100 protein-coding genes, 2 tRNA genes and 2 rRNA genes (2 of these 104 running past the window's edge) are annotated in these 114,784 nt (G+C 67.5%); 43 read left to right on the plus strand and 61 right to left on the minus strand.

All coding sequences use genetic code 11. From position 1 onward, the window contains the following. From TS85_RS21205 to TS85_RS21250, 10 genes are all read left to right on the plus strand, one after another. Window positions 1-2,461, plus strand: a 23S ribosomal RNA gene (locus tag TS85_RS21205); it begins 338 nt to the left of the window's first position. Window positions 2,462-2,584: 123 nt separating this feature from the next. After that, window positions 2,585-2,699: ribosomal RNA gene (gene rrf, locus TS85_RS21210) — 5S ribosomal RNA — on the plus strand. Between the two features lie 134 nt (window positions 2,700-2,833). Further along, a tRNA-Met gene (locus tag TS85_RS21215) sits at window positions 2,834-2,910 on the plus strand. Between the two features lie 245 nt (window positions 2,911-3,155). Further along, window positions 3,156-5,390: a TonB-dependent receptor gene (locus TS85_RS21220; RefSeq protein WP_044334871.1), complete on the plus strand. Its 2,235-nt coding sequence runs from the start codon at window positions 3,156-3,158 to the stop codon at window positions 5,388-5,390. A 17-nt stretch (window positions 5,391-5,407) separates the two neighbouring features. Continuing rightward, window positions 5,408-8,020 (plus strand): glycoside hydrolase family 3 C-terminal domain-containing protein, encoded by a 2,613-nt coding sequence (locus TS85_RS21225; protein ID WP_077228742.1) that lies wholly within the window; start codon window positions 5,408-5,410, stop codon window positions 8,018-8,020. Window positions 8,021-8,088: 68 nt separating this feature from the next. Further along, complete coding sequence (locus TS85_RS21230; RefSeq protein WP_044334873.1) at window positions 8,089-8,910, plus strand: glutaminyl-peptide cyclotransferase; 822 nt, start codon at window positions 8,089-8,091, stop codon at window positions 8,908-8,910. 146 nt (window positions 8,911-9,056) lie between these two features. Continuing rightward, entirely contained in the window at window positions 9,057-10,055 is a 999-nt protein-coding gene (locus TS85_RS21235; protein WP_044334875.1) for an alpha/beta hydrolase, read from the plus strand. A gap of 152 nt (window positions 10,056-10,207) precedes the next feature. Then, window positions 10,208-10,654: a preQ(1) synthase gene (gene queF, locus TS85_RS21240; RefSeq protein ID WP_044334877.1), complete on the plus strand. Its 447-nt coding sequence runs from the start codon at window positions 10,208-10,210 to the stop codon at window positions 10,652-10,654. 145 nt (window positions 10,655-10,799) lie between these two features. Then, on the plus strand, window positions 10,800-13,064 hold the full coding sequence (locus TS85_RS21245) for a glycosyltransferase family 4 protein (protein ID WP_044334878.1): 2,265 nt from the start codon (window positions 10,800-10,802) through the stop codon (window positions 13,062-13,064). A gap of 46 nt (window positions 13,065-13,110) precedes the next feature. Continuing rightward, window positions 13,111-14,397 carry a glycoside hydrolase family 130 protein gene (locus TS85_RS21250; protein WP_044334879.1) on the plus strand — a complete coding sequence of 429 codons (1,287 nt, stop codon included), beginning with the start codon at window positions 13,111-13,113 and terminating at the stop codon, window positions 14,395-14,397. 13 nt (window positions 14,398-14,410) lie between these two features. Here the strand turns inward: TS85_RS21250 and TS85_RS21255 are convergent, their stop codons facing one another. From TS85_RS21255 to hflK, 8 genes are all read right to left on the minus strand, one after another. Then, a complete protein-coding gene (locus TS85_RS21255; RefSeq protein ID WP_044334881.1) occupies window positions 14,411-16,438 on the minus strand; it encodes an OPT family oligopeptide transporter in 2,028 nt (675 codons plus the stop codon). A 191-nt stretch (window positions 16,439-16,629) separates the two neighbouring features. Continuing rightward, window positions 16,630-17,646 carry an AI-2E family transporter gene (locus tag TS85_RS21260; protein ID WP_052508048.1) on the minus strand — a complete coding sequence of 339 codons (1,017 nt, stop codon included), beginning with the start codon at window positions 17,644-17,646 and terminating at the stop codon, window positions 16,630-16,632. Then, window positions 17,643-18,908 carry a PQQ-dependent sugar dehydrogenase gene (locus TS85_RS21265; RefSeq protein WP_044334883.1) on the minus strand — a complete coding sequence of 422 codons (1,266 nt, stop codon included), beginning with the start codon at window positions 18,906-18,908 and terminating at the stop codon, window positions 17,643-17,645. Before TS85_RS21265 ends, TS85_RS21260 begins: the two co-directional genes overlap by 4 nt. A 370-nt stretch (window positions 18,909-19,278) precedes the next feature. Beyond that, window positions 19,279-21,138 (minus strand): AsmA family protein, encoded by a 1,860-nt coding sequence (locus tag TS85_RS21270; protein ID WP_044334885.1) that lies wholly within the window; start codon window positions 21,136-21,138, stop codon window positions 19,279-19,281. Between the two features lie 47 nt (window positions 21,139-21,185). Further along, window positions 21,186-22,790 carry a helicase HerA-like domain-containing protein gene (locus TS85_RS21275; RefSeq protein WP_044334887.1) on the minus strand — a complete coding sequence of 535 codons (1,605 nt, stop codon included), beginning with the start codon at window positions 22,788-22,790 and terminating at the stop codon, window positions 21,186-21,188. Window positions 22,791-22,857: 67 nt separating this feature from the next. Further along, entirely contained in the window at window positions 22,858-24,360 is a 1,503-nt protein-coding gene (locus TS85_RS21280; RefSeq protein ID WP_044334889.1) for a Do family serine endopeptidase, read from the minus strand. A gap of 94 nt (window positions 24,361-24,454) precedes the next feature. Then, a complete protein-coding gene (gene hflC / locus TS85_RS21285; RefSeq protein ID WP_044334891.1) occupies window positions 24,455-25,315 on the minus strand; it encodes a protease modulator HflC in 861 nt (286 codons plus the stop codon). Next, window positions 25,312-26,424 (minus strand): protease modulator HflK, encoded by a 1,113-nt coding sequence (hflK, locus tag TS85_RS21290; RefSeq protein ID WP_044334893.1) that lies wholly within the window; start codon window positions 26,422-26,424, stop codon window positions 25,312-25,314. Before hflK ends, hflC begins: the two co-directional genes overlap by 4 nt. A 70-nt stretch (window positions 26,425-26,494) precedes the next feature. On the opposite strand from hflK, the gene TS85_RS21295 reads away from it, so the two are divergent. After that, window positions 26,495-27,451: a P-loop NTPase gene (locus TS85_RS21295; protein ID WP_044334895.1), complete on the plus strand. Its 957-nt coding sequence runs from the start codon at window positions 26,495-26,497 to the stop codon at window positions 27,449-27,451. Window positions 27,452-27,455: 4 nt separating this feature from the next. Continuing rightward, window positions 27,456-27,884, plus strand: a complete 429-nt coding sequence (locus tag TS85_RS21300) for a CoA-binding protein (RefSeq protein ID WP_044334897.1) — start codon at window positions 27,456-27,458, stop codon at window positions 27,882-27,884. Between the two features lie 127 nt (window positions 27,885-28,011). On the opposite strand, the gene TS85_RS21305 is transcribed toward TS85_RS21300, so the two are convergent. The 4 genes from TS85_RS21305 to TS85_RS21320 all read right to left on the minus strand — a co-directional run bounded on the left by TS85_RS21305 (window position 28,012) and on the right by TS85_RS21320 (window position 31,632). Further along, window positions 28,012-29,130, minus strand: coding sequence for an aminotransferase class V-fold PLP-dependent enzyme (locus tag TS85_RS21305; RefSeq protein WP_155006515.1), 1,119 nt, complete (start codon window positions 29,128-29,130; stop codon window positions 28,012-28,014). Further along, window positions 29,127-29,891, minus strand: a complete 765-nt coding sequence (locus TS85_RS21310) for a tryptophan 2,3-dioxygenase (protein ID WP_044334898.1) — start codon at window positions 29,889-29,891, stop codon at window positions 29,127-29,129. The genes TS85_RS21305 and TS85_RS21310 overlap by 4 nt, the downstream gene beginning before the upstream one ends. A 257-nt stretch (window positions 29,892-30,148) precedes the next feature. Further along, window positions 30,149-30,967 carry a 2,3,4,5-tetrahydropyridine-2,6-dicarboxylate N-succinyltransferase gene (gene dapD / locus TS85_RS21315; protein ID WP_044334899.1) on the minus strand — a complete coding sequence of 273 codons (819 nt, stop codon included), beginning with the start codon at window positions 30,965-30,967 and terminating at the stop codon, window positions 30,149-30,151. Beyond that, window positions 30,964-31,632 carry a pyrimidine 5'-nucleotidase gene (locus TS85_RS21320; protein ID WP_044334900.1) on the minus strand — a complete coding sequence of 223 codons (669 nt, stop codon included), beginning with the start codon at window positions 31,630-31,632 and terminating at the stop codon, window positions 30,964-30,966. The genes dapD and TS85_RS21320 overlap by 4 nt, the downstream gene beginning before the upstream one ends. A gap of 65 nt (window positions 31,633-31,697) precedes the next feature. Between TS85_RS21320 and TS85_RS21325 the strand changes: the two genes are divergently transcribed. Next, complete coding sequence (locus TS85_RS21325) at window positions 31,698-32,705, plus strand: LLM class flavin-dependent oxidoreductase (protein ID WP_044334902.1); 1,008 nt, start codon at window positions 31,698-31,700, stop codon at window positions 32,703-32,705. On the opposite strand, the gene TS85_RS21330 is transcribed toward TS85_RS21325, so the two are convergent. From TS85_RS21330 to TS85_RS21340, 3 genes are all read right to left on the minus strand, one after another. Then, window positions 32,702-34,051 carry a sensor histidine kinase gene (locus tag TS85_RS21330; RefSeq protein WP_044336764.1) on the minus strand — a complete coding sequence of 450 codons (1,350 nt, stop codon included), beginning with the start codon at window positions 34,049-34,051 and terminating at the stop codon, window positions 32,702-32,704. The genes TS85_RS21325 and TS85_RS21330 overlap by 4 nt on opposite strands. A 169-nt stretch (window positions 34,052-34,220) precedes the next feature. After that, window positions 34,221-34,892 carry a response regulator transcription factor gene (locus TS85_RS21335; RefSeq protein WP_044334903.1) on the minus strand — a complete coding sequence of 224 codons (672 nt, stop codon included), beginning with the start codon at window positions 34,890-34,892 and terminating at the stop codon, window positions 34,221-34,223. A 33-nt stretch (window positions 34,893-34,925) separates the two neighbouring features. After that, the gene (locus TS85_RS21340) at window positions 34,926-35,270 is read right to left on the minus strand and encodes a hypothetical protein (RefSeq protein ID WP_077228884.1); all 345 of its coding nucleotides are present in this window, start codon (window positions 35,268-35,270) and stop codon (window positions 34,926-34,928) included. 103 nt (window positions 35,271-35,373) lie between these two features. On the opposite strand from TS85_RS21340, the gene TS85_RS21345 reads away from it, so the two are divergent. Continuing rightward, window positions 35,374-37,152, plus strand: a complete 1,779-nt coding sequence (locus TS85_RS21345; RefSeq protein ID WP_044334906.1) for an ABC-F family ATP-binding cassette domain-containing protein — start codon at window positions 35,374-35,376, stop codon at window positions 37,150-37,152. Between the two features lie 4 nt (window positions 37,153-37,156). Here TS85_RS21345 and TS85_RS21350 read toward each other — a convergent pair whose 3' ends face one another. From TS85_RS21350 to TS85_RS21380, 7 genes are all read right to left on the minus strand, one after another. Further along, window positions 37,157-37,564 (minus strand): sensor histidine kinase, encoded by a 408-nt coding sequence (locus tag TS85_RS21350; protein ID WP_044334908.1) that lies wholly within the window; start codon window positions 37,562-37,564, stop codon window positions 37,157-37,159. Further along, the gene (locus TS85_RS21355; protein WP_162184753.1) at window positions 37,483-38,121 is read right to left on the minus strand and encodes a histidine kinase dimerization/phosphoacceptor domain -containing protein; all 639 of its coding nucleotides are present in this window, start codon (window positions 38,119-38,121) and stop codon (window positions 37,483-37,485) included. The genes TS85_RS21350 and TS85_RS21355 overlap by 82 nt, the downstream gene beginning before the upstream one ends. 122 nt (window positions 38,122-38,243) lie before the next feature. After that, on the minus strand, window positions 38,244-39,053 hold the full coding sequence (locus TS85_RS21360; RefSeq protein ID WP_044334911.1) for an ATP-binding protein: 810 nt from the start codon (window positions 39,051-39,053) through the stop codon (window positions 38,244-38,246). Window positions 39,054-39,085: 32 nt separating this feature from the next. Then, a complete protein-coding gene (locus TS85_RS21365; RefSeq protein WP_227698565.1) occupies window positions 39,086-41,161 on the minus strand; it encodes a tetratricopeptide repeat protein in 2,076 nt (691 codons plus the stop codon). Continuing rightward, complete coding sequence (gene prsR, locus TS85_RS21370) at window positions 41,145-42,497, minus strand: PEP-CTERM-box response regulator transcription factor (protein WP_044334915.1); 1,353 nt, start codon at window positions 42,495-42,497, stop codon at window positions 41,145-41,147. The genes TS85_RS21365 and prsR overlap by 17 nt, the downstream gene beginning before the upstream one ends. Beyond that, on the minus strand, window positions 42,494-44,554 hold the full coding sequence (gene prsK / locus TS85_RS21375) for an XrtA/PEP-CTERM system histidine kinase PrsK (RefSeq protein WP_044334916.1): 2,061 nt from the start codon (window positions 44,552-44,554) through the stop codon (window positions 42,494-42,496). The genes prsR and prsK overlap by 4 nt, the downstream gene beginning before the upstream one ends. After that, the gene (locus tag TS85_RS21380) at window positions 44,554-45,942 is read right to left on the minus strand and encodes a TIGR03013 family XrtA/PEP-CTERM system glycosyltransferase (RefSeq protein WP_044334917.1); all 1,389 of its coding nucleotides are present in this window, start codon (window positions 45,940-45,942) and stop codon (window positions 44,554-44,556) included. The genes prsK and TS85_RS21380 overlap by 1 nt, the downstream gene beginning before the upstream one ends. 139 nt (window positions 45,943-46,081) lie before the next feature. On the opposite strand from TS85_RS21380, the gene TS85_RS21385 reads away from it, so the two are divergent. Beyond that, window positions 46,082-47,149: a mannose-1-phosphate guanylyltransferase/mannose-6-phosphate isomerase gene (locus TS85_RS21385; RefSeq protein WP_227698566.1), complete on the plus strand. Its 1,068-nt coding sequence runs from the start codon at window positions 46,082-46,084 to the stop codon at window positions 47,147-47,149. 45 nt (window positions 47,150-47,194) lie between these two features. Here the strand turns inward: TS85_RS21385 and pepF are convergent, their stop codons facing one another. The 3 genes from pepF to groES all read right to left on the minus strand — a co-directional run bounded on the left by pepF (window position 47,195) and on the right by groES (window position 51,517). Continuing rightward, window positions 47,195-49,057 (minus strand): oligoendopeptidase F, encoded by a 1,863-nt coding sequence (pepF, locus tag TS85_RS21390; RefSeq protein WP_052508049.1) that lies wholly within the window; start codon window positions 49,055-49,057, stop codon window positions 47,195-47,197. Window positions 49,058-49,510: 453 nt separating this feature from the next. Next, window positions 49,511-51,154: a chaperonin GroEL gene (gene groL / locus TS85_RS21395; RefSeq protein ID WP_044334918.1), complete on the minus strand. Its 1,644-nt coding sequence runs from the start codon at window positions 51,152-51,154 to the stop codon at window positions 49,511-49,513. A 75-nt stretch (window positions 51,155-51,229) separates the two neighbouring features. Next, window positions 51,230-51,517: a co-chaperone GroES gene (gene groES, locus TS85_RS21400; protein ID WP_044334920.1), complete on the minus strand. Its 288-nt coding sequence runs from the start codon at window positions 51,515-51,517 to the stop codon at window positions 51,230-51,232. A 204-nt stretch (window positions 51,518-51,721) separates the two neighbouring features. Here groES and sppA point away from each other — a divergent pair, with 204 nt between their 5' ends. From sppA to TS85_RS21415, 3 genes are read left to right on the plus strand one after another with little or no spacing between them, the layout of a single operon-like run. Beyond that, the gene (sppA, locus tag TS85_RS21405) at window positions 51,722-53,617 is read left to right on the plus strand and encodes a signal peptide peptidase SppA (RefSeq protein WP_044334921.1); all 1,896 of its coding nucleotides are present in this window, start codon (window positions 51,722-51,724) and stop codon (window positions 53,615-53,617) included. Beyond that, window positions 53,614-54,174, plus strand: a complete 561-nt coding sequence (locus TS85_RS21410; protein WP_044334923.1) for a GNAT family N-acetyltransferase — start codon at window positions 53,614-53,616, stop codon at window positions 54,172-54,174. Before sppA ends, TS85_RS21410 begins: the two co-directional genes overlap by 4 nt. Window positions 54,175-54,224: 50 nt before the next feature. After that, window positions 54,225-54,617 (plus strand): hypothetical protein, encoded by a 393-nt coding sequence (locus tag TS85_RS21415; RefSeq protein ID WP_044334925.1) that lies wholly within the window; start codon window positions 54,225-54,227, stop codon window positions 54,615-54,617. A 354-nt stretch (window positions 54,618-54,971) separates the two neighbouring features. On the opposite strand, the gene TS85_RS21420 is transcribed toward TS85_RS21415, so the two are convergent. Continuing rightward, the gene (locus TS85_RS21420) at window positions 54,972-55,604 is read right to left on the minus strand and encodes a trimeric intracellular cation channel family protein (protein ID WP_044334927.1); all 633 of its coding nucleotides are present in this window, start codon (window positions 55,602-55,604) and stop codon (window positions 54,972-54,974) included. Between the two features lie 200 nt (window positions 55,605-55,804). On the opposite strand from TS85_RS21420, the gene TS85_RS21425 reads away from it, so the two are divergent. Next, on the plus strand, window positions 55,805-56,458 hold the full coding sequence (locus TS85_RS21425) for a YoaK family protein (RefSeq protein WP_044334928.1): 654 nt from the start codon (window positions 55,805-55,807) through the stop codon (window positions 56,456-56,458). A 67-nt stretch (window positions 56,459-56,525) separates the two neighbouring features. On the opposite strand, the gene TS85_RS21430 is transcribed toward TS85_RS21425, so the two are convergent. The 14 genes from TS85_RS21430 to TS85_RS21495 form a co-directional block, all read right to left on the minus strand. Next, on the minus strand, window positions 56,526-56,960 hold the full coding sequence (locus tag TS85_RS21430) for a DUF2314 domain-containing protein (RefSeq protein WP_044334929.1): 435 nt from the start codon (window positions 56,958-56,960) through the stop codon (window positions 56,526-56,528). A 119-nt stretch (window positions 56,961-57,079) separates the two neighbouring features. Continuing rightward, window positions 57,080-58,474 (minus strand): dihydrolipoyl dehydrogenase, encoded by a 1,395-nt coding sequence (lpdA, locus tag TS85_RS21435; protein WP_044334930.1) that lies wholly within the window; start codon window positions 58,472-58,474, stop codon window positions 57,080-57,082. Next, window positions 58,467-58,835, minus strand: coding sequence for a DUF5615 family PIN-like protein (locus TS85_RS24315; protein WP_155006516.1), 369 nt, complete (start codon window positions 58,833-58,835; stop codon window positions 58,467-58,469). The genes lpdA and TS85_RS24315 overlap by 8 nt, the downstream gene beginning before the upstream one ends. Before the next feature lie 3 nt (window positions 58,836-58,838). Beyond that, window positions 58,839-59,075: a DUF433 domain-containing protein gene (locus TS85_RS21445; protein ID WP_044334931.1), complete on the minus strand. Its 237-nt coding sequence runs from the start codon at window positions 59,073-59,075 to the stop codon at window positions 58,839-58,841. Window positions 59,076-59,082: 7 nt separating this feature from the next. Beyond that, the gene (odhB, locus tag TS85_RS21450; protein WP_044334933.1) at window positions 59,083-60,285 is read right to left on the minus strand and encodes a 2-oxoglutarate dehydrogenase complex dihydrolipoyllysine-residue succinyltransferase; all 1,203 of its coding nucleotides are present in this window, start codon (window positions 60,283-60,285) and stop codon (window positions 59,083-59,085) included. Window positions 60,286-60,339: 54 nt separating this feature from the next. Beyond that, entirely contained in the window at window positions 60,340-63,270 is a 2,931-nt protein-coding gene (locus TS85_RS21455) for a 2-oxoglutarate dehydrogenase E1 component (RefSeq protein WP_173426251.1), read from the minus strand. Window positions 63,271-63,332: 62 nt separating this feature from the next. Then, window positions 63,333-64,223 carry a succinate--CoA ligase subunit alpha gene (sucD, locus tag TS85_RS21460; RefSeq protein ID WP_044334937.1) on the minus strand — a complete coding sequence of 297 codons (891 nt, stop codon included), beginning with the start codon at window positions 64,221-64,223 and terminating at the stop codon, window positions 63,333-63,335. Continuing rightward, window positions 64,220-64,786, minus strand: a complete 567-nt coding sequence (locus TS85_RS21465; protein WP_044334939.1) for a hypothetical protein — start codon at window positions 64,784-64,786, stop codon at window positions 64,220-64,222. Before TS85_RS21465 ends, sucD begins: the two co-directional genes overlap by 4 nt. 4 nt (window positions 64,787-64,790) lie before the next feature. Then, complete coding sequence (gene mdh, locus TS85_RS21470) at window positions 64,791-65,753, minus strand: malate dehydrogenase (protein WP_044334941.1); 963 nt, start codon at window positions 65,751-65,753, stop codon at window positions 64,791-64,793. Window positions 65,754-65,929: 176 nt separating this feature from the next. After that, entirely contained in the window at window positions 65,930-67,042 is a 1,113-nt protein-coding gene (gene zapE, locus TS85_RS21475) for a cell division protein ZapE (protein ID WP_044334943.1), read from the minus strand. Beyond that, entirely contained in the window at window positions 67,039-67,497 is a 459-nt protein-coding gene (locus tag TS85_RS21480; protein WP_320407132.1) for a PaaI family thioesterase, read from the minus strand. Before TS85_RS21480 ends, zapE begins: the two co-directional genes overlap by 4 nt. After that, window positions 67,494-68,276 (minus strand): succinate dehydrogenase iron-sulfur subunit, encoded by a 783-nt coding sequence (locus TS85_RS21485; protein ID WP_044334944.1) that lies wholly within the window; start codon window positions 68,274-68,276, stop codon window positions 67,494-67,496. Before TS85_RS21485 ends, TS85_RS21480 begins: the two co-directional genes overlap by 4 nt. Window positions 68,277-68,365: 89 nt before the next feature. Further along, the gene (locus tag TS85_RS21490; RefSeq protein ID WP_044336777.1) at window positions 68,366-68,977 is read right to left on the minus strand and encodes an ATP-dependent Clp protease proteolytic subunit; all 612 of its coding nucleotides are present in this window, start codon (window positions 68,975-68,977) and stop codon (window positions 68,366-68,368) included. 268 nt (window positions 68,978-69,245) lie between these two features. Continuing rightward, complete coding sequence (locus TS85_RS21495; RefSeq protein ID WP_044334946.1) at window positions 69,246-70,223, minus strand: C13 family peptidase; 978 nt, start codon at window positions 70,221-70,223, stop codon at window positions 69,246-69,248. A gap of 134 nt (window positions 70,224-70,357) precedes the next feature. Here TS85_RS21495 and TS85_RS21500 point away from each other — a divergent pair, with 134 nt between their 5' ends. From TS85_RS21500 to TS85_RS21510, 3 genes are read left to right on the plus strand one after another with little or no spacing between them, the layout of a single operon-like run. Next, entirely contained in the window at window positions 70,358-70,609 is a 252-nt protein-coding gene (locus TS85_RS21500; protein WP_044334948.1) for an AbrB/MazE/SpoVT family DNA-binding domain-containing protein, read from the plus strand. Then, the gene (locus TS85_RS21505) at window positions 70,606-70,923 is read left to right on the plus strand and encodes a type II toxin-antitoxin system PemK/MazF family toxin (RefSeq protein ID WP_227698567.1); all 318 of its coding nucleotides are present in this window, start codon (window positions 70,606-70,608) and stop codon (window positions 70,921-70,923) included. Before TS85_RS21500 ends, TS85_RS21505 begins: the two co-directional genes overlap by 4 nt. A gap of 47 nt (window positions 70,924-70,970) precedes the next feature. Further along, on the plus strand, window positions 70,971-71,273 hold the full coding sequence (locus TS85_RS21510) for a HigA family addiction module antitoxin (RefSeq protein ID WP_044334949.1): 303 nt from the start codon (window positions 70,971-70,973) through the stop codon (window positions 71,271-71,273). On the opposite strand, the gene TS85_RS25640 is transcribed toward TS85_RS21510, so the two are convergent. Genes TS85_RS25640 through sdhC form a run of 4 tightly spaced genes read right to left on the minus strand, consistent with a single transcriptional unit; the run spans window position 71,257 to window position 74,127 of the window. Beyond that, window positions 71,257-71,508, minus strand: a complete 252-nt coding sequence (locus TS85_RS25640) for a hypothetical protein (RefSeq protein ID WP_155006517.1) — start codon at window positions 71,506-71,508, stop codon at window positions 71,257-71,259. The two genes, TS85_RS21510 and TS85_RS25640, sit on opposite strands and share 17 nt — an antisense overlap. Window positions 71,509-71,520: 12 nt before the next feature. Further along, a complete protein-coding gene (gene sdhA, locus TS85_RS21515) occupies window positions 71,521-73,323 on the minus strand; it encodes a succinate dehydrogenase flavoprotein subunit (protein ID WP_044334951.1) in 1,803 nt (600 codons plus the stop codon). Further along, complete coding sequence (sdhD, locus tag TS85_RS21520; RefSeq protein ID WP_044334952.1) at window positions 73,323-73,712, minus strand: succinate dehydrogenase, hydrophobic membrane anchor protein; 390 nt, start codon at window positions 73,710-73,712, stop codon at window positions 73,323-73,325. Before sdhD ends, sdhA begins: the two co-directional genes overlap by 1 nt. Next, on the minus strand, window positions 73,705-74,127 hold the full coding sequence (gene sdhC / locus TS85_RS21525) for a succinate dehydrogenase, cytochrome b556 subunit (RefSeq protein WP_044334954.1): 423 nt from the start codon (window positions 74,125-74,127) through the stop codon (window positions 73,705-73,707). The genes sdhD and sdhC overlap by 8 nt, the downstream gene beginning before the upstream one ends. Before the next feature lie 203 nt (window positions 74,128-74,330). On the opposite strand from sdhC, the gene TS85_RS21530 reads away from it, so the two are divergent. From TS85_RS21530 to TS85_RS21550, 5 genes are read left to right on the plus strand one after another with little or no spacing between them, the layout of a single operon-like run. After that, entirely contained in the window at window positions 74,331-75,656 is a 1,326-nt protein-coding gene (locus tag TS85_RS21530) for a methyl-accepting chemotaxis protein (protein WP_044334956.1), read from the plus strand. Window positions 75,657-75,665: 9 nt separating this feature from the next. Next, on the plus strand, window positions 75,666-77,021 hold the full coding sequence (locus TS85_RS21535) for a methyl-accepting chemotaxis protein (protein ID WP_044334959.1): 1,356 nt from the start codon (window positions 75,666-75,668) through the stop codon (window positions 77,019-77,021). Between the two features lie 38 nt (window positions 77,022-77,059). Then, the gene (locus tag TS85_RS21540; protein ID WP_044334961.1) at window positions 77,060-77,761 is read left to right on the plus strand and encodes an SDR family NAD(P)-dependent oxidoreductase; all 702 of its coding nucleotides are present in this window, start codon (window positions 77,060-77,062) and stop codon (window positions 77,759-77,761) included. Next, window positions 77,761-78,735 (plus strand): 50S ribosomal protein L11 methyltransferase, encoded by a 975-nt coding sequence (locus tag TS85_RS21545; protein ID WP_044334963.1) that lies wholly within the window; start codon window positions 77,761-77,763, stop codon window positions 78,733-78,735. Before TS85_RS21540 ends, TS85_RS21545 begins: the two co-directional genes overlap by 1 nt. Next, entirely contained in the window at window positions 78,732-79,481 is a 750-nt protein-coding gene (locus tag TS85_RS21550; RefSeq protein WP_227698568.1) for an alpha/beta fold hydrolase, read from the plus strand. Before TS85_RS21545 ends, TS85_RS21550 begins: the two co-directional genes overlap by 4 nt. Here TS85_RS21550 and TS85_RS21555 read toward each other — a convergent pair. Together TS85_RS21555 and TS85_RS21560 are read right to left on the minus strand one after the other, a co-directional pair. Beyond that, window positions 79,448-79,732 (minus strand): hypothetical protein, encoded by a 285-nt coding sequence (locus TS85_RS21555; protein ID WP_044334965.1) that lies wholly within the window; start codon window positions 79,730-79,732, stop codon window positions 79,448-79,450. The two genes, TS85_RS21550 and TS85_RS21555, sit on opposite strands and share 34 nt — an antisense overlap. Beyond that, window positions 79,732-80,811 carry a glycerophosphodiester phosphodiesterase gene (locus tag TS85_RS21560; RefSeq protein WP_077228885.1) on the minus strand — a complete coding sequence of 360 codons (1,080 nt, stop codon included), beginning with the start codon at window positions 80,809-80,811 and terminating at the stop codon, window positions 79,732-79,734. Before TS85_RS21560 ends, TS85_RS21555 begins: the two co-directional genes overlap by 1 nt. Window positions 80,812-80,867: 56 nt before the next feature. On the opposite strand from TS85_RS21560, the gene TS85_RS21565 reads away from it, so the two are divergent. Both TS85_RS21565 and TS85_RS21570 read left to right on the plus strand, forming a co-directional pair. Beyond that, window positions 80,868-81,776 (plus strand): XdhC family protein, encoded by a 909-nt coding sequence (locus TS85_RS21565; protein WP_044334967.1) that lies wholly within the window; start codon window positions 80,868-80,870, stop codon window positions 81,774-81,776. Further along, on the plus strand, window positions 81,769-82,365 hold the full coding sequence (locus tag TS85_RS21570; protein ID WP_044334969.1) for a nucleotidyltransferase family protein: 597 nt from the start codon (window positions 81,769-81,771) through the stop codon (window positions 82,363-82,365). Before TS85_RS21565 ends, TS85_RS21570 begins: the two co-directional genes overlap by 8 nt. A gap of 226 nt (window positions 82,366-82,591) precedes the next feature. Here TS85_RS21570 and TS85_RS21575 read toward each other — a convergent pair whose 3' ends face one another. Genes TS85_RS21575 through TS85_RS21590 form a run of 4 tightly spaced genes read right to left on the minus strand, consistent with a single transcriptional unit; the run spans window position 82,592 to window position 87,348 of the window. Beyond that, window positions 82,592-83,800, minus strand: coding sequence for an ABC transporter permease (locus TS85_RS21575; protein ID WP_044334971.1), 1,209 nt, complete (start codon window positions 83,798-83,800; stop codon window positions 82,592-82,594). Continuing rightward, on the minus strand, window positions 83,800-84,522 hold the full coding sequence (locus TS85_RS21580) for an ABC transporter ATP-binding protein (protein ID WP_044334974.1): 723 nt from the start codon (window positions 84,520-84,522) through the stop codon (window positions 83,800-83,802). Before TS85_RS21580 ends, TS85_RS21575 begins: the two co-directional genes overlap by 1 nt. Next, window positions 84,512-85,855, minus strand: a complete 1,344-nt coding sequence (locus tag TS85_RS21585; RefSeq protein WP_044334976.1) for an efflux RND transporter periplasmic adaptor subunit — start codon at window positions 85,853-85,855, stop codon at window positions 84,512-84,514. Before TS85_RS21585 ends, TS85_RS21580 begins: the two co-directional genes overlap by 11 nt. Then, on the minus strand, window positions 85,855-87,348 hold the full coding sequence (locus TS85_RS21590) for an efflux transporter outer membrane subunit (protein WP_044334978.1): 1,494 nt from the start codon (window positions 87,346-87,348) through the stop codon (window positions 85,855-85,857). The genes TS85_RS21585 and TS85_RS21590 overlap by 1 nt, the downstream gene beginning before the upstream one ends. Window positions 87,349-87,537: 189 nt before the next feature. Here TS85_RS21590 and acs point away from each other — a divergent pair, with 189 nt between their 5' ends. Continuing rightward, entirely contained in the window at window positions 87,538-89,475 is a 1,938-nt protein-coding gene (acs, locus tag TS85_RS21595) for an acetate--CoA ligase (protein WP_044334979.1), read from the plus strand. A 212-nt stretch (window positions 89,476-89,687) separates the two neighbouring features. On the opposite strand, the gene TS85_RS21600 is transcribed toward acs, so the two are convergent. Beyond that, window positions 89,688-90,377 (minus strand): NnrU family protein, encoded by a 690-nt coding sequence (locus tag TS85_RS21600; RefSeq protein ID WP_044334981.1) that lies wholly within the window; start codon window positions 90,375-90,377, stop codon window positions 89,688-89,690. A gap of 19 nt (window positions 90,378-90,396) precedes the next feature. Then, window positions 90,397-91,992, minus strand: a complete 1,596-nt coding sequence (locus TS85_RS21605; protein ID WP_044334983.1) for a peptide MFS transporter — start codon at window positions 91,990-91,992, stop codon at window positions 90,397-90,399. Between the two features lie 119 nt (window positions 91,993-92,111). Between TS85_RS21605 and TS85_RS21610 the strand changes: the two genes are divergently transcribed. Next, window positions 92,112-92,723, plus strand: a complete 612-nt coding sequence (locus TS85_RS21610; protein ID WP_044334985.1) for a nitroreductase family protein — start codon at window positions 92,112-92,114, stop codon at window positions 92,721-92,723. 6 nt (window positions 92,724-92,729) lie between these two features. Then, entirely contained in the window at window positions 92,730-93,086 is a 357-nt protein-coding gene (locus TS85_RS21615; protein WP_044334986.1) for a GntR family transcriptional regulator, read from the plus strand. 331 nt (window positions 93,087-93,417) lie between these two features. Here TS85_RS21615 and TS85_RS21620 read toward each other — a convergent pair whose 3' ends face one another. Beyond that, the gene (locus TS85_RS21620) at window positions 93,418-95,112 is read right to left on the minus strand and encodes an acyl-CoA dehydrogenase (RefSeq protein WP_044334987.1); all 1,695 of its coding nucleotides are present in this window, start codon (window positions 95,110-95,112) and stop codon (window positions 93,418-93,420) included. Between the two features lie 46 nt (window positions 95,113-95,158). Here TS85_RS21620 and TS85_RS21625 point away from each other — a divergent pair, with 46 nt between their 5' ends. Then, window positions 95,159-96,082 (plus strand): L-threonylcarbamoyladenylate synthase, encoded by a 924-nt coding sequence (locus TS85_RS21625; RefSeq protein WP_407082099.1) that lies wholly within the window; start codon window positions 95,159-95,161, stop codon window positions 96,080-96,082. Window positions 96,083-96,115: 33 nt separating this feature from the next. Here TS85_RS21625 and TS85_RS21630 read toward each other — a convergent pair whose 3' ends face one another. After that, complete coding sequence (locus tag TS85_RS21630; protein WP_044336787.1) at window positions 96,116-96,745, minus strand: uracil-DNA glycosylase; 630 nt, start codon at window positions 96,743-96,745, stop codon at window positions 96,116-96,118. A 17-nt stretch (window positions 96,746-96,762) separates the two neighbouring features. On the opposite strand from TS85_RS21630, the gene folK reads away from it, so the two are divergent. The 7 genes from folK to TS85_RS21665 all read left to right on the plus strand — a co-directional run bounded on the left by folK (window position 96,763) and on the right by TS85_RS21665 (window position 101,979). Further along, entirely contained in the window at window positions 96,763-97,260 is a 498-nt protein-coding gene (folK, locus tag TS85_RS24320) for a 2-amino-4-hydroxy-6-hydroxymethyldihydropteridine diphosphokinase (protein WP_052508143.1), read from the plus strand. Then, a tRNA-Lys gene (locus TS85_RS21640) sits at window positions 97,251-97,326 on the plus strand. The genes folK and TS85_RS21640 overlap by 10 nt, the downstream gene beginning before the upstream one ends. A 194-nt stretch (window positions 97,327-97,520) precedes the next feature. Beyond that, window positions 97,521-98,003, plus strand: coding sequence for a DUF3237 domain-containing protein (locus TS85_RS21645; RefSeq protein WP_044334991.1), 483 nt, complete (start codon window positions 97,521-97,523; stop codon window positions 98,001-98,003). 1 nt (window position 98,004) lies between these two features. After that, complete coding sequence (locus tag TS85_RS21650; RefSeq protein ID WP_052508052.1) at window positions 98,005-99,678, plus strand: CocE/NonD family hydrolase; 1,674 nt, start codon at window positions 98,005-98,007, stop codon at window positions 99,676-99,678. 116 nt (window positions 99,679-99,794) lie between these two features. After that, window positions 99,795-101,180 (plus strand): spinster family MFS transporter, encoded by a 1,386-nt coding sequence (locus TS85_RS21655; protein WP_052508053.1) that lies wholly within the window; start codon window positions 99,795-99,797, stop codon window positions 101,178-101,180. Continuing rightward, entirely contained in the window at window positions 101,177-101,587 is a 411-nt protein-coding gene (locus TS85_RS21660) for a nuclear transport factor 2 family protein (RefSeq protein ID WP_044334993.1), read from the plus strand. Before TS85_RS21655 ends, TS85_RS21660 begins: the two co-directional genes overlap by 4 nt. Further along, window positions 101,584-101,979, plus strand: a complete 396-nt coding sequence (locus TS85_RS21665) for a nuclear transport factor 2 family protein (protein ID WP_044334994.1) — start codon at window positions 101,584-101,586, stop codon at window positions 101,977-101,979. The genes TS85_RS21660 and TS85_RS21665 overlap by 4 nt, the downstream gene beginning before the upstream one ends. Window positions 101,980-101,983: 4 nt before the next feature. On the opposite strand, the gene TS85_RS21670 is transcribed toward TS85_RS21665, so the two are convergent. From TS85_RS21670 to TS85_RS21680, 3 genes are read right to left on the minus strand one after another with little or no spacing between them, the layout of a single operon-like run. Next, entirely contained in the window at window positions 101,984-103,639 is a 1,656-nt protein-coding gene (locus tag TS85_RS21670) for a tannase/feruloyl esterase family alpha/beta hydrolase (RefSeq protein WP_052508054.1), read from the minus strand. After that, complete coding sequence (locus TS85_RS21675) at window positions 103,632-105,203, minus strand: carboxylesterase/lipase family protein (RefSeq protein ID WP_044334996.1); 1,572 nt, start codon at window positions 105,201-105,203, stop codon at window positions 103,632-103,634. The genes TS85_RS21670 and TS85_RS21675 overlap by 8 nt, the downstream gene beginning before the upstream one ends. Before the next feature lie 37 nt (window positions 105,204-105,240). Beyond that, a complete protein-coding gene (locus TS85_RS21680) occupies window positions 105,241-108,171 on the minus strand; it encodes a TonB-dependent receptor domain-containing protein (RefSeq protein WP_044334998.1) in 2,931 nt (976 codons plus the stop codon). Window positions 108,172-108,429: 258 nt separating this feature from the next. On the opposite strand from TS85_RS21680, the gene TS85_RS24325 reads away from it, so the two are divergent. Continuing rightward, window positions 108,430-108,942 carry a MarR family winged helix-turn-helix transcriptional regulator gene (locus TS85_RS24325; protein ID WP_052508056.1) on the plus strand — a complete coding sequence of 171 codons (513 nt, stop codon included), beginning with the start codon at window positions 108,430-108,432 and terminating at the stop codon, window positions 108,940-108,942. Window positions 108,943-109,087: 145 nt separating this feature from the next. Here TS85_RS24325 and TS85_RS21690 read toward each other — a convergent pair whose 3' ends face one another. The 4 genes from TS85_RS21690 to mdlC are packed head-to-tail and all read right to left on the minus strand — an operon-like array spanning window position 109,088 to window position 113,431. Continuing rightward, the gene (locus tag TS85_RS21690; protein ID WP_044335000.1) at window positions 109,088-110,011 is read right to left on the minus strand and encodes a ketopantoate reductase family protein; all 924 of its coding nucleotides are present in this window, start codon (window positions 110,009-110,011) and stop codon (window positions 109,088-109,090) included. Further along, window positions 110,008-110,502, minus strand: coding sequence for an aromatic-ring-hydroxylating dioxygenase subunit beta (locus TS85_RS21695; protein WP_044335002.1), 495 nt, complete (start codon window positions 110,500-110,502; stop codon window positions 110,008-110,010). The genes TS85_RS21690 and TS85_RS21695 overlap by 4 nt, the downstream gene beginning before the upstream one ends. Then, window positions 110,499-111,839: an aromatic ring-hydroxylating oxygenase subunit alpha gene (locus TS85_RS21700; protein WP_044335004.1), complete on the minus strand. Its 1,341-nt coding sequence runs from the start codon at window positions 111,837-111,839 to the stop codon at window positions 110,499-110,501. The genes TS85_RS21695 and TS85_RS21700 overlap by 4 nt, the downstream gene beginning before the upstream one ends. Window positions 111,840-111,862: 23 nt before the next feature. After that, a complete protein-coding gene (gene mdlC / locus TS85_RS21705) occupies window positions 111,863-113,431 on the minus strand; it encodes a benzoylformate decarboxylase (protein ID WP_044335006.1) in 1,569 nt (522 codons plus the stop codon). 172 nt (window positions 113,432-113,603) lie between these two features. Here mdlC and TS85_RS21710 point away from each other — a divergent pair, with 172 nt between their 5' ends. Together TS85_RS21710 and glpK are read left to right on the plus strand one after the other, a co-directional pair. After that, on the plus strand, window positions 113,604-114,620 hold the full coding sequence (locus TS85_RS21710) for an alpha/beta fold hydrolase (protein ID WP_044335008.1): 1,017 nt from the start codon (window positions 113,604-113,606) through the stop codon (window positions 114,618-114,620). A 35-nt stretch (window positions 114,621-114,655) separates the two neighbouring features. Beyond that, window positions 114,656-114,784, plus strand: partial view of a glycerol kinase GlpK gene (gene glpK, locus TS85_RS21715; RefSeq protein ID WP_044335010.1) — the start only. It continues 1,359 nt past the right edge of the window; only the first 129 of its 1,488 coding nucleotides appear in the window; its start codon is at window positions 114,656-114,658; its stop codon lies off the right edge, out of view.

Genomic DNA, 114,784 nt, shown 5'->3' on the forward strand with positions numbered 1-114,784 from the left:
ACAGTTTGGAAAAGCTGACCATAGCGGGTGACAGTCCCGTATGCGAAAGTGATGTGTCAGGACTTGAGTAGGGCGGGACACGTGTAATCCTGTCTGAACATAGGGGGACCACCCTCTAAGCCTAAATACTCGTATGCGACCGATAGTGAACTAGTACCGTGAGGGAAAGGTGAAAAGCACCCCGATGAGGGGAGTGAAACAGTACCTGAAACGGATTGCCTACAAGCAGTGGGAGCCTCTTTATGGGGTGACCGCGTACCTCTTGCATAATGGGTCTGTGACTTAATGTTTCAAGCAAGCTTAAGCCGATAGGTGTAGGCGCAGCGAAAGCGAGTCTGAATAGGGCGACTTAGTTTGAAGTATTAGACCCGAAACCCGGCGATCTAGGCATGACCAGGATGAAGGTGCGGTAACACGCACTGGAGGTCCGAACCGATTAACGTTGAAAAGTTACCGGATGAGTTGTGTTTAGGGGTGAAAGGCCAATCAAGCCGGGAAATAGCTGGTTCTCCGCGAAAACTATTGAGGTAGTGCCTCGAGCGAATACCGTAGGGGGTAGAGCACTGGATGGGCTAGGGGGTCGCGAGATCTACCAAACCTAACCAAACTCCGAATACCTATGAGTACTACTCGGGAGACAGACGGCGGGTGCTAAGGTCCGTCGTCAAAAGGGAAACAGCCCTGACCTACAGCTAAGGTCCCCAAGTCGTGTCTAAGTGGGAAAGCATGTGGGAATCCCAAAACAACCAGGAGGTTGGCTTAGAAGCAGCCATCCTTTAAAGAAAGCGTAACAGCTCACTGGTCTAATTAAGGGTTCCTGCGGCGAAGATGTAACGGGGCTCAAGACACGCACCGAAGCTTAGGGTGTGATCGTTTACGATCACGCGGTAGCGGAGCGTTCCGTAAGCCTGTGAAGCGGTCTGGTAATGGCCCGTGGAGGTATCGGAAGTGCGAATGCAGACATGAGTAGCGATAAAAAGGGTGAGATGCCCTTTCGCCGAAAGACCAAGGGTTCCTGCGCAAGGCTAATCCGCGCAGGGTGAGCCGGCCCCTAAGACGAGCCCGAAGGGGGTAGTCGATGGGAACCACGTTAATATTCGTGGGCCTGGTGGTGTGTGACGGATCCCGTGTGTTGTACGTCCTTATTGGATTGGACGTGCTTCGAAGGGGTCCCAGGAAATAGCCCCACCGTATAGACCGTACCCGAAACCGACACAGGTGGTCAGGTAGAGTATACCAAGGCGCTTGAGAGAAGTGTCCTGAAGGAACTCGGCAAATTGCCTCCGTACCTTCGGAAGAAGGAGGCCCTCACTGAGCGCAAGCTTTTTGAGGGGGCACAGGCCAGGGGGTAGCGACTGTTTAGCAAAAACACAGGGCTCTGCTAAGTCGGCTTCAAGACGACGTATAGGGCCTGACGCCTGCCCGGTGCCTGAAGGTTAAGTGGAGGGGTGCAAGCTCCGAAATGAAGCCCAGGTAAACGGCGGCCGTAACTATAACGGTCCTAAGGTAGCGAAATTCCTTGTCGGGTAAGTTCCGACCTGCACGAATGGCGTAACGACTTCCCCACTGTCTCCAGGACATGCTCAGCGAAATTGAATTCTCCGTGAAGATGCGGAGTACCCGCGGTTAGACGGAAAGACCCCGTGCACCTTTACTGCAGCTTCAGAGTGGCATTAGGAAAGAACTGTGTAGAATAGGTGGGAGGCTTTGAAGCATGGGCGCCAGCCCGTGTGGAGCCACAATGTGAAATACCACCCTGTTGTTTTCTGATGTCTAACCACGCACCGTTATCCGGTGCTGGGACCCTCTGTGGCGGGTAGTTTGACTGGGGCGGTCGCCTCCTAAAGAGTAACGGAGGCGCGCGAAGGTTGGCTCAGGCCGGTTGGAAACCGGCTGTTAGAGTGCAATGGCATAAGCCAGCCTGACTGCGAGACTGACAAGTCGAGCAGAGACGAAAGTCGGTCATAGTGATCCGGTGGTCCCTCGTGGAAGGGCCATCGCTCAACGGATAAAAGGTACGCCGGGGATAACAGGCTGATAACCCCCAAGAGCTCATATCGACGGGGTTGTTTGGCACCTCGATGTCGGCTCATCACATCCTGGGGCTGGAGCAGGTCCCAAGGGTTTGGCTGTTCGCCAATTAAAGTGGTACGTGAGCTGGGTTCAGAACGTCGCGAGACAGTTTGGTCCCTATCTGCCGTGGGCGTCGAAATTTGAGAGGAGTTGACCCTAGTACGAGAGGACCGGGTTGAACATACCTCTGGTGTACCTGTCGTTCCGCCAGGAGCGCAGCAGGGTAGCTATGTATGGACGGGATAACCGCTGAAAGCATCTAAGCGGGAAGCCTCCCTCGAGATAAGATTTCATAGGACGGTCGGAGACCACGACCTTGATAGATCGGATGTGGAAGTGCAGTAATGCATGGAGCTAACCGATACTAATTGTCCTATTCGCGCTTGATGAGTCCCACCATCAACGACAGCCCTGGGCTGATCGTTGTGGATGATGATCCTCACCTTCGCTTGTTACACACCGTGCACGGTATCGATTTGAAACCCCCCTTTGCGCCTCACCCGCTTCATTGCTTGGTGACCATAGCGTCTGTGCCCCACCCGATCCCATCCCGAACTCGGCCGTGAAACCAGTCTGCGCCGATGGTACTATCGCTTAAGCGATGGAAGAGTAGGTCGTCGCCAGGCATTGAAGCCGGTGAAGCGCAAAGCAGGAGGTCCTGGTACCCACCAAGAACCCATTCACAACGCCAAAACCCAACGCTCCCGACGGCGCAACACGCTCCCCGGAAGCACCAAGGCAGGCACAAAACCTGCCGTGTCGCGGGGTGGAGCAGCCCGGTAGCTCGTCAGGCTCATAACCTGAAGGTCACAGGTTCAAATCCTGTCCCCGCAACCAACATACAACAGCCCCCTCGGTACCAACCGCTGGGGGCTTTCTTGCGTCCGCGGCCTCCGCTAATTTGCGCCCAGCGCAACGAACTGCGCCCATCCGGCGGATTGATGCAACGCTAGGTAAGAGCGATCCTCTGGCTGCGTACCCCGACAGCGATGACATGTCGGAGACGCCCGCAGGCAGGCACTAGCATCCATAGGCCATTCAAGGGGGTCCCCATGCGTCGTCCGAGTCGTTGTGCGTCATCGTTGTCAGTCACGGCCGTCGCCTCCGCGATCGCGCTCACCGCACTGCCCGCTTCCGCGCAGCAAGCACCGGCTTCGCCGGATTCGGAGGCCGCCGCCAACACGTCCGACACCGACGCGACAGGAGGCGAGATCGTCGTAACTGCGTCCAAGCGAGTCGCCACCACGGTGCAGGACACGCCGATCTCGGTCCAGGCGCTTAGCGGCGCCGACCTCAAGGAGCGCGGCGCGATCGATTTCGCGGATTTTTATCGCAGCGTTCCCGGCATCTCGGTCCAGGACGAGGGCCCCGGCGACAAGCGCTATGTGATCCGCGGCATCAATTCGACCGGCGCCGGTACCGTCGGGCTCTATCTCGATGAAGTCGTCATCACCGGCGAGAACGCGCAGGACGGCTCGGGCCAGGCGCCCGACATCAAGCTGTTCGACATCGACCGAGTCGAAGTGCTGCGCGGGCCGCAGGGCACGACCTTCGGCGCGAGTTCGATGGCGGGCACGATCCGCTACATCACCGCCAAGCCCAAGCTCGACGAATGGACCGGCTATGTCCAATCCGCGCTGCGCTCCACGCGCGGCGCCGATCTGGGGCTCCAGACTGACGGGGCGATCAATATCCCGGTCGTGTCCGGCGTGTTCGCGCTGCGGGCGTCGGGCTTTTACGCCGATCTGCCGGGCTATATCGATAACCGGGTCCAGGACGGCGCCAATGCCGAGAAGAGCAAGGCGGCGCGGCTTCAGGCGCGGCTCCAGATCACGCCCGATCTGACGCTGGACGGGATGGCGATGTACCAGAAGGTGCATCAGGACGCGAAAAACTTCTTCAACCGAGTCGATTTTGCCGGCCAGCCGCTTACCGGCGCGCGCTACCAGCAGGCGGACGTCGCGCGGGCGCCCTATGACGACGAGAGCGAAATCTACAATGCCACGCTGACCTATGTGCAGCCCTTCGGTACGATCACCGCCACCGGCTCGCGCATCGTGCGCGACACGGACTTCAACCGCGATGCGTCGCTTGCCGCGCAAGCCTATTTCGCGCTGCCCTTTGCGACCACCGGTCGTTCGCTGCTGAACCAGGTCAAGCACCGCAAGGTCGACAGCGGCGAACTCCGCTTCGCATCGGACTTTGGCGGGCCGTTCCAGATCCTCGCTGGTGCCTTCTTCCAGAACGAGAACCGGTTCTACCGCAGTTCCTGGCCGACCGTGAACGCACAGGGCGTCGTGGACTCCGCCTCGCGCTTGCTGCTCGATCGCACCGTGGCGACCGAGATCAAGGAAAAGGCGCTGTTCGGCGAGGTCAGCTATGCCTTTATTCCCAGCCTCACCCTGACGGTCGGAGCGCGGCTGTTCGACTTCGACCTGGAACAGCGCGCCGTTGCCATCGTCGCGGCGGGCGGCGGCAAGGGCGCGGGCGCCGGGCCGCTGCTGACGACCAGCGATAACGGCTTGATCGGCCGCTTCAATCTCGCCTGGAAAGTCAACGAGCAGGTAAACGCCTATGTCCAGGTCGCGCAGGGTTACCGCGCGGGCGGCACCAACGATCAGACCGCGGCCCAGCTTGCCAACGTCACCATCCCCGACGGCTATGGCTCGGACTCGCTGTGGAACTACGAAGTCGGCCTGAAGACCGCCCTGCTCGACCGGCGGCTGTATCTGAACGGCGCGCTCTATTATATCGACTGGTCCGATATCCAAGTCACCGACCAGGCGACCGCGGGCACGGTGTCGTTCCCGTACACGGGCAATGGCGGCAAGGCATCGGTGAAGGGCGCGGAGCTGACGCTGGACGCGCGACCGATCCATGGGGTTCAGCTCAATGCGGGACTGAACTACAGCCTTGCCGAGCTTCGCGAGGATAATCCCGTCCCGTCCACCGGCCGCTCGGGCGACCGCGTTCCCTATGTCCCTAAATGGACGGGTTCCGCGGGCGCATCGTATAGCACCGTGATCGGCAATAGCGGGCTGCAAGGGACGATTGGCGCGGATGCGAGCTATCAGGGGTCGATGGCGACGAAGTTCAATTCAAGCATTGCGAATTACCGCCGCCTGGGCGCCTATTGGCTGGTCGGGCTGCGCGCGGGGGTCAGCGAGGGGCCGTGGTCGGTCAATCTCAACGTCACCAATTTGTTCGATGACAACACGCCGATCAACTACAATGAAATCGTCCCCGGCGTGTATCCCGACGGCTATTATATCAACCGGCCGCGGACCTTCAGCCTCTCCGGCCTTGTGCGGTTCTGATCGGGACAGTTGACGCAATGCCCTTGAACCCCCGCTCCGCTATTTTGCGCCGCCGCCGCCGCCGCGGCCCTGGCGTCCGCGCCGTCGAGGTCGCCGCCTCGATCGCGTTCGCCATCGCCGCGCCGGCGGCCGGCCAGGAGCGGGACCATCCCTGGGCCGATCCGACCAGGCCCGCCGAAGAGCGCGCGCGCCTGGTCGTGGCGGCAATGACCCCTGACGAGAAGCTCGCGCTGCTCCAGGGGGATACCGTCCTTGACGAAAATGGCACGGGGGTGAACCCCTGTGTCGGCCATATCAGCGCGATCCCCCGCCTCGGCCTGCCGGCACTGTGCATGGGCGATGGCCCGGCGGGGGTCGGCAACGGGCTGGACAAGGTCACGCAGTTCCCGGCCCCGATCATGGGCGCGGCGAGTTGGAACGTCGAATTGATGGCGCGCTATGGCGCAGCACTGGGCGCAGAGCACGCGGCCAAGGGGCGCAACGTCGTGCTCGCGCCGACCATCAACATCATCCGGACGCCCAAATGGGGCCGTACTGCAGAGAGCCTGAGCGAAGACCCCTATCTGACTGCGGTTCTCGGCAGTGCGATCACGCGGGGCATTCAGAGCAATGGCGTGATCGCGACTCCCAAGCATTTTGCGGCCAACAATCAGGAATGGCTGCGGCTTGGCGACGCGCCGGACTATGCGGCGATCGACGCGCATGTCTCGCCGCGCGCGCTGCACGAAATCTATTTTCCCGCTTTCGAGTCCGTCGTGAAGACTGCGGGCGCCGGCTCGATCATGTGCGCCTATAATCGCGTGAACGGGCGCTATGCCTGCGAGAATCCCGAACTGCTGGGCACGCTGCGCGGGTGGGGCTTTGACGGCTTCGTCGTAGCGGACTGGTATTTCGCGCATCGCAGCACGGTGGCGTCGGTCAAGGCCGGGCTCGACATATCGATGCCGGGCGGCCCGAGCCCGTTCGGCTTCGCCGAATTCTATGGTCCGCCGCTCAAGCAGGCGCTCGCGCGCGGCGACGTTGCGCCCGCCGATATCGATGCAATGGTGACGCGGATCGTGACGCCGATGTTCCGGCTCGGGCTGGTCGATCGACCGGTCCGGGGAAGCAGCGACGCCGATGCGCGCAGCCCTGAGCATCTCGCTTTGTCAGAGGCGATCACCGAGCAGGGGACGGTGCTCCTCCGCAACGAGAATGCGGTGCTTCCGCTGGCGCCGTCGCTTCGGTCAATCGCGGTGATCGGCGACGATGCCGGCGCAAATGTTCAGACCACCGAGCGCTATGGCGGGTTCGTCAAGAACGACGTGGTCAGGCCCGGCGCGCCGCTGGACGCGATCCGGGCGGCGCTGCCCGCGACGACGCAGATCCGCTACGCGCGGGGAACGCTCGGTATCGGGGCGCTGCCGGCGGTTCCGGCGGCGGCGTTCCGCGATCTCAAGGCGACCTATTACGCGACGCCCGACTTGAGCGGCGCGCCCGTCGCCACCCGGGCCGAGGCGATGATCGACGCCGCCGAGGCGGGTATCCCGGGTCTGCCGAAAATCTGGTCCGCCCGGTGGGAGGGCACGATCGTGCCGCCGCGCGCCGGCCGCTACCGTTTCTCGCTGACCGGCGGCGGCGAGATCCGGCTGGTGGTGGACGGGCGACCGGTCGCGGTCATGCCCAAGCATAGCTTCCGCCTGGTGAGCCATGGCATTGTCGATCTCGCCGCGGGCAAGCCGGTGACGGTCCGCGTCGACTATTCGAACGCCGCGACAATCTCGCCGCCCGAATTGCGGCTTGGCTGGGAGGTGCCCGACACGCGCCTGATCGACGAAGCGGTGGCGGCTGCGCGGGCGAGCGACGTTGCGGTGGTGTTCGTGTCGGATCATGTGTCGGAGGGCGCAGACCGCACCGACCTGCGCCTGCCCGGCGACCAGGACGCGCTGATCGAGGCGGTGGCTGCGGCCAATCCGCGTACCGTCGTGGTGCTGCACACGGTAGGTCCCGTCCTGATGCCCTGGCGCGACAAGGTGTCGGGCATCCTCGCGGCATGGTATCCGGGGGAGCAGGCGGCGGAGTCGATCGCGGCGCTGCTCGTCGGGCGCGCCAATCCCTCGGGCAAGCTGCCGGTTACCTTTCCCGCCGACGAGGAAAATGGGCCGACCGATGCGGTGGAACGCTATCCCGGCATCGGTACCGACGTGCGCTACGATGAGGACATCTTCGTCGGATATCGCTGGTATGACAGCAAGCGCGTGAAGCCGCTCTACCCGTTCGGGTTTGGCCTGTCCTATACGCGGTTCGGCTATGAGGGGCTGACCGTGTCGGCGCGGCCCGAGGGCGGCTGGGCCGTGCGCGCGACCGTGCGCAACACTGGGGCCCGCGACGGAGCCGAGGTGGCGCAGCTCTATATCGGCATGCCGAAGGGGAGCGGCGCCCCGCCGCGCCAGCTGAAGGGCTTCGCGCGCGTCGCGCTCAAGGCGGGCGAAGCGCAATCGGTCGAGTTCACGCTGACCGATCGCGATCTGTCGTTCTGGGATACGGCTTCGAATGGATGGAAGCGCCCCGCCGGACGCTTCAGCATCGCCGTCGGCCCGAGTTCGCGCGATCTGCCGCTCAAGGCGAGCCTCGACGTTCCGGCGCGCTGACTGCATGCCCGTCGCGGCGGCCAAGCCGGTTTGACAGCGGGCGCCGACTCGCCTCTGGTGCGCCACGCATGAAAAAGCTCATCCTCGCGCTCGCCGCTCTGCTCCTCGTCGCCGTAGCTGCGTGGTTCCTGTTCTTCCGGACGCCCGCAGCCGCGGTGCCGGTCTATGGCCTGACGGTCGTCTCCAGCCATCCGCACGACCCGCAGGCCTTTACCGAGGGGCTCTTCTATCGCGACGGCGTGCTGTACGAGAGCACCGGCGAAGTCGGGACCTCGGGCATCCGCAAGGTCAATCCGCAAACTGGCGCGGTGATCGCCGAGGAGCAATTGCCCGCCCCCTATTTCGGCGAAGGCGTGGTTGCGTGGAAGGACCGGCTGTTCCAGGTCACCTGGAAGGACAAAGCGGGTTTCATCTACAAGGCGGACGATCTGAGCCCGCTCGGCAGCTTCACCTATGCGGGCGAAGGCTGGGGGCTGACGCATAACGACAAGGCGCTGATCCTGAGCGACGGCACCCCGACGCTGCGCTTCCTCGATCCCGAGACCCAGGCCGTGGTCTCGACGCTGACCGTCACCGCCAATGGCTGTCCGGTGCGCCAGCTCAACGAGCTGGAATGGGTGGATGGCGAGATCTGGGCGAACATCTGGCAGACCGACCTGATCGCGCGGATCGATCCGGCGACCGGCAAGGTCCGCAGCTTCGTCGATGTCGGCGCATTGGGACCGAAGCCGCGGGGTCAGGACAACGTCCCCAACGGGATCGCCTATGACGCCGCGGGCAAGCGGCTGTTCGTCACCGGCAAGCTGTGGCCGCAGCTCTATCAGGTGCAGCCGGGCACCGCGACGGTCGCGTCGCCGGCTGCGGAGGCGCTGACCAGCTGCACCCCCTGACGACTGCCGATTGACAGGGGTTCGGCGCGGTTTCAGGATCGCAATGACACCGGTTGCTCGATGCGGCACCAGACCGCCCGGTCAGGAAAGGAACGCCCGATGGCTGCACCAATATCGCCGTCACTGCGCGGCGGAGCCCGCACGTGATGGATCGGCGGACCGCGCTGATCGCCGGGCTCGCGGCGGCTGGCATGGGGGGCAAGGCCATGGCGCAGACATCCCCGCCCGCGACGGCGGCGCCGCGCCGTGCGCTCGCGGTGCCCGATCCGCAGGAGACTATCGACCTATGGCCGGGGACCGCGCCGGGCGCCCCCGCGACGCTCCCGACCGAAGTCACGACCGAACGCAGTACCGATCCTGCGTTCAATGACCGCTTCGTCCGCGGCATCGGCCGGCCGCGCATGGCGGTGTTTCGCCCGGCCCGCCCCAATGGCGCGGCGGTGCTGATCACCCCGGGCGGCGGCTATAGCTGGGTGGTGGTCGACAAGGAGGGATATGAACTCGCCCGGCTGCTCGCGGCGCAGGGGATCACTGCGTTCGTGCTTTTCTATCGCCTGCCGCATGAGGGCTGGGCGGCGGGGCCGGACACGCCGCTGTCCGACGCCCAGCGCGCGATGCGGCTGATCCGGCACCGCGCGGGGGGCTATGGCGTCGATCCGGGGCGAGTCTGCGCGATCGGCTTTTCCGCGGGCGGGCATCTCTGCGCCGATCTGCTGACGCGGTTTGCGGTTCAGGTCTATGCTCCGGTGGATGCCGCCGATGCGCAGCCGGCGCGGCCCGATGCGGCGGCGCCGATCTATCCGGTGGTGTCGATGTCTGCTCCCGTCGCGCACCCGGGATCGCGGCGCAATCTGGTCGGCGAGGATGCGAGCCCGGCGCGCGAGGCGGCGCATTCGCCCGACCGCAACGTGCCCGCCAATGCCCCGCCCTGCTTCCTCCTCCACGCGGACGACGATCCGGCAGTCCCGGTCGAGAACACCCTGTTGCTCCGCGCCGCGTTGCGGGCGCGGGGCATCGCCGCCGAGACGCATCTCTTTCCGGACGGCGGCCATGGCTTTGGGCTACGACTGGCCAAGGGCAAAAGCGTCGAGCACTGGCCCGACCTGCTGCTCCCCTGGCTCAAGCGCGTCGCTATCCTGGCATGATGCCTGGCTAGACTCGTCTTCGGCATCGCCGAATCGGCCAGCTCTCCGCGCGCATCGTCCCGGCAGAGGCTCCGCGAACCGCCGGAAGTACACCGTCACATGAGGAGGTCCAACCCGGTTGATCAAGGGCCCAGCCCGCCTACATTGGCGCGATGGAACCCAAGTATCTCGGCCAATCTTCCGCACTGCCCGCTTCGCCCGAGGAAGCGGTGCTCGATTACGTACCCAATCCGCGTCCGGGCTCGCGCTATCTGGTGCGGTTCGCGGCGCCCGAATTCACGTCGCTATGCCCGATCACCGGCCAGCCCGATTTCGCGCATCTGGTGATCGATTACGTTCCGCGCGAGACGATCGTGGAATCCAAGGCGCTCAAACTGTTCCTCGGCTCGTTCCGCAACCATGGTGCCTTTCACGAGGATTGCACGGTCGGCATCGGCGAGCGGCTGTTCCGCGAAATGGCGCCCGAATGGCTGCGGATCGGCGGCTATTGGTATCCGCGCGGAGGCATCCCGATCGACGTGTTCTGGCAATCGGGAGAGCCGCCCAGCGGGGTTTGGATCCCGCCTCAGGATGTATCCGGATACCGGGGGCGCGGCTGAACGTCATATTAATGGCATCTTGCCAGACGCGTTGATGTTGCATCGCAACAATAATGCAACCATATTGAAAAGCGAGAGTTTGTAACGGGAAATCGGCATAGCGCCAAAACTTGCTGAGCACTCGCGAAAGGACAGGGCATCGAATATGAACGGTCCGGGCATCACGCATATCGCACTGATCGGCAACTTCTTGCCGCGGAAGTGCGGACTCGCGACCTACACGACCGACACGTATAACGCGCTGATCGCGCGGTATCCGGACCTGAAGGTCGACGTGTACGCGATGGACGATCATCCCGGGCTGTACGATTATCCCCCCGAAGTTACGCGTGCGATCCCCCAGCATGAGCGCTCGGCCTATCTGGACGCGGCGCGCGCGATCGAGGCCAGCGGCGCGCAGGCGCTTTGGGTCCAGCATGAATATGGCATCTATGGCGGCGCCGCGGGCGAGCATCTGATTGCGCTGCTCGATCGGCTGTCGATCCCGGTATTTGCGACGCTCCACACCGTATTGGAGCGCCCGAGCGCGGATGAGCGCCGTGTACTGGAGGCGTTGCTGCGCCGTTCCTCACGCGTCATTGTCATGGCCGAGCGCGGGCGCGACATTTTGAAGCGCGTGCACGGCGTCGACGATCGCAAGGTCGTGATGATCCCGCACGGCGTGCCCGACCGCCCGCTCGCCGATCCCGATGCGTTCAAGCCTGCCTTTGGCTGGGAGGGACGCGACGTCGTCCTCACCTTCGGCCTGCTCGCGCCGAACAAGGGCATCGAGACGATCATCGCGGCGATGCCCGAGGTGGTCGCCGCCGACCCCAGCGCGCTGTATGTCGTGCTGGGCGCGACGCACCCCAATCTGGTCGCGCACGAAGGTGAAGCCTATCGCGACCGGCTGAAGGCGCTGGCCGAGGAAAAGGGCGTTGCCGACCATGTCCGGTTCATCGACGCGTTCGTCGATTATGACGACCTGATCGATTACCTGCAGGCGGCGGACATCTATGCCACGCCCTATACCAACCCCGCGCAGATCACGTCGGGCACGCTGTCCTATGCCGTCGGCGTGGGCAAGGCCGTGATTTCCACCCCCTATGTCCATGCGACCGAGATCCTCGACCAGGGGCACGGCGTGATCGTCGATTTCGGCGACAGCGCCGCCTTTGCCCGAGAGATCGGTCGGCTGTTGTCCGACAAGCAGGCCCGCACCCAATTGTCCGCGCGCGCCTATGCCCGCGGTCGCACGATGACCTGGCCCCGGCTGGTGGAGAACGCTATGGCCGAACTCAAGACCGTTATCGCCACCAAGCCGCGACGTTTTGGCAAGACCAAGTCGCGCACCGAGCTCGCGACGCTCAAGCCCGACATTTCGGCGGTCGAGCGGATGAGCGACTCGACGGGCATGCTCCAGCATTCGATTTTCTCGGTGCCCGATCGGCGCCATGGCTATTGCATCGACGATAATGCCCGCGCGTTGATCCTGATGTGCAAGGTCGACGGCCTCGACGAGACCGTCCGAGACAAGTGGACGAGCATCTATGCGTCGTTCGTCCAATATGCGTGGAACCCCGACGAACGGCGCTTCCGCAACTTCATGAATTTCGATCGGACCTGGTGCGAGGACGTCGGCTCCGAGGATTCGAACGGTCGTGCGCTCTGGGCTTTGGGCGTCACGGCGCGCGATGCGCGGGCGCAGAAGCATCGCGATTGGGCGGCATCGATGTTCGACGTGACGGGCTCGATCGCGCTCGACCTGGGCAGCCCGCGGGCGCGCGCCTTCGCGATGCTGGGCGCGGCGGCGATGATCGAAGCGCATCCGGGCCATGCCCTGTCCGAGATGATCCTCGCCCGCTTCGGCAGCGAGCTGATCGCGTTGCTGGACGGCGCGCGTCGTCCCGAATGGCAGTGGTTCGAAATCGTACTGGCCTATGACAATGCCCGGCTGCCCGAGGCATTGCTTCGCGCCGGCCAGGCACTGGGCAACCAGACCTTCGTCAGTGTCGGGCTCGAGACGCTGGAATGGATCGTCGAGCGCCAGACCTCGCCCGAGGGGCGTTTCCGCGCGGTGGGCACCGAGAGTTTCGGACGCCCCTATGCCGAACCGCTCCAGTTCGACCAGCAGCCGCTGGAAGCGCAGGCGACCGTCGATGCGTGCGTCGCGGCGCTCGAGGTTACCCGCGAGCCGCGTTGGGGCGAAGAGGCAATGCGCGCCTATCGCTGGTATCTGGGGGCGAACGACCTCGAAATGCCGCTGGCCAGCGCGCACGATGGCGGGTGTTTCGACGGGTTGATGCCCCATGGCCTCAACCGCAACCAGGGCGCAGAGTCGATTTTGGCGCTCCAGCTGGCGAATTGTGCGATTTCGGCTCTTTCAAAGCCGGTCGAAAACGTGGCAGGACCGACACTCGCCGTTGCTTGAGGGGCATCAGCCCCAAGGGTGACCGGCTTATTGTCCCGGGGGTGCGGTGCTCGACCTGATAAATCATAGCCTGCGGCTGAAGGCAGATCCTTCGCGCGTGGTGGTCCGTCCGTTTCATATCGCCTGGACGTCGAACGGGAGCGGCCCCAGCCGTACCGAGAGGCTGGTGGCGGAAGTGCTGGCGATGACGCCCGCCGAGGCGCGGCTGCAGCTCGAGATCGTGCTCAAGGATTTCGAGGCGCGGCATTGGCAGACGCGGCGCGTGTTCATGACGCGCTACGACGAGATCGAGGGTCTGCTCGGGCTGGACGGGAGCCAGATCGGCGACGAGAAGCGCCAGCTGATCGGCGCCTATTTCTGCCACGAATACAGCTATGCCGCCGCCGCGCTGATGAACCCCAGCGCGGTGCCGCATTACGACCAGTCGGGGATGCCCAAGGGATCGCTGCGCATCCTGATGTCGCTGCGCGCGGTCGGCGAGGGGCATATCTCTTCGGTGGCGTTCCGCGAGGGGATCATCACCGACGGCCACGACCTTGCGCTGGCGCCCGAGCCCCCCTTCGCCACCGCCGCCGATGCGCGCGAGGCCGAGGAGGACAAGATGCCCGAGGGGCCGGTGACGGTGTATCGCCATCGCGACTCGACTCTGTCGGGCACGGTGATCTTTCCGATCACCAAGGCGCAGTCCAACGGGCTGGAGGATCTGCGCATCTGCCATTTCCACCATGACGACGGCGCCGAGGAGTGGATCGGGACCTATACCGCCTATAACGGATCGGTGATCCAGTCCGAGTTGCTGCGCACCCGCGACTGGCGCAGCTTCGACATGGTGCCGATGACCGGCAGCGCGGCGCGCAACAAGGGCATGGCGCTGTTCCCGCGCAAGGTTGGCGGGCGGTACATGATGCTGGGGCGCCAGGATGGCGAGAATATCTTCCTCCACACGTCCGACACGCTGACCCATTGGGAGGGCGGCGACTTGTTGATGACGCCCAAATATCCCTGGGAGCTCGTCCAGATGGGCAATTGCGGGCCGCCGATCGAAGTCGACGAAGGCTGGCTGGTGCTCACCCACGGCGTTGGCGCGATGCGCAAATATTCGATCGGCGCGGCGCTGCTCGACAAGGACGACCCGTCCAAGGTGCTCGCCCGGTCGCGCGAGCCATTGCTTGCCGCCGCGGACCAGGACCGCGAGGGCTATGTGCCCAATGTCGTCTATACCTGCGGCGCGATCCGGCATGGCGACACGTTGTTTATCCCGTACGGCGTCGCCGACAGTTCGGTCGCGTTCGCCTTTGTGCCGATCACCACGCTTCTGAACCAGATGGCTTGAGAGCGATCCCCCGTCATCGATAGGTGGCGGGGGTCTCGATCTCGGGCTCGGCCAGCGGCGTCGGCGGGGTCGCGCGGACCATGCGGCGCGTGACCGTATAGAGCAGCGCGATCAGCCCCGCGAACAGCAGCGGCGCGATCCACAGCGCCACGCCCTCGAACCCTTCGCCCATCACCGCCAGCGGTGCGTCGTTCGGCGGCACCGGCGACGCGCGGTTGGCCCAGGCGAGGATGCCGGCAAACGCCACCCCGAACAGGCTTTCGCCCACGATCAGCCCGGTCGCCGCGAGCACGCCCATCCGCTGCGCGAAATCGGGGTTGGCGGTCCGCTTTGCCCAGCGCTCATAGACATGGCCGATCACGGCGCCGATCGGGATGAGCAGGGTCAGCGCCATCGGCAGATAGATGCCCATCCCCACCGCGAGCGGCGGCAGCCGCATCTTGCCCGTCCGGCCCAACAGCTCGTCGAGCACGATCACCGCGACGCCGATGGCGGCGCCCAGCCCGACCAGGCCCCAGTCGAGGTCGCCGCCCAGCACGCCCTTGGCGATCGACGAGATCAGCGCGGCCTGGGGCGCCGACAGCGCGTTCGGCCCGGCGCCCGGCATGCCGACAAAGCCCAGCGTATTCTGGAGCAAATCGAGCACCAGCGGGATGACCAGCGACCCGAAGACCACGCCGAGGATCAGCGCAAGCTGTTGCTTCCACGGCGTCGCGCCGACCAGCTGGCCGGTCTTGAGGTCCTGGAGATTGTCGTTCGAGATCGTCGCGATCGAAAAGATGATCGCGGTGGTGAACAGCGCATAGGCGATCAGCGCGTTGGTCCGCGCCGGATCAGCGCTGTGCCCGAAGATCGCGACGAGCAGCAGCGACGCACCGAGCACCGCGAGGATGCCGACTCCCGACACCGGCGAATTCGACGCGCCGATCAGCCCGGCCATGTACCCGCATACCGCCGCGATCAGCACCCCGACGACGAGGATATAGCCCAGGGTCCCGCCGATCACCGCCAGCGGCGCCTCCTGCACCGGGCCGCCCGCCGAGAAGCTCCACAACAGCCACGCGATCGGCGCGAGCGTCAGCAGCACCACGCCGCCGACGATGCCGATCGGCATGTCGCGCTCGGTCAGGTCGAGTACCGACCCGCCCGACCGCGCCTTCGACGCTGCCAGCGCCGAGCGCAGCCCGGCGACGATCGGCCCGACGATACGCAGCAGCGACCACAGGGCCGCGACTCCGATCGTCCCCGCACCGACGAAGCGCACCTGCCCGCGAAACGCGCCGCCGACCACGGCGTCGACGCCCGCGGCAAAGTCGGCGCCCGCGGTGAACCAGGGCACCAGCACCACCCAGGCGATCAGCATCCCCAGGAACATCGCCGCGCCGACCGACAGGCCGACGAGATGGCCGACGCCGATCAGCAGCATTGAATAGCTGCCCGATACGCCGCTGGCGCTGCCGCCGATGCGGAAATTCTTCGCCGCCTCGCCCGCGGTCAGCTTCATCGCGGCGAGCAGGCCATAGCCGGCGGAGACCAACGCGCCGAGCAGGATCACGCGCAGCCCGCGGGCATTCTCCAGGTCGCCCGCCGCCGAGCTGGACCCGACCTTGAGCACTTCGGCGGCGGCGACGCCCTCCGGATAGGGCAGGTCCGATCCGGTGACGAGCGCGCGGCGCAGCGGCACCGAGAACATCACGCCGAGCACCCCGCCCGCGACGCACACCGCGACCGTGGTCCAATAGGGGAAGCCGCTCCACCAGCCGACCATGATGAGGCCGGGCAGGACGAACACGATCGCGGCAAGCGTCCCCGCCGCCGACGCGACCGTCTGGACGATATTGTTCTCGAGGATGCTGGCGTTGCGGAAGAAGCGCAGGATCGCCATCGACATCACCGCCGCCGGGATCGAGGTGGCGAAGGTCAGCCCGACCTTGAGCCCCGCATAGACGTTTGCCGCCGTGAACAGGACGGTGATCAGCCCGCCGAGCAGGATGCCACGGACAGTGAGTTCGGCGAGGGGACGGGCGGGGGCAGTGGCCATTCAGGCGGCTCCGGAAGTGCTAAGTTTACGAAGTTTAGGCGTGTGCGGGGCACGTGGCGCGTCGCCGTCGCGCGGGAGGCGCGTCGGTGTCGCGTCGGTCCGGGGACCAGGGGGATGGGGTGCGCGCATCGGCTGGAATGGTGGCAGGATGCGGCGATGTAGGACAGCGGTTTTTTGGGGCGGGCGGGGCTTCAGTCCTGTTGGGGCGCCTGCCCGACCCAGAGCTTGCTGACCAAAATCCATGCCGCCACGGTGAGCGGCCCGCCGAGCAGCACGCCGATCACGCCGAACAGTCCGCCGAACAGGAACAGCGCGAACAAGGTCACCGCAGGCGGGATCGACACGGCGAAGCGCATGACGAGCGGCGCCATCGCATTGCCCTCAATCTGTTGCCACACCACGAAGAAGCCGATCGTCCACAGAAAGGGCCCGACCCCGGCGGTGAGCGCGATCAGCACCGCGGGTACTGCGCCGAGGAACGGGCCGACCAGCGGAATGAATTCGAACAGCCCGGCGATGATCGCCAGCGCGAGCGCGGAGGGCACGCCGATCAGCGACAGGCCGATGAACACCGCGATCCCGGTCGCGGCCATCGAGATTAATTGCCCCAGCAGCCAGTTGCGCAGCCCCTGCGCGGTTTCGCGGGTGGCGTCGGCGACCGGGGCACGCGCCCGATCGGGCAACAGCTTCAGCGCGCCGCGATGATACATGCGCGGGCTGATCGCCAGATAGATGCCGCCGAGCACCGCCAGCACCAGCCCCGACAGCGCCGTCGTGACGAGCCCGATCGACGTCTGCGCGATCGACGCGACGGTCGCGCCATTGGGGGAAATGCCGTCGAGGGCGCCTTGTACGCGATCCTCGCCGACCCATTCGACGAAACGCTCCCACGCCGCGGGCAGCAAGGTCGACAGGTCCGAAAGCTGCTTGGTCAATTCGTGCCCGAACAATGCACCGACGCCGCCCAGCACGAGCACGATCAGCAGCCCGCCCAGCGCGAGCGCGACACCGCGCCCGATCGGCAACAGCCAGCACAGGCCATCGGCGGCGGCATGGAGGATCACCGCGACGAGGATCGCGGCGAACACCAGCAGCAGCACGTCGTGCATGCGCCATACCAGCAGCGCGCCTGCCAAAAGCGCGATGGCGACAAGTACCCGAGTGGCGAAGCCGCCGAGATCGCGGGTGCGGGCGGGATCTTCGCTCACGCGGCGCGCCGTACGAGCCAGATCGTGTCGCCGGCATCGTCGACGACGAAGATCGCGCCGTCGCCGCGCGTCTGGATGCTGACCGGACGGCCATAGACCTCGCCCTTCTTCGCATCGGCGATAAAGCCGGTCAGGAAGGGCTGGGGCGCGCCCGCGGGGCTGCCATCGGCGAAGGGCACCGCGAGCACGTCATACCCTGCGAACCGCGATCGATTCCACGATCCGTGGCGCGCGACATAGGCGATCTGGGCGTTTGCGGGCCTGTCCTTGGCAAAGGCCAGGCCGAGGGCGGCGGCATGCGCGCCCACCGCCACGTCGGGGAGCAGCGTAGTTGCCAGCAGATCGCGGCGTTGATTGGCGTGACGGGGGTCCTGCTTGCCATAATAGCTGTAGGGCCAGCCATAAAAGCCGCCCGCGCGCACGCCGACCAGATAATCGGGGGCGATGTCGTCGCCAAACTCGTCGCGTTCGTTGACGGCGGTCCACAACACCCCGGTGCCCGGCGCGAAATCCATGCCGACCGGGTTGCGCAGCCCGCTGGCGTAGAGGCGCTCGCGCCCGCTGGGCAAATCGATGGCGAGGATCGCGGCGCGGCGCCGTTCCTCCTCCATGCCATGTTCGCCGACATTGGAGGCGGAGCCGACCGAGACGTACAAAGTCTTGCCGTCCGCCGAGAGCAGCAGGTTGCGCGTCCAGTGATTATTATAGCCGCCGGCGGGGAGCGTCACCAGCGGGCGGGGGGCGCCGTCGATCCGGGTCTGGCCGAGACGATAGGCAAAGCTGACCACGCCATCGGTATTGGCGACATAGAGCCGCCCGCCCTGCCACGCCATGCCGAACGGCTGGTTGAGCCCTTCGCGCAGGACGAAACGCTGTTCGGCGACGCCGTCGCCATCGGCGTCGCGCAGCAGCGTGATGCGATTGGCGCTGTAGCCACTGGTTCGGGACAGCGCCTGGCCGCGCGCGACTTCGGGATCGGCATCCAGCTTGGGCTTGGTGCGGGCCTCGCTGACCAGCATGTCGCCATTGGGCAGGAGCAGCGCCTGTCGGGGATAGTCGAGCCCGCCGGCATAGCGAGTTACGCGATAGCCCGACGGCGCGGTCGGGGTGCGGCCCGCGGGCCAGCCGATCGTCACCGGATGGTTGACCACCGACGGCGTGGCATAGGGTTCGGCCTGGGCGACGGGCACGCGGCCCACTTCCTGCGCGACGGCGGCGCCGGGGAGCGCGACCAGCGCGGCGGACAGGAGGGCGATCTTCATGCAGGGCTCCGGATTAGTGTCGTGTCGCTGAGGCGGTGCCGGGCCGGCGCCTGCCTCGCTCGGGTTCGCTGAACCAGGTTCAAGCGTCCCATGATCAAACCCCGCAGGCGGCGTGCGGTGCCATAAGCGGCGAATTTTGGTGGGATCGGGCGCGCCTTCATTCGAGGGCTATCGAATATGGAGCGGGGGGCGCTTTCCCCACTTCCGTCATGCTGAACTTGTTTCAGCATCCATGGCGCAACAAGCAACAGAAATGCATGCTGAGGGTTGGATGCTGAAACAAGTTCAGCATGACGGCGGTAATTGGGGGCATACGCATCCAAATGCGATTGCCCTGCTCTCCCAAGGGGAGAGGGGCGCTATCAATGCCTTACTCCAGCACCCGCCGCGACAGCGCCGCGCAATCCGCATCGCCCGGGCGGGGGCCGTCCTTGCCGGTGATGGCGCGGCCCAGGCCCTTCAGGACATTGCCGATCGACTTGGTTTCCTCGGGCACGGTGACCTGCGGGCTGCTGATCGTGCCGTGGACGGTGGCCGATCCGGGGAGGCGGATCGCGCCGCTGGTCTTGGGCGCGCCGGTGAAGGTGAAGGCGATCGTCTCCTGCGGGAAGCGGACATTGCCGGTGCCGCGCGCCTGGCTGCGCGTGGTGTCGATCAGCAGCGGATCGGCGCTGCCGACGCCGCTGCGCAGGCTCAGCCCGAGCGCCATGCAGCGCAGCCCGGCGCGCTCGTCCTCATTGGCGAGCAGCGCGCCGGCGACATCGAACCCCATCATCGCCGCGAGCTTTTGCGGGAGCGAGCCGTCGCGCGCGATCAGGCCGATGCGCCCGCTGCCATTGGCGACTGCCTCGCGGATCGTGTTGCCGCGCCCGGTGAGGGTGACGCGACCGTCGAGGCGGCCGTCGATCGTGCCGTCATTGGCGAGCGCGTCGATGCTGCTGTCGGCGAGCCGCAGGTTGAGCGTGACGTTGGGCATGTCGGCGCCGTGGCGCTGGTCGACGCGCATCGCGCCGCTGAGCGTGCCGCGCGCGAGATCGATGCGCAACCCGGTGAGCGTCAGCAACTGGCGGTCGATCGCGAGCGTGCCGCGCAGGCCGCGGATCGCCTTGCCGGTCTCCCCGGCGAAGCTGTGGATGCGCAGGTCGATGCTGCCGTCGGTCTTGTCGATCTTGGCGATGTTGATCCGGGTATTGGGAACGACGCGCGGGCCGATTTCGCGGCGGAGCGCGGCGGCCTTTGCCTTGCCCTCGTCCGAGGCGAGGTCGTCGAACGCGAAATTGCGCGCGTCGACGGCGCCGTCTAGCCGGGTGCGCCCCTCGCGCTTCACGACGCGGACGCGGCCCTCGATCCGCGAGGCGCCGATCGTGCCGGTCAGCCCGGTAAGGTCCCAGTCGTCGCCGTCACGGCGGGCCTGCGCCTTGAGCGCGACCGATTGCGTGCCGAACAGCCCCGCCTCGACGATCGCGTCGATCAGCTTGAGGTCGTCGGCGCGGGTGTCGATCGCGAGCGTCATGTGGCGCGTGTCGAGCGGGCGGTCCATCGTGCCGCGCGCGGCGAAGCGCAGCGCGGGGCCGTCGATCAGCGCCTCGAACGGCCAGGGCTTGCCCTGGCCGGTGCCGATCGCGGGGGCGCTGGCAGTGACGCGGACGGGGGTGTCGCGGACGGTTCCGGTGCCGGCGATGCGCAGGCCGTTCGTGGCATCGGAGGTCAGCGCGACGCGGAAGCGGCGTTTGCGCTTGTCGTCGCGATAATCGACGGTGACGTCGCGCAGCGTGAGGTTGCGCAGTCCTGTCAGCCCGCCGCCCCCGCCTTCGCCCGGAGCCTTGCGCGTCCAGTTGCGGTTGCCCTGCGCATCGCGGACCAGCGCGAGCCGCACCCCCGACGCATCGATCGCGAGCGGGCGGAATTTCCCACGCAGCACTGCCCAGGCGGAGAAGGTGACGCGGGTCTCGGCGATGCGCGCGAGGGCGTCGCCGGGGACACCCTGCGGCTGGGGGACGGTGACGTCGCGGATGCGGACAGTGGGCGTGAAGGAGAAGGCGTCGGTCCGCTCTACGCTGGCGATCGTCACCGGGCGCCCGACGCTGTCGCCGAGCCGGCGCGCGATCGTCTCGCGGAACACGCCCCAGGGGAAGGCGGCGAGCGCGACGAGGAGCAGCGCGAGGATAAGGGCGACGACGCCGAGCGCGATCGCGAGGCGGCGGGGCAGGGCCAAAGAGCGGATCGGCATCGAGGGGGGACGCGCCGGACGCGATTTCGTTCCGGCTGCGATGCGGTTCAGCCGCGGAACAGCCCGCCGAGCATGCCCCGCACCAGCCCGCCGATCACGCTGGCGCCGACTCCCGATTTGCGCCCGAACACTGCCTTCGAGACTTCGGCGGCGACCGCGCGGCCCGCGGCGGAGGAGGCCGAGCGGGTCGCGGATTTGATCGCGCGGTTCCACGGATCGGCGGCGGCGGCGCGTTCGGCTTCGCGCCGGGCGCGGGCTTCGTCGCGGGCGAGGCGGGCATCCTCCTTTGCCTGCGCGGCGGCGGCCTTTTCGGCGTCGGTGCTTGCCTTGGCCTGGGCAGCGGCGGCGGCGGCCTGGCCTGCCTTGGCGGCGAGGAGTTCCTCGGCCGATTCGCGGTCGACTGCGGTGTCGTAGCGGTCGGCGACGGCATCGGTCTGGATCAGCACGCGGCGCTCGTCCGCCACGATCGGGCCGACGCGCGAGCGGGGTGGCTTGATCAGGGTGCGCTCGACCGGGGAGGGGGCGCCGTCGTCCTGGAGCAGCGAGACGAGCGCCTCGCCGACCTTGAGCTCGGTGATCGCGGTGGCGACGTCGACGCCGGGATTGGCGCGGAAGGTGTCGGCGGCGGCGCGGATCGCGCGCTCCTCGCGCGGAGTGAAGGCGCGCAGGGCGTGCTGGATGCGGTTGCCGAGCTGGCCGGCAATGTCCTCGGGGATGTCGATCGGGTTTTGCGTCACGAAATAAACGCCGACGCCCTTGGAGCGGATCAGGCGGACGACCTGTTCGATCTTGTCGAGCAGCGCCGCGGGGGCCTCGTCGAACAGCAGGTGCGCCTCGTCGAAGAAGAAGACGAGCACCGGCTTGTCGGGGTCGCCGATTTCGGGGAGCGTCTCGAACAGTTCGGACAACAGCCAGAGCAGGAAGCTGGCATAGAGGCGCGGGGACGCCATCAGCCGGTCGGCGGCGAGGATGTTGACGACGCCGCGCCCGCTATCGTCATGCGCGATGAAATCGGCGATCTCGAGCGCGGGTTCGCCGAAGAAATGCTCGGCACCCTGGCTGCGCAGCTGGAGCAGCGCGCGCTGGATCGCGCCGACGCTGGCCTTGCTGACATTGCCATAGGTGGTGGTGAGTTCGTCGGCGCGCGCGGCGCAATAGGCCAGCATCGCCTGGAGATCGTCGAGGTCGAGGAGCAGTAGCCCCTCCTTGTCGGCGACGTGGAAGGCGATGGTGAGCAGCCCCTCCTGCACCTCGTTCAGCCCCATCAGCCGGGCGAGCAGCAGCGGCCCCAGTTCGGAGATGGTGGTGCGGATCGGGTGGCCCTGCTCGCCGAACAGGTCCCAGAGCTGGACCGGCGATTCGCCGTAGCGCCATTCGGTGTCGCCGATGGCGGCGGCGCGCTCGGCGAAGGTTGCGTGGAGCTTCGACGCGGGGGAGCCGGCCATCGCGACGCCGGCGAGGTCGCCCTTCACGTCGGCGAGGAACACGGGGACCCCGGCGGCGGAGAAGCCCTCGGCCAGCCCCTGGAGCGTCACGGTCTTGCCGGTGCCGGTGGCGCCCGCGATCAGCCCGTGGCGATTGGCGCGGCGCAGGACCAGTTCCTGCCGCCGATCGCCCGCCGACCCAATGAAAATGCCCGTCTCGCCCGCCATCCCGCTCTCCTTGTCAGAGGCGGAATAGGGGAGAAACGGGCATTGGTCAGCCCAGGATTAACCGAACTTACTTGCCGATCTGGACCGGCACGAACTGGCCGATGTTGCGGCGCTGGACGTAGAGCAGGACCTGGTTGCGGCCCGCCGCCTTCGATGCGGCGACGATCCGCGCGACGTCCGCCGAGGTGGCGACCGGCGTGCGGTTTACCGAGACGATCAGGTCGCCGCGCTTCAGCCCCTTGCCCGCCGCATCGCTGGCGGCGTCGACGCCGAGCACGACGACGCCCTTGGCCGTGGGATCGACGCCGATGCTGCGCGCGATCTGTTCGTTGAGCGGGGTGACGGCGATGCCGAGCGCGGCCGCGCCCATCGTTTCGGAATCGGGGCTGGTCGGGCCGCTATCGTCGTCCTCGGGATCGAACTGCGCCAGCGTTTCCTCGGGCGGGCGGGTGCCGACGGTGACGGTGATCACCTGCTGCTTGCCGTCGCGGATGACGGTGAGCGGCAGGCGGGTGCCCGGCGCGACATTGGCGACGAGGAAGCTCAGCGTCTGGTCCGGCGTCACGTCCTGATTGCCGACGCGGATGATGACGTCGCCCTGCTTGATCCCGGCCTTTTCCGCGGCCTCGCCCGGCTCGACGCGCGAGACCAACGTGCCGCGGTCGCGGGGGATGCCCAGCGCTTCGGCGATATCGCGCGTCAGATCCTGCATGCCCACGCCGAGATAGCCGCGCGTGATCTTTCCGCCCTTCATCAGCGTGTCGATGATCGGCTTGGCCTGCTCCGCCGGGATTGCGAAGCCGATGCCGACATTGCCGCCGGTGGGCGACAGAATCTGCGAGTTGATGCCGATCACGGCGCCCTCGAGATCGAACATCGGGCCGCCCGAATTGCCGCGATTGATCGAGGCATCGGTCTGGATGAAGCGATCATAGGCGCCGCCGCCGGTGACGCGGTGCGTCGCCGAGATGATGCCGGCGGTGACGGTGCCGCCCAGCCCGAACGGGTTGCCGATCGCGACAATCCAGTCGCCGACGCGCGCCTGGCGCGAATCGCCGAACTTGACGAAGGGCAGGTTGGCGCCTTCGATCTTGAGCACCGCAAGGTCCGACGCCGGATCGCGACCGATCAGCTTCGCCGTGAATTCGCGGCGATCGGGCAGCGTCACGCGGATCGATTCGACGACGGCGCCGCGCTGGCCCGCCGAGATGACGTGGCTGTTGGTGACGACATAGCCGTCCGCCGAGATGATGAAGCCCGAGCCGAGCGATTCGGCCTCGCGCGTCACCGGGGCGCCGCCCTGTTGCCCGCCGAACATTTCGAAGGGCGTGCCCGCGAACGGATTGGTGTTCACCTGGACGCGCTGCGTGGTCGAGATGTTGACCACTGCCGGCTGGAGCTTTGCCACCATGTCGGCGAAGCTCATCGGCGCGCCGGCCTTTGGCGCCGCTGCCTGGATCGCGCCGGGCTCGTTCTGCGCGGTCTGCGCGCCCGCGGGCTGGTTCAGCGTCATCGCGGCGGCGGCGCCACTCAGGGCAAGGGCAGTGGTAATAGCGTAAGCGTAACGCACGGGTGTGTATCCTCTCAAAGGACGAGAAAGCGTTCGGCGGTGTTTCTTGCGCCGAGTTGCTGAACGCTGATTGAATATGAACGAACCGACAGCGTCATCGTTGCCCCATGAACTCGCGCAGATAGCTGTTCTGGGGGGACAGGATGATCGAGGTTGCCCCCTTGTCGTCGCCCTGCGCCAGGAAGGTGTTCCGGTAGGACTGCATCGCCCGGTAGAAATCGTAGAAGGCGGGGTCCTTGCCGAACGCCTGGGCATAGATCTGCGCCGCCTGCGCCTGGGCGTTGGCGCGGATGATCTGTGCATCCTTCAGCCCCTCCGCCTTGATCGTCGCCGCTTCCTGAAGCCGCGCGGTGCGCATGCGGGCGAGCGCGCTGTCGAGCGGGGAACCGCTGGGCAGCTCGGTCTGCTTGATCCGCACGTCGACGATCTCGACGCCGTACTGGCTGGCGAGGCGCTGAAGCGAGGCCTGGATATTGTCCATCACCTGCCCACGCTCGGGGCTGAGCAAGGTCGCCGAGGGGCGCTTGCCCAGTTCGTTGCGCAGCGACGAGCCGAACAAAGGCTGGAGCTGGTCGCGGACGCGATCCTCGCTGCCGACGGTCACCACCATCTTGAGCGGGTCGACGACGCGGAAGCGGGCATAGGCGTCGACTTCGAGCCGGAGCTGGTCGGTCGACAGCACCGGCTGGTTGGGCAGGTCGATCGCGAGCACGCGCTTGTCGACCCAGACGATGCGATCGATCAACGGGATGCGGAAGACGAGGCCCGCGCCGGTGCGCCCGAACTGTTCGCCGGGCTTATAGGCGTTGATCGGATTGCCGCGCGGCTGTTCGAGCCGGAGCACGACTGCCTGCTTGGTCTCCGGCACGATCGACACGGTCATCATCACCGCGATGATGAGGACGATCACCGCCACCGCGAGCGCGATCGGATTGCGATACCAGGTTGCGCTCACTTTGCGGCTCCTGCCTGGGGTTCTTCGGCTGCCGGTGGCGTAGCGCGCTTCAGCTCGCGCAGGGGCAGATAGGGCGTGACGCCCGGCGCCTCGACAATCGTCTTGTCGGTGCGCGACAACACGGCCTCCATGGTCTCATAATAAAGCCGGCGCTTGGTCACTTCGGGCGCGAGCTTATACTGTTCGTAGATCTTGTCGAACTCGGCGGCCTCGCCCTGGGAAGCGGCGATGATCTGGTTGGCGAAGGCGTTCGCGTTGTTCTTGTTGCCCTGTGCCTCCTGCTGCGCCGCCGTGACAGCCTTGAAGGCTTCGTCGACTGCCTGGGGCGCTGCCGCCTTCTGGATCGCGACGCCCTGGATGCGGATGCCCGAATTATATTCGTCGAGGATCTGCTGGATCGCGATCTGCACCCGGCCCTCGATCGCCGAGCGGCCTTCGCCGATCGCTTCGTTGAGCGTGGTCGTCGCGACGACGGCGCGCATCGCGCTTTCCGCGGTCGCGCGGACGGTTTCCTGGGGCTGGGCGATCTGGAACAGATAATCCGACGCGCTGCGAATGTCCCAGCGCACCGAATAAGCGAGGTCGACGATGTTCTGGTCGCCGGTCAGCATCAGGTTTTCGCCGCTCGCTGGGAAATTCTCGGTGCGGATGTTCCCGACATCGACGACTTCGACGAGCTGGAGCGGCGCGGGCAGGGTGAATCGCACGCCTGGCTCGCGCGTCCCGGCATAACGGCCCAGCGTCGTCACCACGCCCTTTTCGCGCGGCCCGATCGAGTGGATCGAGGTGAAGAAGAGCCACACCAGCAGCAGCGCGCCGAGGACCAACAGCCATAGCCGGGTGCCGTTGGGGAAGCCGGGAATCCCCGAACCGCCGCCGCCACCGCCGCGCGCACGCTTCAGCAGATCGTCGAGCGTCGTCGCCGCGCTGCCGCGCGGGCGCCGCCCGTCGGGAGGGAAGGACCAGGGGTTGCGCGGGCCGGAGCCCCCGCTGCCATTGCCGCCACCGGCGCCGTCGCCACCGGAGCCGCCGCCTCCGCCCCAGGGGCTTTTCGGGGGCTCGTTCTTGAAGATGCCGGACAGAGCACGCCAGCGCATAAGGTTCACCATGCCAACCTTTATAAGGACGGCTGCGCGGATTTACAGTGGCAGCAACCAATTGTCTCCCTATGTGCGGGCAATGAGCGAAGTCGAACAACTACAGGCGGCGCTGGCGCCGATCGCGGGGGGGCGCGCCACGGCCCGAGTCGAGGGCGCGCGCGCCAGCATCGTGATCGACGCGACCGGGCTGAGCCCCGCAGTGCGCGACGAAATGGAAGCCGATGTCCGCGCCGCCGCAGCCGCGGTGCCGGGGATCACCGAAGTCCGCGTGCTGCTGACCAGCGAGCGGCGGACGCGGCGGATCATCGCGGTCGCCAGCGGCAAGGGCGGGGTGGGCAAGTCGACCGTCTCGGCCAATCTGGCGATCGCGCTGGCGCGGCGCGGGCGCAAGGTCGGGCTGGTCGATGCCGATATCTATGGCCCGTCGCAGCCCAAGCTGATGGGCGTCGAGGGCGTGCGGCCCAAGGCGCGCGACAAGACGCTGATTCCGATCGATACCCCTTATGGCGTGCCGCTGCTGTCGATGGGCGGGCTGGTCGCCGAGGGGCAGGCGATTGCGTGGCGCGGGCCGATGGCGGGCGGCGCGCTGGGGCAGCTGGTCGATGCCGATTGGGGCGATGTCGACACTTTGGTGCTCGATTTGCCGCCGGGGACGGGCGACGTCCAGCTTACGATGATCCAGAAGCACAAGCCCGCAGGCGCTGTGATCGTATCGACGCCGCAGGACCTGGCGCTGATCGATGCGCGGCGGGCGATCGACCTGTTCGTGAAGGCGGGGGTGCCGATCATCGGGCTGGTCGAGAATATGGCCGGATATCAATGCCCGCATTGCGGCGAAGTCTCCGATCCGTTCGGGTGCGGGGGTGCCGAGGCGGCGGCCAAGGCGCTGGGGATTGCGTTCCTCGGGCGGATTCCGCTCCAGATCGCGATCCGGCTGGCGTCCGACGCAGGGACGCCCCCGGCGGCGGGCAACGGAGAATCGGCGGGTCCATTTGGAGTCGTCGCGGATTCCGTCTACCAATGGCTGGAGAGGTAAAGTCATGCCGTTGACTCGCGACGAAGATATCAAGACGCTGCTCGAAGAGGTGCGGACCATCGCAATGGTCGGCGCGTCGGACCGGCCCGGCCGTCCCAGCAACGGCGTGATGTTGCTGCTGCAACGTCATGGCTATCGCGTGATCCCGGTCAATCCGCAGATTACCGGCGAGCATATCCATGGCGAGTTCGTCTTTCGCGACCTCGACCAGATCGGCGACCCGATCGACATGGTCGACATCTTCCGCCGGTCCGAACATGCGGGCGAAGTGGTCGATGCGGCGATCGCGGCGGGGGCGAAATCGGTGTGGATGCAGCTGGGGGTGGTCGATGAAGCGGCGGCGGCCCGCGCCGAGGCGGCGGGGCTGAAGGTGGTGATGGACCGGTGTCCGGCGATCGAGATACGTCGGTTGGGTGTGGCGCCGGTGGCCTGATCGCGTCCCCCTCACCCGATACTCCTCTCCCATTGGGAGAGGGAGCCTCGAGTCCCTCTCCCCATTGGGAGAGGGAGGGAGCGCCGAAGGCGCGGAAGGGTGAGGGTGAAGTCAGGGCGAGATGCGGTCACCCCCGCGCGAGATACTCCAGCGCCTCGATCAGCCGGTTCACGTCGCGATCGTCCTGGTACAGCCCGAAGCCGATCCGCAACACGTCGCCGCGCACGTCGACGCGGATGTCGTCCTGCGCGAGTTCCGCCTGCCACGCTGCAGCCTTTGGGGTGCGCAGCGCGAGGAAGCGTGACGGCGAGCCGGGGTTGAGCAGCTCCGCCCCCGCCGGGATCGCGGGCAGCACGCGCGCCTTGAGCGCATCGGCATGCGCGGAAATCGCCGCGGTCGTCAGACCCTCGCCGCGCAGCATGTCGCGCACCGCGACGAAGCGGTACAGCCCCGAAGGATCGAAGGTCGCGCCCATGAAGCGCATCGCATCGGGGGCATAGCCGATTTGGCCGGGGGGCAGCGACAAATCCTCGAACTCGGCATACCAGCCGGTGATCTCCGGGCGCGGGCCATAGCCCGGCGGCGCGTGGAGGAAGCCGCAGCCTTCGCCCGACATCGCATATTTATACCCGCCGGCGAGGTAGAAGGCGCGGTCGGCGATTCCCGACAGGTCGGTCTCGACGCCCATGAAGCCGTGATAGCCGTCGATCACTACCCAGGGGCCCTCGGGCCGGGCGAGCGCGGCGAGGTCCGCGACGCCCTCGAACACGCGGCCGGTGCCGAAGGGGACATGGCTGGCGAAGATCAGGTCATAGGCGCCGGTGCGTGCGGTCTCGACCAGCTGCTCCATCGGTACGCGCGTCACGGTGGCGGTGCCCGCTTCCTCCCAGCGCAGGCTCTGGCGGCGGAAGCTGTGGAACTCGCCGTCGCTCGCCAGGATGCGCGGGGCGCGCATGGGGAGCGCGGAGACGATGCGCAGCAACAGGTCGTGGGTGTTCGACGCGAAGACGATGGTGGACGGGTCGGGCAGGCGCAGCTCGGCGGCGACATGCGCCTGTGCCGCGGGCCAGATCTCGCCCATCGCGCGCTCCCATTTGCGATCGGCATAGCGCGCGGCATCCTCCCATGCCGCGAGCTGGCCGATATAGCTGGCGTCGGGCCAGAGATGGTGGCTGTGCGCGGCGAAATGGAGCCGTTCGGGGGCGGCGGCGATCGCGCGCTGGAACAGGTGCTTGTAGCTGGTCACAGGTCGGTCCGCAGCGACCAGAGTTCGGGAAAGGCGCGCTTGGCGAGAGTCGATTCGAGATAGGAGACGCCCGCGGTGCCGCCGGTGCCGCGCTTGCCGCCGATGACGCGGCTGACGGTCAGGACATGCTTGTGCCGCCACGTCGCCATCGCGTCGTCGATGTCGACGAGCTTTTCGGCGAGCTGGTAGAGGTCCCAATACGTGGTGGTGTCGCGATAGACCCGGGTCCAGGCGTCGCGGACGGCGTCGTTCGGGACATAGGGGACGGGCCAGTCGCGGATGAGGGCTTCGGGCGGGAGCGCGAAGCCGGCGGCGGCGAGCGCGGCGTTGGAATCGTCCCACAGGCTCGGCTGCGCGGCATAGTCGCTGGTCAGCGGCCCCGGCACCCCGCCGCCGCGCACCCCGAGCAAGGTCTCGACTGCGCGGAACTGGTCCGACTGGAAGCCCGAGCTGCCGCCGAGCACTTCGCGGAAGCGGGTGTAATCGGTGGGGGTCATCGTCGCGAGCACGTCCCAGCTCAGCGTCATCACCGCCTGGATCCGGCTGACGCGGGCGAGGCCCTTATAGGCCTCGGTCAGCTTGCCGCCGCGGATCAGCGCCTTGGCGGGGAGCAGCTCGGCGATGATCTGCTTGAGCCACAGCTCCTTGGTCTGGTGGATGATGACGAAGAGCAGCTCGTCATGGCGATCGGACAGCGGGTGTTGCGCCGTGAGGAGCTGATCGAGCGCGAGATAGCGCCCATAGGTCATGGGTTCGGTCATGGCGCGAGGGTAGCGCGGGCGGGGGACGGGAGCTAGCGGGAAGGGTGGTGGGGAAGGGCGGCGATGTCGATCGCGCTCCCCTCCCGCCTGCGAGTTGCAGGTCGATCAGGCCCCCGGCCTGATCTGAACGACGCGGGGCGTCGTTCACCTGCAACTGGGTTAGGGGAGGGCCTCACCTTCGCAGCGCTTCTTCTGCTTCAGGCCCTCCCCCGACCCCTCCCGCAAGCGGGAGGGGAGAGATATGGGAGCGCCTTTCCTTAATCGCGCAGCAGCTCGTTGATCCCGGTCTTGCTGCGGGTCTGGGCGTCCACCGTCTTGACGATCACCGCGCAGTACAGCCCCGGCTTGCCATCCTCGGCGGGGAGGGTGCCGGGGACGACCACGGCATAGGGGGGGACTTCGCCGCGATGGACCTGGCCGGTCGCGCGGTCGACGATCTTGGTCGAGGCGCCGAGATAGACGCCCATCGACAGCACCGCGCCTTCGCCGACGCGGACGCCCTCGGCGACTTCGGAGCGGGCGCCGATGAACGCGCCGTCGCCGATGATGACCGGATCGGCCTGGAGCGGTTCGAGCACCCCGCCGATGCCGACGCCGCCCGAGAGGTGGACGTTCTTGCCGATCTGCGCGCAGCTGCCGACGGTGGTCCAGGTATCGACCATCGTGCCTTCGCCGACATAGGCGCCGATATTGACGAAGCTGGGCATCAGCACCGCGCCCTTTGCGACATGCGCGCCGTGGCGGACGATGCTGCCGGGGACGGCGCGGAAGCCGGCGGTGCGGAACGCGGCCTCATCCCACCCAGCGAATTTTGACGGCACCTTGTCGAACCAGTTCGCGCCGCCCGGCCCCTCGACCAGCACATTGTCGTTGAGGCGGAAGCTGAGCAGCACGGCTTTCTTCAGCCACTGGTTGACCTGCCAGCCGCCCTCGACCGGCTCGGCGACGCGGGCCTGGCCGCTGTCGAGCAGGCGCAGCGCCTCCGCCACCGCCTCGCGCACGGCGCCGGTGGTGGCAAAGCCCAGCTCCGCGCGGGCTTCCCAGGCGGCGTCGATGGTGGTGGCGAGATCGGTCATTGCGGGGTCTCCAATATGTCGTGCAGCCAATCGCCCAGATCGGCCACGCTATAGTCGATGAAGCTGCGGTCCTGATCGATGCCCTGTTCGGAGCCGTTGTCGATCCACACGGTGGTCATCCCGATCGCCTTGGCGGGCTTCAGGTTGCGCGCCATGTCCTCGACGAACAGGCATTCGTGCGGGTCCAGCGCATAGGCGTCGCACAGCCCCTGATAGGCGATCGGCTCGGGCTTGGGCCGATAGGCGGTGGCGTGGATATCGTGAATCGCCTCGAACGTCGCGCCGAGGCCGAGGCGGTCGAGCACCTTGCCTGCATAGTTCACGTCGCCATTGGTGAAGACCAGCTTGCGCCCCGGCAGCAGCGTCAGCGCCTCGACCACCGCCTCGTTGCGCTCCAGCACGGTCATGTCGATGTCGTGGACGAAATCGAGATAATGGTGCGGATCGACGCCATGATCGGCGATCAGCCCCGACAGCGTCGTGCCATGGGCGTGGAAATAGCCCTTCTGGATGCGGTGCGCCTCTTCGGCGTCGCAGGCCAGCAGCGTGCGGACATAGTCGCCGATCCGGGCATCGATCATCGGGAACAGGTTGCTGCTGGCCGGGTACAGCGTGTTGTCGAGATCGAAGATCCAGGTGCGGACATGGGAAAGCTCGGGCGCCATGGCGGGCGCGATAGGGCGCGGGCGCGGGGGTGGCAAGCGGGTGTGGGGCTCCCCATGTGAAGGACATGACAGGCTATTCACTGCTCGACCTCGTCCCCGTGATTCAGGGCGGGACGGTTTCCCAGGCGCTCGCCAATGCCGCCGATCTTGCCGTCCACGCCGAATCGCTGGGCTTCAACCGCTATTGGGTGGCGGAGCATCACGGGATGGAGGGCATCGCCAGCGCCGCGACCGCGGTGGTGATCGCGCATGTCGGGCAGGCGACGTCGCGTATCCGTATCGGCGCGGGCGGGATCATGCTGCCCAACCATGCGCCGCTCCAGGTGGCGGAGCAGTTCGGCACGCTCGACGCGCTGTTCCCCGGGCGCATCGACCTGGGGCTGGGCCGCGCGCCCGGATCGGACCAGCGCGTCGCCGCGGCGATCCGGCGCGGCATGGACAGCGACGGCAGCGAATTCCCGCGCGACGTGCAGGAATTGCAGAGCTATTTCGCCGATGACGGCAGGACCGGCATCCGCGCGACGCCGGGGGCGGGGGCGGATGTGAAACTGTGGATATTGGGCTCCAGCCTGTTCGGCGCGCAGCTCGCCGCCGCTTTGGGGCTGCCCTACGCCTTTGCCTCGCATTTCGCGCCCGGGCTGATGGACGAGGCGATCGGCGTGTATCGCCGGACGTTCCGCCCGTCCGAGGCGCTGGCCAGGCCGCATGTGATGCTGGGCTTCAACGTGTTCGCCGCGGACGACGACGCGGAAGCCGAATATCTGGCGACGTCGCAGCAACAGGCATTCGTCGCGATCCGCACCGGGCGCGGCATCAAGCTGCCCCCGCCGGTGCGCGGCTATCGCGAGACACTGGGCGCGCAGGGCGAGGCGATGCTGGCGCAGGTGCTGTCGGCATCGGCGATCGGCGGACCGCAGAAGATACGCGACCAGATCGCGGCGTTCCTCGCGCGGACCGGCGCCGACGAGCTGATGCTGACCAGCGCGATGTTCGACCACGAGGCCCGCAAGCGCAGCCTGACGATCGCCGCCGAGGCGATGCGCGCGCTGAGCCCCACGCGCGCGAGCGCTTAACCCGCCGCGGGCAATCGCAGCCGGACGAGCAGCCCGCCCAGGTCTTCGCTTTCCTCGAGGCTGACGGTGCCGTCGTAGATTTCGGCGACGTCGCGCACGATCGCGAGGCCGAGCCCCGTGCCGGGCTTGCCGGTGTCGAGGCGCACGCCGCGATCGAAGATGCGGATGCGGTCGGCCTCGGGGATGCCGCGACCGTCGTCCTCGATCATGATCTCGACGAAACCGGCATCGACGCCAGCGGTGATGAACACGCTGCCGCCGCCATATTTTGCGGCGTTTTCGACGAGGTTGCCGAGGATTTCGTCGAGGTCCTGGCGTTCGATATGCGCGATCAGCGTCTTTTCGCCGTCGATGTCGATGCGGACATTGGGGTAGAGCCGCGCGACGGCGCGCTCGACCGCCTCGATCGAGGGCCATACCGGCGCGCGGCTGTGCGCGCTGCCTCGCCGCCCCACCGCGCGGGCGCGGGCGAGGTGGTGATCGATCTGGCGGCGCATCGTCCGCGCCTCGCGGATCACGGTGGGGGCGAGATCGTCCTGCCCCGCCGCCGCGGCGTTCATGATCACGCTGAGCGGCGTTTTCAGCGCATGGGCGAGGTTGCCGGCATGGCGCCGCGCCTCCTCGGCCTGGCGATCATTATGCTCGACCAGCGCGTTGAGCTCCTCGACCATCGGCGCGATCTCGGCGGGCATCCGGTCCTCGATCCGCTTCGACTTGCCCGCGCGCAGCCGCGCGATTTCGGAGCGGACCTTGCGTAAGGGAAGCAGCCCGTACCAGGTCTGCAACCCGACCATCACGATCAGCCCGAGCCCGAGCAGCAGGAAGCTGCGGACGAGCGTGCGGCGCAGCGCGGTGATCTGGGCATCCAGCGTGTCGCGGGCCTGCGCGACCTGGAAGCGCCACAGCACGGGCGAGCCCGGCAGCGTCAGGTCGCGCTCGGCGATGCGCAGCATCTGGTCGCCCGAGGTATCGGCATATTGATCGGCGCGCGGCGTTTTTTCTACGAATTCGTCGCTGTCATAGATGTACAGGTCCTGGCTGTCGGTGCGCGGGCCGACGCGCAGGCGCCGGTCCCAGAGCGACATCGACTTATAGGGCTCGAACCCCTTGCCGCTGATCTGCCAATAGGCGCCCGATCCCGGCTCCAGAAAGCGCTGGTCCGCGAGCTGGCGGCTGTTGAGCACTTCGCCATTGGGGCCGATCTCCGCCGAGACGATCATCGCGTTGAGCAGATAATCGAGCTGTTCGTCGAAATTGCGGGTGATCGCGCCGGTGAGCACGCGGTCGAGCGCGACGCCGCCGCCCAGCAGCAGCACCATGATCCACGCGCTCGCGATCAGCAGCATCCGCCGGCTGACCGATCCGGTGGCGCGGACATAATGGCGCGGCAGCGGCGGCGAATCGTCGTTCTCGCCCGGCGCCACCGCAACGTCCGGCGCAGCCGCCATTGGCGGCTCGCGCCGACCGAACAGCCGCGACAAGCCGGGCAGCGTCAGGCCGAGGAACGCCATGCGATCAGGCGGCCCCGGCGGGCTCCTCGAGGCTGTAGCCCAGCCCCCGGATCGTAGTGATGACGTCGGCGCCCAGCTTTTTGCGGATGCGGGTCACGAACACTTCGATCGTGTTCGAATCGCGATCGAAATCCTGGTCGTAGATATGCTCGATCAGCTCGGTGCGGCTGACGACCTTGCCCTTGTGGTGGAGCAGGTACGACAGGAGCTTATATTCCTGCGCGGTCAGCTTGACCGGCTCGCCGTCCTTGGTGACCTTGCCCGAGCGCGTATCGAGGCGGATGTCGCCCGCGATCAGCTCTGCCGAGGCATTGCCCGAGGCGCGGCGGATAAGGGCGCGGAGGCGCGCGATCAGCTCCTCGGTCTGGAACGGCTTGGCGACATAATCGTCGGCGCCGGCATCGAGCCCGGCGACCTTGTCCGACCAGCTATCGCGCGCGGTGAGCACCAGCACGGGCGTGGTCTTGCCTTCCTTGCGCCAGCGATCGAGCACGGTCAGCCCGTCGATCTCAGGCAGGCCGAGGTCGAGGAGGATCGCGTCATATTGCTCGGTCGAGCCGAGGAAATGCCCCTCCTCGCCATCGGTGGCGAGATCGACGGCGTAACCGGCCCCCTCCAGCGCGTTGCGGAGCTGCTGGCCCAGATTGGGCTCGTCCTCGACGATCAAAAGTCGCATATCATCATCCTCGTCGCGTGCTGGCGGCCCGCGTCAATTGCCGGTGCGGCGGAGTATCTGGCCCGAACGGCCATCGACATCCACCCAGATCACCGATCCATTGCGCAGGAACTTGAGCGTGTAAATGTCCGTCGCCGGATCATAGTCGAATCCCAGATATTGCGCCCCCGGCATCCGCGGGATCACGCGGCGCTCAATCTCGCGCACGGGGAGGTTCTGGCCCTTTTGCCGGCGCTCGCTGGCGGCGCCCTGGCCATAGTCCTGCGCCGCCGCCGGCGGCACCACGGCAGCGGCGCCGGCGAGCGAAACCGCCGCCAGGCACGCATGTAGAACCCGCTGAGCCACCATCACCATCGGCATCGCATAGGGGTGTCGCATTGAATAGCCCCTGAACACGCTTGTCAGCACCGCGTAACCCATGGGCAACAGCTTGGGTCCGCAAGCGCTTGCCCGATGGACCCGCGGACCCTAGGCGAGGCGCATGGCGGCACCAATTCTTGCATATGAAAATCTAGGCCTCGTCCAGGGGCATGGCTGGCTGTTTCGCGGCCTCAACCTCTATATCGGCGAGCGCGACCGGCTGGCGCTGATCGGGCGCAACGGCGCGGGCAAATCGACGCTGTTGCGGCTGATCGCGGGCAGAATCGATTCGGACGAGGGGCGGCGGGTGATCCAGCCGGGGACCAAGGTCGTGATCCTCGAGCAGGACCCCAAGGTCGAGGGATATGCGACGTTGCTCGATTTCGCGCTGGGCGGCGACGATGCCCCCGAACGTTATGAAGTCGAGGCGATTGCCGACCAGCTCGGCGTCGCGCTGGACCGCGAGGCGGCGACCGCGTCGGGCGGCGAGCGGCGGCGGGCGGCGATTGCGCGCGCGCTGGCGCAGAATCCCGATGTGCTGTTGATGGACGAGCCGACCAACCATCTCGACATCGCGGCGATCGACTGGCTGGAGAATTGGCTGAGCCGCTATAATGGCGCGTTCGTCGCGATCAGCCATGACCGGACGTTCCTGACGCGGCTGACGCGGCAGACTTTGTGGCTCGATCGCGGCGCGATCCGGCGGGCCGAGATCGGCTTTGGCGGGTTCGAGGCATGGACCGAGCAAGTCTATGCCGATGAGGAGCGCAACGCCCAGAAGCTCGACGCCAAGCTCAAGATCGAGGAGCATTGGCTGCTGCGCGGGGTGACCGGGCGGCGCAAGCGCAACCAGGGGCGGCTGACCAAGCTCAAGGAAATGCGCGCCGAGCGGGCATCGATGCTGGGGCCGCAGGGTTCGGCCAAGCTGGCGATCGGTTCGGACGGCGCGCAGACCAAGGTGGTGATCGACGCCAAGGGCGTGACGAAGCGGTTCGGTGATCGCACGATCATCAAGGACCTGACGCTGCGCGTGACGCGCGGCGACCGCATCGGCCTGGTCGGGGCGAACGGCGCGGGCAAGACGACCTTGCTCAAGCTGCTGACCGGCGAGCTGGCGCCCGACGAGGGCAGCGTGCGGCTGGCCAAGACGTTGGACATGGTGTTCATCGACCAGCAGCGCAGCCTGATGGACCCGGCCAAGACGGTGCGCGACGTGCTGACCCAGGGCGGCGAGTGGATCGACGTGCTGGGGGTGCGCAAGCATATCCATGGCTATCTGAAGGAATTCCTGTTCGAGCCTTCGCTGGCGGATGCGAAGATCGGGACGCTGTCGGGCGGCGAGCGGTCGCGGCTGTTGCTGGCGCGCGAATTCGCGCGGCCTTCGAACCTGCTGGTGCTCGACGAGCCGACCAACGACCTCGACCTCGAGACGCTCGACCTGTTGCAGGAAGTGATCTCCGATTATGACGGCACCGTGCTGATCGTCAGCCATGACCGCGACTTTCTGGACCGGACGGTGACGATCACGCTGGGGCTGGACGGCAGCGGGACGGTGGATGTCGTGGCGGGCGGCTATGCCGACTGGGCGGCGCGGCGGACCGCGAAGCCCGAGGGGCGCAAGGTCGCCAAGCCCGTGGTCGCGGCGGAAGCGCCGAAGCCGAGGGCGACCAAGCTGACCTATAAGGACCAGCGCGACTATGACCTGTTGCCCAAGCGGATCGAGGAGATCGAGGCGCAGATCGTGCGCGACGAGGCGGCGCTGGCCGACCCGGCGCTGTATACGCGCGATCCGAAGCGGTTCGCGGCGCTGACCGACGGGATCGAAGCGCTGCGGGCGGAGAAGGATGCGGCGGAGCTGCGCTGGCTGGAGCTGGCGGAGCAAGTCGAAGCGCTGGGGTAAGGGGTTACTCGGTCAGCAGGACAGTGACGGTGGTGCCTTTGGGGCCGCTGCGCGTGTCGATCGTGCCGCCTGCCTGACGCGCAAACCCGTCGATCAGCCGTTGGCCGAGCCCGCTGCCGGGACGGGGTGCGCGTTCGGCGGGGATGCCGGTGCCGTTGTCGGCGACGATCAGCCGCCATCCCGGTTCGGCGGAGACGAAGCGAACCGTGATCGTGCCGGTTTCGCGATCGGTGAAGGCGTGCTTGGCGGCGTTGGTGACGAGTTCGTTGACGATCAGCCCCAGCGTCACGGCGCGGTCGCGCGGCATCGTGGCGGGTTCGGCATCGCAGTTCAGCGCGATCGCGCCGCGCAGGAACAGCGCCTCGGCCAGCGCGGCGCAGAGTTCGTGGAGATAGGCAGCGATGTCGACCATGCCGGGCGAACCGCTGCCGCGATAGAGATGGCGATGCGCGCGCGCGCGATGCTTTCGATCCGCGACAGCGCCGTGGTGAGCGCCTCCGCGGTCTCGCCGCTGCCCGCGCGGCGCCGCTGCATCTCGAGCAGCGAGGCGACCAGCGCGAAATTATTCTTCACGCGGTGTTCGAATTCCTCGAGCAGCAGGTCGCGCTCGGCCAGTTCACGGTCACGCTCGCGCGCCACGCGGTGGACCGCGCGGCGGAAGATCTCGGCGAGCGTCACGGTGATCGCGCAGGCGACCGCGACATTGCCGACCGATACCGCCGCCGCCGGGTTCTCGAACAGGAACGAGCCGCGGATCGGAAACAGATAATACCAGGAGAAGAGGATCGAGATCGTGCCGCAGGTCGCTCCGGCGCGCCATCCGGCGAACAAGGTGGCGATCATCGCCGCGGGGAAGATCAGCGGGAATACCGCCGCGCCCGGCACGAGCAGGTCGAGCGCGAAGCGCAACACGCCGGCACAGGTCGTCGCGAGCAACCCGACGCACACCGACGTCAGCCAGCGTGGCAAAGTTCCCGCAAGCCGATCCGGAAGATCCAGTTCGCCTATCCGCCCCATGGCAGGAGTGACACCCGGCCACGTGCCGCTGTCAAGCCAAGAGCGTAGGCGTAATGATCGAGATCAATATTATTTCACAAATACTTGGCAGTGCGTCCCGCCAGGTCGACGACATATTGCCAGGCGACTCGCCCCGACCGGCTGCCGCGCCGCGTCGCCCAGTTCACGGCCTCGGCAGGGTCGAAGGACAGGCCGTGCGCATCGGCATAGCCGCGGACGATATCGAGATACAGATCCTGGTCGATCGCGTGGAAGCCGAGGCTGAGCCCGAAACGGTCGGCGAGCGCGAGGCTGTCGTCGATCGAATCGCGCGGATTGATCGCGCTGTCCTGTTCCGCCAGGTCGCGGGGGATGAGGTGGCGGCGGTTCGACGTGACGAGCAGCCGGGCATTGGCCGGGCGCGCTTCGGCCCCGCCCTCCAGCAGCGAACGCAGCGCGCGGGCGTCGCCAGCGGCGTCGAAGCCGAGATCGTCGAGGAAGATCGCGAAGGGCCGCGTCGTGGCGGCGATCGTCGCGAACAGATCGGGCAGCGAATCGAGATGCTCGGGCGTCGCCTCGACCAGCGCGAGCGCGCCGCCCGCCGCCTGCACCGCGCCGACCGCGCTCTTGACCAGCGCCGACTTGCCGGTGCCGCGCGCGCCCCACAGCAGCACGTCCTGCGCGGCATGCCCCGCCGAGAGCCGTTCGAGATTGGCGAGCAGCGCGGTGCGTTGCTTGTCGACGCCGCGCAGCATCGCCAGCGGCAGCGGCGCAAAGGCGCGCGCGGCGGCGAGGCGATCGCCGCGCCACACATAGGCGGGGTGCGCCAGCGGATCGGCGGCGGGCAGCGGCGGCGGGGCCATGCGCTCGAGTGCGTCGGCGATGCGAGTGAGGGCGTCGGTCATCGCGCCGCTATAGGGACAAGCCTCGCCCGCGGTCAGCCCATTTTCGCGACGAGCGCGGTTGCGGCGGCGCGATCGGGGAAGCCGGGATCGGCAAGCGCGGCCTGTGCCTGCGCGCGCGCATCGCCCCGGCGGTCCAGATCCGCATAGACCTGTGCCAGGTGCCAGCGCAGCCCCGGATGGCGCGGCGCCAGCGCGACGGCCTTTTGCAGCAGTTCGACCGCGCCGGGCAGGTCGCCGCCGCGATACAGCGCCCAGCCGAACGCGTCGGCGGCAGCCGGGTTGGACGGGGCGAGCGCATAGGCGGCCTCGCCGAACTCTGCCGCGGCCTCTGCCTCGCCCGCGCCGGCATAGGCATAGGCCAGCTCGGCATTGAGCGCGGCGTCGCCGTCGCCGATCCGCAGCCGGAGGCGTTCGAGCGTGTCGATCGCCGGCTCATAATCGCCCGCCGCAAGCTGCCAGTGCGCGGACAGGCGCAGCGCGGCGATGTCCACCGGGTTTTGCGACAGGAACAGCGCGAGCGTGTTTGCGGCTTCCGCGCGCCTGCCCGCGCGATCCTGCGCATCGACCAGCCGCAGCATCGTCGGCGAATCGAAGCGGAGATCGGCGGCATTGCGATAAGCGACCGAGGCGTCGGCGGGGCGCGCCATCAGCATCAGCACGTCGCCGAGCAAGAGATGCGCGGCGGGGGCGCCGAAATTCTTCGCAACGACATCGCGCGCATGGGCGAGCGCGCCGGCCATGTCGCCCTGGTCGATCAGCGCGCGGATCAGCGGCAGCGTCGCGGCGGGATCGCCGGGGCGCTCGGCGACATCGGCGGCGAGCACCGCGGCGCTGTCATCGGCGCGGAAGGCGCCGGGCTCGGCCAGTCCCGGCAGCGCGGCGCGATCGAGGAAGCGCGCGGCGGCGGCGCGATCGCCGATCCGCTCGAACCCGCGCGCGACCAGCGTCAGCGCATAGCTGTCGGCGTCGCCGCGTGCGACGACGGGGCGCAGCGTGTCGATCGCGTTGCGCGCCGCATCGGTGCGCAGCAGCGCGAGCGCGAGCAGCTTGCGCGCCGACAGGTTGAGCGGCTGGGCGCCGACGATGCCGCGCAGCCGACCGATCGCCTGTTCGTTCGCGCCCGCCTGAAGATCGAGCGTCGCGGCGAGCAGCTGCGCGCCGGGAAGCGAATCGACCCCGCCGCCGGTGCGTTCGAGCAGGCTGCGCGCCAGATCGAACCGGCCCGCGCGCGCGGCGATCACCGCCTGAAGGTACAAGGCCTGCGGACTGCCCGGGCGGGCATCGAGCGCGCGGCGGGTGGCGGCGAGCGACGCGACGGTCTGTCCGGCATCGCCGAGCGTCGCGGCATATTCGATCAGCGCATCATGGTCCGCGGGATCGCGGGCGAGCGCGGCCTCGAACCAGGGGAGCGCGGCGATAAGCCCGAACTGGGTGCGGACGAGCACGCCGCGCAGCACCAGCGCGTCGACATTGCCGGGGGCGAGCTTGACGGCCTGTTCGGACGCCTGGATCGCGCCGAGCAGATCGCCCGCAGTCCGCTTGAAACGCGCGACATCGGTCCAGACATCGGCATCGCGCGGGGCGATCCGTATTGCTGCGTCCAGCGCCGCAAGCGCGCCGGCATAGTCGCCGCCCGCAGTCAGCGCACGCGCGCGCATCCGCAGGCCATAGGGCCGGAAGCGCGCGTCGGTCCGGTCGGATTCGGCCAGCGCCTTGTCGACATTGCCCTGGAGCAGGAAGGCGTGCGCGCGCAGATGGGCGAGCTGCCCCGAGTCGGTGCCGGAATCGACGGCGCGCTGAAGCTCGGCCTCGGCGCCCAGCCCGTCGCCGAGCGCGAGCATCGCGACCGCGAGCGCGCGGTGCGCCTCGGCATTGGCGGGATCGCTGCGCACCGCGTCGAGCGCGGCGTTGCGCGCCGAGGTCGCATTGTCCGCGGCGAGCAGGGCGAATGCGCGGGCAGTGGCCTCCTGCGCGGCGTCGGGGTCCTGCCGCGCGGGCGCCAGCAGCAGCCAGCCGAGCAGGATCGCGAACACGCCGAGCGCACCGCCCAGGACGAGCGCGCGGCGGAGCATGGGCACGCGGCGGGCGCGCTCAGGGCTGGAGGTCATAGGCCTTCATCAGGTCGTAGAGCGTCGGGCGGCTGATCCCGAGCAGCCGCGCGGTGCCCGAGATATTGCCCTCGGCCCGTGCCAGCGCGTGGCGGATCGCCTTGCGATCGGCCAGCTCGCGCGCCGCCTTGAGGTTGACCGGCGCGGCCTCGGGATCGGCGGCGAGATCGAGGTCGGCAGCGGTGACGCTCTTGCCATCGGCCATGATCACCGCGCGCTTCACGCGGTTTTCCAGCTCGCGGACATTGCCGGGCCAGCCCCAGGCATCGATCGCGGCGAGCGCGTCGGGGGCGAAGCTGCGCACCGGCGCGCGCATCGCGGCGGCATATTTCTTGAGGAAATGCCGCGCGAGCAGCCCCGCGTCCCCCGGCCGCTCGGCGAGCGAGGGGATGCGCACGACGATCTCGGCAAGGCGATAATAAAGATCGTCGCGGAAGCGGCCGTCGGCGACCATCGCATCGACATCCTGATGCGTCGCGCAGACGATGCGGGTGTCGACCGCGATCGACTTGCGGCTGCCGATCCGCTCGATCACGCGCTCCTGGAGGAAGCGGAGCAGCTTTACCTGGAGCGGGAGCGGGATGTCGCCGACTTCGTCGAGGAACAACGTCCCGCCCTGCGCCTGTTCGATCTTGCCCTCGGTGGTCTTTACCGCGCCGGTGAACGCGCCCTTTTCGTGGCCGAACAGCTCCGATTCGAGCAGCGTCTCGGGGATCGCGGCGCAATTGATCGCGACGAACGCGCCGCGTTTGCGCGGCGAGGCATCGTGGAGACCGCGCGCGAGCAATTCCTTGCCGGTGCCGCTGGCGCCGAGCAGCATCACCGAGACATCGGCGCCCGCAACGCGCTCGATCGTGCGGGTGACCTTGAGCATCTCGGGCGCGCCGGTGATCATCCCGCCGAGCACGATGCCGGCATCGGCGCGTTCGGCGAGGCGGCGATTCTCGGCCTCAAGCGCATGGACGTGGAACGCGCGCGCGACGATCATCCCCAGCGCGTCGACATCGATCGGCTTCTGGTAGAAATCCCACGCCCCCAGCGCGATCGCGCGGAGCATCGAGTCGTGCGCGCCGTGGCCCGAGGCGACGATCACCTTGGTATCCGGGCGGAGCTTCAGGATCGTCTCGAGCGTGGCAAAGCCTTCGCTGGTGCCGTCGGGGTCGGGGGGCAGGCCGAGGTCGAGCGTCACGACCTGCGGCTCCTCGGCGCGGACCAGCGCGATGGCTTCGTCGCGGTCGGTCGCGCTGTGGATCTGATAGCCTTCATAGGCCCAGCGGAGCTGGCGCTGGAGCCCGGCATCGTCCTCGACGATCAGCAGCTTGCGAACGGCGGTCATGCGGCGCGCTCCACGTCGGCGTCGGTCGCGCGCGCGGCGCGCAGCACCAGCCGGAAGCGCGTGCCGACGCCTTCGCGCGACGTGACCTCCAGCCGGCCCTGCATCGCATCGGCAAGCTGGCGCGCCTCGAACGCGCCGATCCCGAACCCGCCCTCCTTCGACGAGACGAACGGCTTGAACAGCTTGTCGCGGACGAAGCCGGGGGACATGCCGCAGCCGCGATCGATCACGTCGATGCGCACTTCGTCGGCATCGGTGGACACGGCGAGCATCACCGGCTCGGTCGGCGGGCTCGCCTCGATTGCGTTCTGGACGAGATGGCCGAGCAATTGCTCGAGCCCCGCCGGATCCGCCTGTGCCACCGCGGCGAGCGCGCCGGTGACCAGCACCGGATGCTGGCGGCGGCGCTGGGCGGCGACGCGTTCGACCACGGGGACGATCTCGACCGGGTGCGGCGCCTCGCGCCGGCCGCGATGATGCTGCGACAGCCGGGCGAGCAGGGCGTTCATCCGCACGGCCGATTCCTGGAGCGTCGCGACCATGTCGGCGCGGAATTCGGGATTGTCGGCATGGCGTTCGGCGTTGCGCGCGGTCAGCGTCAATTGGCTCACCAGATTCTTGATGTCGTGGAGGATGAAGGCGAAGCGGCGGTTGAACTCGTCGAAGCGCCGGGCGTCGGCCAGCGCCTCGTGTGCGCGCGCCTCGGCAAGGTGGCTCGCGACCTGGCGCCCGGCGACCTTGAGCAAATCGAAATCCTCCCAGTCGAGCGGACGGTCGATCGGCGGGCGCGCGAGCAGGATCGCGCCGGCAAGGCTCGCCATATGCGGCAGCGGCACCAGTACCCAGGCCTCGGGCAGGTCGAGCATCCATTGCGGGATCGCGCTGGCCTCCGCGCCGGTATCGGAGCGCTGGCGAACGGGATCCAGCTCGACGATGCGCCCGGTCGCGCCGAGATAGGCGGCGAGCGGCGCGTCGCTGGCGACGGGAAGCGTGCTGCGGTCCCAGTTCCAGCTCGCGCCGACGCCGAGCGCGGCACCGTCGGGCACGAGCAGCACGCCTGCGGGCGAATCGGTGAGGTCGGCGATCGCCTTGACGATGCGCTCGTCGAGCGGCGCGGCGCCGTCGGGCGCGCCCAGCGTCTCGGTGAAGCGCATCCATTCGGCGCGATAGTCATAGCGGTGGCGGAACAGATGCTTGGCCAGCTTGACCTTCGCCCAGGCGCGCAGCCAGCTGTTCGACACCAAAGTCAATATGGCGGCGGTCGATCCGAGCACGAACGCCGTCTGGAGCAGCCGCGCATGGCCGCCGCCGATCGTGGCGATCGCGCTGGTGGTCAAAGCGAGGACGGCGAAATAGGCACCGATCGCGATGAGCGAGAGCGACTGATAGGTGACGGCGCGCGACACCTGGAGGTTCCACTGTCCCTTGCGCTGGAACCCGACGCCGAGCGCGAGGGCGACGCCGATCATCGCGATGCCGCGCAGCGCCGGTTGCGACGGGGGGCCGTCGGCGGACAGATAGGCGATTGCGAACAGCGCGAAGTCGACCAGCCACATCCCCGCCAGCGCGAGCACGAGCCATTTGAGCCCGCCCCCCGCCGCGGGATGGAGCGCGGCATGAAGCTCCTGGACCAGCACCAGCGCGGCGACCGCGACGAGCATCCGCAGCAGCAGCACGCCGCCTTCGACCTGGGCGGCGATGGCGGGGCCCTGGCCTGCGACGACCAGATGCGCGACCAGCGCGGCGAGTGCGACGAGCATCACGACGCCGTAGACGGTGTCGAGCGCGCGCGGCGGGCGCGCCTTGCCGTCGCGGCGGTGGAGGACGAGCATCAAGCCCAGCCATGCGAGGTTGCGCAGCGTCTCCGCGACGCGCGCGACCGGATCGTTCGGTCCGATCCCCGCCACGGCCAGCGCCCATAACGCCGTCAGCACCAGCGCCGTCGCGAGCGGGCGGCGGGGCATGCCCTCGGGCCCCGAGCGCAATGCCCAGAGTGCCAGCGCGCCGAACAGCAAGGCGGCAAGTGCGTGCGTCCAGATATTGAACGCCGCCGCCATCAGCGCGCGCCCTCCGGAAACAGCACCACGCGCAACGTCTGGAGGAGGATCAGCAGGTCGAGGAAGGGCGAATAATTCTTGGCGTAGAACAAGTCATATTCGAGCTTCTGGCGGCTGTCCTCGATCGACGCGCCATAGGGATAGTTGATCTGGGCCCAGCCGGTGATCCCCGGCTTCACCATATGGCGTTCGGCGTAATAAGGCAGCTTCTGTTCGAGATCCTCGACGAATTGCGGGCGTTCGGGGCGCGGGCCGACAAAGCTCATCTCGCCCTTCAGCACCGTCCAGCATTGCGGCAGCTCGTCGATGCGGAGCAGGCGGATGACGCGGCCGACGCGGGTGATGCGCGGATCATTCTTCTCCGCCCATACCGCCTGGCCCGCGACTTCGGCATCCTCGCGCATCGAGCGCAGCTTGATGACGTCGAAGCCCTGGCCGTACAGCCCGACGCGGCGCTGGCGGTAGAAGGCGGGGCCCTTGCTCTCCAGCTTGATGAGGATCGCGGTGAGCAGGACGAGGGGGGCGCTGAGCAGCAGCAGCAGCGTGCTCGCCGCGATGTCGAACAGCCGCTTGAACGCGCTGGAGAACATCCGCCCCGACGAAAAGCCGTCGGAGAAGATCAGCCAGCTGGGGTTGACGCTGTCGAGGTCGACGCGCCCGGTCTCGCGTTCGAGGAAGGTCGAGATCTCGTTGACATGGACCCCGGTGGTCTTGATCCGCAGCAGGTCCTTGAGCGGCAGCGCGTTGCGTCGCTCCTCGAGCGCGAGCACGACTTCGCTGGCGTTGAGCAGGACGACATGGTCGGCGAGGTTGTAGATCGCGTCGCGGGCGATGGCCTCCGGAATGGCGCGGTTGGCCTCGCTCATCGCGACATAGCCGACGACGGCGAAGCCCGCGCCCGGCACCTGGGCCAGCGCCTTGAGCCGCGCCGCGCGCGCGCCCGCGCCCAGTACCACGATCCGGCGCTTGAACGCCTGGCTGCCCAGCGTCTTGCCGAGAAGGATGCGCAGGAACACCAGCAACCCGAGCGAGGCGAACATCGCGTAGAGCAGGTTCGATCGCCAGAAACTGATCGAGGGGAGCAGGAAATAAAGCGAGGAGAGGCCGATGACGCCCAGCGACGTGGCGACGATCAGCCGCGCCGTGGCGTAGCGCAAGGATTGCAGCGCATCGGCGCCATAGACCCCCACCGCGACCATCGCGAGCTGTGTCGTCACGGCATAGGCCAGGAGCTGCGGGAGCCGCGAGCCCATCGGCGCGGGCGTCATGCCGAGCTGATGCGCGCGCAGGAGCCAGCCAAGCTCACCCGCGGCGAGCAGCAGGATGATGTCCAGCATGCCGAGCAGGAGCACGGCGTTGGGGACATAATGCTTGAACAGCCGGATCATGGGACTCGGCTTTTAAGGGGAGAAGTGTAAACAAACCCGACACATCGGCGCCGCTTGTTGTAAAAATCCTGGCGCCGGGCGGGTCGAAGTGCGCGCTTTGACCGTTGCCGGCGTTGCACTAAGGACGAAACATCGAACCATGGGAATTGAAATGCCGGAATCGAAGCCGATCGTTCCTGTCATTCTGTCGGGAGGGTCGGGTACCCGCCTGTGGCCGATGTCGCGGCCGGAGCGGCCCAAGCAGCTGCTGCCGCTGACGGCGGAGATCACGATGCTCCAGCTCACTGCGGGCCGGGCAAATGGCGAGAATTTCGCCAAGCCGATCGTCGTCGCCAACGCCGCGCATGCCGATATCGTCGAGGCGCAGCTTGCCCAGGTCGAATCGGCCGCGCAGGCGCTGATCCTCGAGCCGATGGGGCGCAACACCGCGCCGGCGATCGCACTCGCGGCGATTGCCGCGGGCGGGGGCGACGTGCCGTTGCTGGTGATGCCGTCGGATCATGTCATCGCCGACCTGCCGGCGTTCCACGCCGCGATCCACAGCGCGCTGCCGCTGGTCGAGGATGGCTGGCTGGTGACGTTCGGGATCGCCCCCGATGCGCCCGAGACCGGCTATGGCTGGATCAAGATCGGTGACGCGCTTGCCGAGGGCGTCCACCGCGCGGCACGCTTCGTCGAGAAGCCGCCGCGCGACAAGGCCGAGGCGATGCTGGCGTCGGGCGACCATGCGTGGAACGGCGGAATCTTCCTGTTCCGTGCCGACAAATATCTGGCGGCGCTGGCCAGCTTCGCCCCCGAAATGCTGGCAGCGGCGCAGGAATCGATGGACAAGGCGCGCCGCGAAGGCGCGCGGATCTGGCCCGACGCCGAGGCGTTCGCCGCCTGTCCGTCCGATTCGATCGACTATGCGGTGATGGAGCGCGCCGAGCGGGTCGCGGTCGTCCCGGTGTCGATGGGGTGGAACGACGTCGGCAGCTGGGACGCGCTCCATGCGATCAGCGCGTGCGACGCCGACGGCAATGTCTGTGGCGGCGACGTGATCGCGATCGAGACGAGCGGCTGCCTGGTCCGGGCGGATTCGGGCAAGCGCGTCGCGCTGGTCGGCGTGAGCGACCTGATCGTGGTGGCGTCGGGCGACGACATATTGGTGCTGCCGCGCGGGCGCAGCCAGGACGTCAAGAAGATCATCGAAGCGATGAAGCGCTGAGGGCCTGGCGGGCGCGGCGCCGGGCCGCGCTCGCAGCCGCTGCGTTCAGGCCAGCAGCGCCTCGGCCTGGTCGAGCGTGTCCTTGAACGCGGCGACCAGCGCGCGATAGGGCGCCGGGCTGGTCATATCGAGCCCCGCGCGCTTGAGGATGTCGACCGGGTAATCCGATCCGCCCGCCTTCAGCACCGACAGATAATTGTCGCGCTCCTTCGCGCCGCCCTTCAGGATCGCCTGCGCGAAGAAGGCCGCGGCGGCGATGCAGGTCGCGTATTGGTAGACATAGAAGCTGTTGTAGAAGTGCGGGATGAACGCCCATTCATTGGCATAGGCGGGATCGAACCCCATTGCCGGGCCGTGATAGCGCTTCAACAGGTCGAAATAGAGCGACGTGAATTTCTCGCCCGACAGCCCTTCGCCCGCTTCGGCGAGGTCGTGCGCCTTCAGCTCGAACTCGGCGAACATCGTCTGGCGATAAAAGGTGCCGCGGAAATTCTCCATCTGCTGGCCGAGATAGAAGAGCTTCTCCTCCTTGGTCTTCGCACGCTCGATCAGGTGCGCGACGAGCAGCTGTTCGTTGAGCGTCGAGGCGATCTCGGCGAGGAAGATCGGGTAATCGGCCTTTTCATAGGGCTGGGCGGCGTTGGCGAGCAGCGAGTGGAGGGCATGGCCCCATTCGTGCGCATAGGTGCTCATCCCGTCATATTTCTCCGACAGGTTGAGCAGCAGATAGGGATGCACGTCATAGGCGCCGGGCTGCATATAGGCGCCCGGACGCTTGCCGGGGCGCGGCCAGGGGTCCATCCAGCGCGCCGCGGTCGCCTTTGCGATGCGCGCCTGATAATCGGTGCCGAGCGGCTTGACTGCCTCCAGCGTCGTCGTGCGCATCTGGTCGAGCGTGAAGGGCCGGTCGAGCGAGACCAAGGGCGGGTAAATGTCGTAATAATGGAGGTCGGGCAGCTTGAGCATCCGCCGCCGCAGCTCGAAATAACGATGGAGCTGGGGCAGGCCGGCATTCGCCTCCGCCACCAGCGTGCGGTACACGCTTTCAGGGATGTTGTTGCTCGACAGCGCGCCGGCCAGCGCGCTGGGGTATTTGCGCGCCTTTGCGTAGAAGATGTCGGTCTTGACCTGCGCGCTATAGGTCGCGCCGAACGAGTTCTGGAATTGGCCATGCGCGGTCCAGAAGGCGTCGAACACCGCCTTGCGATCGGCGCGGTTGGGCGCGTCGCGGTGCAGGCTATAGCCCTGGCTGTCGAGCCGGACCTGCTGCCCGTCCGACAGCGTGATCGTCGGCCAGGGGATGTCCGACGAGCGCAGTTGGCCCGAGACGTCGCCGGGCGCCTGGAGCGCGGCACCCGCGCTGGCGAGCAGCGATTCTCCTTCGGCGGACAGCGTGTGCGGCGCCTGGCGGACGATGTTCTCGAGAGTGAAGTCGAAACGCGTGCGCAGCGCCGCGTTGGATGCGACGAAGCCGTCGATCTTGCCCTTGCCCAGCGTCAGCAGTTCGGGCGAGATCCACGCGGTCGCTTCGCCGAAGCCCGTATAGAGGTCGAGCGCCTGTGCCTTCTTCTCCTGATAGGCGGCGTTGCGGACGTCCTCGTCGCTCTTGAGCCCGACATAGACATAGATGCGCGCGACGCTGCGGCCCAGATCGGACTGGAGCGCCAGCGCGGCAGCCAGCGTCTCGGCGCTCTCGCCCAGCCGGCCCTTATACGCGGTGAGCCCGGGCAGCGCGGCGAGCGCCTGTTTGCGCGCCGCGTCCCAGGCCGCGTCGTCGGGGAAGATCTCGGTCAGGTCCCATGCCGGGCCGGCTGCGGGGGCGGCATCCTGTCCCCAGGCGGGCATCGCCGTGGCGAGCGTGGTCAGTGCGGCGGCGGCAAGGGCATCACGACGGGACATTTCGGTCATCCGGGCTTTCCAGAGCGGGGGCGGTGCCGCGGCGCGCGACACCGGAAAGCCGCTTGTGTCCCCCTTCGCCGATCAAGGGAAGTGCTTTGTCGACGCTTGCCGCACTGCTTCAGTTCGGGCCGCGCAGAGACCGATAATGCTTGCGCGAGATCACGATCCAGTCGCGTTTGGCACGGCGCTGCATCGGGATGCCGCAAAAACGGCAGGTGCTGATGAATGCCTGGTCTGCGCCGCGCCGGATGCGCGGCTCGGAGCGTTCATGCCTACCCTTGAAGCAACGCAGGCGACCACTCAACCAAGCAAGCACTGGATAAATCTCCACTATTGTAAAAAAACGCCGTCTCCAATTCATTGCATAACGTCAAGTGGGTTCCGACAAAAAGAAAAGGGCCGGGAGTTTCCCCCCGGCCCTTCGCTTTAGGTTCGACGCTTAGGCGCCGGACGAAACGGACTTTAGAAGTCCATGCCGCCCATGCCGCCCATGCCGCCGCCGCCCATCGGCATTGCCGGCTTGTCCTCGGGAAGCTCGCTCACCGCCGCTTCGGTGGTGATGAGCAGGCCCGCGACCGAGGCTGCGTTCTGGAGCGCGGTGCGAACGACCTTGGTCGGGTCGATCACGCCGGCGGTCACGAGGTTCTCGTACACGTCGGTCGAGGCGTTGAAGCCGAACGAGGTGTCCGACTGGTCGAGCAGCTTGCCCGACACCACTGCGCCATCATGGCCGGCGTTGGTGGCGATCTGGCGCACCAGCGCGGTCAGCGACTTGCGGACGATGTCGATGCCGCGGGTCTGGTCCTCGTTGACGCCCTTCAGGCCTTCGAGAGCCTTGGTCGCGTACAGCAGCGCGGTGCCGCCACCGGGGACGATGCCTTCTTCGACGGCTGCGCGGGTTGCGTGCAGGGCGTCGTCGACGCGGTCCTTGCGCTCCTTGACTTCGACTTCCGAAGCGCCGCCGACCTTGATCACGGCCACGCCGCCGGCGAGCTTGGCAAGGCGCTCCTGGAGCTTTTCCTTGTCATAGTCGCTGGTGGTGACTTCGATCTGCTGACGGATCGCATCGGTGCGGCCCTTGATCGCGTCGGCTTCACCCGCACCGTCGACGATGGTGGTGTTGTCCTTGTCGATCGTGACGCGCTTGGCGGTGCCGAGCATGCCGAGCGTGACGGACTCGAGCTTGATGCCGAGGTCTTCCGAGACGACTTCGCCCTTGGTCAGGACGGCGATGTCTTCCAGCATCGCCTTGCGACGATCGCCGAAGCCGGGCGCCTTGACCGCTGCGACCTTCAGGCCGCCGCGCAGCTTGTTCACCACGAGCGTGGCCAGAGCCTCACCCTCGATATCCTCTGCGATGATGAGCAGCGGACGGCCCGACTGGACGACGGCTTCCAGGATCGGGAGCATCGCCTGCAGGTTCGAGAGCTTCTTCTCGTGGATCAGGATGTACGGATCGGCGAGTTCGACCGTCATCTTTTCCGGGTTGGTGATGAAGTAGGGCGAGAGGTAGCCGCGGTCGAACTGCATGCCTTCGACGACGTCGAGCTCGAAATCGAGGCCCTTGGCTTCCTCGACGGTGATCACGCCTTCCTTGCCGACCTTTTCCATCGCTTCGGCGATCTTCTCGCCGACGACGGTGTCGCCATTGGCAGAGATGATGCCGACCTGGGCGATTTCATTGGTGCCCGAAACCGGCTTCGAGCGCGACTTGATGTCCTCGACGACCTTGATCACGGCGAGATCGATGCCGCGCTTGAGGTCCATCGGGTTCATGCCGGCGGCAACCGACTTCATGCCTTCGCGGACGATCGCCTGCGCCAGAACGGTCGCGGTGGTCGTGCCGTCGCCGGCGATGTCGTTGGTCTTCGAGGCGACTTCGCGCACCATCTGCGCGCCCATATTCTCGAACTTGTCCTTGAGTTCGATTTCCTTGGCGACGGTGACGCCGTCCTTGGTGATGCGGGGAGCGCCGAAGCTCTTGTCGATCACGACGTTGCGGCCCTTGGGGCCCAGCGTGACCTTGACGGCGTCGGCGAGGATGTCGACGCCGCGGAGGATGCGCTCACGCGCGTCGCGGCTGAATTTTACGTCCTTGGCTGCCATGGGACTGCCCTTTCAAGTAAGTGGAAGTTTACGAAGTTTAGGCTCTGGAGGGACCGGAAGCCGGCCCCGTCACAATCAGCCAACGATCCCGAGTATGTCGGATTCCTTCATGATGAGGAGGTCCTCACCATTCACCTTGACCTCGGTGCCCGACCATTTGCCGAACAGGATCTTGTCGCCCGCCTTGACGTCGAGCGGGGTGATCGTGCCGTTTTCGGCGCGGGTGCCGGTGCCGATGGCGACGACTTCGCCTTCCTGCGGCTTTTCCTTGGCGGTCTCGGGGATGATGATGCCGCCGGCGGTCTTGGCCTCGGCTTCGACGCGGCGAACGAGCACGCGGTCGTGCAACGGACGGAAGGTCATTGCGCGGGTTCCTCTCAAGTTGAAAACGGTGCTTAGCACTCAATCCGGTTGAGTGCTAACGGGCTGGCATATGCGCAGCGACGCACGATTCGTCAACGGGTCCGCCCGAATATGTTTGGCCTGTGTTGCCGCGATAATACGGTCGTTTACTCGGCACCGGGCATCCGGTAGCAGGGAGGCGCATTTGGAAATTGGAGCGGGCATTTGAAGCTGGTTCGAGGCGCCTGGAAGCTGCTCGTCGGGATCAAGGACTTCCTGGTCCTGGCGTTCATGCTGCTGTTCTTCGCGGGGCTGTTCGCCGCGCTGTCGAGCAAGCCCAATGTCGCGGCGGTGCGCGACGGCGCGCTGGTGGTCGCGCTGGACGGGACGCTGGTCGAGCAGCCCGAGGAAGCCGATCCGTTCGCGGGGCTTAGCGGGCAGCGCGCGGCGAAGCAGCTTCGCCTGCGCGACGTGGTCCGCGCGCTCGACACGGCGAAGGGCGATGCGCGGGTCAAGGCCGTGGTACTCGACCTCGACAATTTCATGGGCGGCTATCCCGCCGCGATCACCGAGGTCGCCGAGGCGGTGGGCCGGGTGCGCGCGAGCGGCAAGCCGGTGCTGGCCTATGCGACCGCCTATACCGACAGCGGCTATCTGATCGCCGCGAACGCGAGCGAAGTCTGGGTCAATCCGCTGGGCGGCACGTTGTTCGCGGGGCCGGGGCGCACGGGCCTGTACTACAAGGGCCTGCTCGACAAGCTCGGCGTCACCGCGCACGTCTACAAGGTCGGCAAGTTCAAGTCGGCGGTCGAACCCTATATCCGGAGCGACATGTCGCCCGAGGCGCGCGAGGCCAATGTCGCGCTGTACGGCGCGCTGTTCGACCAGTGGAAGGGTGCAGTCGCCAAGGCGCGGCCCAAGGCGCGGATCGCCGATTATCTGACCAAGCCCGACGAAGTCGTCGCGGGCGCGGGCGGCGACATCGCCGCGGCCAATTTGTCCTATGGCATCGTCGACAAGCTGGGCGACCGGATGGCGTTCGGCAAGCGCGTGGCGGAAATCGCGGGCGCGCCGTCGGGCAAGCCCGCGGGCAGCTTCACCGCGATCCGCCTGTCCAACTGGATCGCCGCCAACCCCGCGCCGACCCCCGGCGACGCAATCGGCGTGATCACCGTGGCGGGCGAGATCGTCGACGGCAAGGCGGGCCCCGGCAGCGCGGGCGGCGACACGGTCAGCACGCTGTTGCTGAAAGGGCTGGCCGAGAAGAAGCTCAAGGCATTGGTGGTGCGCGTCGATTCGCCGGGCGGATCGGCGATGGCATCGGAAAAGATCCGGCAGGCGGTGCTCCAGGCCAAGGCGCAGGGGCTGCCGATCGTCGTGTCGATGGGCAGCCTGGCCGCGAGCGGCGGTTACTGGGTGTCGACGGCGGGCGACGTGATCTTTGCCCAGCCCAACACGATCACCGGATCGATCGGCATTTTCGGGCTGCTCCCCAGCTTCGAGAACAGCCTGGCCAAGATCGGGGTGACCAGCGACGGGGTGCAGACCACGCCGCTGAGCGGCCAGCCCGACGTGACCGGGGGGATCAACCCGGTGACCGACCGCATCCTGCAATCGGCGATCGAGAGCGGCTATGCCCGCTTCACCAAGCTGGTGGCGGATTCGCGCAAGCTGAGCGTGCAGCGCGTCGACGAAATCGGGCAGGGCAGGGTGTGGATCGGGGGCATCGCGCACCAGTTGAAGCTGGTCGACCGCTTCGGCGGGATACAGGCCGCGATCGACGAGGCGGCGCGCCGCGCGAAGCTCGACCCCGCCAAGGTGCACCCGGTGTATCTGGAGCAGGAGGTGAGCGGCTGGCGCAAGCTGCTGGTCGACACGATGGGCGGCGGCGATGACGATGGCGACTGGGTCGACGAGCCCGAGGCGGGCACCGACCTGTTCGGGCGCATCGCCGATGAGCGCCGCGCGCTGGTGGCGCAGGCGCTGGGCGATGCGCGGCGGCTGGCGATGGGCGGATCGGTGCAGGCGCGCTGCCTGGAGTGCATGGGGATTGGACCCGCAGTGGCGCGGCCGAGCGACCAGAGCCTGTTCGAACTGTTGATCGCGCAGGTGTCGCGTTGATCGGCATCCGCGCCGCAGAGCCCGGCGACGCCGCCGCGATCGCCGCAATCTATGCGCCGCACGTCCTGGTCGGCACCGCGTCGTTCGAGACCGATCCGCCCGATTCGCGCATGATGCGCACGCGGATGGCGGCGAGCGACGGGCTGTATCCGTGGATCGTCGCGACCAATGGCGCGACCGAAGGCGGGGTGATCGGCTATGCCTATGCCACGCGCTTTCGCGAGCGCCCGGCCTATCGCTATGTCGTCGAGACCACGATCTATATGGCCGATGTCGCGCAGGGACAGGGCGCCGGGCGGCTGTTGTACGAGGCGCTGATCGATACGCTGCGCAAACAGGGCTTCGTCCATGCCGTGAGCGTGATCGCGCTGCCCAATGACGCATCGATCCGCCTGCATGAGTCGGTCGGGTTCCGCCGCGCGGGCGTGTATCGCGAAGTCGGGTTCAAGCAGGGCCGCTGGGTCGATGTCGGCATCTGGCAATGCGAGCTCAACGACCCGCAGGTGCCGCCGGTCGAGCCGCGCCGTTTTAGCGAGACCGGCGTGGTGCGGGACTGATTTTTGCGGGAACGCAATGTTTTGTAGTCGATACCTGTGTAAAATAGGGCATGGCCGTCCCTGAACCCTCGTCGCACAGCATCGCGATCGATCGCGAGCGGCTGCTGATCGATGTGCGAATCCGCGGCTTCCTGCTTCCCGAGGATGCCAGTTGGCTGGGCGAGGAGGTCCGCGCGGCGATCCTGACGCTGGGCGACGCAGTGGGGCGGCACGTCACGCTGTACGACCTGACCGAAATGCCGGTCGCGCCCAAGGAGACGCTGCTCCAGACGCAGCGCACCTTCGACAACCCCGCGGTGCGCGCGATGTGGGCGCGCAAGGCGGCGTTCGTCAGCCCCTCCGCGCTCACCCGGCTGCAAATCGGGCGGTTGCGCGAGGTGCGCCCGGATTTCGGAATCTATGCCGATCGCGAGACGGCGATTGCGTGGTTGCTGGAGGAATAGGCAGGGGCTCCTGCCGTATCGACTAGTTCCTGCCGGTCAGCGCGTCGCGCGCGCGGCGGCGCTCCGACCGGACGGAAGGGCTATCGCAGGTGGCTGTGCTCGCGCTCTTTTACGCAGTCATGCTGAACTTGTTTCAGCATCCATCGCGCAACAGGCAGCGGTAAGGCGAGTTGCACCATGGATGCTGAAACAAGTTCAGCATGACGGGAAGTAAAGAATAAGACAGATTTTCGTAAGCGATAGACATTAGGCGTCCGCTATGGCCCTATTGGGCGAACAGATCGGCTGAGGGGCTCTTAAAATTCGCGGAGACGACTGTGCCTGTTCCTGCTGGCTGCGGACGAGAAATGGGGTTCAGCGTCCGCCGCGATAGCTGGGCAGGCCGAGCCGCCACACGATCGCCGCGCCGCGCAGCCCGAAGCCGGCGATAGCAGCGACGAGCCCGGCGGCAAGCGGGGAGAGGCCCGCGAGGCTGAGCGCGACATAGACCGAGGAGGCGAGCGCCGCGGCGGTGACATAGAGTTCGGGCCGCATCAGGATCGACGGCTCGCCCGCCAGTACATCGCGGATGATCCCGCCGACACACGCCGTCACCACGCCCATCACCGCGGCGGGGACCGGCGGGATGCCATAGCCCAGCGCCTTGGCCGCGCCGAACGCGGCATAGGCGGCGAGCCCCAGCGCATCGAGCCAGGCAAAGGCGGTGTCGCTCCACCAGCGTTGCGGCGTCACCCAGACGCCGAGCGCGACCGCGAGGCACAAAGCCGCGACGCTGGCATCATGCACCCAGAAGACCGGCGCGCCGATCAGCAGGTCGCGCACCGTCCCCCCGCCGACTCCGGTGACGAGCGCGAAGAAGGTCGCGGTCACCATCGTCTGCGCGCGGCGCGTTGCGGCGAGCGCGCCGGTGGCGGCGAACACCGCGATCCCGAACAAGTCGAGCCAGGGGAGGAGGGTGCCGATCTGGGCAGTGTCGGGGCTGGGCATCGTGGCTGTTTCACGGCTTGGCGCGCTTGCGTCAAACGGGGACTGGCGATGCGCGCGCCGCTGCGGCATTAGACTTGGCTTCAGCGTCGCTGATCGGCCCCGGCCCGCTCCCCCACCCGGCCACCCAACGGCAGTGTATTCTATGGGTGGCCGGGTGGGGGAGCGGGCCGGGGCCGTCTTACTCAAAACGAGTCTGTACCATGCACCGTACTGAATCGCCGCTTGTCGTGGTCGCCGTCCTGCTGGCGGCGCTGGCCGGGTTCGTCGACGCGCTGGCGTTCACCAGCCTGGGCGGGTTCTTCGCGTCGTTCATGAGCGGGAACTCGACGCGGCTGGGCGTCGGGCTGGGCACCGGCGAGACCGGGGTGGCTGCGATGGCCGGCGCGCTGATCCTGAGCTTCGTCAGCGGGGTGATCCTGTCGAGCGTGATCGCGCGCGCGAGCGGGGCGTCGCACCGCCATGCGGTGATGGCGGCGGTGACGCTGCTGCTGCTCGCGGCGGCGGCGCTGGGGAGTTTTGCGCCGGGGCCGATCGTGCTGCTGCTGCTGGCGGGCGCGATGGGGACCGAGAATGGCGTGTTCCAGCGCGACGGCGAGGTCTCGATCGGGCTGACCTATATGACCGGGTCGCTGGTGCGGATGGGGCAGAAGCTGGCCGGCGCGCTGATGGGCGACGCCGAGCGCTGGACCTGGGTGCCCTATCTGGCGCTGTGGGCGGGGTTCGCGTCGGGTGTGGTGCTGGGCGCGGCGGCGCAGGGGCGCTGGGGCTGGTATGCGCTGTGGCTGGCCCCGGTGGCGTCGGCGGTGCTGACGCTGGTCGTGGCGCGGGCCGGGCAGCGGGTGCGGGCGGTTTAATCCGCCCCTTCCGTCGCCAGAGAGAAGCGGGGCCCCGGGTCAAGCCCGGGGTGACGTTATTGGGAGCCTACCAGCCCAGCCGATCGAGCATCGCGCGGGCCTCTGCGGCATCCATCCGCTCGATCAGGACGCGCATCGTCGCACCGCCCTGGAGCGTGCCGTCGCGGAAATAGGCCCAGTCGATGATCTGGTTGTCGCGGACCGTGACCTGGTCGCCCTTGGCGAAGCGATGGTCGCGCGGGGTGTTGACGAGGCGGGCGATCGTGATGTCGCCGCGATGCGAGATGATCTCGGCACAGATAAACTCGGTGCGCTCCTCGGGCACGAGGTCGTATTTGACGATGAAGCCGGTTTCGCCGGGGCCGGGCGCGGTGGCGTGGCCGAAGAAGACCGGCAGGCCGCGCTGCGCGGTGGCGATCGCGGCGCGCATTTCGGGGTCGGCTGCGGCGACGGTGATGGTGGGGTCGTCCTGGGGCGCCGCATGGGTGGCCAGCGGCACCATCAGGAGCAAGGCGGCTGCGACCCGGCAAAGCCGGGCCGCCGTCGGTCGGCGCTTGAGCGCCGCCGGCCGGATGCGCCTAATCCGCGCGGGATTAGCTGCGCTAATCCCTTGCCGGCGCATCACACGTGGATCGGCTTGCCGCGCACGCCCATCGCCGCTTCCTTGATCGCCTCGCTGTGCGTCGGATGGGCGTGGCAGGTGTACGCGATGTCCTCCGACGTGGCGCCGAACTCCATCGCCTGTGCGACCTGGGCGATCATCGTGCCCGCAGGCGCGGTGATGATCCAGGCGCCGAGCACGCGATCGGTGGTCGCATCCGCGATCACCTTCACCCAGCCCACAGTGTCGTCGATCGCCTTGGCGCGGCTGTTGCCCGCCATCGGGAACTTGCCGACCTTGACCTCACCCTTTTCGCGCGCCTGCTCTTCGGTCAGCCCGACGCCGGCGATTTCGGGGTGGGTATAGACCACGCTGGGGATCACGGCGTGGTTGAGGATGCCGGTGAGGCCGCCGATATTCTCGGCCACCGCAATGCCCTCATCCTCGGCCTTGTGCGCGAGCATCGGGCCGGGGATCACGTCGCCGATCGCCCAGATGCCGGGGACGGCGGTCTGGAGCCGGGCGTCGGTCTCGATCTGGCCGCGCGCATTGGTGGACAGGCCGACCTTGTCGAGCGCGAGCCCGTCGGTGTTGGGACGGCGACCGATCGCGACGAGGACGACATCGGCCTCGAGCGTCTCCGCAGCGCCACCGGCGGCGGGCTCGACTGTCACGGTCGCCTTGTCGCCGTTCACCGCGACGCCGGTGACCTTGGTCGAGAGCTTGATTTCCATGCCCTGCTTCTTGAAGATCTTGGCGGCTTCCTTGCGGACTTCGCCGTCCATGCCGGGCAGGAGCTGGTCGAGATATTCGACGACGGTGACCTTGGCGCCGAGCCGCTGCCAGACCGAGCCGAGTTCAAGCCCGATCACGCCGCCGCCGATCACGACCATGTTGGCGGGCACCTTTTCCAGCGCGATCGCGCCGGTGGAGTCGACGACGATCTTCTGGTCGATCTCGACGCCCGGAAGCGGGGTGACCGAGGAGCCGGTGGCGATGACGATGTCCTTGGCGGTCACCGTCCGATCGCCGACCTGGACCGTATGGGCGTCGACGAAGCTGCCGCGACCCTTGATCCACTCGACCTTGTTCTTCTTGAACAGGAACGCGATGCCACCGGTGAGGCCGGTCACGGCCTTGTCCTTGTCGGCCATCATCGTCGGCAGGTCGAGTTCGACGCTGCCGAGCTTGACGCCATGCTTGGCGAGCGCGCCCGAGGCGGCCTCGTAATAGAGTTCGGAGGCGTTGAGCAGCGCCTTGGACGGGATGCAGCCGACATTGAGGCAGGTGCCGCCCAGCGTCTCGCGGCTCTCGACGCACGCGGTGCGCAAGCCCAACTGCGCGGCGCGGATGGCGGCAACATAGCCGCCGGGGCCGGAGCCGATGATCAGGACGTCGAAATCATAGTCAGCCATTATTTGCTCCATCCGGAAACGGCCTTGTCCTGCTGCCGTCCCTCTTGATCGTTGTCATTTGGCCCGCTGGGACCCCGGCTTCAAGCTGGGCGATCAGCAGGTCTGCCGTCAGGTTGGGCAGGCGGTGCGGTAGCCTTGTATATAAGACCGCATAGGGGGCCGTCCGCGCCTTGTTGAAGATCAGATCGCCGAAATCGCGGTCATGCGTCACGAAAATCAGAGTAGGAATGTCCGGGCGCGCCAGTATCTCGTCATCCGTCGCGCCGGAGCTTGTATCGCGTATCCATTCGAGGTCGAAGCCCGCTTGGCGAAGGCGGGCGACGACGACCCGGTGCATATTCTCATCAACGAGAAGCCGCACGCTTCAGGCGGCTTCGCGTTTCGCTGCGGACGCTTCCTTTATCAGAAGATCGTGGGTGAAGGCGATCGCCGCACGCACATCTGCTTCGGTGATATGGCCATAGGCGTCGATGATTTCCGGAACCGACGCCCCTTCGGCGAGATACTCAAGGATCAGCTCGACCGAAATCCGCGTGCCCCGGATCACCGGCTTGCCGCCGAGGATTCCGGGGTCGGAATGGATATGGTCGCGCCAGTTCATCAATACCTCACAGGTCGATCAGCAGCCTCGTCGGGTCCTCGATAGCATTTTTCAGCGCGACCAGGAACGTCACCGCTTCACGACCGTCGATCAGGCGGTGGTCGTAGCTGAGCGCGAGGTACATCATCGGGCGGACGACGACCTGGCCGTCGCGGACCACGGGGCGGTCCTCGATGCGGTGGAGGCCGAGCACTGCCGACTGGGGCGGGTTGATGATCGGAGTGGACATCAGCGAGCCGAACACGCCGCCGTTCGAGATGGTGAAGGTGCCGCCCTTCATCTCGTCCATCTTGAGCGTGCCGTCCTTGGCGCGCTTGCCGAAGTCGCCGATCGTCTTTTCGATGCCCGCGACCGACAGGTCCTGCGCATCGCGGATCACGGGGACGACGAGGCCCTGCGGCGCGGAGACCGCGACCGAGATGTCGGCATAGTCGTGATAGACGATCTCATCGCCGTCGATCGAGGCGTTGACCGAGGGGATGTCGCGCAGCGCCTGGACCGCGGCCTTCACGAAAAAGCCCATGAAGCCCAGCCGAACGCCGTGCTTCTTCTCGAACAGATCCTTGTACTTGGTGCGCGCGGCGATGACTTCGGTCATGTCGACGTCGTTGAACGTCGTCAGCATCGCGGCAGTGTTCTGCGCTTCCTTCAGCCGCTTGGCGACGGTCTGGCGCAGGCGCGTCATGCGGACGCGCTCTTCCTTGCGGCCCGAGGCGGCGGGTGCCGGAGCCGGCGCCGGCGCTGCCGCCGGAGCGGCGGCGGCGGGCTTGGCGGCGGCGGCGGCGACGACGTCGTCCTTGGTCAGGCGACCGTCGCGGCCAGTGCCCTGCACGGTCGAGGGATCGACGCCGGTCTCGAGCACGGCGCGGCGCACCGAGGGGGACAGCGCCGCAGCGTCGGTGGCGGGGGCCGGAGCGGGCGCAGGCGCAGGCGCGGCGGCAGGCGCCGGGCTGGGCGAGGGGGCGGCAGCCGCGCCGCCTTCGCCGACGACCGCGATCACGGCGCCGACTTCGACGGTGTCGCCGACCTTGAAGAACTGCTCGCCCATGACCCCGGCGACGGGCGAGGGCACCTCGACCGACACTTTGTCGGTTTCCAGGCTGGCGATCGGCTCATCGGCCTTCACGGCATCGCCGGGCTTTTTCAGCCATTCGCCAAGCGTCGCTTCGGTGATGGATTCGCCCAGCACGGGCACTTTGACGTCGGTCATGTTCGGTCCTCTAACTCGGTCCGCCCGCCGTACCGCGGCGGGCGGATAGCGGCGTCATGCCTTGCGGGTACGGCGGATTTCTTCGCGGACATTATGGCCGAGCGCGTCGGCGACGAGCGCGGCCTGTTCGGTCTGGTGGCGCTTCATCAGGCCCGTGGCGGGCGATGCGGCGGCGGCGCGGCCCGCATAGCGCGGACGCTGCGGCTTCACCCCGGCATCGACCAGGCATTGTTCGATGAACGGCTCGACGAAGAACCAATAGCCATTGTTCTTCGGCTCTTCCTGCGCCCAGATCACTTCCTCGACATTCGCCATGCGCTTCAGCCGCGCGGTCAGCGGCTCGCCGGGGAAGGGATAGAGCTGTTCGATGCGGACGATCGCAGTGTTCTTGTCGCCCGCCGCGTCGCGCGCTTCCATCAGGTCATAGGCGACCTTGCCCGTGCACAGCACCAGCCGGCGCACATCGGCGTCGGCGGGGGCCGAGGGATCGGACAGGATGCGCATGAAGTGCGTGTCGCCGAGGAACTGGTCCGCGCTCGACACCGCCAGCTTGTGCCGGAGCAGCGACTTGGGCGTCATCTGGACCAGCGGCTTGCGGAAATTGCGGTGCATCTGGCGGCGCAGCAGGTGGAAGTAATTTGCCGGGGTGGTGATGTTCACCACCTGCATATTGTCCTGCGCACAGAGCTGGAGGAAGCGTTCGGGACGTGCCGAGCTATGCTCGGGGCCCTGGCCTTCATAGCCGTGCGGCAGCAGCATCACGAGGCCGTTGGCGCGCAGCCACTTGGATTCGCCCGAGGCAATGAACTGATCGATCATGATCTGCGCGCCATTGGCGAAATCGCCGAACTGCGCTTCCCACAGCACCAGCGCCTTGGGGTCTGCCGAGGCATAGCCATATTCGAAGCCGAGCACGCCATATTCGGACAGCGGGCTGTCGAGCACTTCGAAGCTGCCGTGCGGGATGGTCGAGAGCGGGATGTACCGCGCCTCGGTCTTCTGGTCGAGCCAGACGGCGTGGCGCTGGCTGAAGGTGCCGCGTCCCGAATCCTGCCCCGAGAGGCGGACCGAATAGCCCTCCGACAGCAGCGCGCCGAACGCCAGCGCCTCGCCCGTCGCCCAATCGAAATTGGTGCCGGACTTGAACATCTCGCGCTTGGCATCGAGCACGCGGGCCAGCGTCTTGTGGATATCGTGACCCTCGGGGACGGTGGTCAGCGTGCGGCCCAGGCTGTCGAACAGCTTCTTCTCGATGCCGGTATCGACGCTGCGCCGCGCGGTTTCCGCATCGACCGGGGCACCGAGCCCCGACCAGCGGCCCGCGAACCAGTCCGCCTTGTTGGGCAGATAGCTCTTGCCCGCTTCGAACTCGCCTTCGAGCAACGTCGTGAACTGGTTGGTCTTCTCGTCGAGGAAACCCTGGTCGATCACGCCTTCGGACTTGAGCCGCTGCGCATAGACTTCGCTGACCGGCGGATGCTGCTTGATCTTGGCGTACATCAGCGGCTGGGTGAAGCTCGGCTCGTCGCCTTCGTTATGGCCGAAGCGGCGATAGCACCACATGTCGATCACGACGTCGCGCTTGAACTTCTGGCGGAATTCGATCGCGACCTTGCACGCGAAGGTCACGGCTTCGGGATCGTCGCCATTGACGTGGAGGATCGGCGCCTGGACGCCCTTTGCCACGTCGGACGGATAGGGCGAGGAGCGCGCATATTGCGGGCTCGTCGTGAAGCCGATCTGGTTGTTGATGATGAAGTGGATGCAGCCGCCGGTATTATAGCCTCGAATGCCCGAAAAGCCGAGGCATTCCCACACGATCCCCTGGCCCGCGAAGGCCGCGTCGCCATGGATCAGCACCGGCAGCACCTGGGTATGTTCGGCGAGGTCGCTGCGCAGCGTCTGGAGCGCGCGGACCTTGCCCAGCACGACCGGATCGGCGGCCTCGAGGTGCGAGGGGTTGGCGGCCAGCGACATATGGACGCTGATCCCGTCGAATTCGCGGTCGGTCGAGGTGCCGAGATGGTATTTGACGTCACCCGAGCCGGCGACATCGTCCGGATTGGCCGAGCCGCCGCCGAATTCGTGGAAGATCACGCGGAACGGCTTCGACATGACATTGGCGAGCATGTTCAGCCGGCCACGATGCGCCATGCCGTACACGATCTCGCGGATGCCCATCTGGCCGCCGTACTTGATGATCGATTCCATCGCCGGGATCATCGCTTCGCCGCCGTCGAGGCCGAAGCGCTTGGTGCCGACATATTTCTTGCCGAGGAATTTTTCCCACTGCTCGGCCTGGATCACCTTGGACAGGATCGCCTTCTTGCCGTCCGGCGTGAAGTGGATCTCCTTGTCCTTGCCTTCCATCCGGTCCTGGAGGAAGCGGCGCTCCTCCACGTCGGCGATGTGCATATATTCGAGGCCGACCTTGCCGCAATAATTGGCCTGGAGGATCGCCACGATCTCGCGCACGCTCGCCTTTTCGAGGCCCAGCGTGCCGCCGAGATAGATCGGACGGTCGAGGTCGGCGCCCGAGAAGCCGTGATATTCGGGGGTCAGGTCGGCGGGAATATCCTGCCGCGCCAGCCCGAGCGGGTCGAGATTGGCGGCGAGGTGACCGCGGACGCGATAGGTGCGGATGAGCAGCATCGCGCGGATCGAATCGCCGGCGGCGCGGGCGATGTCCGCCTCCGACGCCGCGGGGGCGGCGGGCTTGGCCAGGGCGCCACCCTTGGGCTTGGCGGGCGCGGGCTCCATCTGAGTCGGATCGAGCCCGGCGGTGAGCGCGTCGGTTTCGAACAAAGGCCAGCGCGGATTGGCCCAGCTCGGCCCCTGCGCGGTGTTTTCAAGACCCTCGAACCACTGGCGCCAGCCCGGCTCGATCGATGCCGGGTCGGCCTTGAACCGGCGGTACAGCGTTTCGACGAAGGCGGGGCTTACGCCGCCGGCGATGTCGTCAAAGTCGAGGCCCTCATAGCCCATGATCAATTCCGTTCGATGGTAGCGTTCCCAATATCCCCCAATATAGGAGCGCTACGTTGCAATTACCCCTTGAGGACGGCAGCCAGCGTCGAGCCCAGCTCGGACGGGCTGGCGGCAACGCGGATGCCCGCTGCCTCCATCGCCGCAATCTTGTCCTCGGCGCCGCCCTGGCCGCCCGAGACGATCGCCCCGGCATGGCCCATGCGGCGGCCCGGAGGCGCGGTGCGGCCCGCGATGAAGCCGGCCATCGGCTTCTTGCGGCCACGCTTGGCCTCGTCGATCAGGAACTGCGCGGCTTCCTCTTCCGCGGAGCCGCCGATTTCGCCGATCATGATGATCGACTGGGTCGCGTCGTCGGCGAGGAAGAGTTCGAGCACGTCGATGAAGTTGGTGCCGTTGACCGGATCGCCGCCGATGCCGACTGCGGTGGTCTGGCCGAGCCCGGCATTGGTCGTCTGGAACACCGCCTCATAGGTGAGCGTGCCCGAGCGCGACACGACGCCGACCGAACCCTTGGAAAAGATGCTGCCGGGCATGATGCCGATCTTGCACTCGCCGGGGGTCAGCACGCCGGGGCAGTTCGGGCCGATCAGCCGCGACTTCGACCCCGAGAGCGCGCGCTTGACCTTGACCATGTCGAGCACCGGAATGCCTTCGGTGATGCACACGATCAGCGGCACTTCGGCGTCGATCGCTTCCAGGATCGAATCGGCCGCGAAGGGGGGCGGAACATAGATCACGGATGCATTGGCGCCGGTCTTCGACACGGCTTCGGCGACGGTGTTGAAGTTGGGCAGGCCCAGTTCCTCGTGCATCGTGCCGCCCTTGCCCGGCGTCACGCCGCCGACCATCTGGGTGCCGTATTCGAGCGCCGCCTTGGTATGGAAGGTGCCGGTCTTGCCGGTCATCCCCTGGGTGATGACCTTGGTATTCTTGTCGACGAGAATGCTCATGGAGTGGTTCGCTCCTTCGGGGCGGGTTCGGACACGATGCTGAGCACCGTCCATTGATCGAGTTCGGCGGCGGTGAGGACCGATCCGCTGTGGCGATAGGAAACAAAGCGCGTGCCGGCGGGCAGCGCGGGGGTGGCGACGGGCTTGGTGCCGGACACCAGCGCCTCGACTGCGGCCTGGGCATCGGCCTGGTGATTGCCCTGCCAGACGACGCTGCACGCCTCCGCTGCGCGACCGGGGGCGCCGGTGGCGGGGAGCAGGAGGTACAGGTCGCGCTCCGGCAGCGTGACCATCACGCGATTGGGCACGTCGAGGTCGCCCGGGGCGACCGGCGGGGTCGCCTTTGCGCCGTCGAGCGCGAGCCCGAACAGCGTGCGCGCGGCGCGCGGCATCACGGCATAGGCGACGTCATCGAACTTGGTGCGCGACAGCCGGGCCTGTCCGCCGATGCAGGCAGTGTTGAACAGCGTCACCGGGTCTTCGAGCCCCGCGCTCTGCGCATGCGCCGCCCCGGCGCCGCAGAGCAGCGCCAGGGGGAGCAGGACGAGGTGCGGCGCCCGCATCGGTTCAGGCCAGCGACGAATCGATGGCCTTGCACGCGACCAGCAATTCCTTGACCGCGTCGACCGAGGTTTCGAAATTCGCCTTGGCGGTCTCGTTCAGCTCGATCTCGACGATCTTCTCGACGCCGTCCTTGCCGATGATGATCGGCACGCCGACGTAGAGATCGTCGACCCCATATTGGCCGGTCAGGTGCGCGGCGCAGGGCAGCAGGCGCTTCTTGTCCTTCAGATAGCTCTCGGCCATCGCGATCGCCGAGGTGGCGGGGGCATAAAAGGCCGAGCCGGTCTTGAGCAGGCCGACGATCTCGCCGCCGCCCGAACGGGTGCGCTGGACGATCGCGTCGATGCGCTCCTGCGTCGACCAGCCCATCTTGATCAGGTCGGGGATCGGGATGCCCGCGACGGTCGAATATTCGACGACGGGGACCATCGTGTCGCCATGGCCGCCGAGCACGAAGGCGGTGACGTCTTCGACCGACACCTGGAATTCCTCGGCGAGGAAGGTGCGGAAGCGCGCCGAGTCGAGCACGCCGGCCATGCCGACGACCTTGTGATGCGGCAGCCCGGAGAATTCGCGCAGCGCCCACACCATCGCGTCGAGCGGGTTGGTGATGCAGATCACGAAGGCGTCGGGGGCGTGGGCGGCGATGCCTTCGCCGACGGCCTTCATCACGCCGAGATTGACCTTGAGCAGATCGTCGCGGCTCATCCCCGGCTTGCGCGGGATGCCGGCCGTGACGATCACGACATCGGCGCCGGCAATGTCCTCATAGCTGTTCGCGCCCGACATGGCGGCGTCGAAACCCTCGACCGGGCCCGACTGGGCGATGTCGAGTGCCTTGCCCTGCGGCAGGCCCTCGGCGACGTCGAACAGGACGATGTCGCCCAGTTCCTTCATCGCGGCGAGGTGCGCGAGGGTGCCACCGATCATGCCGGAGCCGATCAGAGCGATCTTCTTGCGAGCCATGGAGTCTCCTACGGGTCTGTCTGCAAACCAACTGCGGACGCTATAAAGGGCGCCCAAAAGCGGGGGCGGCTTAGACCCATAATAGAGGCGCCACAACCCGTGTTCGAAACGGGGTCTGGATTATCTTTGCAAATGGTTCGCAAGTGCAATAACGGCCTCAGCCGGTCGCGCCGGGCTCACGGCTCGCCATGGCCCTGCGCCAGATAATCGTCCGACTGCATTTCCATCAGCCGCGAGACGGTGCGGTCGAATTCGAATCGCCCGTCGCCGGCCTCATAGAGATGGACGGGCTCGGCATCGGCGGCGGCGAGGAGCTTGACCTTATGCTCGTACAGCGCGTCGATCAGCGTGACGAAGCGCGCCGCTTCGTTGCGGTTCTCCGGCCCCAATCGCGGAATGCCGACGAGGATCACGGTGTGGAAGCGGCGGGCGACCGCCAGATAATCCGCGGCGCCCCGCGCCTCGCCGCACAGCTTCTTGAACGAGAAGACCGCGACGCCCTTCAGGCATTTGGGCACAGCGACCTCGCGCCCGCCCTGGACCGCGACGGTGCAGGCGGGGACATGCGCGCGGTCCTCGACAGGATAGTCGGTGAGGCGGAAGAAGGCGGCGGAGAGCGCGGCGGTCGCCTCGGCGCCATTGGGGACGAGCCAGGTGTCCATGCTGCCCAGCCGATCGAGCCGGTAATCGACCGGCCCGTTGAGCGGGCGGACGTCCATGCGATCCTTGATCAGCGCGATGAACGGCAGGAACAGGTCGCGGTTGATCCCGTTCTTGTAGAGATCGTCGGGCGCGCGGTTCGAGGTCGCGACCAAAGTCAGCCCGTGTCGCATCATCTCGGTAAACAGCCGCGACAGGATCATCGCGTCGGGCGGGTTGTTCACCACCATCTCGTCGAACGCGAGCAGCCGGACATCGTCGGCCAGCGCCGCCGCGACCGCGATCACCGGGTCGGGCGTATCCTTCTGGCGCTCGACGTTGAGGCGGTCATGCACTTCGAGCATGAATTCGTGGAAATGGACGCGGCGTTTGCGGCGGATCGCGACGCTGTCGAAGAACAGGTCCATCAGCATCGACTTGCCGCGCCCGACTCCGCCCCACAGATAGACGCCGCGGGGAGGCTCCGGACGGCGTCCGGCGAGGCGCCACAGCACGCTGCCGCGCCGGGGGGTGGCCTCCAGTTCGGCGGCGAGCGTCGCCAGCCGTTCGGCGGCGGCGGCCTGTTCGGGATCGGGGCGCAATTCCCCGGCGGCGACGAGCGCGCGATAGCGTGCGGCGACGTCGGTCATCGCTGCGACGGCTTTCGCACGACGCCCTGGAAACTGGCGATATTCGTGTCCTCCTGTACGATCAGCCCGCGCAGGAACAGCATCCGCCCGGTTTCGCGGACCAGCTCGACGCGCGCCTCTATTGCCTCGCCGATCGCGGCGCCCGCGACGAACTGGACCGAGACATCGACGGTCGAGGCGGGGCCGGCGGTGATCACGTCGAGCCCGCGCGCGCCCGCGAACAGCGCGATGTCGACGAACCCGAGCAGCGCGCCGCCATGGACATGGTCGCGCAGGTTCGAATGCCGGTGTTCGGGGACCATCCGGACGCGGGCGACGTCGGCTTCGCGGCGGACGAGGATAGCGCCGAGAAAGCCGTTAAACCGCGTCGGGTCGCGCAATTCCCAGCGCTTCCACCCCGGATGGCCGGGTTCGTCCTCGTAGCGGAAATGCGGCGTGTCCGCGGCCTCGATCAAAGCGTGCGCTCGGCTTCCATCTTCTTGATCTCGGCGATCGCCTTGGCCGGGTTCAGCCCCTTTGGACACACGTTCGCGCAGTTCATGATCGTGTGGCAGCGATAGAGACGGAACGGGTCCTCGAGCGCATCGAGCCGCTCGCCGGTCATCTCGTCGCGCGAATCGGCGAGCCAGCGATAGGCCTGGAGCAGGATCGCCGGCCCCAGGAACTTGTCGCTGTTCCACCAATAGCTGGGGCACGACGTCGAGCAGCAGGCGCACAGGATGCACTCATAGAGGCCGTCGAGCTTGTCGCGCTGCTCGGGGCTCTGGAGCCGCTCCTTGCCCGACGGCGTGGTCGAGACGGTCTGCAGCCACGGCTTGATCGAGCTGTACTGCGCATAGAAATGGGTGAAATCGGGGACCAGGTCCTTGATCACGTCCATATGCGGCAGCGGGGTGATGCGGATATCGCCCTTGATATCCTCGATCGCGGTCGTGCAGGCCAGGCCGTTGCGGCCGTCCATGTTCATCGAGCACGACCCGCAAATCCCCTCGCGGCACGAGCGGCGGAAGGTCAGCGACGAATCCTGCTCCGACTTGATCTTGATGAGCGCGTCGAGGACCATCGGGCCGCATTCGTCGAGATCGACTTCGAACTGGTCGTAGCGCGGATTCTGACCGCTATCGGGATCGTAGCGGTAGATTTTGAATTTCTTGACGCGTGCGGCCGAAGCGTCGGCCTTGTGCTCCTTGCCCTTTGTGATTCGGCTGTTCTTGGGCAGGCGGAAGTCGGCCATTCCTGAAGATCCTTGTTGACCACGCGGCGTTCGGAGCGTCGGCTATGCCTTTCGCACTCGCAGCGCAACCCCGTAGGCGCGCGGAATGGCTAGATGACGTCGAGGACCAGCCCCAGATCGCGCGCTTCCTCGGCCTCGATATACCAGTTGGAGGGGGCGCGGTGCTGCACATCCTCGAACGGGATGTGCGATCCTTCGACAAGGTCGCGGAACCCCTCTTCCTCGATGCGGATCGAATGTTCGATCTCGTGGAGCGTCGCCTGGAGCGAGGCAGTGACGGTCTTGAGCGGGCCCGAAAGCGTGATTGTCTTGTTGATGATCCGCTCGTGGATCATGATCCGCGTGCCCGCGGTGAGGAAGCGCTTGTCGACCGGAAAACTGGCCATGAAGGTGGCGCCCGCCGAATAGACCGCGACCTTGCCGAGGAAGAGAATCTCGCGCCCGCTATATTCGCGCAGCAGCCGCAGGTCGTCGCCCATCAACCGCGCGACTTCGGGATCGCCGCCCAATGTCGAGATCGACACGACGAGGGGGCCGCCATCCTGCGGCGCGTTGGCGAGCTGGCCGCGGAAATTGACGTACATCGCATGGTCCACGGGGCCATGGAGCAGGATGTGCGGCGTCGACAGCAAAGGATAGCGCGTCGCGCGGCTTTCGCGGGCGCTGGAGCGCTGCGGCTCGGCGGAGGTCGTTTCGGGCATGACCTGCGCAACTGCCCTGGCCGCCGCAGGTTCCGTAGAAATCGACTCGGCGCGGGGGGCGCGCGCGGCGATGCGGCGCGCCGCCTCGCGCTTCGCGAGCATCCGGCGCACCACGAACGCGAGGCCGAACGCGATGAGCAGGGCGAGCGCGCCCTGGACCAGCCGGTTGCGTATCCCGCCGGGCAGCACGCGCTGCACCGCGGCGGGGATGCGATCCTCGAGATCGCCGGGGATCAGCCGATCGAGGAGACCCTCCGACTCCACGCGCCTAATCGGCCTTCAGCGCATCGGTGGCGGGTGCGCCGACGGGTTCGGTCGCGGTGGTGGGCATGCGCGCCTCGAGCGGGGCGAGGAACGCCGCGACACCGTCGCCGATCGCGACCTGCGGACGCGAGGGGGTGAGCCGGGTGGCCATTTCCCAGCCGCTGATCTGGTCGCGCGCGTCGATCGCCGCGGCCTCGAGCGGTTGCGGCTTGCGCAACGCATGGTTGACCAGCGCGTCGCCGAAAAAGGTCCAGTCATTCTCGGCGCGGCATCCGAACGAGGTGCGATCCGACGAGGCGGCGGTGATCAGCGCGGTGGTATCGTTGGCGAGCGGGCGGACGAAAATCCCCGAATAACAGGCCGAGAGCAGCAGCACGCGGTTGCGGATGCCCAGTTCGTCGAGCAGCGCCGCGAGCCGCGCGGGGGCGAGCAGCCCGAAGCCCTGGTCGCCGTCATGATAGGCGATCCCCACCTGCGCGCCATGGCTGGTGGCGTAGAGGATCAGCACGTCCTGGCTCTTGTCCATCACCTCCGCGACGCGGGCGAGCGCGACGGCGAGCGACTGGAGGCTGCCATTGGGCAGGTCGTCGGGGGTAGGCCCGGTGGGGCCGGCGAGCACGATCGTGCGCCCGGCGGCGTCGTAGCGGCGGGCGAGCACCTTGCCCGCCTCGCGCGCTTCGCGCCCGAAGACGGGATCGCTGTCGAGCGCGACCGAGACGACATAGGCGTCGACCAAGGGCTTGCGCTGGGGGAGCAGCGCGTCGAGGGCGCGCGTGAGCGCGCGCTGGTCGGCGAGGAGCGCGCGGGCCGAGCGCCCGCGCTGAAGCTCCGGCCCCTCGGCGAGCGATTCGGCGGCCTCGGACGGGTTGTCGCCCGAGGCAAGCTGGGGCCAGTCGCGGGTGTGGCGGGGCTGGGCGAGGGCGGGAAGCGCCGTCAGGGTTGCCGCAAGGGCGAGGAGACGCACACCGAACCGCCAACGCATCGCGCAATCGCTCCCCCGGGGACAGGAGGGGCAGTTTCGCGGGTGTGGGGGCGGAGTCAAGCGGGGTGGTGTGGCGTTATAACCTTGTGCTTACACAGCGGCGCAGCTATTTCTTGTTCCGAAAAGGAACCGCCATGCAGACTGCGCTTCGCAAAATGGGCAACTCGACCGGGTTGATCGTCCCGCGCACGATCCTGAATGCCATGGGCGTCACGACCGGATCCGCGATGGAGTTGCGCGTCGAGGACGGCAAGCTGATCGCGACCCCGGTCGAACGCACGCCGCGCGACGGCTGGGCGCTGGCGGCGCAGAGCGTGGCGGAGGATCGCAGCGCGGACGAGTGGCAGGGATTTGCCAGCGAAGGCGATGCGGACCTGACCTGGTGAAACGCGGCGAAATCTGGCTGGCTGCGCTCGACCCGACGATCGGCAGCGAGATCCAGAAGACGCGGCCCTGCCTGGTGGTGTCGCCCGACGAGATGAACGCGCATCTGCGCACTGCGATCGTAGCGCCGATGACGACGGGGAGCAGACCCGCGCCGTTCCGCGTGTCGGTGACCTTCAAGGGCAAGACGGGGCTGATCCTGCCCGATCAGATGCGGACGATCGACAAGGCGCGGCTCGTCAAGCGGATGGGGCGGGTGGACGCGGCGACGCTGAGGGCGGTGCTGGAGGTGCTTGGGGAGATGTTTGAGGTTTAGGACAGGCACGGTGTCTTGCGGCATCGACCCGAATGGAAGGATCACGCATGACAATTGTTCTTGAACCCAGCTTCGCCGTGCATCCGGGAGCGTGGCTGCGCAGCGAGATCGTCGAGCCGCATGGGCTCGGCGTGACCGACGCCGCGCGGCATCTGGGCGTTACACGGCAGGCGATGAGCGCGCTGCTCAATGGCCGGGCGGGGTTGTCCGCCGACATGGCGATCCGGTTCGAAAAGGCGTTCGGGGTGAAGGCGGACACGCTGCTGCGGAGGCAGGTGGCGCACGAACTGGCGCAGGCGCGGGCGCATGAGGATGAGATACGGGTCGAGCCGTTCAGGGACGCGGCTTGACCTGCTTGCGGTCACGAAAAGGCTTATTTGCCCCTTCGTGACCAAACCAACCGAGCAAATCGTCGGCACTTTTAAATATTGGAGCGCCATACAGCGCTCCCGACGAGGACTTGTCGCTCATAAATGATATTCCTTCGGCGGATATAACCGCGAAGAAAGTCTCGTTCAGAGATGTTTTTAGTTCAATCTTGACCGTGTGATAGTCTGCGCCAATCTCCACGATCTTCAATGTCACGGTGTTGCTCCCTCAATACACCCGCTTCTTCGGCTTGATATACTCGATCTCGTCGGTGAGTGTATAGTCGTGCACCGGGCGATACTCGATCGCCGTGGTGCCGCTCTTGCCGCCCCAGCCGTCGAAGCTCGTCACGGTGTGCTTCATCCAGTTTGCGTCGTCGCGGTTGGGGAAGTCCTCGTGCATGTGCGCGCCGCGGCTTTCCTTGCGGTTTTCGGCGCTCCTGATCGTCACGACGGCCTGGCCGATCAGATTGTCGAGTTCGAGCGTCTCGATCAGGTCGGTGTTCCAGATCAGCGAGCGATCGGTGACGCCGACATCCTGGAAACCGGCATAGATGCGGTCCATCTCGGTCACGCCTTCGCTCAGCAGCGCGCTGTCGCGGAACACGGCGCAGTGGCGCTGCATCGTCTTTTGCATCTCGGCGCGGATCTTCGCGGTCGGGGTGCCGCCGCTGGCGTGGCGGAAATGATCGAGGCGGGCGAGGGCATAGTCCTCCGAACCCGCCGGCAGCGCCTTGTGCGCGGTGCCGGGCTTGATCAGTTCCTTGAGGCGCAGGCCGGTCGCGCGGCCGAACACGACGAGATCGATCAGCGAGTTCGAGCCGAGGCGGTTGGCGCCGTGGACCGAAACGCAGGCCGCCTCGCCGACCGCGAACAGGCCGGGGACGATGCTGTCGGGGTCGCCATCCTTGTTGTGGACGACTTCGCCGTGATAATTGGTCGGCACGCCGCCCATATTATAATGGACGGTCGGGACCACCGGCAGCGGCTGGCGGGTCAGGTCGACGCCGGCGAAGATCTTGCCGGTTTCGGTGATGCCGGGTAGCCGCTCGTGCAGGATCTTCGGGTCGATATGGTTGAGGTGGAGGAAGATATGATCCTTCTCCTTGCCGACGCCGCGGCCCTCGCGGATTTCCATCGCCATCGAGCGCGCGACGACGTCGCGGCTGGCAAGGTCCTTCGCGCTGGGGGCATAGCGCTCCATGAAGCGCTCGCCCTCGCTGTTGGTCAGATAGCCGCCCTCACCGCGCGCACCCTCGGTGATCAGCACGCCCGCGCCATAGATGCCGGTCGGGTGGAACTGGACGAACTCCATGTCCTGGAGCGCGATCCCTGCGCGCAGCGCCATGCCGTTGCCGTCGCCGGTGCAGGTGTGCGCCGAGGTCGCCGACTGGTAGACGCGCCCGCCGCCGCCGGTGGCGAGCACCACGGCATGGCTGCGGAAGCGGTGGATCGAGCCGTCTTCCATGCACAGGGCGATCACGCCCCGGCACTCGCCGTTCTCCATGATCAGGTCGAGTGCGAAATATTCGACGTAGAAATCGGCGTCGTACTTCAGGCTCTGCTGGTACAGCGCGTGGAGCATCGCGTGGCCGGTGCGGTCCGCCGCGGCGCAGGTGCGCTGCACGGGGGGGCCTTCGCCCATATTCTGCATATGGCCGCCGAACGGGCGCTGGTAGATCGTGCCGTTCTCGTTGCGGCTGAAGGGCACGCCGGCATGTTCGAGCTCGTACACCGCCTGCGGCGCTTCGCGGACCATATATTCGATCGCGTCCTGGTCGCCGAGCCAGTCCGATCCCTTGACGGTATCGAACATGTGCCACGACCAGTGATCCGGCGTGTTGTTGCCCAGCGACGCGGCGATGCCGCCCTGTGCCGCCACGGTGTGGCTGCGCGTCGGGAACACCTTGGTGATGCACGCGGTCTTCAGACCCGCCTCGGCACAGCCCATCGTGGCGCGCAGGCCCGAGCCGCCGGCGCCGACGACGACGGCGTCATAGGTGTGATCGATGATCTTATAGGCGGTCGGCATCAGGCGACTACTCCGGCAGTAAATGCCACCTTGAGGATCGAAAAGACCGCCAGCGTGCCCGCGGCGATGGTGAAATATTTCAGCAGGATGAGCAGGACGAAGCGCGTCTCGTCATGCTGGTAATCCTCGATCACCACGGTCAGCCCGTGGTGGAAGTGATAAAAGGTGCTGAACACCAGCAGGATCAGCGGCACCGCGACCAAAGGCTGCGCCATCCAGGCGGCGATCGTCGCATAATCATGCGCGGGCAGCATCGCGATCGAGGCGAGGAACCAGACCATCAGGATCAGGTTCGACCCCGCGCTGATCTTGTGCTGCCACCAGCCCTCTGCGCCCTCATGTGCGGAGCCGAGGCCGCGGACGCGACCGATCGGGGTGCCGTTACCCATTGCTCTTCTCCAGCAGATAGATCCAGAACGCCGCCGTTGCGATCACCGAAAAGGCGAAAGTGACATAGGCAGTGCGCTTGTTCCCGCCCAGTTCGAAGTTCGCGCCGGCATCGAGGAACAGATGCCGTACCCCCGAGGCCATGTGCTGGAAGAACGACAGCGTCAGCCCGATTCCGAACACATAGCCCGCGATGTTGAGCGCGCCAGACTTGAGCGTGAACAGGTCGAGGAATGCGGCATAGCCGACCGGGCCCGACGCCGCGGCGACCAGCCACCAGACGAACAGGATCGTGCCGACCGTCGCCATCCCCGATCCGGTGACGCGGTGAACGATCGAGACCGTCATCGACGGTCCCCATTTCCAGATCGAGAGATGCGGCGACAGCGGGCGCGCTGCATTGCGGACGTTGGCCAAGGGCGTTCCTTTCGGGTCGACGCGGCTTCCTTAGCCCTGCGGCCAACGGATGCAAGTCGGATGCGTTGCGGAGGCCCGGTACATAACCCCGCCTTAACCAGTTCGGCGCAAAGCTTCGCGCATGACCGGCACGCCCATCGGCGGCCGCACAGGGGGAATGCGCGACCGTGGCACCGACCAAAGATCTACCCGCGCCGGGGACGATGAGCGCGCGGATCGACATGCAGGCACGGCTTCGCGTCTTCGATTTCGACGGCCAGCTGGTGCGATCGAGCCGCGAGGCGTGGGAGGCGCTGGAGCCCGAAATTCACGCGGTTTCGGAGGCATATTGGCAGCAATGGCTGCGCTGTTTCGCCGATGAGCGCAACTGGCCGACCGGCGACACCGCCAAGATGATCGAACTGGGCGTGGTGTTCCTGCGCAATCGCTTCCTCGACACGCTGGGCCGCGCCTGGATCGAATCGATCGAGCGATCGGTCGCCGCCGCCTATTCCGCCGACGTGCCGCCGATGGCGCTGCTGTCGATGATCAACGCGAGCGACCGCGCCGCGCTCGACGTGCTGTTCCGCCGGCTGGGGCATGCGGATGCCCGGGTCGTCGCGCTGATCGACACGCTGATGCGACTCTCCGCGCTCGAGACCGACGTGACGGTCGAAATCTACAACATGTATCGCGAGCATAGCGCGCAGGTGGCGCGGGACCGGCTCACGCTCGAATTCCGCGACTCGATCGGCAATACCGTCGAGCGGGCGTCGCGCGAAGGCGACCAGTTGCGCGTGCAGGCGGTGCATACCTCGGCATCGGCGCGCGGCATGCTGGGCAAGGCGAGCGAAGTCGCGGCGGCGGCGGAGCAATCGGCGGTGGCGATGCGCGAGGCGGCGCAGACCGCGGCGGGGCTGATCCGCGCGATCGAGGATGCGCGTACCGAAGTCGAGGCGGCGGCGGAAATCGCGACGCGCGCATCGGGGCAGGCGGGGGCGGCGGTCGGCATGTCCGAAATGCTGTCGGAGCATGCCAAGTCGATCGAATCGATCCTGGGCCTGATCCGCGACATTGCCGGGCAGACCAATTTGCTGGCGCTCAACGCGACGATCGAAGCGGCGCGGGCGGGGGATGCCGGCCGCGGATTCGCAGTGGTGGCGCAGGAAGTGAAGAGCCTCGCCAACCAGACCGCGCGCGCGACCGACGATATCGCCGCCAAGATTGCGGCGATCCAGTCGGCGACGCGCAGCACGGTCGAGACCAATGCATCGATCCGCGCGACTGTCTCTGAGGTTCAGGAAAGCGCGAACCGCATCCGCGGCGCGATGGAAGTGCAGGCGCAGACGGTGACCGCGATCACCGCCGCGGTCGACGAGACCGCGCTGGCGGCGGATTCGATGTCGGCGACGATCGGCGCGATCCGCGAGGATACCGAGGCCGTAGCCTCCGAAATCGACCGAGTCGGCCAGGGCTTTGCCGCGCTCGATATCCAATTGGGCGCGCTGAAGGGCAGCGCCGGTGAGTTCGTGGCGAAAGTCGCGGCGTAGGAACATGACATGATCAGCGCGCGGACACCCGGACAATGGAGCGGCGACACCCGCTCGCTCGACGCGCATCGCCGCGACTATGACTGGGACGGCGCGCTGTTGCCGGGATGCGCGGAGATCAGTGCGCTGCTGGCGGGGCGGCACGAGGCAATCGCCCGCGCGCTCGCCGCCCATTTCGCCGCCGCGGACGCCAGCGGTCCGCTGCGCGACCGGCTGCACAGCGAAGAGTATGTCCAGGCCAGCGCACTCTATACCCAGGTCAAATTTGCCGAGCCGTTCAGCGAGCGCTGGGCATCGATGGTCTGCGCCTTTGCCGCGCGCAGCCACAATGCCGGAGTCGCATTGCCCGTAGTGATCGCGGCGCTGACCTTTGGGCATAGCGAGACGATCCGGGTGCTGGGCGAGCAATTGGCCGACCAGCCCCAGCGGCTCGCGCGGCTGAGCGACGTGGTCCAGCGGCTGGCGATGGCCGAAGTCGACCTGATGACCGGGCATCTGGGCGCGCGCGATGCGGCGGAGGCGGTGGCCGAGCGGAACGAGCGCGCGGTGCGCTTTCGCGCGAGCATCGCCGAATCGATCGAAGGCGCGACCGGGCTGGGCAACCGCATCCGCGTCCAGGCGGAATGTGCGTCGGCATCGGCGCGCGGCATGCTGGGCAAGACGAGCGAAGTCGCGGCGGCGGCCGAGCAATCGGCGGTGGCGATGCGCGAGGCGGCGCACACTGCGGCGGGGCTGATCCGCGCGATCGAGGATGCACGCACCGAAGTCGAGGCGGCGGCGGAAATCGCGACGCGCGCATCGGGGCAGGCGGGGGCGGCGGTCGGCATGTCCGAAATGCTGTCGGAGCATGCCAAGTCGATCGAATCGATCCTGGGCCTGATCCGCGACATTGCCGGGCAGACCAATTTGCTCGCGCTCAACGCGACGATCGAGGCGGCGCGGGCGGGGGATGCCGGGCGCGGATTCGCAGTGGTGGCGCAGGAAGTGAAGAGCCTCGCCAACCAGACCGCGCGCGCGACCGACGACATCGCCGCCAAGATCGCGGCGATCCAGTCGGCGACGCGCAGCACGGTCGAGACCAATGCATCGATCCGCGCGACTGTCTCTGAGGTTCAGGAAAGCGCGAACCGCATCCGCGGCGCGATGGAAGTGCAGGCGCAGACGGTGACGGCGATCACCGCCGCGGTCGACGAGACCGCGCTGGCGGCGGATTCGATGTCGGCGACGATCGGCGCGATCCGCGAGGATAGCAAGAACGTCACGAGCGAGATCGACACGCTCCAGCGCGACGTCACCGAAGTCGACGACCGGCTGCTCCAGCTGCGCGGCGCTGCCGAGAGCTTCTCCAACGCCGTCGCCGCCTGATCCTTCCTCTGCCCGCTGCTAGCGGCTAAGGGCAGGTGATGACACATATTCTCGTTACCGGCAGCAGCCGGGGCATCGGCGCGGCCATCGCGCAAAGGCTGGGGGCCGAGCATGGCGTCCGGCTGGTCGGGCATGGCACTGCCAGCGGCATCGCCGCCGATTTCAGCGATTCCGCAGCGCCGCAGGATCTGTGGGCGCGCGCGCTGGAGGCGCTCGACGGGCGCGTGGACGTGCTGATCAACAATGCCGGCATTTTCGACGCCGCGCCGATCGAGATGGAGCATGACGATTGGGTCGCGGCATGGGAGCGGACGATGCGCATCAACCTGACCGCCGCCGCCGAGCTGAGCCGGCTGGCGATCCGCCACTGGCAGGGCGAGGGACGCGGGGGCCGCATCGTCAACATTGCCAGCCGCGCAGCCTATCGCGGCGACAGCCCGGCGCATTGGCATTATGCCGCGTCAAAGGCGGGAATGGTGGCGATGACCAAGAGCATCGCGCGCGGCTATGCGGCGCAGGGCATATTGGCCTTCGCGATCTGCCCCGGCTTCACGATGACGGGCATGGCCGAGGAGTATCTGGCGAGTCGGGGCGGCGACAAGCTGCTCGCCGACATCCCGCTGGGCCGCGTCGCCGAGCCGGACGAGATTGCGACGCTCGCGCGGTTCTGCGCGCTGGAGGCGCCTGCTTCGATGACCGGCGCGGTTCTCGATGCCAATGGCGCGAGCTATGTCCGCTGATGGCTAGCTGGAAACTCACCCTCCCCTGCACCCGCGCAGAGGCCGAGGCGATCGATTTCGAGACTCCGGCGCTGGCGGAGATCAATCCTCCGCCCGTGCTGATGACCAGCGAGCGCGTCGAGGACGATCCCGATAGCTGGCAGCTGGAGGCCTATTTCGAGGGCAAGCCCAACAGCGCGGCGCTGGCCGCGGTCGCCGCGCTGGTGCCGAGTGCGGCGGGGACGCGGCTCGTGGCGAAGCGGATCGCCGAGCAGGATTGGGTGACGCTGAGCCAGGCGGGGATCGAGCCGGTCCATGCCGGGCGCTTCTATGTCCATACCGAGACCAACAAGGGCGTCGTGCCCGCCGGCGCCAAGCCGTTCCGCATCGATGCGGGGATCGCATTCGGCACTGGCACGCATGAGACGACGTCGGGATGCCTGATCGCATTGGGCGAGCATCGCGCGCGCGGCGCGAACGTGCGCAACCTGCTCGATCTGGGGACCGGCACCGGGCTGCTCGCCTTTGCCGCGATGCATTTGTGGCCGCGCGCCTATGCGACCGCGTCGGACATCGATCCGCGATCGATCGAGGTGACTGCGGAGAATGCCGCGATCAACGGCGTCGCGCTGGGCGAGGGGGCGGGACAGCTTGCGCTGGCGGCGGCGGCGGGGCTCGAGCATCCGCTGCTGATCGGGCGCGCGCCCTATGACCTGATCATCGCCAATATCCTCGCCGGGCCGCTGGTCGAGCTGGCGCCCACGGTGGCGATGGCGCTGGCCGAGGGCGGGACGTTGCTCGTCGCCGGGTTGCTGGAGGGACAGGCGGATATCGTCGCGCAGGCCTATCGCCGGCAGGGGCTGCGGCTCGCCGGGCGGATCGATCGCGGGCATTGGCCGACGCTGCGGCTGGTCAAAAGGCGGCGGCATGGAGCGGATCGCGTCACGCGGCGGAGCCGTGGGCGCGGCGAGGCGCCGGGGTTCGGAAGCTGGTGAAGCTGCCGGTCCCGGCCAGCGCGGATGTGCCGCCGCCGGGGTTGGCGATGCTGGCCGAATGGCCGCGTGCGGCCTGGGGGCTGGCGCGGCTGGCGGGCGCGTGGCGCGGGTTGCAGGATGTTCCGCGCGGCGACGGGCGCCCGGTGATGGTGCTGCCGGGGCTGTTCAACAGCGACCGGTCGAATGTGGTGATGCGGCGCTATCTCGACGGGCTCGGCTATCGCAGCCAGGGCTGGGGGCTCGGGCGCAATCTGGGCGCGCGGACGATCGGCGGCGACGGCGCGCGGCTGATGGACCGGATCGCCGAGGTCCATGCCGACGCGGGCGAGCCCGTGACGCTGATCGGCGTGTCGCTGGGCGGGATCATGGCGCGGATCGCGGCGCATCGGCATCCCGACAAGGTGCGGCAGGTGATCACGGTCAGTTCGCCCTTTGCGGGATCGCCGACCGCGACGAATGTGTGGCGCCCGTTCGAGTGGCTGAGCGGCGAGCGGATCACCGATGCGGCGGTGGCGGAGCGGCTGGCCGAGGCGGTGGCGCCGCTGCCGGTGCCGTCGGCGGCGATCTGGAGCCGCAGCGACGGGCTGGTCAACGGGCTGATCTGCCGCGAGGGCGAAGGGGCTGCGTGCCGCGCCGTCGAGGTCCGCAGCAGCCATTTGTTCGTGCAGATGAAGCCCGAAGTGCTGCGCGCGATCGCGCAGCTATTGGCGGATCAGCGCGGGTCCGACGCGCGAGCGCCGTCATAGGCGCAATTCTCGCCGCCGCGCTTCTCGCATTCCTTCTGCTGCTTGCGACGTTCCTTGCCCTCGCGCGCTTCCTGCTTGCGCATCTTGCGACCGTAATTGCGGTCGGACTCGTCCTGGCTGGTCGTCGCCCAGTCGGCGGCCTGTGCGCCGGCGCGGACCGGCAGCGTGGCGACATCGACCACGGTCTTTGCGATGCAGCCGCCGGCGAGCAGCGGCAGCGCGACGATCATCGGAAACAGGAATTTGCGCATCAGTCTTTCCCTCGCTCCGCAGCCGCGGCCAATGCCGATGCGCGCGCTGAGGCGCCTTTATACGGGTAATCGGTGAAGAAACCATCGACGCCATAGCCGATGAAGGCGCGAATCTCGTCCTCGATCCGGCCATGCGTGGCGGGCGTGCCGGGGACGCGATAGTCGGGGGAGAGGAAGATATTCTCGGCGCGGAAGGTCCAGGGATGGACCTTGAGCCCCGCGGCATGCGCATCGGCGATCAGCGCCGTCGGCTTCGCACCCGGAATGGCGGGCAGGATCATCGCCTTGTCGGGGCCGATGCCATAGGCATAAGCGGCGACCGCGCGCAGTCCGGCGGGAGTCGCCATCGCGGCATAGCTGGACGCGGCATGATCGGCGGGGGCGCCGGTCGCGGCCATCAGCTGGATCAGCCGGACGCTGGTCATCGCCTTGAGCCGCTTGAGATTATCGACTTCGAACGACTGGATGAACACCGGCGCATCGGCACGGTCCCATCCCGCCGCCTTGAGCGCAGCGACCAGCCGCGCGTCGGTGGGCAGCCCGATCGACGCGAAATAGCTCGGATGCTTGGTTTCGGGATAGATGCCGATCATCCGCCCGTTCGCCGCCGAGGCGCGCTTGGCGAGCGCGATGATCTCGTCGAAGGTCGGGATGTCGGCCTGGCCGTCGAACGCGGCATTGCCGGGGCGAAGCTGGGGCAGGCGCTCCTTCGCGCGCAGCGTCTTGAGCTCGGCGAGCGTGAAATCCTCGGTGAACCAGCCGGTCATCGTCTCGCCGTCGATCGTCTTGGTCGCCTTGCGCGCCGCGAATTCGGGGTGGGTGGCGACGTCGGTCGTGTCCGCGATGTTGTTTTCGTGGCGGGCGACGAGGACGCCGTCCTTGGTCGGGACCAGATCGGGTTCGATATAGTCGGCGCCCTGGTCGATCGCGCGTTGGTAGGACAGCATCGTGTGTTCGGGCCGCTCGCCGCTGGCGCCGCGATGCGCGATGATCAGGACCGGGTGGGGCATGGCGCGATCCTGCCCCGCGGCCATGCCGGGCGCCAGCAACAATATGGCAATCAGGAACAATCTCGTCATCGGGCCCTCCACCCGCTAGGCGCTACGCGGCGGATATGACGATTGCGAGGCGTGGCGTGGCGGAGAATGACGGCGTATTGGCGGCGGCGCGCGCCTGGGCCGGCGCACCGATGGCGCTGGCGACGGTGGTGTCGACCTGGGGATCGGCACCGCGACCGCGCGGCAGCCATATGCTCGTCCACGCCGATGGCCGGTTCGAGGGATCGGTGTCGGGCGGCTGCGTCGAGACCGACATCCTCGAAACCGCCGCCGAGGTGATCGCGGGCGCCCCCGCGCTGGTCAAACGCTATGGCGTCGCCGATGCCGCGGCGTGGGAAGTGGGATTGCCCTGTGGCGGCGAGATCGCGGTGCTGGTCCAGCCGGTCGCCGCGCATGGCTTCCCCCCCGCCTTGTTCGATGCGATCGCCGCCGCGCGCGACGCGGGCACGCCGCTGGACATCGCGACCGACCTGGCGACGGGGCGCAGCGTTGAGGGTTCGGCGGGGGATTTCGTCAACCGCTATGACCCCCCGCGGCGGCTGTTGATCGTCGGCGCGGTCCAGATCGCGCAGGCGCTGGCCGGGCTGGCGCGCGAGATGGGGATCTCAACCGTGGTGATCGATCCACGCGGGCGATTTCTGACGCCCGAGCGTTTTCCGGGGGTGACGCTCGACGATCGCTGGCCCGACGAGGCACTGGCTGCGCTCAAGCCCGACCGCGCCACCGCCGTGGTGACGCTGAGCCACGACCCCAAGATCGACGACGCCGCGCTGCTGGCGGCACTGGCCACTCCGGCAGGCTATGTCGCCGCGCTGGGATCGCGCCGCAGCCATGCCGCGCGGATCGAGCGGCTGGCGGCGGCAGGCGTCGCGGCGGACGACCTTGCGCGAATCGAGGGGCCGGCGGGGCTCGCCATCGGCGCGATCGGCCCGGCCGAGATCGCGCTGTCGATCGCGGCATCCATGATAAGGAGCTTTCATGCTTGAACCCGAGAATGTCGCGCTCGTCCTCCTCGCCGCGGGGCGATCGCATCGGTTCACGCATGCCGACAAGCTCGCCGAGCCGTTCCTCGACAAGCCGCTGGCCTATCATGTCGTGACCGCGCTCGAGAATATGCCGTTCCTGACGCGGATCGCCGTGGTGTCCGACACCAGCCTCGATTTTGCGGCGCGCGGCTATCGCGTGGTCGAAAATCCCGACCCGTCGCTGGGGCAGGCGCGGTCGCTGTGCTTCGGGGTCGAGGCGGCGCGGGCGGCGGGGGCTGCCGGGGTGTTGGTCGCGCTGGCCGACATGCCGCGCGTCACCGCGACGCATCTGTACCGGATGTTCGACGCCGCCCATGGCGCCGAGACGATCGTCGCATCCAGCGACGGCGTGCGCCCGATGCCGCCCGCGCTGTTCGGCAGCGCGCTGTTCGACGATCTGCTCAACCTCGAGGGCGACGAGGGCGGGCGCGAACTGATCAAGCGGGGCCGCCACGTCGTGACCAGCCCCGCCGAACTGGTCGACATCGATACGCGAGAGGACCTCGAGGCGCTGCGCGAACTCTATGGACTGCCGACCGACGGGAAATAGGCGGGCGCTCCCCTCCCTGCTTGCAGCAGGGCTATCGCATAAGAGAAAACACATCGTCATCCTGACGAAAGTCAGGATCCATTCTGTGCTCGGTATGGGCTTATTGGTCCACCGGAGCGGCTAAATGGATCCCAGCCTGCGCTGGGATGACGGCGTGTATGTTTGCCCGCTGCCATATGCGATTGCCCTGTCCCCGACGGGAAGGCGCGGGCCTGTTCTGCTGCCCCTATTCGTGGCGGAGCGCGTCGATCGGGTTGAGCGCCGCCGCCCGCCGCGCCGGGAAATAGCCGAAGACCACCCCGATCAGCGCCGAGATGGCGAAGGCGATCACGTTGATCTGGGTATCGAACACCCATTCGACCTGCATCAGCGGGACCGCGACGGCGATCATCGCCTGTGCGAGGACGAGCCCGATCAGCCCGCCCAGGCAGGACAGCACGATGGCCTCGACCAGGAACTGCATCAGCACTTCGGTCGCGACGGCGCCGATCGCAAGGCGGATGCCGATCTCACGCGTGCGTTCGGTGACCGAGACCAGCATGATGTTCATGATGCCGATGCCCCCCACCAACAGGCTGATCCCCGCGACCGCGGCGACGATGCTGGTCAGCAATTGCGTCGTGCCGGTGAGGGTGGCGCTGATTTGGGCGGTGTCGAAGATGTTGAAATCATCCTGCTTGCCGCCGGTGATGCCGCGGCGTTCGCGCAGCACGGTGCTGATCGCCGATTGCACTGCGCTGGTGTCATAGGCCTGGTCGACCCCGACCAGCATCAGCCTTATGTCGCGATTGCCGGTGAAGCGGCGCTGCACCTGCTTGATCGGCAGGATCACGACATCGTCCTGGTCGCCGCCGAACCCGGCCTGGCCACGCGTCGACAGCATCCCGATCACGTCGCACGTCACCGAATTGAGCCGCAACCGCTTGCCCACCGCGTCGCCGCCGGCGAACAGGTTCTTGCGCACCGTCGAGCCGATCAGGCACACACCCTTGCCGGCGCTTTCCTCGGTATCGGTCCAATAGCGCCCGCCGGTCAGCGGCCATGCCTGCGCGCTGAAATAGGCGTTGGTCGTGCCGTTGATCGTCGTCGTGGAATTGGCGCCTTCGTTCACTGCGGTCACGCTCGACTGGGCGAGCGGCGCCACCGCCGTGACCCCGGCGACCTGATCGCGGATCGCCTCGACATCGGCTTCCTTGAACTCGGGCGGGGGCGGGCCGCCGCCGCCGCGGCCAAAGCCCTGGCCGGGGCGGATCTGGAGGATGTTGGTGCCGAGCGCCGAAATCTGCTTGCGCACCGCCGCCGTGGTGGCGTTGCCCAGCGTCACCATCGCGACCACCGCCGCGACGCCGATGATGATTCCCAGCGTCGTGAGGAACGAGCGCAGCTTGTGGCGGGCGATCGAGCGGAGCGCGAGCAGGAAGGTGGTGCCGAACATCAGGAGACTGCCTCGGTCGGATGCGGATTGGCATCGATCCGTTCGACGAGTCCGTCCTTGAAATGGACGATCGTGCGGGCGAACGCAGCCATGTCGGGTTCGTGCGTGACCATCAGCACGGTGATGCCGCTGGTGCGGTTCAGATCGGTCAGAAGCTGCATGATCTCGACCGAGCGTTCGCTGTCGAGATTGCCGGTCGGTTCGTCGGCGAGCAGCACCGCGGGGTTCGTCGCGATCGCGCGGGCGATCGCGACGCGCTGTTGCTGGCCGCCCGAAAGCTCGCCGGGAGTGTGGTCCCACCAATCCTTCAGCCCGACCTTGTCGAGCGCGGCCATCGCCGCGGCGCGGCGTTCGGCGCGCGGATCGCCGCGATAGACCAGCGGCAGTTCGACATTCTCGAGCGCAGAGGTGCGCGCGAGCAGATTGAACCCCTGGAACACGAAGCCGAGATATTTGCGCCGCAGCAGCGCGCGCTGGTCGCGATCCAGCATCTCGACATGGACGCCGCGGAACAGGAAGGTGCCGGCGCTGGGCACGTCGAGGCAGCCGAGAATGTTCATCGTGGTCGACTTGCCCGAGCCCGAGGGGCCCATGACCGCGACGAAATCGCCGGACTGGATGTCGAGATCGATGCCCTTCAGCGCCTGGAACGCGGTTGCGCCGCTTCCATAATTCTTGGTGACGCCGCGGAGCTGGATCAGCGGGGCGCTATCACTTGACACTCGCGCCTCCGCTTGCGCTGCTCGACAGCTGGCCGGTGATGACCTTCATCCCCGGCTTCAAGTCGCCGCCGATGACTTCGGTTTGCGAGCCGTTGGTCAGCCCGGTCGCGATCTTGACCGGCTGGGGCGTGCCGTCGGCGCCGAGTATGTACACGGTCTGCTGGCCGGGCTTGGCGGTATCGCCCGCCGCGCTTTTCTGGGCAGCGTCGCGGCGCGGGCGCGGCATCAGCGAGTCGGCGAAACTGCCGCCCGACTTGGCGCCCGCCGCGTCGGTCGTCGCCGGTTTGAACCGCAGCGCGGCGTTCGGCACCTGGAGCGCATTGGGCTTGGACGCGGTCACGATCTCCGCCGTCGCGGTCATCCCCGGGCGCAGCTGCAAGTCGCGATTGGCGACGCTCAGCGTGGCCGCATAGGAAATGACGGTCGTCGAGGTGGAACTGGTCGTGGTTGTCGTGGACGAAGTGCCCGCGGTCAGGCTGGAGCCCTGGTCGACGCGCGTGATCTGCGCGGGGAACGAGCGGCCGGGGAATGCATCGACGGTGAAGCTGGCCTCCTGCCCCACCACCACGCCCGCGACATCGGCTTCGTCGACCGCGACTTCGAGCTTCATCTGCGACAGATCCTCGGCGATCACGAACAGCGTCGGGGTGCTGAACGATGCCGCCACGGTCTGGCCCGGCTCGATCTGGCGGGCGAGCACCACGCCGTTCACGGGCGATCGGATCGTGGTGCGCGTCAGCTGGGTGCGCCCGGCGGAAAGCTGGGCCTGGTTCTGCTGGACGCTGGCACGCGCGGCGGCGAGGGTGGCGAGCGCGCGCTGGTAATTGGCGCGGGCGGTGTCGAGCTCGGTCTTGGCGGGGACGCGCCCGCCGGACAGGCGGCTGACTTCCTCTTGCCGGTCGAGCGTCGCCTTGGCCTCGGCGACGGTCGCTTCGTTCTGGCGGACGCTGGCGACTGCCGAAGCGACGGACGCTTCGTTCTGGCGGACGGTGTCCTCGAAATTGGACGGGTCGATCACGGCGATCGGCTGTCCCACCGTCACGCGATCATTGACGTCGACCAGCACCTTGATGATCCGGCCCGACAATTCGGCGCCGACCTCGACCTGGTTGGTCGGGGCGAGGTTGCCGGTGGCCGAGACCGTGACGCGCAGCGGCGCCTGGGTCACCGCGACGGTGGCATAGCTGGGCTTGGCGGTGGTGCCGAAGACGCGGCTGAGCACGAAAAGCACGATCACCACGGCGACGCCGAGGAGAATCCATTTCAGCCATTTCCGCCAGCGCGGCACCGGCTTTGCACCGAGGAAATCGTCGAGGTTGGTCTGCGTCGCCATCAGCGGTCCTGGCTGGTTGAGGGGGCGACGGTTGCCGCCCGCACAGTGTCGATCGTCGGCGTGGCGGTGGCATCCCAGCCCCCGCCGAGTGCCACAAAGAGCTGGATCAGCGCGGTGACCCGGTCGGCCTGCGCCTGTGCCAGGTTGTTGCGCGCCGACAGCAGCGAAGATTCGGCGGTGCTGAGCGTCGTGAAGTCGGTCAGCCCGCTTTGATACTGGCTGCGCGAGAGGATCGCGCTGTTGTTCGCGGCATCGAGCGCGATCGCGAATTGCTGCGTACGCTGGCCGGCGGTGTCGAGCGCGACGACGGCGTTCTCGGTATCCTCGAGCGCCGTCAGCACGGTCTGCTTATAGCTGGCAAAGGCCTGGTCGGCGCTGGCCTCTGCGCTGCGCACCTGCGAGCGGAGGTTGCCGCCGTCGAAGATCGTCTGTGCCAGCGACGCGAACAACTGCCCGGTCACCAGGTCGCCGAGCGTGCGGAAGCTCGATGCATTGGTGCTCAGGCTGCCGGTTAGCGACAGGCTGGGGTAGAGCGAGGCGGTGGCGACGCCGACCTGCGCAGTCGCCGAGGCGAGCGTGCGTTCGGCCGAGCGGACGTCGGGGCGCTGGCGCAGCGTGTCGGCGGGGATGCCGATGCCGACCGTCTCGGGCCCCGTGGGGATCGGCGCGGTTGCCGCGAGTGCGGCGCGCAGCGCGCCCGGCGCCTGTCCGGTGAGCACGCCGATCCGCGCCACGGCGGCGCTATAGCTGGATTCGAGCGACGGGATCGTGGCGGCGGTGGTTGCGCGCTGGTTGCGCGCAGTCTCGACGTCGATCGACGAGACGAGCCCCGCCTGAACCCGCCACCGCGCGATTTCGAGATTGTCGTCCTGGATCGCGAGCGAGGCGCGGGCATTGCCGATCTGCGCCTGGTAGAGCCGCGCGAGGACATAGTTGCGCGCCATTTCGGATTCGACCGACAGCAAGGTGGCGGCATAGGTGAAACCGGCGGCTTCGTAGCTGGCGCGCGATGCCTCGATCCCGCGGCGCACCCCGCCGAACAGATCGACCTGATAGCTGGCGTCGAGCCCGAGCGACGTGCTGGTGCTGCCGCCCTGGCCGATCGTCGTGATGGTGCCGTCGGAGAGGCGGGTGGTCGCGGTGCCGCCGCGGAGCGGTTCGCTGTGCGACACGCTGCCGCTGCCGGTCACCGAGGGGAGCAGCGAGGTGCGCTGCTGGACGAGCGATTCGCGTGCCTGGCGCAGCCGGGCGACGGCCTGGACGATGTCGAGATTGGCCGCCTGGGCCTGTTCGACGAGCGTGCCGAGCAGCGGATCGTCGAACTTGCGCCACCAGCGCGTCAGGTCCTCCCGCGTGCGCTGGTCACTGGCGACCGAATAAGCGTCCGGCACGCCGAGTTCGGCCGCGGCACTGGGGCGATAGTCCGGCCCGGTTGCGCAACCGCCCAGCGGCAGCGCGATCGACAGGGCGAGGGAGAGGCGGCGGGATACCATGCCCGATTCATGGTCCGGGGGCGGAACGAGTGCCAGCAAGAATTTGTCGCAGTTTGTCGCAGCGCCGCGCGGACCGCCGCGGAAAATCGCGGCGCGCGTCCGCTTGCGCAGGTCCGCTGCGGCGCCCTAGAGAGGGCGCGTCGGTGCGTCGGTCGGGGGTGATCTGCGGCGCATGAGGAGGAGAGCGCAATGTCGGAAAGTCTGTATCCCGTGCCGGAAGCATGGGCGAATCGCGCACGCGTCGACGCGGCGGGATATGCCCGGCTCCACGGTCGCAGCCTGGCCGATCCGGGCAGCTTCTGGCTGGAGCAGGCCAAGCGGCTGGAGTGGGTGAAGCGCCCCGAGCTGGCCGGCGACTGGTCGTTCGACGAAGCCGATTTCCACATCCGCTGGTTCGCCGACGGCAAGCTCAACGTGTCGGCCAATTGCATCGACCGGCACCTGGCGACGCGCGGCAACGACGTCGCGATCCTGTGGGAGCCCGACGCGCCCGACGAGCCCTCGCGCAGCTATACCTATCGCCAGCTCCATGCCGAAGTGTGCCGCTTTGCCAATGTGTTGAAGGCGCAGGGCGTCGCGAAGGGCGACCGCGTCACCGTGTACCTGCCGATGATCCCCGAGGCGGCGTTCGCGCTGCTCGCCTGCGCGCGAATCGGGGCGGTGCATTCGGTGGTGTTCGGGGGCTTTTCGCCCGAGGCGCTGGCGGGGCGGATCACCGATTGCGACAGCAAGATCGTGATCACCGCCGACGAAGGCCGGCGCGGCGGCAAGAAAGTGCCGCTCAAGGCCAATGTCGACGCGGCGCAGCAGCATGCCCCGGCGATGCAGACCGTCATCGTGGTCAAGGCGACCGGCGGCGACGTGGCGATGCAGCCGGGCCGCGACATCTGGTATCACGAGGCGGCGGCGCAGGTTTCCGCCGTTTGCCCGCCCGAGCCGATGGGCGCCGAGGACCCGCTGTTCCTCCTCTATACCTCGGGATCGACGGGCAAGCCCAAGGGCGTGCTCCACACCAGCGCCGGCTATCTGCTGTGGGTCAGCTATACCCACGAACTGGTGTTCGATTACCGCCCCGGCCAGGTCTATTGGTGCGCGGCGGATATCGGCTGGGTCACGGGGCACAGCTATATCGTCTATGGCCCGCTGGCGAACGGCGCGACGACGTTGATGTACGAAGGCGTGCCCAATTGGCCCGATGCCAGCCGCATCTGGCAGGTCGTCGACCGCCACAAGGTGGAAATTCTCTACACCGCGCCCACCGCATTGCGCGCGCTGATGGCCGAGGGCGACGAATTTGTCGCAAAAACGTCGCGCGAATCGCTCAGGCTGCTCGGCACGGTGGGCGAGCCGATCAACCCCGAGGCGTGGCGCTGGTATCATGACGTGGTCGGCGCGGGGCGCTGCCCGATCGTCGATACCTGGTGGCAGACCGAGACCGGCGGCGCGCTGATCGCGCCGCTGCCGGGGGCGACCGCGCTCAAGCCGGGGTCGGCGACGCTGCCGCTGCCGGGCGTCGATCCGCAGCTCGTCGATGCCGAGGGCGAGGTGCTGCACGGCGCAACCGAGGGCAATTTGTGCATCGCGCGGAGCTGGCCGGGGCAGATGCGCACCGTGTGGGGCGATCATGCGCGGTTCTTCCAGACCTATTTCACGACCTATCGGGGCAAATATTTCACCGGCGACGGCTGCCGCCGCGACGCCGATGGCTATTACTGGATCACCGGCCGCGTCGACGACGTGATCAACGTGTCGGGGCACCGCATGGGCACCGCCGAAGTCGAGAGCGCGCTGGTGCTCCACCCCAAGGTCGCGGAGGCCGCAGTGGTCGGCATGCCGCATGCGATCAAGGGGCAGGGCATCTATGCCTATGTCACGCTGAACAGCGGCGAGGAACCGTCGGACGATCTGCGGAAGGTGCTGCGCGACTGGGTGCGGCAGGAAATCGGGCCGATCGCGACGCCCGACGCGGTGCAGTTCGCGCCGGGGCTGCCCAAGACGCGCAGCGGCAAGATCATGCGCCGCATCCTGCGCAAGATCGCGGAGGGCGACGTGTCGAGCCTGGGCGACACCAGCACGCTGGCCGATCCGGCGGTGGTGGATAATCTGGTGGCGAACCGAGTGGGGTGAGGGGGGCGGTTTATCCTCACCCTTGCGGGCAGGGCAATCGCATTTGGCAAAAACCGAGTCATCCTGACGAAAGTCAGGATCCATTCGGTGCTCGGTAGCGGCTTTTGGGTCGAGCGGAGTGGCTGAATGGATCCCAGCCTTCGCTGGGATGACGGCGTTTATGTTTGCCCGACGCCATATGCGATAGCCCTGCCCTTGCGGGGGAGAATTACTTACCCCAGCCAGCGCCAGACACCCGCCGCCATCGGGCTGCCCAGCGGCACATGCGCCCAGGTGGCGGCGAGCCACACCACCAGCCCGCCGCCCGCGGCATGGAGGTCGCCGATCGTCCAGCCCGCGCGGCCGGCGATCTGGCGGGCGAAGGGCCAATAGCTCGTCTCCGCTTCCCAGCGCGGCCACTCCTGCGGGAACAGCTTCTCCTTCTTGCGGTCCTGAAGCGCCGCGCCGACCAGCGCGAGCACCAGGATCGCCGCGCTCAGCACCAGATTGGCGGCGGTGGGGAACACCGCGGCATGGACCAGCGCCCATAGGGCGAAACCCCACATCATCGGATGGCGGGTGATGCGGAACACGCCGCGCGGGGGCGCGATCTTCGGCGCCTTGCCGGTCGGATCGGGCATCGCCGGATTGCGGACCAGCGATCCGACGAACAGGATGCTGGCGACCAGCATCACTGCGCTCGCCACTGCCCAGCCCGCATCGCCGACGTCCCACCACAAGGGCTCGGGCGGGGCCTTGCGGAACGCCTCCGCCATCCAGCCGAGCGTGGCGAACGCGACCAGCGCATAGAGGCCGAGGAACCCCGCCGCGCCGATCCGCGACACCAATGGTCGGCGAAGGGGATGGGACAGCAGGAAATGCGACCCCACAAACGCGATACTGGCAGCAATCAGCGATTCCATCCCCCGGCGCTCCTTATGGTCAGTGTTGCTCGTCCTTCGTGCGCGTGCCCGCCGCCGCAGGCTCGGCAAGCTGCGATTCGCCCGCGAGCGCGTGGCCCGTTTCGTCCTGGCCGATCGTGTCGAGGTGCATCAGCCGCGACACCAGCCAGCTCACCGGCATCGCAACGACGCCGATCACGATGATATACCAGCCGATCGACCAATAGACTTCGAGCACGCGATCGGGCCCGGCGCCCTCGCCCCCGGTCATCTGCGCGATTTGCGCGGCGAGGAAATTGCCCGCCGCAGTCGACAGGAACCACGTGCCCATCATCAGCCCGACCATCGATCCGGTCGAGAGCCGGGTCATGCTCGACAGTCCCACCGGCGAGAAGCACAGCTCCGCCGTCGAGTGGAGCAGGTACAGCAGGATCACGAACAGCATCGGCGTCATCGCGCCGTCGCGCCCGGCGCCGAGCACCAGCACGATGAACCCCAGCCCGACCTGGATCAGCCCCAGCGCGAACTTGAGCGCCGCGCTCGGCTCCAGCCCGCGCTTGCCCAGCCACACCCACAATATCCCGAACAGCGGCGCCAGCGTGATGATCCAGAAGCTGTTGACCGACTGGAACCACGAGGCGGGCATTTCCCAGCCCAGGAAATGCCGGTCGACGCGCTGGTCGGTGAAGACGTTGAGCGACGACCCCGCCTGTTCGAACAGCGCCCAGAACAACGGGCACAGCGCGATCAGGTACAAAGCGGCAAAGACGCGGTTGCGCTCGACCCTGGGCAGGGTGAACAGCGCGCGGTAGAAGATGTAGAGGAAGGTCACGCCGAAACAGGCGAGGAGCAGCGTGCCGACGGTGCTTTCGTCGCGGATCAGCAGCCAGGCAATGCCGACGACCACGATCGATCCGAGATAGATCAGCCATTCGCGCGAAATGCCCAGCGGGGTGCGGGCGGCGAGCAGCACGGGGTCTGCCGGTGCGCCGGCGCCGTGCAGGTCGTGGCGGAACAGCACGAACACCACCAGCCCGAGCAGCATCCCGATCCCTGCGGCCCCGAAGCCCCACGACCAGCCGACCCGCTCGCCCAGATAGCCGATCAGGATCGGGCCGATAAATGCGCCCAGATTGATCCCCATGTAAAAGATCGAAAAGGCGCCATCGCGGCGCACATCGTCGCGCCGGTAGAGTTGCCCGACCAGCACCGAGATATTGGCCTTCAGAAAGCCGGTGCCGACGATGATGAATGCGAGCCCGGCATAGAAGCCGTTGAGATAGACGCCCTGTTCGCCCTGTGGCCCCTCGACCAGCGCGATCAGCAGATGCCCGATCGCGATCAGGATGCCGCCGGCGAACACCGCCTTTCGCGCGCCCAGATATTTGTCGGCCAGATAGCCGCCGATAACGGGCGTAATGTACACCATCGAGGTGTACGCGCCGTACACCGCATAGGCCGGGTTCTCGCCGAACAGGAAATGCTTGGTGAGGTAGAACACCAGGATCGCGCGCATGCCGTAATAGGAGAAGCGCTCCCACATTTCGGCGAAGAACAGCATGTACAGCCCGCGCGGGTGGCCGAGGAAGGTCTTGGCAGATGCGGGCACGCCTCCGCCCGCCATTGTTGTTGCCATTCGCAGAAAGCCTTTTCGAAAATTGCGTGTCCCCGCAGGGAAATGTCGCGCAGACTAACGTCGAAATGCCGCGTGTGAACCCCGTTGTTGGCGCGCGGGCGGGCTGGTAGGTCGCGGTCATGCTCTTCAACGACCGCACGACTCCGCTCTCGCTCCTCCAGACCCGCCGCTCGGGCAAGCCGCGCGAGATGATCGCGCCGGGGCCGGGCGCCGACCAGATCGATGCGATCCTCGCCATCGCGGCGCGCACCCCGGACCATGGCAAGCTCAACCCGTGGCGCTTCGTCGTGATCGAGGACGACCAGCGCCCCGCCTTCGCGCTGCGGCTGGTGGAGATCCTCCGCGCCGAGAAGCCCGACGCGACCCCGCGCGACGAAGAGGCGGCGGCGCAATTCGCGACCCAGGCGCCGGCGCTGATCGTGGTGCTCTCCGCGCCGGTGGTGGGGCACAAGGTGCCGCTGTGGGAACAGGAGCTGTCGGCAGGGGCGGTATGCATGAACCTGCTCCATGCGACGCATGCGATGGGGTTCGTCGGGAGCTGGATCACCGGCTGGGCCGCCTATTCGGACGGAGTGCGCGACCTGTTCGGCGCAGCGCCGCAGCGGATCGCCGGATTCCTGTTCCTGGGCTCGCCCGGACGCCCGCTGGAGGAGCGGCCCCGCGGCGCATTGTCCGAAATCGTACATAGGTGGAAAAGCGGGGATGGACCCAAAAGCGATCTGGTGTATTAAGAGAGCATGACAGCGCTCGAACATGACGACAGCCCGGTCTATCTGAAATTGCGGGCAACGATCGCCGCGGCGATCCTGCGCGGGCAATTCCGGGCCGGCGACCAGCTTCCCTCGGTCCGCGCACTTGCCGCCGAACATGGCGCCAATCCGCTGACCGTCGCCAAGGCGTATCAGAGCTTTCAGGACGACGGCTATGTCGAGGTGCGGCGCGGCGTGGGCATGTTCGTGCTCCCCGGCGCCGTCGAACGGCTGCGCATCGCCGAGCGCGAGCGCTTCCTCACCGGGCATTGGCCGCGCGTGAAGGAGCATATCGCGCTGCTGGGGCTGGACGTGAACGAGCTGCTGGGCCGCGAGATCGCCTGAGGCTGCTAGCCCGCAAAGGTTACGAGCAGGAACATGCACGTTGCCGCGACCACGCCGTAGCGTGCTCGTACTGTCAAAGGTCGACGCGTATGCGCCGCGTGCAGCAGCGGCCAAACCGCCGACACCAAAAACGCGAGTGGAATTAGGAAGCTTAGCACCCGGCCTGAACGGCTTCCTCCGGTCCAGTGTGCTGCGCGCGTATCGCACCACCCGTTCCATTCGATCGAGCAGGGCGGTGCCAGGAATCCTGCTATCGCGCCCCAGCTAAGCATAAGCAACACAGGGCCTATAAACAGCAGCCCTACGATCCAAGTCCCACCCGACGGCGCCTTCACACTGCGAACGCCGCTGCATCGACCGAATAGAGCAGCGCCGCCGGTGCCGTCGCCGCCGCCTTCAGCCCGAGCGCCTCGGGCACGATCTGCTCGACATAGAAGCGCGCCGCCGCCGCCTTCATCCCCAGGAACAGCGGATCGCCTTCGCCCCGCGCGGCGATGCGGCCCTGTGCCTCCATCAGCCAGCCGCATACCGCGACCGACACCATCGTCAGGAACGGATAGCTCGCCGCCAGCCGATCGTCGGTCTCGGCGCCGAGCAAATGGTGGGTCACTTCCTCGCACGCCTCGATCAGCCGGAGCAGATCGGCATGTTCGGCATCGCCGCGCATCTCCGCCAGCAATGCGAGCAGCGCCGCGCCGCCATCGTGGGTCAGCTTGCGCCCGACCAGATCGGCGGCCTGGATGCCGTTGGTGCCTTCGTAGATCGGGGTGATCCGCGCGTCACGGAAATGCTGGGCGGCGCCGGTTTCCTCGATATAGCCCATGCCGCCATGGACCTGGACGCCAAGGCTGGCGACTTCGTTGCCGAGATCGGTGCCATGCGCCTTGGCCAGCGGCGTGAGCAGCTCGACGCGCGCCGCGGCGGCGGCATCGCCCATCCGGCCACGGTCGAGCTGGCCGAAGGCGTAATAGACCAGCGCGCGTGCGGCCTGGGTCTGCGCCTTCATCCGCAGCAGCATCCGGCGGACATCGGGATGCTCGACGATCGCCACAGGCGCGCCCGCCCGCACGCCCTGGATACGCTCGCGCGCATAGGCCACCGCGCGCTGGGTTGCGCGCTCCGCCACCTGCACGCCCTGGAGCCCGACATTGAGCCGGGCATTGTTCATCATCGTGAACATGCCGCGGATGCCCCCCAGCTCGGGGCCGATCAGCTCGCCGATGCAATCGTCATGGTCGCCGAAGCTGAGCACGCAGGTGGGCGAGGCATGGAGGCCCATCTTGTGTTCGATCGACACGACATGCACGTCGTTCGCCGCGCCGGGGGTGCCATCGGGGTTGAGCCGGTATTTGGGGACGAGGAACAGCGACAGCCCCTTGGTCCCCGCCGGCGCATCGGGGGTGCGGGCGAGGACCAAGTGGACGATATTGTCGGTCAGGTCGTGGTCGCCGAACGAGATGTAGATCTTCGTCCCCTTGATCCGCCACGTCCCGTCGCCGACCGGATCGGCGCCGGTCTTGAGCGCGCCGACATCGCTCCCCGCCTGCGGCTCGGTGAGGTTCATCGTGCCGGTCCATTCGCCGGTGGCGAGCTTGGGCAGGTACAGCGCCTGCTGCTCCGGGGTGCCGTGATGCGCGAGCGATTCGATCGCGCCGACAGTGAGCACCGGCGCCAGCGCAAAGCCCATGTTCGCGGTGCCCAGCGTCTCCAGCACTGCGATCGACAGGCTGACGGGCAGCCCCTGTCCGCCAAATTCGGCAGGCGAGCCGATCGTGCCCCAGCCGCCCTCGACATAGGCACGATACGCCGCCGCGAAGCCAGTGGGCATCGTCACGCCCTGTTCGCTCCAGCGCGGCCCTTCAGTATCGCCCAGCCGATCGAGCGGCGCCCATTCGCCCGCCGCGAACTGGCCCGCACCCTCCAGCACCGCATCGACCAGATCGGGGGTCGCCTCTTCGCTGATCTCGGAAAGGCGGACGATATGGTCGAGCACGAAACGCTGCTCGGCAGTGGCGGGAGTGAACATCGGGCCTCTCTTCTTGTACGCTGGTTGCGTGCGCTATAGCGCGTGGGTGGTGAGCCCGACAAATCCCCGTATCATCCCTTATCGCGACGCGAGCATCGCCGAGGCCGCGGCAGTGATCCGCGCCGGCGGCTGCGTCGCGGTGCCGACCGAGACGGTGTATGGCCTCGCCGCCGACGCGACCGACGCGCGGGCGGTGGCGGGGATCTACGCCGCTAAGGGGAGGCCGAGCTTCAACCCGCTGATCGTCCATGTCGCGAGCCTTGCCGATGCCGAGCGGATCGCGGTGTTCGACGATGCCGCGCGGAGTCTTGCCGAGCGGTTCTGGCCGGGGCCGCTGACTTTGGTGCTGCCGGTGCGCGCCGGGGCGGGGATCGCGGCGCTGGTGACTGCGGGGCTGGATACGGTGGCGGTGCGGGTTCCCGCGCACCGCGCGATGCGGGCGCTGCTGGCCGCCGTCGGCGTGCCGCTCGCCGCGCCCTCCGCCAATGCCAGCGGTTCGATCAGCCCGACGCGCGCGGCGCATGTCGCGGCCAGCCTTGCCGGACGCATCCCGCTGGTGATCGACGATGGTGCGACGCAGGCGGGGCTCGAATCGACGATCGTGCAGGGAGGGCGGATATTGCGGCCCGGACCGCTCACCGCGGAAATGCTGGGGCTGGAGACGGCGGCGCCGGGCGGGGCGATCACGGCGCCGGGGCAGCTTGCCAGCCATTATGCCCCGGTCAGGCCGGTGCGGCTGGGCGCAGTCGACCGGCGCGCGGGCGAGTGGCTGATCGGGTTCGGCGCGGTGGCGGGCGACGACAGCTTGTCGCCGGGCGGCGACCTGACCGAGGCGGCGGCGCGGCTATTCGACGCGCTGCACCGCGCCGATGCATCGGATGCCCTGGGGATCGCCGTGGCGCCCGTGCCGGAGCGGGGGATCGGCGCGGCGATCAACGACCGGCTGCGGCGCGCAGCGCACCGGGATTAGGCCGGGTCGTCTCGATGGCGCTGAAACCGCCTGCTAGCGTGCCCCGCGCAGTTCCAGCGCCCGCGCGAACACCGCCTCGAACATCTCGGCGGTCAGCCGGTTGGTGTTCTGGTTATAGCGCGAGCAGTGATAGCTATCGATCACCACCCGACCATCGGGCATGCGATGCTCGGCCAGATGCGCGAACGGCGTCCTGGGCAATCGCCCGCCCAGCGCCTTGACCGTCGACTGGTGCGCGATCTGGCCGAGCGCGACATAGATTCGCGCGGGCAGCACAGCAGCCTCGGCGCGCAGGAAGTCGCGGCAGCTATGGGTTTCCGCCGGCACCGGCTTGTTGCCCGGCGGCACGCACTTCACGGCGTTGAGGATGATCACGCCGCGCGGCGCGCCGCCTTCGGCCAGCCCGAACTTCTCGAGCGTCGCGAACAACAGGTCGCCCGAGGCATCGCCGGTAAAGGCGCGCCCGGTGCGGTTGGCGCCGCGCAGGCCGGGCGCGAGCCCGACGATCGCCAGCCATGCGTCGCGCTCGCCAAGCGCGGGCACCGGCGCGTTCCACCATTCGGGCTGCTCGACGCGCAGCGTTTCGCGCAGCGCGACGAGGCGGGGGCAGCGCGGGCAATCGCGTGTCGGTTCGGTTTGGGAGGTTGGCGTGGGCACACGCACGCGATAGGCCCCCCGCGATGGCAAGGACAAGCTATGCAATCGCGCTCGGATCGAACCGTCCGGGGCGCCATGGCGGCCCCCGGCGCGAGCTTGCGGCGGCGCTGGCGGCGCTGGGCGGCGTCGTCGCGGTCTCGCCCGTCCTGCTTACGCCGCCGCTCGGGCCGTCGAAACGGCGCTTCGCCAATGCCGTGGCGCTGATCGAGAGCGCCGAATCACCGCCCGCGCTGTTGGCCCGGCTCAAGCGCATCGAACGCGATTTCGGGCGCCGCCGGGGCCAGAACTGGGCCGCGCGCGTGATCGACCTCGACATCATCCTGTGGTCGGGCGGCGCATGGGCGAGCCCCGGCCTAACGGTGCCCCACGCGCTGTTCCGCACGCGTGACTTCGTGCTGCGCCCGCTTGCCGCCATCGCCCCCGATTGGCGCGATCCGCTGAGCCAGTTGCGGGTCCGTCACTTGCTCGCGCGGTTGACCCGTCCGGCGCCCGCGCTTAGGGGCGGCGGCGTGGGTCCGTAGCTCAGTCGGTAGAGCAAGCGACTTTTAATCGAGAGGTCCCGGGTTCGAGCCCCGGCGGACCCACCATTTCTCTCTCCGCCTTTCCCGCTCCGGGCAGCCATGGCTGACCGGCATGCGCCGCGCATCGTGCCCGGCGCAGCGCCCCGCCTGCGCGATCCCTTTCCGCCTGCCAGGCTTTCGAACACGGCACCTCTTGCCTGACAAGAAATGATGATCTATCAACAACTCCTCGCCCTGGAGGCGGTTGTAAGAGAGGTACCGTGCCCGAAAGCCACCCCTTTGCTCCCGTGCTGGAGCATGCGTTCACGATTTCCATCGACCTGACCGGCATCAAATGGGTGACACCCAGCACGATGGGGGCATCGCGCGCGGCGATCTATGCCGCCCAGGGAACGGTGACCGGTCCCCTCCTCAACGGAAAGGTCGTGCCGATGTCGGGCGGCGACTTCCCGCTGCTACGTCCCGACGGGGTGATCGATTTCGACGCGCGCTACCTGCTGGAGGCGGATGACGGCGCGATCATCTATATGCAGAATCGCGGCTATCGCTGGCCGCGCACGCCCGAGATCGGCGAGCGGATGGCGCGCAACGAACCGGTGTCGCACGACGATTATTATATGCGCGTGAGCCCCAAATTCGACGCGCCCGTCGGCCCGCACGAATGGATGGCCAAGCACGTCTTCCTGGGCGTCGCGGAGAAGATCCCGGGGGCGAACCGCATCCATTATTTCGTGGCGCGCTGACATGGCCGACCCGGACGCGTTCAGCCTGATCCTGCGGCCGGGAGTCGATCCCCACACCGCGCCGTTCAAGCCGCCGCTGCCGCCATTGGGGCATGCCGTGCGCCGCGAGGCGGGGCTGGTGATCGATCGCAACCTGCCGATCCGGCTGAGCGACGGCGTGACGATCTATTGCGACCTGTATCGCCCGGACGGCCCGGCGGGCGAAGCCGATCTGCCGGTGCTGCTGTCCTGGGGCCCCTATGGCAAGCACGGGCAGAGCAACCAGGTCTTCTGGCCGCTATCGGGGGTCAACCCCGAATGGCTGTCGCCGCTGACTCCGTTCGAGGGCCCCGACCCCGTGCAATGGGGCGCAAAGGGCTATGCCGTCGCGATCGTCGATCCGCGCGGCGCCTGGCTTTCCGAGGGCGTTTTCCGGCACAATGGCATCGGCGAGGCACAGGATTGCGCCGAGACGATCGCCTGGCTCGCCGACCAGCCCTGGTCGAACGGCAAGGTCGGGATGACCGGCGTTTCGTACCTCGCCTGCATCCAGTTCTGGGCAGCGGCGCAGCGCCCGCCCGCGCTGGCGGCGATCAATCCGTGGGAAGGCTTTACCGACTGGTATCGCGAATTCGCCTATCATGGCGGGATTCCCGAGACCGGCTTCGTCCCGCGCGCGTCGGACACGATCCGCTTTTCGGTGGGGCAGACCGAGGACACCTGGGCGAATGTCCAGGCGCATCCGCTGATCGACGCCTATTGGCGTTCGAAGGACATTGATTTCGGCGCGATCGACGTGCCCGCTTATGTCGTCGCGAGCTGGTCCGACCAGGGGCTGCACACCCGCGGCACGCTGGAGGCCTATAAGCGCATCGGCAGCCGCCAGAAATGGCTCGAGGTCCATGGCCAGAAGAAATGGGCGCACTATTACCACCCCGAAAGCCAGGCGCGGCGCGAGGCGTTTTTCGACCATTTCCTGAAAAGTCGCGAAACCAGCGTCGCCGCATGGCCACCGGTGCAGATCGAAGTGCGCGACCGCGCCGGGCTCGCCACGCTGCGCGACGAGGCGGAGTGGCCGATCGCGCGGACTGTCCCGACGCCGCTATGGCTGGACCTCGATCAAGGCGCCCTGACGCAGGCGGCCCCCGACGCGGCGCAACGCCTCGCTTATGACGCCCAGACGGGGGGCGCAGTGTTCGACATCCGCTTCGAAGCCGAGACCGAGATCAGCGGCCACGCGATGCTGCGCCTCTGGGTGGAGGCAGAGGGCGCCGACGATGCGGATCTCTTCGTCGCGCTGCAAAAGCTCGATGCGGCGGGCGCGCCCGTCGGCATGACCTTCTATGCGTTTTTCGAGGACGGTCCCGTCGCGCTCGGATGGCTGCGCGCCAGCCACCGCGAGACCGATCCCGAGCGGAGCACGCTGCTCCAACCCTTCCACCCCCATCTGCGCGAACAGCCGCTGGAACCGGGCAGCGCAGTGCCGCTCGACATCGAGTTCTGGCCCGGCGCGACGCGGTTCGAAGCCGGGGAATCGCTGCGGCTGGTGATCCAGGGGCGCGACATCTACGCGGACGGCGCGCCCAATTTGCCCTTCGCGCGACACCAGGACACCCGCAACCAGGGCACGCACGTCCTGCACAGCGGTCCGGGTCGCGAATCGCACCTGCTGCTGCCGGTAATCCCGCCCCGATAAGGCGGACCGGGACGCCACCCGGTCTACCCCAAAAGAAACATTGATAAATCATCATTCCTGCTGCACACCCCGGCGCAGCACCGGGGCAAGCCGGCGCGCATCGAGAGGATCGGGCTTTGCAGAATGAAGACGAGCGGCTGCTGTCGGCGGGCTATGGGCGGATGTTCATCGCGATGTCGTTCCTGGTCGCGGTGTTCAACTTCGCCGATCGCGCGGTACTCGCGGTGCTCGCGCAGCCGATCAAGCGCGACCTCGGGCTGAGCGACTTCCAGCTCGGCATCCTCCAGGGCGTCGCCTTCGCCTTTCTCTATGCGATCCTGGGGCTCCCGATCGGCCGGCTGGCCGAGCGCATCTCGCGCGTGAACATCATTGCCGCCTCGGTGATCTTCTGGTCGGTGATGACCGCGGCGTGCGGGATGATCGGCAATTTCACCCAGCTTCTGTTGTGCCGCGTCGGCGTGGGCATGGGCGAGGCGGGTGCGCAGCCGGCCACCTCCTCGCTGGTCAGCGACCATTTCCCGCGCGAGAAGCGCGCATCGGTGATGTCGCTGATCTTCCTCGGCTCGCCTGCGGGCGCGTTCCTGGGCGCGACGGTCGGCGGCTGGGTCGCGGCGCATTGGGGCTGGCGGATGGCGTTCTTCGCACTGGGTATTCCGGGCATCCTGGTCGGCCTGCTGGTGCTGTTGCTGCTGCGCGAACCGCGCCGGGGCCTGGCCGACAATGCCCCGCGCGAACCGACGCCGCCGCCCAATTTCAAGGCGTTCCTGCGCGTGGTCGGGCGCAAGCGCGGGCTGTTCTTCGTGATCCTGGGCGGGTCGATGGCGGGTTTCGGCATGACCGCGATCTCGCAATTCCTGGCGATCTATCTCGCGCGGATGTACGATCTGCCGGTCCAGCAGGCGGGGTCGCTCTACGGCACGATTTCGGCGATCGCGCTGACCACCGGGCTCGTCTGCGGGTCGTTCGGCACCGACTGGCTGTCGCGTCGCGGCGATCGGCGCTGGCCCGCCTGGGGCGCCGCGATCGGGCTGGCCATCGCGCCGTTCCTCTATTGGATCGCGTTCAACACCCAATCCGTCCTGTGGGGATCGGTGATGCTGTGCATCTCCGGGGCCGCGCTGCTGCTCTTCTACGGCCCGACTTTGGGCATGATCCAGAACCTGCTCGAGCCGCGGATGCGCGCCACCGGCGCGGCGCTGTTCGCGATCCTCTACACGATCTTCGGCTCCGGGCTGGGGCCGACCGCGGTCGGCTGGCTGAGCGACCATTTCGCCAGCGGGGTGTTCACCGGTGGCGACTATCTGGCGCAATGCCATGGCGGCAAGGCGGCGATCGCCGCTGCCAAGGGGGCGCTGGACCCGTGCGCGATTGCCGCCACCCATGGCATCAAGACCGCGCTGATGGCGGCGGTGTGCATCTTCTTCGCCGCATCGCTCTGCTATCTGATCGCGGCGCGCACGCTGCGTGAGGACTTCTATATCGTCGGCGAGGAGAAGGCGTGACCCCGCCGGGCACGCGAGAGTGGTTCGAAGCCTATCTCGCCGCGTTCAACCGCGGCGATTTTCCGGGGTTCGGCGCCTATTATGCCGATGACGTGGCGTTCCACGGCCAGGCGGCGCAGCTGACCGGGCGCGCGGCAGTGCTCGATTTCTACACGCGGGTCCGCTCGTATCTCGACGAACAGCTGGAACTGCTCAGCTTCGTCGCGGCGCCCGGCGGCGACCGGATCGTCGCCGAGGTCCGCACGACGCTGACCGCGCACCGCGACTGGCCGGACATGCCCACCGGCGCGATGCAGGTGGGGGACATGCGGCAAAGCGTGTCCTTTATTTTCTACGACATCGCAGACGGGCACTTCACCCGCATCCGCTCGGCGCGCTTCTCGCCCCAGCCGGGTGCCCGCGCATGAGCCCGGAGGACCGTTTCCGCGCCTATATGGCTGCGTTCAACACGAGCGACTGGGACGCGCTGCGCCGCCATTACGCGCCGGATGTCCGGCTGGTGATCGGCAACGGCACCGAATTGGTCGGGTGCGACGCGATCGTCGATTTCTACGGCAAGGTGAAGCAGCAGACGCGCCGGACGATCGAGATCGTCCAGTGTTTCGCCGACGGGGCGACGCTGGCGGCGGAACTGGAATCCGAATTTCTCGCGCTGGAGGACGCCCCCGATTTCGCGGTGCGCCCGATGGCAAAGGGCGACCGCTATTACCTCAACAGCTTCGTCCTCTACGACAGCGACGGCGAGCGCTACACCCGCATCCGCGCGGCAGTGTTCCGCCGCGAGTTCCGCCCCGTCTGACCGCTCAGCCCAGCGGGGCCAGAACCCGGCGCTTCTTCGATACCGCGCGCGAGCCGGGCCAGTCGACGCCATCCTCGGGCGCGACCTTCACCGGCTGCGGCGCGAACGAAGCGGCCGCATTGACGTCCCCGCCCAGATAGCGCGTCCGCGTCGGATAGGCATAAAGCGGGCGCCGCCGGATCGCACCGTCGGCGAGCGTCGCGCTGGCCTCCACGGCATCGGGTGCCTGCCCCTGCTCGACCCAGTTGACCACCGCGCCCAGGAAATCCTGATCATAGGCGATATAGCCCCCCGCGCAGTGATAGCCGCCCGGCACCAGGAACATCCGCGCGAAAGCGCGCGTCGCCGCCATCCCGCCCATTCGGTCGCGCACCGCCTGATAATAATCGAGCATGCCGTAAATGCCCGCCGCATTGTCCGCCGCGCCCTGCCACAGCAACAACTTGCCGCCGCGGGTCCGGAACGCCGTCATGTCGGGGTCGGTCGAGTCATAGGGCTGCCCCGCCGTGAGCAACTGCGCCAGGCTCTCGCGCGAGAAGCGCCAGTCGCGCCAGCCAAAGCCCGCAGGCATCGCGCCGGGGAAGAGCAGATATTTGAGGAATGCCTCCGCCGCGAACTTGCCCGTCTGCGTCGGCGCACCGCGGCCGACCCAGCCCAGCTCGGCGCCAAAGGGTGCGCCGCCGGGGAACAGCGCATTGCCCTGCGCATCGCTCGGCCCGCGATAATAAGCGCGCGCGGCGGCAACCTGCGCCGCGCTCAGGCAATCGGAATCCGTCGCCGCCCGGCACAACAGCTTGGCCGGATCGAAACCGCACGCGCGCGGATCGTCGATCTGGTCATCGGCGATCCCGTCCAGCCGGTCGCACGCCTTTAGCACGGCCTTGTGGAGCAGTTGCACTGCCCCCTCGGTGAAGATTTCCTGCCCGTCCGCCGCGATGCCGTGCTGCGCCTCCCACAGGAACAGCTGCATCGCGGCGGGCATCGCGACCGACGATCCCGCGACGATGCCGTCGAAATCGCCCGGATAGCGCTGCGCCTCCATCAGCGCCTCGCGCCCGCCGCCTGAGCATCCGGCGAAATAGCTCGTCTCGGGCGCCGCGCCATAGAACGCAGCGATCAGCGCCTTGGACGCCACCGCGACCGCATGCGTCGCCTTGTGCGCGAATTGCGCGCGCAGCTCGGGATCGGCGACCGCCCAGGTCCCGTCGCCAATCCCCGCGCTGTGATGCCCGCCATTGTTGAACGCGACGGCAAAGGCGCCGCTATAAGCATGGGCATTGCTGCATTTGGGGGTGATCGAATCGCCGATCACGCCGCACATCCCGCCGCACCCGCCCTGCAGGAATCGCCCGGTATAACCGGTCAGCGGCAGCCGCAGCTCGAACTCGGTTTGCGGGCTGGTATAGCCCTTGACCAGGCAGAAGCCGGCGCGGTCCCCCGTCGCCGGCTCTTCGACCGCCGAGCGCAGCCGGAATGCGATCTCGCCCGCCTCGCGCGCAGGCTGGCGCATCAAATCGGTACAGGCGATGGCGGGGGCGACGACCGGCCTGGCGGGAAGCGCGATCAGTTGCGCCGGGGAAGGTGCCGCCACCACCGGCAGCGCGCACAGGGCCAGCGCGACGACGATCACCCGCGCCAGAATGTGTAGCGCCTTACGCATGCGCTGCCACCAGCGCCTGCTCGGCACCCAACGGATCGTCGCGCACCGAACAGGGCGAATCGAAGATCATCGTCGCGCGGGCGGGCGCGGCATAAGCGGGCCAATCGGGCAGCCCCGCGACATTGGGGTTGCCGGTGCGTGCAAAGGTCGCCCAGCGCCGGCTCATGATAGCGGCGAGCGCCTGTGCCTCCGCAGCGCGCGGGGCGATTCCGGGCGCCGCCGCGACGGTATCGAACACCATCGGCAGCTCGACGCCATGATGGCTGCGCAGCCTGCCGCCATCGACCGGCGAGCGCCAGTCGACCAGATAGCCATAGGCCAGCGCCGCGCCCATCGCGCCGCGCTTCTCCAGCACGATGCGCGCGTTGCGGCCCATCCCCGCCTCGGTCGTGATCGCGAAATACAGGTCGCTCGGCGAGGCGCCGGGCCGCAGCCGGCGGAACCCGTCGATCATCGGCGCGGGATCGCGCACCTTGCCCGCCAGCGCGCCCGGCAGCCCCGCCCAATCGAGCGCAAAGGCGCCGGGCGGCGGGAACAACACAGTGGTCTCGGTCGCGGTATGGCCGACCAGCATCGGCAGATCGGGCCGGATCGGCGGCGCATCGGGCGCGAAGGGGATATGCGGCAGCACCGTCCCGTCGGCGACGATTCCCGGCCCCAGCATTGGGTTGCCCTTGGTCACCTGCTGGAGCCCGGTCAGCAGCCGCGGCACGGGCACCGCCCGCAGCGCGTCGATATCGCCGCGCGCGATCCCCAGCGCCGCGAACAGCGCCAGCGTGATCCGCATGCCCTCATCGGGGGCGACGCCATAGGTGCCGAACCCGCTCTGAAGCGCGGCGCGGTGGAACAGCCCCTGCGCCGCCGGCATCGCCGCCAGCGATGCGACTTTCGATCCGCCGCCCGAATGGCCGAACACCATCACCGTATCGGGATCGCCCCCGAACGCCGCGATATTGTCGCGTACCCAAAGCAGCGCCGCCGCCACGTCGAGCTGGCCGGGATTGGCGACGGCCTTCCCGGCGGGCACGAGGTCGCCGAAATAGAGATAGCCAAGGGCGTTGAGCCGGTGGTTGAGCGATACGACAACGACATCGTTGCGCGCAGCCAGCCTCGCGCCCTCGGTAACCGGGTCCGCCCCCGACCCCACCGCAAAGCCGCCGCCATGGACCCAGACCATCACCGGGCGCCGGGCATCGCCGCCGGTCGCGGGGGTCCAGACATTGAGGACAAGGCAATCCTCGCTCTGCTCGCCCGAAGCGCCAAGCTGCGGGGCAATCGCCCCGTAGCGGGTGGCGTCGCGCACCCCGCTCCACGGTGCCGGGGGCTCGGGCGCAAGGAAGCGCCGTGCACCGCCGGTGGGGGCGCCATAGGGGATGCCGCGAAACACCTGGACGCCGTTCTCGCTGAGCCCGCGCACGCGCCCCGCACGGGTCTGCACCACGTCGCCCTCCTGCGCGAAGGCCGCACGCGGCGCCAGCAGCGCCATCGCACCGGCAGCCGCACCGCCGACGAAATGGCGCCGCGAGGGGGTGGCGCCCCGGCCCGAATATCCTCTTTCGGTCATAGCTGCCGCACCACGGCGCCCCCCTCTCGTCGACGGATCAGAAGCTCGCGCGGATGCCCACGCGATAGCGGCGACCGATATTGTCGTAATAGACTGCGTTGTTGTTGCCGTTCCAATAGGGCGGCGGTGTCACGTTGAAGAGGTTGTAGACATTGCCGAACAGCTCGACCTTGTTCGCGGGCCGGTCGATGAGCTGGAAGGTCGCGCCGAGATTGGTGTAGAAACGCGACGGCACCCGATTGGTGTTGATGCTGTTCGCCAGGTAGATGCTGTAGCCTTCGTCCTCGGGCCCGACCAGCGTGGCGTCGATCTTGCCCTTCGAGATGTAGCGACCCTGAAGGTTGATCCCGACTCGCTCCCAGTCGAGCGAAACAATCCCGTCGACCACCCAGGACGGCACCCCGCTCAAGCCATTGTCGCCCGCGCGATTGATGCCGGGCAGCGCGCTGTTGGTGAAATCGATCGTGTGCGTGGTCAGCACGCGCAGGTCGAGCGCGCGATCGGCGCCGAGCGGGATGTTATACCCCGCTTCGAAATCGAGCCCGCGCACCTTCTGCTCGTTCAAATTGAGCTGGAGCACGGACACAGACTGGAGCAGCCCGCTGCTGTCGCGCGTGACCAGCGCACAGATCTCCGCCGAGTTGGTGCGGTTGCAGGTATCGACGATCACCTGCGCGCCCAGCGATGCGATCGCGTCCTTGATGATCACATTGTAATAATCGGCGGAGAAGCGCAGCCCGCGCAGCGCACCTTCGCCCTGAAGCGTCATGCCCGCGGTGAAGGTCTTCGCCTTTTCGGGGCGCAGGTTGATGTTGCCGCCGGTGAAGAGCTGCGCAAACACCTGAGTCGAGGTCTTGGTATCGGTCAGCGCCGCGAGGCCGCCGACCGGGGTGGTGAACAATTCCGACGTGTTGGGCGCGCGGATGTCGCGCGACTGGGTCGCGCGCAGCAGCATCCACGAGAAGGGGCTGTAGGTCAGGCCGACTTTCCAGGTCGTCGCGTCGAAGGTGTTCTTGGTCGCGCCGCTGGTGTTGGTGTAGCGCGCCTGGCGCGCCGCGCCGTTGATGTCGAGCTTGGAGCCGAGCGGGCTGTCGCGAAGCAGCGGCACCGCGACTTCGGCATAGCCCTCGACGACCGACACTGTGCCCTGCGACGGAGTCTGGTTGAAGATGTAGAAGCCGTTGGCGGCGGAGATCGGATCGACCTGGATCTTCAGCCCGTTGTTGCGTCCCTCGACACCCGCCGCGACCGCGACCGGGCCGGCCCAGGTCTCGAACGGCTGGCCGCTGACGTTGAACGCGCCCGAAGTCTGGGTGAATTCGCTGTCCTGCAACGTGGTGCCGAACGCATAGGCCTTTGCCGCTGCCGAGAAATTGCCCTGGCCGATGATGTTGAGCGCAACGCAGGCCGGGTCGTCATTGGCGGGATTGGCGTCCGCATTCACGCGGCAGACCGGGGTGCCATTGGGCCCCGTAACGGCGTCGACTGCCTTGGCATAGCGCGCGGTGATACGGTTGTTGATCGTGACCTGGTTATAATCGGTGACGCCGTACTGGACATAGGCATCCCATTTCCAGCTTCCGCCCAGTTCGCCGCTGCCGCCTGCCAGAACGCGCATCGTGTCGCGCGTCGACACGCTGTCCATCGTGCCGAACTCGGTGCCGAGCTTGCCGAGCGTCAGCCCGACGATGCCGTTGGCGGCCATCGTGTCGCGCACCGAACTGGGCAGGAACGGGTTGTCGATCGAAATGACCGTGCCCGTGGTCGGATAGCCGGTGTCGCGGATTTCGGGCCCGCGCGTGCGGCCCTGAACATGGCCATAGCTCGCCTCGACAAAGGCCGTGATCGCCGGCGAGAATTCATATTCGAAATGGCCAAGCGCATTGTACCGCTCGACCGGGATCGACAGCAGCGGATCGCCAAAGAACGCATTGAGCCCCGCGCCGGTCCCGCCCGCCTGGAACAGCGCGTTGGAATAGGTGCCATATTCGAACGCCGTCGTCTGGCCGTTGGGGGCGAATTGGAGCCCGCTGAGCACGCCGCCCTTGGCAGCGGTGCGCACCCCCGCCGCGTTGATCGTCGCGGTGATCAGCCCGCCCGGAGTCAGCGTACCGGTGCGCACATTATAGGTGATGTTGTGCGCAGGGCGCCCATCGGCACCCGGTACCCCGGTCAGGTCGGCGACTTCGTTGCTGCAGAAGGTGCGCGTGTAGCAGCCGCCGGTGCCTTCGTCCTTGTTATACTCGGCGCCGAACACGGCATGGCCGCGATCGTCGTTGAAGCTGGTGCCTGCCGCGAACTGGGCGAAATATTGCTTGCCGTCGCCGACTTCGGTCACGCCATAGCCGGCGGAGGCCTTGATCCCCTTGAGCTTGGTGTCGAGCAGGATGTTGATCACCCCCGACACCGCGTCCGAACCATAGGCCGCCGACGCGCCGCCGGTGACGACTTCGGCGCGCTGGACCAGCAGCGTGGGGATCAGGTTCAAATCGATCGTGCCGGTAGAGGTGCTCGGCGGAAAGCGGCGGCTGTCGACCAGCACCAGCGTGCGCGACGCGCCCAGGCCGCGCAGGTCGGAGATGCGCGCGCCGGCATTGGCGGGGAAGATACCCTGGGTGCCGGGCGTGCTGGTGGGGCGGAACGAGGGAAGCTGTGCCAGCGCCTCGCCGATCGTCGGCGACGAGGTCTTCTCGATCATGTCGACGCCCAGCACGGTGACCGGCGTCGGCGCAGTAAAGCCGCTGACCCCCAGCCGCGTACCGGTGACGACGATCTCGCGCGTCTCATCGCCGCTATCGGCTTGCGGGGCGACATCGGCGGGCGCCTCCGCCTGCTGGGCGGCCTCCGTTGCCGGAGTCGGCGCGGTTTGCGCCATCGCTTCCACCGAGAGCATCGCCCCCAGCGCAGTCGATCCCAGCGCCAGCAGGCGATAGGCAGTGGCGCGGGCAGTCTTGTGTCGATCAGCCATGAAATCTCTCCCTTTGCGTTTATGCTTCGGCGCTCTTCGGCGCCTTGCGTGACCATCGCGGGCTGTTGGCGGGGATACGCCCCCCCGCAACGCCGCGACACGCCGGACCTGCACCCCCACTATGAAACGGGACGGACAGAGCGGCGCTATGGATGGCAGGTTAGGCCATTACCCTTTTGTTGATTGTTCAATGTTGATAAGTCAACTGCGAGGGATTCACAAGAGACAAACGCGCCCTCGCGCGATAGGAGCGGGCAGATGAAAAAACGCGAAACGACCGCCGCCGATCGCGCCATCGAAGCGCTGGAGGAGCGCTGGGCAAATGTCGCCCCGGGCAATCTGCCCTACCATATATTGCTGCTCAGCAAGATCATCGACCGCACCACCGCGCAGCATGTCCGCGAAACCGCCGACCTCTCGCTCCCCGAATGGCGGACGATGGCGCATGTCCATTATCTGGGCCTTTGCAGCGCCAGCGAAGTCGCCAGCCTGGCGTTTGTCGACCGCGCCGAGGTAAGCCGCGCGCTGGGCAGCCTGGAGGAACGCGGGCTGGTGCGGCGCGAACCGCATCCGACCAAGCGCAACAGCCGGCTGGTATCGCTGACTGACGAGGGCAAGAAGGTGCATCTCTCGATCCGCGGCGAGCGCGGCAGATTCTTCACCGACTGGGTATCCGACCTCGACGAGGCCGAGCGCAAGCAGCTCGATTCGGGGCTGCGCCAGATCATCCGCCGCGTCGTCACGCTGGCGCCGCATGTCATGGATCTCTGACTCTGTTTCAGTGAAGCTGAAACAGGGCGGCACCGGCCCGCTCCCCCGCCCGGCCACCCCTAGAATAATATTGTCGTCGGGTGGCCGGGCGGGGGAGCGGGCCGGTGCCGATTCAGCGAAGCTGAAAACGAGACTCACCCCCCGGTCAGCGGGCCACTGCCGCCTCAACGATCCGGACCAGATCGCTCAGCGTCTCGCATACCGGCGTCGGCACGCCCAGCCGGGCGCCTTCGCGCGCGATGGCGCCGTTGATCGACTCGATCTCGCTCGGGCGCCCCGCCTCGCGATCGTGCAGCATCGATGCCTTGTGCGCGCGGTGATCGCGCAGCGCCGCGTCGACGCTGGCAAGGATGCCTGGGGCATCGATCGCGATCCCCTGCGCCGCGGCGACCGCGACCGTCTCGCGCGCCACCGCTGCGGCGATCCGGCGGCCGGGCGGATTGTCGACCCCGGCATTGGGCACCTGGCACAGCATCCCGATCGCATTGAGCGCAGCGTTGAACGCGACCTTCTCCCACACCGCCGCCGCGATATCGGCGCGCTCGGTGACGGCGAACCCTGCGGCGCGCAGCAGGCTCGCGACTCGGCCCGCCTTGTCGTCGGCGTCGGGCGCCATCGCCCCGAGGGCGATCGACGCGAAGCCGTGCGATGCCACTGCGCACGGCCCGGTCAGGTCGGCGGGGATCAGCGCGGTGCCCATCACCACCCGGTCCGCGCCAAAACCCTCGGCCAGCAACTCGGCATTGCCGATGCCGTTCTGCAAGGTCAGCGCGATCGGGCGATGCGCGCGCAGATGCGCCACCGACGCGATCGCCGCCGCGCTGTGCATCCCCTTGGTGAATAGGACGACCAGATCGACGGGCGCGCCGACGTCACCGGCCAGCGCCGCCGCCACGCGCACCGTGCGCGTGCCCCGGTCATCGGTGAGCGTGATCCCCGAAGCGGCGATCGCGGCGAGGCGATCCGCATCGACATCGATCACCGTCACGCGCGCGCCGGTCTCGGCGATCCGCGCCGCGAACAGGCTGCCCATCGCGCCCGCGCCCAGGATAGCTACGCTGCCGATCATATCGAATAGACGTCCAGAAGCGTCGGCACGACATCGTTGAGCAGCCGGATCACCTTGCGCGCGATCCGCCACTCGCCGCCGACGCGGACCAGTTCATGCTCATACCGCCCGAAAAACGCATGCGTCCGCCCGGCGCGGACATCGACGAGGTGGACGATGAAGCAGCTCGACACGCTGATGCTGTCGGCGCTCTGGGCAATGATCGTCACGTTGCTGATCGCATGCATCACGCGCAGCCGCACTTTCGACGCGACCGACATGCCCGAGCGGATGCGCCGGACGCGATCCTCGAGATTGCTGCGCCCCTGATAATAGATCAGCGACAATTCGCGGTCGGGGTCCTCGGTCTGCTCGCTCTCGTTGCGCCAGGCGGGCATCCAGAACACGGTGTCGGGGGTGAACAGCGCGAGCCACGCGTCATAGTCGCCCTGGTCGAGCAGCAGCGCCTCGCGGAACAGCAGCGCCTCGGCTTCGCGGAGAAGGTCGGTCATGCCAGCACTCCCGCCATGCGCTGTGCCCATGCGCGGTAATAGCTGTGGAACAGGCTCTCGTCGCAGGTCTGGGCCTGTCCCAGCACGCTGCGTTCGGGATGAAGGTCGATGCTGTCCGAATAGGCATTGCCGCCCGCGACCGACGCGGCGAGCCCGCGGGCATGGCCCTGCAGCCACGGGCGCTCCTGCGCCGCCATTCCCGCCTGGCATTCCTCATAGACCACGGTGTCGTCGGGGGTGGCCATGCCCGTGGGATTGAAGAAATCCTCATATTGCCGGATGCGCATCCGCCGCGCCTCGGCGCTCTCGCCGCGCGGGGCGATGCACCAGGTCTGCATCTCGGTCAGGTTATGCGCCACCGGGCGGATCACGCGAAGCTGGCTGGAGGCGTTCTCGGCGATCTGGAGGTTGGGGAAGATCGTCAGGTTGCGCATGTTGAACATCCAGTTGCGCCGCGCCACCCCGACCCGCTCGGCGACCGCGTCCGCGGTCTCGTACAGCGGCAGCGCAGGCGTCACCGCCATCAGCCCCCAATTGAGGACATGGCCGTTGGCGAAGCTGAACGTGCCGCCGGTCGGCCCCTCGGCATCCTCCTTCCAGAAATCGCTGCCGCCCAGCGTCGACTGGACCACTTCGGCCTTCTGCTCGCGAGCCCGCGCGTCGAGGATGCGGATGTAGCTCGGGTGGGTCGAGGTGAAATGATATTGGTCCGAGCAATTCTCCAACTGCATCTTCCAGTTCGCGGCATAGGTGAAGCGCACCGCCCCCGGCACCAGTTCGGCGCCCTCGGGGCTCTGGTCCGCCACCAGATCGAGCAGCTTGCGCGCCTCGCCGAGATGCTCGTCGAGGCTGGGCACATCGGGGTTGAGGCTGGCGAACAGGAAGCCGCGATACTCGCCGAAGCGCGGCAGGCGCGCGAGGTCGTGATCCTCGCGATCGAACCCCTCACCATAACAGCCGCCGCTCTTCCATTTGATGTTACGGTTCGCGCCCGCGCTGTCGAAGGTCCAGCTGTGATAGGGGCAGACATGCATCCGGGCATTGCCCGACAGCTGCTGCGCGATGCGCGCGCCCTTGTGCGGACAGGCGTTGACGAAGCCGCCCAGCACGCCCTCGCCCGAGCGGCTGACCAGGATCGGCACCCTCCCGATAAAGCCGGTGAAGAAATCATGCGGCTTCTCGGCCTGGCACGCCATGCCGACGAACACCCAGCCGCCCTCGAAAATCGCCTGCATCTCGAGCGCGAACAGGTCCGGGTCGCTGAACAGCGCGCGGTTGATGCGGAAGACCCCGTCGTCGGGGCGGTCGTCGATCAGGTCGGTGAGGCGATAGGCCATCGGCGTTCCTTTCCTGCGTCGCGTCAATCGACGACGATTTCGACCAGCGTCGGCGTCGGCGTCGCGAACGACCAGGCCAGTGCCGCGTCGAGCGCTTCGGGGGTATCGGCGCGCCGCGCGGCCATGCCATGCCCGGCGGCGAGCGCGCAGAAATCGAGGCCCGACAGGTCGGTGCCCTCGACCTTGGTCAGCCCGAAATGCCGGCCGAAGGATTCGAGCGCCTCGTACCGGTGATTGACGATCACCAGCACGCTGAGCGGCAGGTTCAGGCGGCTGGCGGTGAACAGCGCCTGGATCGAATACATCGCCGACCCGTCGCCGATCAGCGCGATCACGCGCTCGCCGGGCCGCGCCAGCGCGATCCCCACCGAAGCGGGCAGCGCATAGCCCAGCCCGCCGCTGGCGGTGGTGTAAAAGCCGTCGGCGCGTAGCATCGGCAGCAAGTCGTACATCGCGGCGCGGCTGGACGGCGCTTCCTCGACGATGACCGACTCGCGCGGGCGCAGCGCCGCGATCCGGTGCATCGCCAGACGGTCGATCATCCGGTCGCCATCGGGCGCGGCGACAGGATCGCGGGGGGCAGGCGCCGGGCGAACGCCGGGCGTGGCACGCGCCGCCAGCGTCTCCAGCGCGCTGCGGCTGTTCGCCAGGATTCCCCGCCCGCACGGTGCCCAGGACAGTACCGCCGGATTGTCGTCGACCAGCCACAGCGCCAGCCCCTCGGGAACATGCGGCCCCGGCGCCTCGGTATGGTAGAGGTTGAGCGGCCCGCCGACGACGAGCGCCAGATCGTGGCGGCCCAGTTGCGCGACGATGTCCTGCCGGCTCGCGCGCAGGAAGCCCGCAAAGCAGCGATGGTCCTCGGGAAAGGCGTTGCGACACGCAAAGGGCGCGGCATAGACGCGCGCGCTATGCGCCTCGGCGAAGCGGATTGCGGCGTCCCAGGCGCCATCGCGCGCTGCGCCAGCTCCCAGTATCAGCGCCGGACGCTCCGCCCCGGCGAGCGCCTGCGCGAGTTCGTCCAGCGCCGCCGGATCGCCGGGGTTCGCCGTCGTGATCGTGCGCGGCTCGATGGCCTCACCGGGCTGGTCCCAGTCATCGACCGGCACCGATACGAAGGTCGGGCCGAACGGCGGCGTCATCGCGATCTGGTGCGCGCGGGCGATGGCGCGCGGCACATCGGCGGCACGCGCGGGCTCGCATGCCCATTTGACGAAGGGGCGCGGGAATTCGGTCGCGCGCTCGGCATGGAGGAACGGCTCGAACGGCAGGATCGATCGCGCCTGCTGGCCGGCAGTCACGACTAGCGGCGCCTGGTTCTTGAACGCCGTGAAGATATTGCCCAGCGCATGCCCGACGCCCGCCGAGCTGTGCAGATTGACCAGCGCGGCGGTGCGCGTCGCCTGCGCATAGCCGTCCGCCATCGCGACGACGGTCGCTTCCTGGAGCCCCAGCACATAGTCGAAATCGGCCGGAAAATCGCGGAACATCGGCAGTTCGGTCGATCCCGGATTGCCGAAGACCCGCGTCATGCCGAGCCGACGCAGCAGCGCCAGCGTCGCGTCTCGCACCGTCGTCATCTGGGCTGGCATCCTCTCGTCCTTCGCGACGGCTTGCTCCGGTACCCTGCGGCCCGAGCGCCGACGCTTCCCTTGATCATAGTTGATAGATCAACATAATCCCGGTTGCAACCAATGGCTATCGCCGATACCCATTCGCCAGAGCCCGGAGAAACACGCCGGGGATCAAAGGGGAGAGGATGCAATGAACCGGATCGTGCGATCGGTGCTGGCTGCCGCGGTGCTCGTCATCAGCACCACGGCACAGGCCCAGAGCCCCGCGGCAAAGGTGGATGCGATCAAGGTCCACAGCGCCGCGATCGAGGGCAATCTGGAGGGCAACAGCGCGGATCGCGACGTGTTCGTCGTGCTGCCGCCCAGCTATGCCAGCCATCCCGAACGGCGCTATCCGGTGGTCTATTTCCTCCATGGCTTCTTCGCCACGGCGGCGAAATATATGGAGGGCACCCGCATCGCCGAGGCTGCCGCCGCCGCGGTGCAGGCGGGGGGCGCGGAGATGATCCTCGTCGTCCCCGATAGTGACAGCCGCCATGCGGGCTCGCTCTATTCGAACTCGTCGACCGTCGGCAATTTCGAAGGCTTCATCACCCGCGACCTGATCGCCGCGATCGACCGTCAATACCGCACCCTCGCGCGCCCCGAGAGCCGGGGCCTCGCCGGGCACTCGATGGGCGGCTATGGCACGCTGCGGCTCGCGATGCGCTATCCGGGCATCTATTCCAGCATCTATGCGATGAGCGCGTGCTGCCTCGCGCCGCGCGCGCCGGTCGCCGAACAGCTCAAGCCGCTGGCGGGGATCACCCCGGAACAGGCGGCAAAGGGCGATTTCATGGTCCGCGCGACGCTCGCCAGCGCCGCCGCCTGGTCCCCCGCGCCCGAAAAGCCGCCGCTGTTCCTCGAAACCGGGCTGCTGCCCGATGGCAGTATCGATCCGCTGGTGACGGCGAAATGGGCCGCCAATGCGCCGCTGGTGATGGTCGCCCAGTCGGTGCCCGCGCTCAAGACGCTGTCGGGAATCGCGATGGACGTCGGCGACAAGGATTCGCTGAAAGGCAGCAACGAAGCCGTCCATGACGAGCTGCTGCGCTTCGGGCTCAAGGTCGAGTGGGAAGTCTATGACGGCGACCATGGCAATCGCATCGCCGAACGCTTCCGCACCAAATTGCTGCCCTTCTTCTCCCGCCAGCTAAAGGGGCAATAGCGCGGGCGGTCGCGATGCCGTAGCCTGGACGGGCCATGTCCCAGCCCCCCTATATCCTCGCCATCGACCAGGGTACGACCTCGACCCGGTGCATCCTGTTCGACGCGGCGGCGGTGCCCGTCGCGGTCGCGCAACGCGAATTCGCGCAGCATTATCTGCAGCAT

This window comes from Sphingomonas hengshuiensis, from assembly GCF_000935025.1.
Taxonomy (GTDB): Bacteria; Pseudomonadota; Alphaproteobacteria; order Sphingomonadales; family Sphingomonadaceae; genus Sphingomonas; species Sphingomonas hengshuiensis.

Excerpts from the sequence above, each read along its gene's own strand:
- TS85_RS21225 (WP_077228742.1), top strand. The coding sequence starts at position 5,408 with ATGCCCTTGAACCCCCGCTCCGCTATTTTGCGCCGCCGCCGCCGCCGC.
- TS85_RS21230 (WP_044334873.1), top strand. The coding sequence starts at position 8,089 with ATGAAAAAGCTCATCCTCGCGCTCGCCGCTCTGCTCCTCGTCGCCGTA.
- TS85_RS21235 (WP_044334875.1), top strand. The coding sequence starts at position 9,057 with ATGGATCGGCGGACCGCGCTGATCGCCGGGCTCGCGGCGGCTGGCATG.
- queF (WP_044334877.1), top strand. The coding sequence starts at position 10,208 with ATGGAACCCAAGTATCTCGGCCAATCTTCCGCACTGCCCGCTTCGCCC.
- TS85_RS21245 (WP_044334878.1), top strand. The coding sequence starts at position 10,800 with ATGAACGGTCCGGGCATCACGCATATCGCACTGATCGGCAACTTCTTG.
- TS85_RS21255 (WP_044334881.1), bottom strand. The coding sequence starts at position 16,438 with ATGGCCACTGCCCCCGCCCGTCCCCTCGCCGAACTCACTGTCCGTGGC.
- TS85_RS21265 (WP_044334883.1), bottom strand. The coding sequence starts at position 18,908 with ATGAAGATCGCCCTCCTGTCCGCCGCGCTGGTCGCGCTCCCCGGCGCC.
- TS85_RS21270 (WP_044334885.1), bottom strand. The coding sequence starts at position 21,138 with ATGCCGATCCGCTCTTTGGCCCTGCCCCGCCGCCTCGCGATCGCGCTC.
- TS85_RS21275 (WP_044334887.1), bottom strand. The coding sequence starts at position 22,790 with ATGGCGGGCGAGACGGGCATTTTCATTGGGTCGGCGGGCGATCGGCGG.
- hflK (WP_044334893.1), bottom strand. The coding sequence starts at position 26,424 with ATGGTGAACCTTATGCGCTGGCGTGCTCTGTCCGGCATCTTCAAGAAC.
- TS85_RS21295 (WP_044334895.1), top strand. The coding sequence starts at position 26,495 with ATGAGCGAAGTCGAACAACTACAGGCGGCGCTGGCGCCGATCGCGGGG.
- TS85_RS21300 (WP_044334897.1), top strand. The coding sequence starts at position 27,456 with ATGCCGTTGACTCGCGACGAAGATATCAAGACGCTGCTCGAAGAGGTG.
- TS85_RS21310 (WP_044334898.1), bottom strand. The coding sequence starts at position 29,891 with ATGACCGAACCCATGACCTATGGGCGCTATCTCGCGCTCGATCAGCTC.
- dapD (WP_044334899.1), bottom strand. The coding sequence starts at position 30,967 with ATGACCGATCTCGCCACCACCATCGACGCCGCCTGGGAAGCCCGCGCG.
- TS85_RS21320 (WP_044334900.1), bottom strand. The coding sequence starts at position 31,632 with ATGGCGCCCGAGCTTTCCCATGTCCGCACCTGGATCTTCGATCTCGAC.
- TS85_RS21325 (WP_044334902.1), top strand. The coding sequence starts at position 31,698 with ATGACAGGCTATTCACTGCTCGACCTCGTCCCCGTGATTCAGGGCGGG.
- TS85_RS21330 (WP_044336764.1), bottom strand. The coding sequence starts at position 34,051 with ATGCTGCTGATCGCGAGCGCGTGGATCATGGTGCTGCTGCTGGGCGGC.
- TS85_RS21335 (WP_044334903.1), bottom strand. The coding sequence starts at position 34,892 with ATGCGACTTTTGATCGTCGAGGACGAGCCCAATCTGGGCCAGCAGCTC.
- TS85_RS21340 (WP_077228884.1), bottom strand. The coding sequence starts at position 35,270 with ATGCGACACCCCTATGCGATGCCGATGGTGATGGTGGCTCAGCGGGTT.
- TS85_RS21345 (WP_044334906.1), top strand. The coding sequence starts at position 35,374 with ATGGCGGCACCAATTCTTGCATATGAAAATCTAGGCCTCGTCCAGGGG.
- TS85_RS21350 (WP_044334908.1), bottom strand. The coding sequence starts at position 37,564 with ATGGTCGACATCGCTGCCTATCTCCACGAACTCTGCGCCGCGCTGGCC.
- TS85_RS21360 (WP_044334911.1), bottom strand. The coding sequence starts at position 39,053 with ATGACCGACGCCCTCACTCGCATCGCCGACGCACTCGAGCGCATGGCC.
- TS85_RS21365 (WP_227698565.1), bottom strand. The coding sequence starts at position 41,161 with ATGACCTCCAGCCCTGAGCGCGCCCGCCGCGTGCCCATGCTCCGCCGC.
- prsR (WP_044334915.1), bottom strand. The coding sequence starts at position 42,497 with ATGACCGCCGTTCGCAAGCTGCTGATCGTCGAGGACGATGCCGGGCTC.
- prsK (WP_044334916.1), bottom strand. The coding sequence starts at position 44,554 with ATGGCGGCGGCGTTCAATATCTGGACGCACGCACTTGCCGCCTTGCTG.
- TS85_RS21380 (WP_044334917.1), bottom strand. The coding sequence starts at position 45,942 with ATGATCCGGCTGTTCAAGCATTATGTCCCCAACGCCGTGCTCCTGCTC.
- TS85_RS21385 (WP_227698566.1), top strand. The coding sequence starts at position 46,082 with ATGGGAATTGAAATGCCGGAATCGAAGCCGATCGTTCCTGTCATTCTG.
- pepF (WP_052508049.1), bottom strand. The coding sequence starts at position 49,057 with ATGACCGAAATGTCCCGTCGTGATGCCCTTGCCGCCGCCGCACTGACC.
- groL (WP_044334918.1), bottom strand. The coding sequence starts at position 51,154 with ATGGCAGCCAAGGACGTAAAATTCAGCCGCGACGCGCGTGAGCGCATC.
- groES (WP_044334920.1), bottom strand. The coding sequence starts at position 51,517 with ATGACCTTCCGTCCGTTGCACGACCGCGTGCTCGTTCGCCGCGTCGAA.
- TS85_RS21415 (WP_044334925.1), top strand. The coding sequence starts at position 54,225 with ATGGCCGTCCCTGAACCCTCGTCGCACAGCATCGCGATCGATCGCGAG.
- TS85_RS21420 (WP_044334927.1), bottom strand. The coding sequence starts at position 55,604 with ATGCCCAGCCCCGACACTGCCCAGATCGGCACCCTCCTCCCCTGGCTC.
- TS85_RS21425 (WP_044334928.1), top strand. The coding sequence starts at position 55,805 with ATGCACCGTACTGAATCGCCGCTTGTCGTGGTCGCCGTCCTGCTGGCG.
- TS85_RS21430 (WP_044334929.1), bottom strand. The coding sequence starts at position 56,960 with ATGGTGCCGCTGGCCACCCATGCGGCGCCCCAGGACGACCCCACCATC.
- lpdA (WP_044334930.1), bottom strand. The coding sequence starts at position 58,474 with ATGGCTGACTATGATTTCGACGTCCTGATCATCGGCTCCGGCCCCGGC.
- TS85_RS21445 (WP_044334931.1), bottom strand. The coding sequence starts at position 59,075 with ATGAACTGGCGCGACCATATCCATTCCGACCCCGGAATCCTCGGCGGC.
- odhB (WP_044334933.1), bottom strand. The coding sequence starts at position 60,285 with ATGACCGACGTCAAAGTGCCCGTGCTGGGCGAATCCATCACCGAAGCG.
- TS85_RS21455 (WP_173426251.1), bottom strand. The coding sequence starts at position 63,270 with ATGGGCTATGAGGGCCTCGACTTTGACGACATCGCCGGCGGCGTAAGC.
- sucD (WP_044334937.1), bottom strand. The coding sequence starts at position 64,223 with ATGAGCATTCTCGTCGACAAGAATACCAAGGTCATCACCCAGGGGATG.
- TS85_RS21465 (WP_044334939.1), bottom strand. The coding sequence starts at position 64,786 with ATGCGGGCGCCGCACCTCGTCCTGCTCCCCCTGGCGCTGCTCTGCGGC.
- mdh (WP_044334941.1), bottom strand. The coding sequence starts at position 65,753 with ATGGCTCGCAAGAAGATCGCTCTGATCGGCTCCGGCATGATCGGTGGC.
- zapE (WP_044334943.1), bottom strand. The coding sequence starts at position 67,042 with ATGACCGACGTCGCCGCACGCTATCGCGCGCTCGTCGCCGCCGGGGAA.
- TS85_RS21485 (WP_044334944.1), bottom strand. The coding sequence starts at position 68,276 with ATGGCCGACTTCCGCCTGCCCAAGAACAGCCGAATCACAAAGGGCAAG.
- TS85_RS21490 (WP_044336777.1), bottom strand. The coding sequence starts at position 68,977 with ATGCCCGAAACGACCTCCGCCGAGCCGCAGCGCTCCAGCGCCCGCGAA.
- TS85_RS21495 (WP_044334946.1), bottom strand. The coding sequence starts at position 70,223 with ATGCGTTGGCGGTTCGGTGTGCGTCTCCTCGCCCTTGCGGCAACCCTG.
- TS85_RS21500 (WP_044334948.1), top strand. The coding sequence starts at position 70,358 with ATGCAGACTGCGCTTCGCAAAATGGGCAACTCGACCGGGTTGATCGTC.
- TS85_RS21510 (WP_044334949.1), top strand. The coding sequence starts at position 70,971 with ATGACAATTGTTCTTGAACCCAGCTTCGCCGTGCATCCGGGAGCGTGG.
- sdhA (WP_044334951.1), bottom strand. The coding sequence starts at position 73,323 with ATGCCGACCGCCTATAAGATCATCGATCACACCTATGACGCCGTCGTC.
- sdhD (WP_044334952.1), bottom strand. The coding sequence starts at position 73,712 with ATGGGTAACGGCACCCCGATCGGTCGCGTCCGCGGCCTCGGCTCCGCA.
- TS85_RS21530 (WP_044334956.1), top strand. The coding sequence starts at position 74,331 with ATGAGCGCGCGGATCGACATGCAGGCACGGCTTCGCGTCTTCGATTTC.
- TS85_RS21535 (WP_044334959.1), top strand. The coding sequence starts at position 75,666 with ATGATCAGCGCGCGGACACCCGGACAATGGAGCGGCGACACCCGCTCG.
- TS85_RS21540 (WP_044334961.1), top strand. The coding sequence starts at position 77,060 with ATGACACATATTCTCGTTACCGGCAGCAGCCGGGGCATCGGCGCGGCC.
- TS85_RS21545 (WP_044334963.1), top strand. The coding sequence starts at position 77,761 with ATGGCTAGCTGGAAACTCACCCTCCCCTGCACCCGCGCAGAGGCCGAG.
- TS85_RS21555 (WP_044334965.1), bottom strand. The coding sequence starts at position 79,732 with ATGCGCAAATTCCTGTTTCCGATGATCGTCGCGCTGCCGCTGCTCGCC.
- TS85_RS21560 (WP_077228885.1), bottom strand. The coding sequence starts at position 80,811 with ATGACGAGATTGTTCCTGATTGCCATATTGTTGCTGGCGCCCGGCATG.
- TS85_RS21570 (WP_044334969.1), top strand. The coding sequence starts at position 81,769 with ATGCTTGAACCCGAGAATGTCGCGCTCGTCCTCCTCGCCGCGGGGCGA.
- TS85_RS21575 (WP_044334971.1), bottom strand. The coding sequence starts at position 83,800 with ATGTTCGGCACCACCTTCCTGCTCGCGCTCCGCTCGATCGCCCGCCAC.
- TS85_RS21585 (WP_044334976.1), bottom strand. The coding sequence starts at position 85,855 with ATGGCGACGCAGACCAACCTCGACGATTTCCTCGGTGCAAAGCCGGTG.
- TS85_RS21590 (WP_044334978.1), bottom strand. The coding sequence starts at position 87,348 with ATGGTATCCCGCCGCCTCTCCCTCGCCCTGTCGATCGCGCTGCCGCTG.
- acs (WP_044334979.1), top strand. The coding sequence starts at position 87,538 with ATGTCGGAAAGTCTGTATCCCGTGCCGGAAGCATGGGCGAATCGCGCA.
- TS85_RS21600 (WP_044334981.1), bottom strand. The coding sequence starts at position 90,377 with ATGGAATCGCTGATTGCTGCCAGTATCGCGTTTGTGGGGTCGCATTTC.
- TS85_RS21605 (WP_044334983.1), bottom strand. The coding sequence starts at position 91,992 with ATGGCAACAACAATGGCGGGCGGAGGCGTGCCCGCATCTGCCAAGACC.
- TS85_RS21610 (WP_044334985.1), top strand. The coding sequence starts at position 92,112 with ATGCTCTTCAACGACCGCACGACTCCGCTCTCGCTCCTCCAGACCCGC.
- TS85_RS21615 (WP_044334986.1), top strand. The coding sequence starts at position 92,730 with ATGACAGCGCTCGAACATGACGACAGCCCGGTCTATCTGAAATTGCGG.
- TS85_RS21620 (WP_044334987.1), bottom strand. The coding sequence starts at position 95,112 with ATGTTCACTCCCGCCACTGCCGAGCAGCGTTTCGTGCTCGACCATATC.
- folK (WP_052508143.1), top strand. The coding sequence starts at position 96,763 with ATGGCAAGGACAAGCTATGCAATCGCGCTCGGATCGAACCGTCCGGGG.
- TS85_RS21650 (WP_052508052.1), top strand. The coding sequence starts at position 98,005 with ATGGCCGACCCGGACGCGTTCAGCCTGATCCTGCGGCCGGGAGTCGAT.
- TS85_RS21665 (WP_044334994.1), top strand. The coding sequence starts at position 101,584 with ATGAGCCCGGAGGACCGTTTCCGCGCCTATATGGCTGCGTTCAACACG.
- TS85_RS21670 (WP_052508054.1), bottom strand. The coding sequence starts at position 103,639 with ATGCGTAAGGCGCTACACATTCTGGCGCGGGTGATCGTCGTCGCGCTG.
- TS85_RS21675 (WP_044334996.1), bottom strand. The coding sequence starts at position 105,203 with ATGACCGAAAGAGGATATTCGGGCCGGGGCGCCACCCCCTCGCGGCGC.
- TS85_RS21680 (WP_044334998.1), bottom strand. The coding sequence starts at position 108,171 with ATGGCTGATCGACACAAGACTGCCCGCGCCACTGCCTATCGCCTGCTG.
- TS85_RS24325 (WP_052508056.1), top strand. The coding sequence starts at position 108,430 with ATGAAAAAACGCGAAACGACCGCCGCCGATCGCGCCATCGAAGCGCTG.
- TS85_RS21690 (WP_044335000.1), bottom strand. The coding sequence starts at position 110,011 with ATGATCGGCAGCGTAGCTATCCTGGGCGCGGGCGCGATGGGCAGCCTG.
- TS85_RS21695 (WP_044335002.1), bottom strand. The coding sequence starts at position 110,502 with ATGACCGACCTTCTCCGCGAAGCCGAGGCGCTGCTGTTCCGCGAGGCG.
- TS85_RS21700 (WP_044335004.1), bottom strand. The coding sequence starts at position 111,839 with ATGGCCTATCGCCTCACCGACCTGATCGACGACCGCCCCGACGACGGG.
- mdlC (WP_044335006.1), bottom strand. The coding sequence starts at position 113,431 with ATGCCAGCCCAGATGACGACGGTGCGAGACGCGACGCTGGCGCTGCTG.
- TS85_RS21710 (WP_044335008.1), top strand. The coding sequence starts at position 113,604 with ATGAACCGGATCGTGCGATCGGTGCTGGCTGCCGCGGTGCTCGTCATC.